Genomic DNA, 112,811 nt, shown 5'->3' with positions numbered 1-112,811 from the left:
GGCCTCCTGCAGGAAATGACGCGCCAGGCGTGGGATATCTTCCCGACGTTCGCGCAGTGGCGGCAGATGTACCCGGATGACGTTCAGGCGATGGAATAAGTCCTCACGGAATTTGCCTTCCTGCACCCGCAGTTCCAGGTTCTGGTGCGTGGCGGCGATAATACGTACGTCCACCTTCACAGGCGCATAACCGCCAACGCGGTAAAACTGTCCATCGGCTAATACGCGCAATAAACGCGTCTGCACGTCCAGCGGCATATCGCCAATTTCATCGAGGAACAGCGTGCCGCCGTCTGCCTGTTCAAAGCGCCCCTGACGAATCGTATTCGCCCCGGTAAACGCCCCTTTTTCATGGCCAAACAGCTCTGACTCGATCAAATCTTTCGGAATAGCAGCCATGTTCAGCGCGATAAACGGTGCTTTGACGCGCGGGCTATGACGGTGCAACGCATGGGCGACCAGCTCTTTACCGGTCCCGGACTCTCCGTTAATCAATACGCTGATTGAAGAACGGGACAGGCGACCAATAATGCGAAAGACGTCTTGCATTGCCGGTGCTTCGCCGATGATGTCGGTTGTTGGGCCGTTGATCTGAACATTACGCGGCTGCTGCTGTTCCTGATAATGGCTGATGGCGCGTTCGACCAGCGCCACGGCTTCATCAATATCAAAAGGTTTGGGCAGATAATCAAACGCCCCTTGCTGGTAGGCGCTGACGGCAGCATCCAGATCGGAGTGTGCAGTCATTATGATGACCGGAAGCATCGGATGCCGCTGTTTGATCTGTTTTAACAGCGTCAGGCCGTCCATGCCCGGCATGCGGATATCCGACAGCAGTACGTCCGGCGTTTTGCTGGCCAGCGCGTCCAGTACCTCTTTACCACTCTCAAATGTAGTGCAGCTTAGTCCTGCCCCTGCGAGCGCACGTTCAAGCACCCAACGGATGGAACTATCGTCATCAACTACCCAGACTATTCCTCGTTGCATAAACGTCACCTTTATTTCCTGATAGGCAGGTAAACCGAGAACTCGGTATGACCCGGCCAACTGGTAAATTCAATTTTGCCGGAATGTTGATCAATCAAATTACGGGCGATGGATAATCCAAGGCCGGTACCGCCTTCGCGACCGCTGACCATTGGGTAGAACAGCGTGTCCTGCAAATGCGAGGGAATTCCCGGACCGTTATCCTCAACATCAATCCGCGCCGCCAGACGATAACGCATACCGTGCAGCGTGAGCTGAAACGCGGTGCGGGTACGCAGAATAATCTCGCCGCCTTCCGGTCCCAGCGCCTGCAAAGCATTGCGCACGATGTTCAGCAAAACCTGCTCGATCTGGTCCGGGTCGTGCAGTAATTCAGGCAGACTCGGGTCGTAATCACGAATCAGCGTGATGTTTTCCGGCAGCTCCATCGAGACCAGCGCCACCACGCGCTCCGCCACTTTGTGAATACTTTCTGTGACGTGCATTCCCGGCTGTTGCGGTCCCAGTAAACGGTCGACCAGATTACGCAGGCGGTCGGCCTGCTCAATAATGACTTTGGTATATTCGGTCAGCGCCGGGTCCGGAAGCGCTTTACTGAGCAGTTGCGCCGCGCCGCGTAATCCACCCAGCGGGTTTTTAATTTCGTGCGCCAGGCCGCGCACCAGATCGCGGGCAGCAATCTGCTGGGCGTGCTGGAGCTGTTCCTGGCTCAGACGGCGCTGGTTATCCATTGGCGCCATCTCCAGCAGGATAAGGCCATCAGGCAGCCTCTGAGCGGTCACAGAGAGGATGTGTGAGTGGCTATCTATCACCAGCGTCACTTCGTTATCCGTAAAGCCCTGGCCTGCTTCCAGGCTCTCTCGCATCAGCCCGATGTTTAAGGAGAAATAACTCAACAGATCGGGAAGTGGGGTACCAAACAGTTTGCGGGAGCTTTGGGCGAGCAACTGTTGTGCCGCCGGGTTGGCGTAATGTACCGCCAGCTCATCGTCGACGAGTAAGATGCTGTTGATTAAAGAATTGAGGATCTGCCCAGCATCGGGCAGCGTGCCGGTTGCCATTCAGCAGTCTCCTGAAAAGTGTTGCACCAATTTAGTGCATTATAGCTTTTTACATCAAAAAAGCGCGAGGAAGCAGGTTGTTAGTGGAGAAAAAAGCCCATCCTGGGATGGGCTAAAAGTTCCACGGCAACTTAAAGACTCTATATTTTTCTTGCTACAGCCGCGTGGGTCGCAACAAGAAATCTACGGAGTATTGGTACTAATTAAACGCTGTAGTACAGCTCAAACTCTACCGGGTGCGGAGTCATACGCACGCGGTCATCTTCTTCGCGACGCAGCGTAATGTACGCATCGATCGCTTCATTGGTGAACACGCCGCCTGCAGTCAGGAACTCGCGGTCCAGATCCAGTTCTTTCAGTGCTTCTTCCAGAGAACCAGCAACCTGTGGGATCTCTTTCGCTTCTTCCGGCGGCAGGTCGTACAGGTTTTTATCCATGGCTTCGCCCGGGTGGATCTTGTTCTTAATACCGTCAAGACCCGCCATCAGCAGTGCTGCGAAGCACAGGTACGGGTTAGCAGCCGGGTCCGGGAAACGCACTTCGATACGACGCGCTTTCGGAGAAGCCACTACCGGAATACGGATAGAAGCAGAACGGTTACGGGCAGAGTAAGCCAGCATTACCGGCGCTTCGTAGCCTGGGACCAGACGCTTGTAAGAGTTGGTGGTTGGGTTAGCCAGGGCGTTGATCGCTTTAGCGTGTTTGATAACGCCGCCGATGTAGAACAGCGCCTGCTCAGACAGACCCGCATATTTGTCGCCAGAGAACAGGTTTACGCCGTTCTTGGACAGAGACATGTGGCAGTGCATACCGGAACCGTTATCGCCAAACATAGGTTTTGGCATAAAGGTCGCGGTTTTACCGAAACGGTGAGCGACGTTGTGAACCACATATTTGTAGATCTGAATTTCGTCCGCTTTTTTGGTCATGGTGTTAAAGCGGGTCGCGATTTCGTTCTGACCTGCGGTCGCCACTTCGTGGTGATGCGCTTCAACAACCAGGCCCATTTCTTCCATGATCAGACACATGGTAGAACGGATGTCCTGAGAAGAATCTACCGGAGGAACTGGGAAGTAACCGCCTTTCACGCCAGGACGGTGACCTTTGTTACCACCTTCGTATTTGGTGGAGGAGTTCCATGCGCCTTCGATGTCATCGATAGCCACGTGGGAACCGGAAATGGACGCGCCGAAACGGATGTCGTCAAACAGGAAGAACTCTGGCTCAGGCCCGAACAGAACGGTGTCTGCGATGCCGGTAGAACGCAGATACTCTTCAGCGCGTTTAGCGATGGAGCGCGGGTCGCGGTCGTAGCCCTGCAGCGTACCTGGTTCCAGGATATCGCAACGGATGATCAGGGTGGACTCTTCATAGAACGGGTCGATGAGTGCAGTAGACGCATCTGGCATCAGAACCATGTCTGATTCGTTAATGCCTTTCCAGCCACCGATTGAGGAGCCGTCAAACATTTTGCCTTCTTCAAAGAATTCGGCATTTACCTGATGAGCAGGAATAGTGACGTGCTGTTCTTTACCTTTGGTATCAGTGAAGCGTAAATCAACAAACTTCACTTCGTGTTCGTTCAGCATCGTCAAAACGTGTTCAGCGGACATACTTACTCTCCCGGATTGGTCATGGTCGTCGTGGTAACGAAGTCTTCAATTCTGCAAAAAATTGGCCGTGTCGCCGTAAAAAATATAAAGCGAAATCTGTGCCAACTTTTAAATTGCCCCTAAAAGGCGTTATCATGCGCACTATCGTGCAAAGGGGCTGCACCATGAAGGTTGTATTGCACCATTATAGTGCTTTAATGTGAACATTAAGCACCATATTGGTGCAAAGCATGTCAGATTACCCCTTTTAACGCTCCGTGAATGTGATCACAAAGAAACTCTGCAATACTTGTTTGCGGAGGATGTTTGTGATCCTGTTTTGTACTGCGATTAATCCGTGTACAATAACGCGCTATTTCTAAAATGCCTGAGGCAAAGTTGTGATCGAAAATTTGCGTAACATCGCCATCATCGCGCACGTAGACCATGGTAAAACGACCCTGGTAGACAAGCTGCTCCAACAATCCGGTACGTTCGATGCACGTGCTGAAACCCAAGAGCGCGTGATGGACTCCAACGATTTGGAGAAAGAGCGTGGGATTACCATCCTCGCTAAAAACACCGCTATCAAATGGAATGACTACCGTATCAACATCGTTGATACCCCAGGGCACGCCGACTTCGGTGGTGAAGTTGAACGTGTAATGTCCATGGTCGACTCCGTGCTGCTGGTGGTGGATGCAATGGATGGTCCGATGCCGCAGACGCGCTTCGTGACCAAAAAAGCCTTTGCCCATGGCCTGAAGCCAATTGTTGTTATCAACAAAGTTGACCGCCCTGGCGCGCGTCCTGACTGGGTTGTTGATCAGGTATTTGACCTGTTCGTTAACCTCGACGCTACCGACGAGCAGCTGGACTTCCCGATCGTTTACGCTTCCGCGCTGAACGGTATCGCAGGTCTGGATCACGAAGATATGGCTGAAGACATGACTCCGCTGTATCAGACCATCGTTGATCGTGTTCCGGCTCCAAGCGTAGACCTTGATGGCCCGCTGCAGATGCAAATCTCTCAGCTGGACTACAACAACTACGTTGGCGTAATCGGCATCGGCCGTATCAAACGCGGTAAAGTTAAACCGAACCAGCAGATCACTATCATTGATAGCGAAGGCAAAACCCGTAACGGTAAAGTCGGTAAAGTTCTGACCCATCTGGGTCTGGAACGTATCGAGAGTGATATTGCCGAAGCGGGCGATATCATCGCGATCACCGGTCTGGGCGAACTGAACATCTCCGACACCATCTGCGATCCGCAGAACGTCGAAGCGCTGCCGGCTCTGTCCGTTGATGAACCGACCGTAACCATGTTCTTCTGCGTAAACACCTCCCCGTTCTGTGGTAAAGAAGGTAAATATGTTACCTCTCGTCAGATCCTTGACCGCCTGAACAAAGAGCTGGTGCACAACGTTGCGCTGCGCGTCGAAGAAACCGAAGATGCGGATGCGTTCCGTGTATCTGGTCGTGGTGAGCTGCACCTGTCTGTTCTGATCGAGAACATGCGTCGTGAAGGTTTCGAAATGGCGGTTTCCCGTCCGAAAGTAATCTTCCGCGAAATCGACGGCCGTAAACAAGAGCCGTTCGAAAACGTAACGCTGGACGTAGAAGAGCAGCATCAGGGTTCTGTCATGCAGGCTCTGGGTGAGCGTAAAGGCGACCTGAAAAACATGAATCCAGATGGCAAAGGCCGCGTACGTCTTGACTACGTGATCCCAAGCCGTGGTCTGATCGGCTTCCGTTCAGAATTCATGACCATGACTTCCGGTACCGGTCTGCTGTACTCCACCTTCAGCCACTACGACGATGTTCGTGCGGGTGATGTGGGTCAGCGTCAGAACGGCGTACTGATCTCCAATGGCCAGGGTAAAGCAGTTGCGTTCGCACTGTTCAGCCTGCAGGACCGCGGTAAGCTGTTCCTGGGTCACGGTGCTGAAGTTTACGAAGGCCAGATCATCGGTATTCACAGCCGCTCTAACGACCTGACTGTAAACTGCCTGACCGGTAAGAAACTGACCAACATGCGTGCGTCCGGTACTGACGAAGCAACGGTTCTGGTTCCGCCGGTTAAGATGACTCTGGAGCAGGCTCTGGAATTCATCGATGACGACGAACTGGTAGAAGTTACCCCAACCTCTATCCGTATCCGTAAGCGTCACCTGACTGAAAACGATCGTCGCCGTGCAATGCGTGGCGCGAAAGAAGAGTAATTAACGCTCTTTCTCAGGTAAGCATAAAAAAGCCGCTGATTTCAGCGGCTTTTTTTATCATCAGGAGAATTAGAAGAAATACTTTGCCCCAACACGAATCTGGTTTTGTTCGCGATGATAGGGTTCAACATTGCGATCTAACCAGCGTAATTCAAGGTAGGGTAACCAGTGTTCGGTAATGACTCCAACTTATTGATAGTGTTTTATGTTCAGATAATGCCCGATGACTTTGTCATGCAGCTCCACCGATTTTGAGAACGACAGCGACTTCCGTCCCAGCCGTGCCAGGTGCTGCCTCAGATTCAGGTTATGCCGCTCAATTCGCTGCGTATATCGCTTGCTGATTACGTGCAGCTTTCCCTTCAGGCGGGATTCATACAGCGGCCAGCCATCCGTCATCCATATCACCACGTCAAAGGGTGACAGCAGGCTCATAAGACGCCCCAGCGTCGCCATAGTGCGTTCACCGAATACGTGCGCAACAACCGTCTTCCGGAGCCTGTCATACGCGTAAAACAGCCAGCGCTGGCGCGATTTAGCCCCGACATAGCCCCACTGTTCGTCCATTTCCGCGCAGACGATGACGTCACTGCCCGGCTGTATGCGCGAGGTTACCGACTGCGGCCTGAGTTTTTTAAGTGACGTAAAATCGTGTTGAGGCCAACGCCCATAATGCGGGCAGTTGCCCGGCATCCAACGCCATTCATGGCCATATCAATGATTTTCTGGTGCGTACCGGGTTGAGAAGCGGTGTAAGTGAACTGCAGTTGCCATGTTTTACGGCAGTGAGAGCAGAGATAGCGCTGATGTCCGGCGGTGCTTTTGCCGTTACGCACCACCCCGTCAGTAGCTGAACAGGAGGGACAGCTGATAGAAACAGAAGCCACTGGAGCACCTCAAAAACACCATCATACACTAAATCAGTAAGTTGGCAGCATCACCAGCCCATCGTGAGTGCTGCAATAATTGCAAGTCCGCAAGGCCAGAGGAAAATAAGCTGACGTAAACCAAGCAGTGTGGCATCGCGCTGGACTATGTTGGGGATATAACCGATTTGCGTCAGCATGATGCCCGGCAGGAAGCCTGCGAGCGCAGCAGAAATTTTGCGAGAAAAGGTATAACCCGTATACACCGAACCTTCCGCACGGATCCCCGTTTTCCATTCGCCATAATCGACCGTATCCGGAACCAGTGCCCAGTTTAGACTGTTAACAAAAGCGGTTCCGAAGAAGGCCATGCAAGAGAACGTGACGAATAAAAATGACGTACTGCCCCAGAAAAAGTTCAGCACATCACCGATAGCCCATAGCGCCAGGCCACCGAGGTAAACCTGCTTTTTACCGAAGCGTTTTACAGCTGTGGGAACCAGCAGTACCCCAACCAGAATGCATCCCATGCTGAAGAAACCCATCCACGACAGCAGATGAATATCGTTGAGCACGTACTGGGTGTAATACACCTGGATCGCCAGCTTGATGTTGAATGCCGCCAACGTGCACAGATTGGCGACACACAGCACCAGCAGTGGAGGGTTACGGAAAATGGCGCAGAACGACTTGAGAATGCTGGGCTTATGGTGATCCGGCACGATTTCGATATAGCGTTCCTTCACACCGCTAAAGCACCACCACATACTGAACAGTCCGCAGACGGAGAAGATCAGTGCGGCAATCAGATAACCCAGCGAAGGTGAACTAACAAATAGCGCCTGAATAGGCATAAAGCCAACAGTACACAGTAACAGGCCTACGGTAGCGCCGCCCTGACGCCAGGCGGCGAGCTGAGCTCGTTCATGCGGGTTTTTCGTGATCGCGGGCACCATCGCGCCGTAGGAGCAGTTCATCAGGCTATAGAACAGCCCGAACAGCATAAACAACACTGTCGCCAGTCCGGTTTTCACCGTTAGCGTAAAATCTGTCGCTAAAAACTGCGCGCTGGCAACGACAGCGACAGGAAATGATGCATACAAAATAAAGGGCCTGAATTTCCCTTTTGCGCCAATATTACGCCTTGAGTCCAGCAACACACCGGTCAACATATCAGTGAAAGCGGTGAAGAACTTCGCCACCAAAAAGATAATCCCACCGTAATACGCCGGCATCCCTAGTTCATCGGTATAAAATTTAAGCAGATACAGCGTACCGATACACAGCATCAAATTTGAGCCGAAGTCACCCACTCCGTAGGCGAATTTTTCACGCAGGCTCAGTTTTAGCGTTAGCGGATCATGAAAAGACATAATCGCTCCTCAATAGCGCCCCGTAGAGCGCTATTCATTATTATTATCAAACGGGTTGTTTACGCGCTTCTATCTCTTCAACGATGCGGACATACATCTTCTCGTTAAGGTTGTAGAAACAGCCCATAGCTACAATGGTGATCACCGCCAAGGCGCAAGGATAAATAAAGATCAACTGACGCAATCCTTCGACCGTACTTGCAGATTGCACCACATTGGGGACGTAGCCGATTTGTGTCAGCATCCAGCCCGGGAAGAATCCTGCCAGCGCTTGTGACACTTTACGGAAGAAGGTGAAACCGGTGTATACCGTACCTTCAGAGCGTACGCCGGTACGCCATTCGCCATATTCCACGGTATCGGAGACCAGCGCCCAGTTCAGGCTGTTGACGAATGCCGAGCCGAAGAACGCCAGACAAGAGAACGCGACAAAACTGACGGAGCCGCCGCCAAAGAAGTAATTAAGCAGATCGCCCGCCACCCAAATCAGCAAACCGCCGATGTAGACTTTTTTCTTGCCGAAACGTCTGACCATGCCAGGCATTAGGAAGACGCCGATGAAGATACAACCCATGCTAAAAAAGCCCATCCAGGAAAGGAGGATCGGGTCATTAAGAACGTACTGGGTGTAGTAGACCTGTATTGCCAGCTTGACGTTAAACGCGCCAAGCGTGCAAAGGTTGGCAATGCACAGAATAAACAGCGGGCGGTTACCGGCGATGGCGCGAAAGGATTGCAGCAATCCCGGTTTTTGCGCGGCATCAACGGGTTTCACTTCCACGTAGCGTTCTTTTACCCCGGCATAGCAGAGCCACATAAACAGCAGGCCAAACAGAGAAAACAACGTGGCGGCGAAGATATAACCCAGCTGCGAGTTGCCTTCGATCAGGTTCATTACGGGAACAAAGCCGACGGTACACAGCAACAGACCAAGGGTTGCGCCACCTTGCCGCCAGGCGGCAAGCGACGCGCGTTCGTCAGGATTTTTCGTAATCGCGGGAACCATCGCACCATAAGAGCAGTTCATCATGCTGAAAAACAATCCGTACAGCATAAACAGCACCGTTGCCATGACCGTTTTACCGGTTACTTCAAACGGAGTACCGACAAAGTTTGCAATCGCCAGCAAGGTAACCGGAAATGCGGCATAAAGAACGAACGGACGGAATTTTCCCTTCGGGCCGATTTTGCGGCGGGAATCAAGCATAATCCCAGTGCCCATATCGGTAAACGCGGTAAAAAACTTGGCGATGAGGAAAATGATACCGCCATAAGTTCCTGGTAAACCAAGGACATCGGTATAAAACTTGAGTAAATAGAGCGTACCAATATCCAGCAGGATATTGGAGCCTAAATCACCCATCCCATAGGCGAGTTTTTCTTTGAACGGCAAGCGTAGGGTTGCCGGATTAGAGGAAGTCTGACTCATTATTATTCTCCATATGCCCGCGAGTTTCCCCGCGGGCGAGCCGCATTAGATGTTGCGTAAAGTGGCAAACAGTGACGCCCATTCACTCTTCGCGCGATAAAACACCGGAGGCTTGCCAATAGGCGCATCCACGGTAATTTCACCGCCCTGGTAAGTTTCCCCGGTCCAGATGTTGACCCAGCTATCCTCCGGCAGATACAGAGTCCAGTTTTGCTGGCCTTGTTCGTGAACCGGCGCAACCAGCACATCCTGTCCCAGTAGGTACTGATATTTCAGGGTGTAGGTCCGCGCATCGTCTTCGTAATGTAGGAATAGCGGACGCATCACCGGCAGACCGGTAGCGCTGTTTTGTGCGACTGCCTGTTTCAGGTACGGTTTAAGGGTGGTAAAGACGGTGGTCATACGAGCAAAGTGGGCGATGGTTTCAGCATCACCATCAAACTGCCAGTTATCGCCAGGGCGGTTACCTTCGTGGGTGCGCATCATCGGCGTGAAGGCGCTAAAGTCACACCAGCGCAGCAGCAGCTCTTTGCTGCGTTTCATTTCAAATAGGGTGGTGTAGCCGCCGATATCGCTGTGGTGCAGACCATGACCGCTCATCGCCAGTGACAGCGCTGCAGGAACGACGGAAGCCAGACCGTCGTCAAGGCTCCAGTCAACGTTCTGATCGCCTGCCCACATCATGGTGGAGTATTTCTGGCTGCCGGTGTAACCCGCACGCATAAAGAACAGGATCTCGCCGAGCTTGCCAGTCTCCTGTAACGCTTCGTAGTTACATTTCGCCCACAGCGCAGGCCAGGCGTTATGCATAATTTCAGCGCTAATGCCATTGTGCAGGTAAGTGTCGGTTGGCAGGTATTCGCCAAAGTCGGCCATCCAACCGCCGCATCCCAGCTCAATCATGTTCTTTTTGATGACTTCTTTGAACCAGGCGTAGGCTTCAGGGTTGGTCAGGTCCACCACGCCGCCATAAAACTCGCCAAACTCAACCAGATAGTCAGCGCCAGAGGAATGTTTCGCCAGATAACCGTGCGCAGCCGCTTCAGCGCAGAGATCTTTATCGCTGGCGACGTACGGGTTGATGTAGGAGAGGAATTGCACGCCTTCTTCTTTCCACTGCTTAATACGGCTATCCAACTGAGGATAGTTGTCGCTGTTCCACTTCCAGTTCCACATCACGCGTTTGCCAAAGGAGGTCATGCGGATCCCGGACCAGTCCTGCGCCCAGATGCCGTTTACTTTCACGCCTGCGTTACGCATGGTGTCCAGTTTGTTCTGGCAAACCTCAGTACCGCCTTGAATACCGAGCGTGACGCCATCGTAGATCCAGTCCGGCAGCTCCGGCTGGCGTCCTAACAGCGCGGTTAGTTTTTCCAGTAAAGAGATGTAGGTGTCAGCGCATTCAAATCGTAGAGTGGTTTTGTCCTCCCACAATGCCAGTTCGTGATACTCCGGTGCGCTGAAGTCGAAATTCATATAGCAGCTGTTATCAACGTGGCAGTAGTACTTCTGCGTGCTGACGAAGGTCGGCTGCGGGAAAAAGGTCCAGTAGTAGTCACCACCGGCATTTTCTTTGCAGTCTGCCTGCCAGGTGACATAGCTATTTTTGTTACGGCCCACGCCCTGTTCGCTGGTCCACAGTGGGAACGGTTTACCGCGTAAGTCGAAATAAGAGAACTGTTCACCGCAGCCGTAAATATGATCGTCCGGGTTGGCAGCCAGACGCAGCCAGATGCGGTTATGGCTGAGGTCATCGTTGTGCAGATCCAGCTTCAGGCGACCCTGTTCATCGGTGGAGATGTGCAGCGTGGCGTTGATGGTGTTACCGCGACTGAAATGCACCTGCCAGCCGTCAGGCGACTCGCTGACCGTGGCGTCGGTCAGGGCAATCTTCTCATTGAGCTTGTCTTTAATGCTGAAGTTGCCGCGGAACATATCAATATCGGCAACGCCAGCGCCGATCCACAGGCAGGGGGTTTCTGTGCTGTGACGTAAAATCAGGCGCTGGTGGTATGTCAGCGTAAAGCCATTCTGTAACGTCGTTAGTTCTAAAGCGGTTGACCGTTGTTGTAGCGAATTCATTATCGTCTCCGTAAAAATAGGGTAATTCGGTAATTTGTCGGAAAACTGTTATTCACTGCCGATTAAAAAATGCATCTGATGCGCTTCTCCGGGCGCGAGATGAATCAGGCTAATTCCGGAGTTAAAGGCGTCTGGCGGGCAGGTCATCGGTTCAACTGCCAGGCCGCGCCTTGCTAATTTCTCGCCGGTATATATCTGCAGCCAGGGCTGGTGGCTGCGTAAAAAGGTGGACATGTTTTGCGATTGACTGGTTATCCTGACTTCCCACTCTGCATCAGGTGGCAACGTCCTGAACGTATGATCGATAGTGGTCTGCGCAATGAGTCGCGGCGTGGTGAAATCCCGTTCACCACATGTTTCTTCACTCGCCGGAAGCGTTAATTCACAGCCATCGATGGGGTGTAGATTGCAGGTCAAGTAAGGATGTGCTCCCGCGCCATACGGTGCGATTTCATCTCCCACATTCTGTGTACGAATAAACACGTGCAATCCACAGTCTGCCCCGAGTCGGTAAATCACCTCTGAAACCAGCGCAAAGGGATAACCATAAGAGGGCGGCAGAAAAATCATCAGCGACACTTCCGATGCCGACTGCTGGTTAATCTGCCAGTCTCGCCAGGCCAACAGCCCATGAATGGCGGTATGCGAAACAGGGTCGTTAACGGCAAGCTGGAAGGTCTTGCCGTTATGTTGATAGCAGCCGTCTGCAACGCGGTTTGGCCATGGGACTAACACTTTTCCTAAATGCGCCTGCGGCATCTCTTCCGGCTTATGTGGAATAACGATGTGACGTCCACGATGCATCAATTCTGCCAGCCCAGCGCCAACCGTGACGATTTTCGCCTCGTAGTGTCCGGCCTGAAGATGAATGGTTTTTCCACCACTATGCATGGCTGCTATCCTTGTGACTTATTTGGCGTTGATATCCAGAAGACCGGCAGCAACCGCCGGAGCAAGGCCCGGAGCCAGCGGTAGACGCGGGATTACCAGGCAGTGCAGCAGGTGATAAATGTCCTGCTTACCGTCCCAGACTTTGGTGGTCACTTTGTTGTCGGTGTCCAACTCCTGCCACCATGAACCGGTCTCGTAGTCCATCAGATAGGTGATGCAGTAATCCCACCACTTCTGGTACCAGGCTTCGTACTGGCTGTCGCCGGTGAGGGTATACAAGGCATAGGCGGTACCCATGGCTTCGACTATCGGCCAACGCACTCTTTCGCGAACGATTGGTTTACCGTCCCAGTCCACCGAATAGACAAAACCATCCGCACCGTCCGGTGCCCAGGCATCACGGATGGTGGCGTGGAACAAGCCTTTGGCATCTTCCAGCAGCCAGGCGGGAGGCGTTTCGAAGCGGGCTTCCAACGCGGCATGCAGATGCAGCATCAGACGGCCCCATTCGATCCAGTGGCCCGGCGTGCCGCCGTATGCGCGGAAACGGTGAGCAGGGTTATCCTTGTTGTAATCACAAATTGGGTTCCACTGTGAATCGAAGTGCTCGTTGACGCGATACTCCCCGCTGCGGGCCACGTCGTGAATAATCACCGAAGCAATTCGCAGTGCGCGATCGAGCCATTTACGGTCATGGGTAACGTCATAAACGATCAGGAAAGCCTCGACCGCGTGCATGTTGGCATTACCGCCACGGTAATCTTCCGTCTGGCTGAAGGCTTCGTCCCAGGACTCCAGGCACATCTGCTCGTCTTCGCTCCAGAAGTACTTTTCAATCACCTCGATGGCATCATCCAACAATTGTCTGGCCTGTGGATGACCGGTTGTGACCGCGCTTGCCGCGCCGAGCAAGACGAAGAAATGCTGATAACCCTGCTTGGAGGCGTCCATCACGCCTTCGTCATTCACGCAGGCGTACCAACCGCCGTAGCGTGTGTCGCGTAGCGCACCGTTCAGCGCTTTAATGCCGTGATCGACGAGTTGGTATGCGCCAGGCCGTCCCATTGACGCGGCAACGGAGTAGACGTGCAGCATGCGGGCGGTGATCCACAGATGTGTCCCCATATCTGCTCTGACCTGACCACTGTTTCCCAGCCAGCCAAATCCGGTAGGTACCGCAGCGTTCTTACCAAAGTTAAAGATGCGGTCTGTTTCCTGCTCCAGCCAGCGGTTGTGGCTTAGGGTGTTAAACCATTTCATTCTGAGATCCTCTTAGCGCCGGGCCATCATTTCATCGACGATATCGCCCAGACGCTGCAACTTAGGTGCGGAAACATCACGCAGCATCAGTTCGGTATCCGGCAGGCCAACCACGGATGACCAGACCGCACGTCCGGCCAGGAAGCCGGATGCGCCAGCGGTCATTGCTACGCTGACCGCGCGTGGGAACAGTTTTTCATCCACACCGGAGGAGAGAATGACCCACGGCATGTTGATGTTTTCATTCAGGCGCTGAGAGGCGCTAAGCAGCTCTTGTTGGGTTCCTTTGCCGTACAGAGGCATTTCGACCTTGTAGAGATCGGCACCGCTATCACCCAGTTCTTTCGCGGCATCGATAATGGCTTGTTCACGATCGAACTTATCGCCACGACGTGGTGGGCGAACAACCGGCTCGATGATGCTCAGCAGACCATTGGAATGGCATAGTTCATTGAATTCTCCCACCATATCAAGACGTTGTTGGGCATCTTCATCGCTACGCCACAGCACCAGCAGTTTGAGGGCCTTGGCACCATCTTGCTTCACGGTCTGCGGGTCGATTTTTTTATCAATCACCACGCTATCGACCGGAATACCGTTACCCGGAATGAACTCATCAGCGGCCACAATCATGGCGCAGTTTTTGGCGACCGCGTTTTGCTCTACAACCTGGCGGTAGCAGAACTGCTGATCGACCAGAATGGCGGAGGCATAGGGGGAAAGGATCTTCGCCGCATTGACTTTGAAATCGGTCAGCACGCTGTCATTGACCGGGGATTTTGCACCCGCGGCGGCAAACATTAAGCGCATGGCTTCGCGCTGATCGACCGCCAGCATGGCAAACCCGCCGGAAGCTCGGGTGATATCTTTCAGGGTGTACTTGGTCATTGTTCAGTCCTTTTACTTATCAAAGTTGGGAATTCAGTCCGGCAGATGTCCGAACCTGCTCGAGTATTGCGGTCCAGTCTTCCCGGCCACGGCCAGCGGCGCGTGCCTGGTTATAGACTTCGCGGGAAGCGGCGCCGAGCGGCATCGGCACGTGCAATTGGTTGGCAACGTCCAGGGCGATGCCAAGATCCTTGTGAGCTAAATCGATCATGAAAGCCGGGGAAAGATCGCCTTTCAGCACTTTGTTCGGCCAGGAGGTAGTAAAGTGGCCTTTTCCGGCGGGGGTGCCGCTCATGACTTGCAAAGCCACATCGAAGGAGAGACCAAGTGCCTCGCACAACACGGCGGCTTCGGCAGAGAGGGCGTTTAGCGCGATACTCATGTAGTTGTTGATGAGCTTCACGCGGATCCCCATGCCGGGACCACCTGCATTGATCAATTCATTACCCATCGCCATCAGAACCGGTGTGGCGCGTTCTACCTGCTGTGCCGTTCCACCTGCCAGCAGCAACAGCGTTCCCGCTATGGCGTGATCGGAGGTGCGTCCAACCGGGCAATCCATCATATCGAAGCCTTTGGCACGCATATCGGCGATGAGTTTATCGGTTTGCAGTGGGTGAATAGTCGACATATCAATTACTAACGCCTGCAGGGAGAGGCTTTCGCAAATACCCTGCTCGCCGAACAATACGCTGCGCACCAGATCGCCGTTTGGCAGCATGGTGATGACAAATTCTGCACCTTTTGCTGCCTGAGCCGGGCTACTGGCAGGCTGTGCTCCTTTTTCCACCAGGCGCTGAACGGCATCCGGGTTAACGTCAAAGACGCTGAGTTGATGACCCTGCTTCAGCAAGTTGCTCGCCATGGGTGAACCCATCTGACCTAATCCGATAAATGCTATAACTGCCATAACGTTCTCCTGAGACGTGGATGTCATTTTTTGTCATTTAAGGTCGTTTGTTTCTGTCTGTTTTTGATCGTATTTGTAATTTATGGTCAAAAAATTGACAGCCGTCACTTTTTAAACATTTTGTGAAATTAAAATGATCCCATCTTGAAACGCCTAAGGAACGACCATGATTCGTATTGCTTGTGTAGGTATTGCCGTGATGGATCGCATCTATTACGTGGAAGGTTTACCGACTGAAGGAGGTAAGTATGTGGCGAAGCGTTATACGGAAGTGGGCGGCGGGCCTGCTGCAACGGCCGCAGTGGCTGCAGCGAAGCTGGGCGCGCAGGTGGACTTTATTGGCCGTGTGGGCGATGACGACACCGGAAATAGCTTGCTGGCGGAGCTGGAGTCCCTGGGGGTAAATACCCGCTATTCCCGGCGCTACGCGGGGGCGAAGTCTTCACAATCGGCAATTATGGTTGATGCGCAAGGGGAACGGATTATCGTTAACTATCCCAGCCCGGATTTACTGCATGATGCTGACTGGCTCAATGAGATCGATTTTACCCAGTGGGATGTGGTGTTGGCGGATGTTCGCTGGCACGAAGGGGCCAGGCAGGCGTTCACATTGGCACGTCGGGCGGGAGTGATGACGGTACTGGATGGTGACGTAACGCCACAAGATATCCGCGAGTTGGTGGCATTAAGCGATCATGCTGCGTTTTCTGAACCCGGTCTGGCGCGTTTAACCGGGATAAACGATCCTGAAGCCGGACTGAAACAAGCACAAACGCTCACAAATGGTCACGTGTATGTAACGCGGGGCAGTGCAGGCTGCGACTGGATAAAAAATAATACGTTGCAGCATCAATCTGGATTTAAAGTCGACGTTGTTGACACAACGGGGGCGGGGGATGTTTTCCACGGTGCGCTCGCGTTTAGCCTGGCCGGCGGCGACCTCCCGGAAGAGGCCGTCAGGTTCGCCAGCGGAGTTGCTGCGCTAAAATGTACGCGTCCGGGAGGAAGGGCCGGAATCCCTGACTGTGATCAAACCCGATCTTTTCTGTCACTTTTTGTATAAAATGCCAGGGCAATGGTTTTTCGAGGAAATTTCATGAGTCTTACCGAACTGACCGGTAACCCGCGACACGATCAACTGCTTATGCTGATTAGCGAGCGCGGTTATATGAATATCGACGAGCTGGCCAGCCTGCTGGACGTGTCCACGCAGACCGTGCGTCGTGATATTCGTAAACTCAGCGAGCAGGGATTAATTACGCGTCATCATGGTGGCGCGGGCAGAGCCTCCAGCGTGGTGAATACGGCGTTTGAGCAGCGTGAAGTCTCCTGGACGGAGGAGAAAAAAGCCATCGCGGAAGCGGTGGCGGACTACATTCCCGATGGGTCAACGGTGTTTATTACCATTGGCACCACCGTTGAGCAGGTGGCCCGCTCGCTGTTAAACCATAATCATTTGCGCATTATCACCAACAGTCTGCGCGTGGCGCACATTCTTTATAACAATCCACGTTTTGAAGTCATGGTGCCGGGGGGAACGTTACGCCCGCACAACAGTGGCATCATTGGTCCTTCTGCCTCGGCATTTGTCGCTGATTTTCGGGCCGATTACCTGGTAACCAGCGTTGGCGCGATCGAAAGTGATGGCGCGCTGCTGGAGTTTGATGTCAATGAAGCCAGCGTGGTGAAAACGATGATGTCGCACTCAAGACACATTCTGCTGGCAGCAGATCATACGAAATATACGGCTTCTGCCGCGGTAGAAATTGGTAACGTCTCTCAGGTGACCGCGCTGTTTACCGATGAATACCCAGGTCCCGCATTGCATAATTTACTCCAGTCACAACAGGTTGAAATTGTGCAGGTGAGTCCTTCACAAGATGATGCTTTGGCCGTGTAATTCCTCAGATGATGGCTCGATAAGTTCGAAGCCATCACTCTCACATAGTCAAACTTCTCCTTTCCCGCTACAGTTATTCATCCACGGCGAATAAGGAGAAGGGCATGCTCTATATCTTTGATTTAGGTAATGTGATTGTCGATATCGACTTCAACCGCGTGTTGGGCACATGGAGCGATCTGAGCCGTGTACCGCTGGCCTCGCTGAAGCAAAGTTTCACCATGGGGGAGGCTTTTCACCAGCATGAGCGAGGTGAAATAACGGATGAAGCCTTTGCCGAGGCGCTATGTCATGACATGGCACTGCCGCTAAGTTACGAGCAGTTCTCTCACGGCTGGCAGGCCGTTTTTGTGGCATTGCGCCCTGAAGTCATCGACATCATGCATAAACTGCGTGAGCAGGGGCATCGGGTGGTCGTTTTGTCGAATACTAACCGTCTGCACACAACATTTTGGCCGGATGAATATCCTGAAATTCGTCAGGCTGCTGACCATATTTATCTTTCCCAGGATCTGGGCATGCGAAAACCGGAAGCGCGGATTTACCAGCATGTCCTGCAGTCTGAAGGTTTTTCTGCGGACGATGCGGTCTTTTTTGACGACAACGCCGATAATATTGAAGGAGCTAACCGGTTAGGGATTACCAGTATCCAGGTCGTCGATAAAACGACCATTCCTGACTATTTCGCGAAGTTGTTATGCTAAAAAATGTTCAGCAACAAGCCAGGCATCATACGCGTCCTGTACGGGCCTGGCTGAAGCTACTATGGCAGCGGATTGATGAGGACAACATGACGACGCTGGCAGGGAATCTTGCCTACGTTTCACTGCTCTCATTAGTGCCGCTTATCGCCGTTGTGTTTGCTCTTTTCGCCGCATTTCCGATGTTTTCCGACGTCAGTGCCCAGCTACGTCATTTTATTTTTGCAAACTTTATCCCGGCGACGGGAGACGTCATCCAGCGTTATATCGAACAGTTTGTCGCCAACTCGAACAAAATGACGGCCGTTGGGGCATGTGGGCTGATTGTCACGGCGTTATTGCTGATGTATGCCATTGATAATGCTCTGAATACTATCTGGCGCAGTAAGCGCACTCGTCCCAAAGTTTACTCTTTCGCCGTCTACTGGATGATCTTAACGCTGGGGCCGCTGCTGGCGGGGGCCAGTCTGGCGATCAGCTCTTATTTGTTGTCATTGCGCTGGGCCAGCGATCTCAACTCGGTGATTGATGACGTCTTGCGTATTTTCCCTCTGGTGCTTTCCTGGCTCTCGTTCTGGCTGCTTTACAGCATTGTACCGACTACGCGTGTGCCCAATCGTGATGCGGTTATTGGCGCCTTTGTGGCCGCCGTGTTGTTCGAGGCCGGAAAGAAAGGATTTGCGCTCTACATCACGATGTTCCCGTCGTATCAGCTCATTTACGGTGTCCTGGCGGTGATCCCCATTTTATTTGTCTGGGTATACTGGACGTGGTGTATCGTCTTGCTAGGCGCGGAAATAACTGTCACTCTCGGGGAATACCGCAAACTTAAACAAGCCGCAGAACAAGAAGAAGCAGATCAACCATGATTGCATTAATTCAGCGCGTAACCCGTGCCAGCGTCACCGTGGAGGGCGAGGTGACGGGTGAAATTGGCCCAGGACTTTTAGTCCTGTTAGGTGTCGAAAGGGATGATGACGAACAGAAAGCGAACCGTCTGTGTGAGCGCGTACTCGGCTATCGAATCTTTAGCGATGCCGAAGGAAAAATGAACCTCAACGTGCAGCAATCAGGTGGTAGTGTGCTGGTGGTTTCACAGTTCACGCTGGCGGCAGATACCGAACGTGGCATGCGCCCGGGGTTTTCGAAAGGCGCTGCGCCCGAGCGGGCAGAAGCGCTGTATGAATACTTTGTTGAGCGTTGCCGCCAACAGGAAATGAATACGCAAACCGGTCGATTCGCTGCGGATATGCAGGTTTCACTGGTTAATGATGGCCCCGTGACGTTCTGGTTACAAGTATGAACCAGCTACCGGTGTGGCCGCGGGCAACAAGAGAGAATACGACTATGTATCACCTTCGAGTACCGCAAACAGAAGAAGAGTTGGAGCGTTACTACCAGTTTCGCTGGGAGATGTTGCGTAAACCGTTGCACCAGCCCAAAGGCTCCGAACGGGATGCCTGGGACGCGATGGCGCATCACCAGATGGTGATGGACGAAGAGGGAAATCTGGTCGCGGTCGGGCGTCTGTATATCAATGCGGATAACGAAGCCTCCATACGCTTTATGGCCGTTGACCCCTCAGTGCAGGAGAAAGGGTTGGGCACGCTGATGGCGATGACCCTGGAGTCTGTGGCGCGTCAGGAAGGGGTAAAGCGCGTAACCTGTAGCGCCCGTGAAGATGCGGTTGAATTTTTCGCCAAACTGGGGTTTGTGAGTCAGGGCGAAATTACCACGCCGCAAACCACGCCGGTGCGCCATTTTTTGATGATTAAGCCCATCGCAACGCTGGACGACATTCTCCATCGCGGGGACTGGTGCGGACAGCTACAGCAAGCCTGGTACGAACATATTCCATTGAGTGAGAAAATGGGCGTGCGCATTCAGCAGTACACCGGGCAGAAATTTATTACGACGATGCCAGAGACAGGCAATCAGAACCCGCACCATACGCTGTTTGCCGGAAGCCTGTTTTCACTGGCGACGTTAACGGGCTGGGGGCTTATCTGGCTGATGCTGCGCGAGCGTCATCTGGGGGGGACGATAATCCTCGCCGACGCGCATATCCGATATAGCAGGCCAATTACCGGGAAACCTACCGCTATTGCCGATCTGGGCTCGCTGAGCGGTGACCTGGACCGTCTGGCAAGAGGCCGCAAGGCGCGCGTTCAGATGCAGGTCGGGGTGTTTGGCGATGACACGCCGGGCGTCGTGTTTGAAGGTACCTACATTGTGCTACCCGCGAAACCGTTTGGCGCATATGAAGAGGGCGGGAATGAGGAAGAGTAGTTTCTCTAGTTAAAATGCAATATTGGGTTCATTTGCTGATGTAAAATGCGGATTATGAAAATGCCATAATCCGCATTTTGATAAAAAATTGCATGTTGGCGGTGGTTGTATTGACGGGTACCTTCCTTAATTTCAGAGCTGTTGCGACCCATCAAAGGGTTTTTCTCTAATAGTAAAAAAAGCTGCTCTATCTCAGTCGTGTATTTATCTGCATGTTGATAACCGAATTTTCTCCAGGTGTATTCATAGATAGATTCAAAGTCTTCGACTGCCCGATTAGAGAGTTTATACATTCAGACTGCGCTTCTTCCTGAGCGCGACCTCCTGTAGAGTCAGGTCGCTTGTGCCACTGTGTATCCCATCCTCCAGCGCGTCGCGTAATGCATTATTTCGCAATTCTTGTTCCTCCAGCAAACGCAATGCCGAACGAACAACTTCGCTGGTGGAGCCATAGCGCCCACTTTCAATCATTTCGTTAATAAAACGATCGAGATGCTCGCCAATTGTAATGCTGGTAGTTCTGGGCATAAGTTTGTCCTTTGTGTTATCTATTCACACAAGATAGCACCCGTGGACGAAAACATAAACAACCCTAACGGCCAAGCCGCCAGGCCACATCTCGCATAACATTTCGTGCCGCCTGGCTCACTCCTGCCAGCTGGAAAAATCCGTGGATAACGCCAAGATAGCGTTGGCAGGTACACTCCACGCCCTGCTCCAGGATCCGTTGATACAGGGCCTCACCCTCATCGCGCAGTGGGTCGAATTCGGCTGTAATGATGTGCGTGGGCGGCAGACCGTTGAAGTCTTCACGCCAGACTGGGCTGGCTTCGGGATGCCGCAGGTCGGTTTGCGGCAAATACATCTCGTAGCCCGAAAGCAACGTGTCACGCGTGATAATGTAATCCTGCCCATTTCGGTCGTAGCTCTCAAACCTGGCGGTTGCGTCCAGCATCGGGTAAATCAGCATAAGCTGCGCAGGTTGCCATTGATTGGCAGCTTTCAGGCGCAGTGCAGTGACCAGCGCCAGATGCCCGCCCGCGCTGTCGCCAGCAAGCGTAATTCTGCCGCGGTCGACACCCAGTTTCTGGGCATACTTCCAGATAATATTGGCTCCCGTTTCAGCGTCGTTATGTGCAGCCGGGAAAGTATGCTCTGGCGCAAGGCGATACTGCACCGCAATGACTCGACAGCCGCTGTACCAGGCGAGCTGCCTTAGCTGGTTATCATGCGTCGCGAATCCACCACTGACAAAGCAGCCACCGTGATAATAGATAACGCAGGGGAGATTTCCCGTGGCGTCCCGCGGCGAAACAACGCGAAATGTCATTGCATCGAGTTCAATATCTTCAACCTGTACGCGGGTTTCAGTTTCTCCTGCCAGTACCGTGCTGGCAATGTAGCCTGCTCTCCGGTCATCAATATTTTGCTCGCGCGAAGAAGGGCGTCCCGCCGCGATAAATGCCTCAACCAGCTGTGCAATCCCGCTTTCCAGTGCCATTTATTATTTTCCTTATCTGTATGGATATACAGTTTTATAACCTGGATAACCACGAATGAAAATGGGAAAAGTGGCGGGGTGTACGATTCTGGAAAGCGGCTCGCAAAAGTAAAAATCGTTCGCGTGAAGGCTATTTTCTCGCTTTTCTCGGGTGTATGTTGTGTGGAAATTAATCGCCAATGATATACTGGAGGTATATGTGAGTATGATGGCTGGGATGGATATGGGCAGAATTTTACTCGATTTATCAGACGAAGTGATCAAACGTCTTGATGATCTCAAGGTGCAGCGTAATCTGCCGCGGGCTGAGCTTTTGCGGGAGGCTGTTGAACAGTATCTTGAGAGGCAGGATCAAGCTGAAACGACAATTTCACGTGCTCTTGGGCTATGGCAAGGTTGTGAGGAAGATGGCGTTGATTATCAGCGTAAACTCCGTGAGGAATGGTAATGGTCACAGGATCTGCCCTTTTTGATACCAACATCCTCATCGACCTGTTTAGCGGGCGAAGTGAAGCAAAACTAGCGATAGAAACATGGCCGCCGCAGAACGCAATCAGCCTCATTACATGGATGGAGTTGATGGTGGGCGCAAAAAAATATCATCAGGAATCTCGCACACGCGTTGCGCTAGGCGCTTTTAATGTGATCGGTGTTTCACAGGATATTGCTGAACGAAGCGTGAGTATCAGGCAGGAATATGGGATGAAATTGCCGGATGCCATCATTTTGGCCACTGCGCAGATTCATCGTCTTACACTGGTTACGCGTAATACCAGGGATTTTGCAGGCATATCCGGCGTGGTCACACCGTATACGTTATAACCCGGGCGACCTGCGCCGCCCGGTAGTGCGAAGAACTTACTCCCCTTCACCCGGGAACAGGAACGGGTTGATGGAGCTGCGGGCAAAGCCCTCTTGCTCCATGTGTGCGTCCAGCATCAGTGAAGCGAGATCGTCGGCTACGGCCTCGACTTTCGGGTCTTTTTCCTGATAGAGAATCTTCAGGTAAGTCCCGCAATCGCCGCAGCTTTCAGCTTTAATTGCCGCCTGTTCGTTATCCAGCGACCAGTAGTTCAAATCACGGCTCTGCTCGCAGTTGCTGCACTTCACGCGCACCACGTGCCACTCAGTTTCGCACAGGTTGCAGTGCAAATAGCGCAGCCCCTGAGTGGTACCGATTTGCACCATGCTGGAGACCGGCATTGAACCACACACCGGGCAGTACTGACGCTGTTCGCCGTATTCCGCACGGGCTTTGCCGGGGATCAGGCTCGCCATCTGCGCCCAGTAGAGCGACAGGGCAGCCCAAATGAACGGTGCTTTGTCGCTGCTGACGGAGGCGAAATCGGAGGCAAACAGCGCGCTGGCCATCAGTTCCAGCTCCTGCTCCGAGGCTTTTTCCAGATTCTCGATCACGGCCAGCGCAGGGCCGCTCATTTCCGGCTTCAGCTCAGCAATTAGCGATTGCAGCAGTTTTTGCCAGTGCTTGTCGCGTGGCAGAACGTGGATATCCAGTGGCGGTTTGCCCTGATCGTTCGCTTCTTTGATGCGAGCGCTCAGATCCATCTGCAGCGGATGGTCGTACAACACCACTTCCTGCGCGTGAGCGATTAGCGCGGCAAAACGCAGGTAATCACCCAGCGGGTTGTTTTCGGCCAGCTCGCGCAGACGTTCAGCGCGGCGGTTATACAAATTTTTGAGTCTGGGGAATAATAACGGCGGAATCATATCCGCCGTGCGTTTCTCGCTCTTCTCCAGCTCATCTTGCGGGATTATGCGAATACTCATTCAGATGACTTTTCCTGTTTCTGGCGGACTTCACGGTACCAGCGCGGGTGATGTTTCTTCGCCCATGAGCTGGTAACCCATCCTTCCACCATCGCGGTAATGGTGCCTTTCACCCAAAGGGCGGCGTAAATGTGCACCATGATAACCACAATTAACGCTACTGCGGCAAATGAATGCAGCATTAACGCGAATCGGATCACCGGGATTGAGAAAGCAGGCGCAAAATACGGACGCCAGATGACCACTCCGCTCACCAGCAACAGGACCAGGAAGATAATCGCCGCCCAGAATACGCATTTCTGGCCGAAGTTATAACGTCCCGTGTCACCTACTTCCTCGTTGACGACAATCTTACGAATATTCTTCGCCCAAAAGATATCATCCCGATTGATTAGATTGTGGTGCCAGTAACGGAAAAACATGATGATAAACGAGGCAAACATGATCACGCCGACAAACGGGTGCACAATTCGCGCCAGTTGCGGCGTGCCCATGATGTGCATCAGCCAGTTAAAAGACGGGAAGAGAAAACCCATCCCGCTCACTGCCGCCAGAATGAAGCAGAAGGCGGTGATCCAGTGGTTGATGCGTTCCGGCGCCGTGTAGCGCACGATGGTGTCACGTCGTTTCATTTGCGCACCTCGTCTTTTTCTTCATGCAGATTGTCTTCTTCCTCTTCCGCACGGTTCGGGCCTACGCCGACGTAGTGGAAGATACTGGCCGCAAATGTCGCTGCAAAGCCGACGGCTGCGAGAGGTTTCCAGATGCCTTTCCAGAACTTCACGGTGGCGCTGATTTCCGGGTTCTCCGGCAGACCGTGGTACAGATTCGGCTTGTCCGCATGGTGCAATACGTACATCACGTGCGTACCGCCAACGCCTGCCGGATCGTACAGACCCGCGTTTTCGTAACCACGCGTTTTCAGCTCCGCCACGCGCTCACCGGCCAGCGTTTTCATCGACTCTTTAGTGCCGAAATGAATAGCGCCGGTTGGACACGTTTTCACGCAGGCTGGTTCTTGTCCGACCACTACACGGTCAACGCACAGCGTACATTTGTAAACGCGGTTGTCTTCCGGGTTGAGGCGCGGCACGTCGAACGGGCAGCCCGCGATACAGTAGCCACAGCCGATGCACTGCTCGGACTGGAAGTCGACGATACCGTTGGCATACTGAATGATTGCTCCTTCGGCCGGACACGCCTTCAGGCAGCCCGGATCGGCGCAGTGCATACAGCCATCCTTGCGGATTAGCCACTCCAGTTTGTCGTTTTGTTCCACTTCCGAGAAGCGCATTACCGTCCAGGATTTAGCGGTCAAATCAGCCGGGTTGTCGTACACCCCAACGTTGTTGCCCACTTCGTCACGGATGTCGTTCCATTCTGAACACGCCACCTGACACGCTTTACAGCCGATACAGGTGGTGACGTCGATAAGCTTCGCCACCTCTTCCTGATGGTCCCGCGCCTGAGGCGCGGGGGTGAAACCGTTAGTGGCGGAACGACGAATGATGTCTTGCGATTGATAAGCCATAGGTCGTCTCCGTTACACCTTTTCCACGTTCACGAGGAAGGACTTAAATTCCGGCGTCTGCGTGTTCGCATCACCGACGAATGGCGTTAACGTGTTAGCGATAAAGCCTTTTTTCGCCACACCTTCGTAGCCCCAGTGAATCGGAATACCGATAGTGTCGATATCCTGACCGTTGGCCTTCAACGTGCGAATACGTTTAGTCACTACCGCTTTGGCTTTAATGTAGCCACGGTTAGAGGAGACTTTGACGGTATCGCCATGAGAGATACCGAGCTTACTCGCCAGCTTCTCGCCAATTTCCACAAACTGCTCCGGCTGGGCGATAGCGTTAAGCAGCGCATGCTTAGTCCAGTAGTGGAAGTGCTCGGTCAGACGGTAGGTCGTACCGACGTACGGGAACTTATCCGCTTTACCCAGTGCTTCCGCGTCACCTTTAAAGATACGTGCGGCAGGGTTAGAGATAACGTTCGGGTGCAGCGGGTTAGTCCCCAGCGGCGTTTCAAACGGCTCGTAGTGTTCCGGGAACGGACCTTCTGCCATCTTATCGATAGCAAACAGGCGTCCCATCCCTTCCGGCTGCATGATGAACGGCCCAACGTTGCTGCCCGGCGCGGCGGCACTGTAGTCTGGAATATCCATCCCGCTCCATTTCGCCCCGTCCCATTTCAGGATCTGACGTTTTGGATCCCACGGATTCCCCTGCGGGTCTGCGGAGGCGCGGTTATACAGAATGCGGCGGTTGAGCGGCCACGCCCATGCCCAGCCCAGCGTATTGCCAAGGCCTGACGGATCGGCGTTATCGCGACGTGCCATCTGGTTGCCTTCCGGCGTCCAGCTACCGGCAAAAATCCAGCAGCCGCTGGAGGTGGTACCGTCGTCACGCAGTTGGGCGAATGAGCTAAGCTGTTGGCCTTTCTTGACGATAACGGCACCGGTGGCCGGGTCGATAATGTCGGCCAGGGCTTTACCGTTGCTCTCCATCGCCACTTCTTCCGAAGCCGGTTCGTGTGGTGTGGAGTAGTTCCAGGTCATGCTCAGCACCTGTTCCGGGTTCGCGCCACCCTGTTCGGCATACATCTTGCGCAGACGCAGGAAGATACCGGCGAGGATTTCACCATCGGTAACGGCAATCCCTGGGGCATCCGCACCTTTCCAGTGCCACTGCAGCCAGCGACCGGAGTTGACGATAGAACCGTTCTCTTCGGCGAAGCAGGTGGACGGCAGACGGAAGACTTCGGTCTGGATTTTCGACGGGTCAACATCGTTCGACTCACCGTGGTTCTGCCAGAAGGTGGAGGTCTCTGTATTGAGCGGGTCGATGGTGACCAGGAACTTCAGTTTGGATAGCGAAGCCACCACCTTGTTTTTATTCGGGAATGATGCGACCGGGTTAAAGCCCTGGCAGATATAGCCATTCACTTTGCCTTGGTTCATCATCTCGAAGTACTGCAGGACGTCGTACCCTTTATCCCACTTCGGCAGCCAGTCGAAGCCCCAGCTGTTTTCCGCTGTCGCTTTATCGCCAAAGAAGGCTTTCATCATCGAAACGAAGAATTTCGGGTAGTTGCCCCAGTAGTTCACCTGGCCTTCCAGCAACGGTTTTGGCGTGTTGGCGGCAAGGTAAGTTTGCAGGTCAGTTTGCTTCTCGCTTGGCAGCGTCATATAGCCCGGCAGGCTTTGTGACAGCAGACCTAAGTCGGTCAGACCCTGAATGTTAGAGTGTCCGCGCAGGGCGTTAACGCCGCCGCCTGCCATCCCCATATTGCCCAGCAGCAACTGGATCATCGCCATGGTACGGATGTTCTGCGCACCAACGGAGTGTTGCGTCCAGCCCAGTGCGTACAGGAACGACGCGGTTTTATCTGGGCGGCTTGTTTCTGCGATGTACTCACAGACCTTCAGGAAGTCGGCCTTTGGCGTACCGCAGATATTTTCTACGACGTCCGGCGTGTAGCGGGAGACGTGCTGTTTCAGCAGGTTCCATACGCAGTGCGGATGTTGCAGGGTGACATCGCGTTTGGCGAAGCCTTTTTCATCCAGTTCGTAGTTCCAACTGGTTTTGTCATACTTGCGTTTGTCCGCGTCGTAGCCGGTAAACAGGCCATCTTCGAAACCGTAATCCTCACGCACGATCAGGCTTGCGTTGGTATAGGCTTCAGTGTATTCGCGGTTGAATTTTTCGTTGTTCAGCAGGTACAGCAAAACGCCTGACAGGAAAGCAATGTCAGTACCGGAACGAATCGGAGCATAGAAATCAGCCACTGCCGCGGTTCGCGTAAAGCGCGGATCGATAACAATCAGCTTCGCGCCGTTGTGAATTTTGGCTTCCATCGCCCAGCGGAACCCGACCGGGTGAGCTTCAGCGGCGTTACCGCCCATCACCACAACGAGGTTGGCGTTTTTAATGTCGACCCAGTGGTTGGTCATCGCACCGCGACCAAATGTTGGAGCAAGACTTGCTACCGTTGGTCCGTGTCAGACGCGTGCCTGGTTGTCGACCGCGAGCATACCAAGCGCGCGGGAGAATTTTTGTGTTAAATAGCCGGTTTCGTTACTGGAAGCGGAAGCACACAGCATCCCGGTGGAAAGCCAGCGGTTAACGGTTACGCCTTCGGCGTTTTGTGCAACGTAGTTAGCGTCGCGGTCTTCTTTCATCAGCTTAGCGATGCGGTCAAATGCCTCATCCCAGCTAATCTGTTGCCACTTATCAGAGCCAGGTGCGCGGTATTCCGGGAATTTCAGGCGGCTTTCAGAGTGGATGAAGTCCACAAGTCCTGCCCCTTTCGGGCACAGTGCGCCACGGTTCACCGGGTGATCCGGGTCCCCTTCGATATGGAAGATGGATGCTTTGGCGTTTTTTGCTCCGTCACCGAGACTGTACATTAACAGTCCACAGCCAACGGAACAGTAAGTGCAGGTGTTACGGGTTTCGCGGGTGCGCAGCAATTTATATTGCCGTGTTTCCGCTAGCGCTACGCCGGGTGCAAAGCCCAGTGCCGCTGCCGTGGTGCCTGCCATACCGCCAGCGCAGATCTTAAAGAACTGCCTTCTGCTGACCTGCATGGTTCGCTCCTTGTTTCGACATTGTCACGTTCCCTTCGTTTTCCTATAACGCGAACGCGAGGGAAGTGGTTGTTATTTTTCTTTGCGGACGGGACCGCAAAGGTCCAGAATTGGGTGAATTTCCCTCCGTCCAGGAGGGGTTTGTAAAGAATACCACAATGTTGGTATGCGTGTTCCAATACGGTTAAAAGAAAGTGAATAAGATTATTCAAGAAAACATCAAGAATGTGACATCTCCGACAGGATCTCGTCAGTTGACCCTCTGGAAGCGCGAGGACTTGCAACATCCTCAGCCAGATGAGGTAGCTGAAGAAGTGCCTGTGGCGCTGGTATACAACGGGATTTCACACGTGGTGATGATGGCATCACCGAAAGATCTTGAGCACTTTGCGATGGGTTTTTCACTTTCTGAAGGCATTATTGAGTCCTCGCAAGATATTTACGGGATGGACGTGGTGCCTTCCTGCAACGGATTAGAAGTGCAGGTTGAGCTGTCCAGTCGGCGCTTTATGGGGCTGAAAGAGCGTCGTCGCGCACTGGCCGGTCGGACTGGCTGCGGTGTTTGTGGCGTGGAGCAACTTAATGATATTGGCAAACCGGTCCAGCCGCTGCCGTTTACCCAGACATTCAATCTGGCGCATCTTGATAACGCCTTAAGGCATCTCCCTGATTTCCAGCCTGTTGGGCAACTGACAGGCTGCACGCACGCGGCTGCCTGGGTACAGCCGTCAGGTCATCTGGCGGGCGGGCATGAAGATGTTGGACGTCATGTTGCGCTGGATAAACTGCTGGGACGACGTGCGATCGAAGGGGAAACCTGGCAGCAGGGCGCGGTATTAGTCTCCAGCCGCGCCAGCTACGAGATGGTGCAGAAGTCGGCAATGTGCGGCGTGGAAATCCTGTTTGCTGTTTCTGCGGCGACAACGCTCGCTGTGGAAGTTGCCGAACGCTGTAACCTGACGCTGGTGGGTTTTTGCAAACCGGGCCGGGCGACGATTTATACACATCCCAAGCGTCTGATAACTGAGTAACTAGTATTCAATTAATTTGAATAAGACTGGCAAATCCTTCCGCTTTTAGTTGTGCGATGAGATGGCTATTATTTATCACATCAAGGCACGGTGCCTGAATCAAACAACTAAGTTAAAGGGTTTATATCATGAAAAGCATCAAAACTTTTGTCGCAGTTATCGCTCTGGCTACTTCTTTCGGTTCTTTCGCTGCTCAGACAGTTACCGCAACCGGTTCTACACTGGAAAGCGCTGAAGCAAAAATTGCCGCTCAGGCTGAACGTGCAGGTGCCAGCGATTATAAAATCACTCAGGCATACACCGGCAACCGCGTGCACATGACCGCTGAACTGCTGAAATAAGATACCTCAGTACTGTCGAAAGAGCGCCCTTGAGGCGCTTTTTTCATTTCCGGCATTCACTGCCTGAGCAATGCGATAAACGCGTTATAGTCTTTCAATCCCGCAATAGTTTCTGCCGGATGGCTGCTCAGCACGCTGGATAAATAACTGAAGATTTTTAGCTCATGCCGCGCCTCGGCGGCGGCACAGGCGATCAGGACATGGCTGACCGGTTCGTTATTCACCAGAATAGGGTGTGCGAGGGTAATAAAGAAACCACGAAAGCGGCGCTCCTGTTCGCTCCAGCAATGAGGAATCGCCAGGCGATTCACGATCAGGTTTTCACCTTCATGCTCCCGGGCGCAAATGCGCAGCGCTTCGTCCTCGGTGATATGGCTCTGTGCCACAAGCTGGCCGCAGATCCGGCCGATGATACTCTGCCAGCTTTCGGCCTTCATATTGGCGTAATGGAAGCTGCCCGGCTGTAAAAAGAAACGTTCGGGCTGCTGGCGGATAAAGGCCGTCGCGAGGAAGTGTTTAATCTGCTCGGTACCCGCAGAGGTGATGATATTCTTGATGGTTAAGGTATTTTTTATAGATTCATCAAGTAAATAGTGACTATTGTTGATGATTAACAGTGGGGTGATTTCTTCACTGATGGCGCTGACTTCACTCGTATGTCGCGCAATGATCACCCGACAATTCAGAACATCTCGCTCAATGGCCTGTTGGTTGATGGTGGCGATAGCATTCTGGTCGGATAACAAAATGACCGGCTGGCGCTCGTTTTGATGGCGCTCCAGTGCGCAGGCGAAGTAAAGCCCGATGAGGTCGCTATCGAACAGTGGGATATCCAGTTTTTCACGCAACAGGGCAATAAAACGCAGACTCAAATCGAAGGCGGCAGGCCAGGTCGACTTCAGGTTGTGCATACTGCTCTGGCGATGTTCCGGTACCCAAACCGGGGCAGAGACGCATCTCAGCAGGTGGCCGGTAATATTATCAACCAGTTGGGTATCGATAACGTGCAACGCAGCGATGCCGGGAACGCTTTTTAACAACAAGGTCACCGCATCTGCAGAGATTGTCATTGCCTGCCGTTGTCTGATTTCCAGAAGGCCGATCAGTGTTCTGAAGGCGTTCTCGCCCAGGTAGACTCCTCCTTGTTCCACCGCATTTTTCAGTGAAACATACCGACACTCCGGCCATGATCCGGAGAGCTGGTTACGCAGGGCATAGACGGCCAGCACCAGACTTGCCAGGTACTCTCCCGAGATGAGCGGGAATTCATTAAGTTTTTCACATGCTGCATTGAGCCTGTCGATGTTGTCTCGGGTAATACCCGGCAGTGGAATTAAGAGGGGATCTTTTTTAAGCAGATTCGCCAACAGGATAATGCGCTTTTCTTCTGGTTCATCAATGAAATGACCGACGCCCGGGCGGCTGGCAATACAAAAGGCGCGCTCATAGCGCTGCTTCAACCGTGGGAGACGATCGGCCACCCAGGTTTCAGGTAAATTGAGCGCCGAAGCCAGCTGTACACGCGGTGTAAAGGTATTGAGCAGAAGAAAGGCCAGCAACCGGTCATCATTATCATGGCGTTGCAGAAGCTGAAAATAACCGCGTCTGTCGACAATTTCCAACTGATAGCCCGCACTGCCACCGGGCTGAATGCGGGCCTTACCGCTGAGGGTAAAATTGAGGTAGTCAATATCGCGCAGGATGGTTCTGCCTGAAACGCCAGTTTGCCGCGCCAGGTCGCCCAGCAAACACGGCTGCTGTTCAAGAAGATCCACCAATTTTAACTGGCGTTCCGAAAGCATTAACTCTCCCGGCGAAAGTCAGTAAACGCGCGGACCTTTTCGGTCGACAGCGAGGTGAGCAGTTCGTGCACCAGCGTAAACAGCGCGTCGTAATCCGATGCGGAAATCATGCCGCTGTTGGCGTGGAGATAGCGAGTCGGCAGGCATAGCGCCGCCACCGGACGACCGCCGCCCATAACGTTATAGCGTCCACCGTCCGTCGCCCCGGTTTTCATGGTGCAAAACTGCAATGACGCACCGCTGTTTTCTGCACACGCTTTTAATGTGGCAACCAACTGCTGATTAGGGAAATAGCGCTTATCGAACAGCATCAGCCCTGGACCCTCGCCAAGCTTGAGTGGGTATTTAATGCTGTCGATTCCGGGCACATCGCCCGCAACCGCAGTATCCAGCACGATCACCACATCGGGCTTGATATGCTCCGCTGAGGTTTGCGCCCCGCGTAGACCCACTTCTTCTTCCACGCTGCCCACGCCGTACAGGGTAATTTCAGGGTTATCCACGGTTTGTAAAAGCTCGGCCATCAGGGCGCAGCCGACGCGATTATCCAGCGCTTTGCCGACGATCTTATCTTCGCCCCAGCGAGCGAAATTGGCTTCCGGGCTAACGAAATCACCGATCGCAATTCCGCGTTTTTCTACGTCTTCGCGGCTGTTGGCGCCAATATCGATGAACATTTCGTCAAATGTCAGAGGTTGCTGTTTCTGTTTTTCCGTTAAGGCGTGCGGTGCTACGGAGCCGATTATGCCAGGGATTTTAACGCCCTTGCGGGTACGGATGGCGACCCGGTGGTTCAGCATCGACTGGCTCCACCAACCGCCAATGGTGGTGAAGCGCAAAAAGCCGCTTTCGTCGATATGCGTGACCATAAAGCCCACTTCATCCATGTGACCAACGATGGCAACCTTCGGCCCACGGTTGCCCTTGCGTGCGACAAAGCTGCCGAGGCCGTCAAAAGTGATTTCATCGACGCTGGAATCCAGCGCATTAATGAGAAAAGTGCGAACTTCGTGCTCATCACCGCTGACGGCGCTGGCTTCGCATAACTGCTGAAGTAACTCAATGTTCATGGGCAAGCTCCTGCTGTGCGGCTTTACGTTTCAGCCACAATCCTTTCAGGATGATAATTAACGAAATGTTCAGCGCCAGACCGATAGCCAGCACCAGGTAAAATGACCCCACCGGAGACATCAGGCCAATCAGCGGATCAAAGATACCTAAACCCGGCGCGAGACGTTTGATTCCAAAGGCGATGACCAGCATGCCGGTAATACCACCGGAGAGCGTATTGGCGGTAATCATCGGCAGCGGCGCGGCCAGCGCATAGGGGATTGCCGGTTCGGTGGCGACGGTGGCACCCACCACAATCGCACTGCTGGCGGCGGCCTTCTCCTGCTGGGTAAACAGTTTCGGCGCTAAATAGGTAGCGATACCTGCCGCGACGGGCGGCATCAGCGCCACCACGCCGACGATGGCGTACCAGTCATAGATATGTTTTTCCAGCAGTGAGAAGCAGAAGAACCAGGCTGTTTTATTGATTGGCCCGCCCATATCAAATGCCAGCATTGCGCCAACGAGGAAGGCTGCGCCCATTTTCATTGATGGCGGAATGGTGTTCAGGAAGTGCAGCAGACCCCCCATGATGTCGGACATCACCGGGCCGATGACGTAATAAGTCAGGACGCCAAACACCAGCAAAGTGACAAACGGGATCAGCATGGAGCCGAGCAGCGGCTGCAACGCTTTGCCGAGCCGAACCTTGCGAAACCAAAGCACAAAGTAGCCAATTGCCAGCCCGAGTACGACCGCGCCGAGAAACCCCGCGCCGGACTGGGTGCCGAGTAGGCCTTTATCGTTCGCCAGGTAACACACCAGAAACGCCGGGGCAAAAGCGGGCTTATCGGCAATCGACCACGCGATGTATGCCCCCATAATGGGGATCATAAAGGTGAAGCCCAGATAGCCGATGGATTCAACAACCCAGGTGAACGACGGCGCACCTTTCGACATATCGGCATAGGGCAAACCGAACTGCACCAGCATATTAGCGATGGCGACCAGAATACCGCCGCCAATAACAAACGGCAGCGCGGCGGAAACGCCAGCCATCAGGTGGCTCATCACGCTACCGTGCTGGACCTCCTGTTTTCCCAGCTTCACACTGCTATCAGTGGCAAAAAGTTGTGAATGAGTCGGTAACTGCGTAAAAATCAGGTCGATATTTTTCAGCGCCTGGGAAATGGCTATTTCATAGACTTTTTTCCCGGCGAAACGCGCCCGGTCTTCGCCGCTCAGGCCGCGACCTGTAGCCAGAATAACGTAATCGGCAGCGGCAATTTCTTCACTGGTCAGTCGGTTTTCGACGCCGCTTGAGCCCTGGGTTTCGACTTTAATCGTATGGCCGAGCGAGCGCGCTTTTTGCTCCAGCGCTTCTGCCACCATATAAGTGTGGGCGATACCCGCCGGACAGTTGGTAATCGCCACTAAACGCAAGGATGACTCCATAGCCGCTTCCTTATGAGGTTAAGGTCTGATTGAGCAGGGCGAGTACCTGGTCGGTGTCGCCTTGCTTCAGTTGGTTGATGAAATCTTGATGGATAATTTTGCGGCACAGGGTGCCGATAATTTTGACCTGATCGTCCTCGCCCGTTTGTGGCACGCCGAGGCAAATCCAGCAGTTAACGTCCTCGCCGTCGCTGGCTTTCCAGTCCACTTTTTCTGATTTGCGCGCGAACAAGACGAAGGGGCGTGTGATACAGGCGCTTTTACCGTGTGGGACGGCAATGCCCGAACCAAAGCCGGTGGAATGCAGCTTTTCGCGTATCAGCAGCGTTTGCAGGAAGGCGCTTCGGTCAGAGACGTAGCCATTTTGAAGCGCCATATTCGCCAGTTGCTTGAGGATGGCATAAACGCTATTCCCCTGAATATTCAGGTCAATGCAGTTAGCTGTAAGGGCTGTCATGATGGGACTCCGTTAAAAACTGTTTGATTTGATTTTAACGGTGAGATGGTGAAGAGATGAGCAGCAATATGTCAGCGAGAAGTGACAATTTGAGGCAGAGTTAGCGCCTGGTTTTGTGGGGTAAAACACATAACGCTACAGGTGATTACCCTGATGAATATTTCGCCAGGGTAATTATATTCTTAGTGTATGCCCACCATTCGTAACAGCGCGGTTACCACTGCGGCGGCAACGATCACCACGATCAGCGGCATCTTACGCCAGGCGAGAAATACCGCAAAAGCCACGCCGAGTACGCGCGCCATCCCGGCAAAGTGTTCGCCTTCGTAAAAGGTGGTCGCCAGCGCAACGGAGAACAGTAATACCGTTGCGGCGTCGGAAAGCAGCGCCTGCGAGCGTTCTGAGAACGCTAAACGGCTTCCAAGCTTGGCTCCCCCTAAACGCATTAAATACGTTCCCACAGATAACATGGCGATAGCGACGATAAACAGCGTCATGTTGCCCATTATTTTTTCCTCGTCAGTAAGCCAAAGAGTGAGAGCAAAACCGGTAAACCGACCGGCGCAAAGGGAATGGCGGCAAGCGACAACGTGGCGCCGCTACAGGCACGAATCAGCGTAGTGCGGTTTTTGAATGCCGGGACGACCAGAGCCAGCAGAATGGCAGGGAAGACGGCATCCAGACCGATGGTTTCCGGGGCAGGGAGCAGTTTGCCGACGCCTGCGCCGATCAGGGTGCCAACAGGCCAGAAAATTGCGACGCCCAGACCGCACAGCCAGTAGGCGGCTTTACGTTGCTCAGGCGTTTTTTGCGACAGGCCAAAGACCACGCTTTCGTCGTTCATAATATGACAGCCGAGGAAACTGGCAGCCCGGGTGCCTACCAGATCGCGCACGGTGACGCCGAACGGCACGTGTCGGGCGTTAACCAGTAAACCGGCAGCCGCAGCCGCCAGTGGATTACCACCGCTGGCGATAATGCCGATAAACATAAACTCGGACGCGCCCGCCAGCACAGTAATAGAGAGTACAAACGGTACCCACAGCGGGAAGCCGTACGCCATCGCCAGCGAGCCGTATGACATGCCGACTACACCGACGGCCAGACAGACTAAAAATATTGCTTTTATCGTGTCGCCTTTGAGACTGGAAAAATAATGTTTCATACCGTTTTAGCCATATCGAACGAGTTTCCATTATAATGAACGCGACCAATTGGCTTTACAAGTCGAACAATTCGTTCGATATAAAAAACATGGAGTCGTGAATGACCCAGCCCATCAGTATGATCGCGAAAAGTCTGGTGCGTGAACGTCAGCGCACTGGTTTGTCGCTGGCGGAGATTGCCCGTCGCGCGGGGATTGCAAAATCGACACTCTCGCAATTGGAAGCGGGCAATGGAAATCCTAGCCTGGAAACGCTCTGGTCGCTGTGTGTGGCGTTAGATATTCCCTTTGCGCGCTTGCTGGAACCGCAGGAGCAAAAAACGCAGGTGATTCGCCGTGGCGAAGGTACAAAAGTCGTGGCTGAGCAGGCCCACTATCAGGCCATTTTACTGGCCGCCTGCCCACCGGGTGCGCGGCGGGATATCTATCTGCTGCTGACGCAGCCGGGCGCGGATCGTATTTCACAACCGCATCCACCGGGATCGGTTGAACATATTATCGTAACGCAGGGTAAGGCGATGGTGGGATTGACGGAAGCGCCGGAGGAGTTAGGTGAGGGCGATTATATTTGTTACCCTGCCGATCAAGCACATATCTTTAAAGCACTGGAGCCTGACACTCAGGCGATTCTGGTTTCTGAGCAGAGTTAATTGAACGCTTATTAAATAAAGGCGCGGCGATTATCGTTCGCGCTTTTATTATTTTTAATTATATTTTATTGTTATTCATATAAAATTGTTTTTATTATTTTTCGTTAATGTCAGCACTATTGTTATATCCCTCACATTCTTAATTATATCTACGTTACACATAATAAAATCAGTATGATAATAAATATTAGCCTGCACTGGTGCCACGTTTTAATGTTCTGAATTTATTTCAGTCATCGGTATCGTATTACCTATAAAAATATTTTTTGGATTTGCATGTTGCGCGTCTTCCGGTCGGAAGACGTTGGACGATCTTTATTTCAAGGAAAGCAAATAATGAAGAAATCGACGTTAGCTTTAGCAATAGGTCTATTATTAGTGGCAAATAATGGCTTTGCTAAAACGCAAAAAATGACTCTGGAACAGCGGCTCGAACAACTGGAGGCTCGGCTGGAAGCTGCGGAAAACCGCGCGGCAAAAGCGGAAAATCAGGTGCAGCAATTGCAGGTACAGCAGGCTGCGGAGATCCAGGAAATTAAAGTTGCTCAGGGGAATACGCCAGTCAACGGCACTACGCCCGCACAAGAGACCAAAAAGAACGCCACCACCCCTAACCTGGTGCTCTCCGGCTATGGCGATCTGAAAATCTACGGCGACGTGGAATTCAACATGGATGCGGAAAGCAACAAAGGCGTGCTGGCGGCAACCAATTCGAATGTGGGCGACCCAACCAATGAACGCTGGGATCTGAACGGACGCATCCTGCTGGGCTTTGACGGTATGCGTAAGCTGGATAACGGCTATTTCGCCGGTTTCTCAGCGCAACCGCTGGCTGACATGACGGGTTCGGTCAATCTTGATGACGCCGCTTTCTTCTTCGGTCAGGAAAATGACTGGAAAGTAAAAGTCGGTCGTTTCGAAGCTTACGATATGTTCCCGCTGAATCAGGATACCTTTGTTGAGCATTCAGGGCATACCGCCAACGATTTGTATGATGACGGTAGCGGCTATATCTACATGATGAAAGAAGGTCGTGGCCGTTCAGATTCCGGCGGCAGCTTCCTGATGAGCAAACAGCTCGATAACTGGTATTTCGAGTTAAATACCCTGCTGGAAGATGGTACCTCGCTTTATCAGGATAGCCGCTATCATGGTCGTGAAATGTCGCAGGAGAAAAACGTGGCTTATCTGCGCCCGGTCGTCGCCTGGACACCGGTGGATGCGCTGACGATTTCTGCGGCCATGGAATCGAACGTTATCAATAACGCCTATGGATATACCGATGCTCAGGGCAACTTTGTCGATCAGTCCGATCGTACCGGTTACGGTATGACGATGACCTGGAACGGTCTGAAAGCCGATCCGGAAAATGGCCTGGTGTTTAACCTGAACACCGCTTATCTCGATGCGGATAACGAAAAAGATTTTACGGCGGCGGCCAACGCTCTGTGGAAGCGCTTTGAACTGGGCTATATCTATGCTCATAACAAGATCGACGAATTTAACGGTCTGATCGATCACGATGATAATGACTGGTTCTACAATGAGGGCACTTACGATATTCATACCATTCACGCGTCTTATTTAATTCCGAACGTGATGGATATGCAGAACTTTAATATTTATCTCGGCGCTTATTATTCGATGATTAACAGCGATAACAGCAATCCGGAGAATTATACCGACGACGACGACCGTTACGGCGCGCGTCTCCGCTTCAAATACTTCTTCTGATTTTCCGTTCTCAGGCGCCTGGATTCAGGCGCTTTTTCTTAGAGCCTGGTCATCAGGCTTTTATTTTCCCACCCAGTTATTTTTGATTTTGAACTTGTCGGCGCGGTTGTAGCTACACGAGTAGTTAAATGCAGTCCCGTCTTCCAGTTTGGTGACGCCGGAGACTTTCAGCATCGGTATGCCTGAGCAGGTGCTGGGTTGTGAGGAAAAGGCGTGGATGACAAAACGAACGCAATGCTGCTGACGGGAGAAAAAGGTTTCCTCCCCCGTCAGGGGAGGAAACAGAGCGGTTAAGGCAGATAAAACACTTCTTTTAGCTCAGCGCTGACCGGGCTGTTGTCCGGGTTTGCCGGCATTACATCACGCATATGCTTCCACCAACGCTGGCAAACATCGGTGCTGGCAACGGCGTTCCAGCGATCTTCTGACTCAATCTCGACGGTGGCGAACAGCAGGTTGCGTTCCTGATCGAGATAAATCGCGTAGTGATGGGCACCGTGCTCTTTCAGCACCGCTTCCAGTTCTGGCCAGATGGGATTGTGCCGACGTTGATACTCAACGTGCGCGTCGGCATTCACCTGCATCACAAAGGCCTTGCGGATCATAACGCCTCCAGATACAGCTCGCGGACCTCGTCGCGGCTGGCGGTGCGTGGGTTACACGGCGCGCACGGATCGGCCAACGCTTTATCCAGCCAGCCTTCAATATCCTCTTTCGTCACGCCAAGGGAACTAAAGCCAGCCGGAATACCTACACGCTTGCTCAGGGCACGAATCGCGGTGATGGCCTCCATGCTTGCCGCTTCGTCGCTCATCCCGCGGGTGTCCACTCCCATCGCCTGCGCCACTCGGGCAAAACGCGCCACGGCGTTCGGGCGGTTAAAGTTTTCGATGATCGGCAGCAGGATGGCGTTGCAGACGCCGTGCGGCAGATTATGGGTCGCGCCTGGCTGGTGTGCCAGCGCATGCACCAGACCCAGACCTGCGCTGTTGAATGCCATACCCGCCAGATACTGACCAAACGCCATTTGCTCACGGGCCTCGAGGTTATGACCATCGTCGACCGCTTTCGGTAGCCACAGGTTGATCAGGCGAATTGCTTCCAGGGCGTTGGCGTCGGTGAGCGGATGCGCGCCAACGGAAACATAGGCTTCCACCGCGTGAGTCAGGGCGTCCATGCCGGTTGCGGCGGTAACGGAGGCTGGGATTTCCAGCATCACGCTGGCGTCATCCACGGCGATATCCGGGATGATGTTCGGGTCGATGATCACCTCTTTGACCTTGCGGGCAGAGTCGATAATGACCGCGTTGCTGGTCATCTCTGCTGCTGTACCAGCAGTGGTATTGATGGCAACCAGCGGCACGCCCGCATTTTTCACTTTGCCCACGCCGGAGTAAGCGGTAGAAGGGCCAGGGTTGGCGGTCAGGATCTTCACCGCTTTGGCGGTATCGATCGGGCTGCCGCCGCCGAAGGCGATAATGTAATCACATTCTGCCCCCTGATATGCCGTAAAACCTTTCTGTACCAGCTCTTCTGTCGGATTCGGGAACACCTCATCAAACAGGTGGTAAGACATTTGATGTGCATCCAGTGCGGCAAACAGGCTATCCAGCAGGCCCAGCTTCACCAGTTGACCATCGGTGACGATCAGCGCTTTGCCCCATTGTTTATTCGCCACGAGATTCACCATATCGGCAATCGCGCCGGCGCCATGCAGGCTAATTTTTGGCAGTGCCAACATAAAGCTCATCACTATTCTCCTTAAAAAAATCCCTGGTGCCCGATGGCATTACGCTTATCGGGCCGACGGTGAAACGTGCATCGTCATGTAGGCCGGATAAAGCGAAGCCGCATCCGGCGTTGAGTTGGCAGGTATCAGTACAGCTCTACGGCGCTTGCCAGCGGAGTCACGCCAAAGCGTTTAGCCAGTGCTACCAGCTCTTCACGCGTGATGGTCTGCTTCATACCGCCCATCGAATAGATTTTGACTAAAACTTCGGCGGATTTTTCTGCGGTATCTATCAAGCCAAATGCTTCGTCGAGGGAGGGGCCGCTGCCGAACACGCCGTGGAACGGCCACAGTACCAGCGAGTGTTTCTGCATTTCCTCGGCGGTTGCCTGGCCGATTTCATCCGTACCCGGCACCATCCACGGCAGAATGCCGACGCCATCCGGGAACACCACCAGACACTCGGTGCTGCCTTCCCACAGTTTGCGGGTAATCAGCGGGGTGTTGTTTTCCAGCACGTAGGTCAGGGCGATCAGGTTGGTAGCATGGCAGTGCATGATCACGCGGTCTTTGCCGTTCGTCGCTTTAATACGCTCGCAATGGGAGAGGAAGTGAGCCGGCAACTCGGAGGTTGGCACCGCTTCGTGGGTCAGGCCCCAAAGGATGTGGTAGCCCGCGCCGTCGCTGTCTACTTTCACCACGCCCAAATTTGCCGCGGGATCGAGCTGAACGTTACGGAAAAATTTACCGGAACCGGTGACGATAAACGGCGTGTTCGCCAGCAAAGGCATTGGCTGACTTAGCGCGATATAGCGCGGTTTTTCGTGGAAATCGGCGCTAAATGGCGCAATATCAGCCTCATCCAGACGCAGCGTCAGATTGCCGCCGTTACGTTCGTCCCAGCCTTTCAGCCACGCGTCGGAAGTGGCTTTGATCATCCCCTGGACGAACCAGGAATTAGTCATGTTTTGCATATTCGGTGATCCTGTTGATTGCCCGATCGTTATCGGGTCTTACGTAGGCCGGATAAGTGAAGATCCATCCGGCAATCGTGTTTCATTCATTGCCGGATAGCGACGTGGGGCGTCTTATCCGGCCTGTAAGCCTGGTGTCACGGTTAGCTACGTTTGCTCAAAATCTCTTTCTCATAGGCGCGCACGCTGTCCAGCCACTGGCTTCCTGCTGGCGTGTCGTGACGCTGGCAATACATCTCCCAGACGGCCTGCCACGGCAGCGATTTTTGCTCTTCCAGCAGGGCCAGACGAGCGGTATAGTCGCCGCTGGCTTCAAGCTGACGCAGTTGCTCGGTCGGTTCTAACAGCGCGCGCAGCAGGGCTTTTTTCATATTGCGGGTGCCGATAACCCACGCGGCGATGCGGTTAATAGAGGCGTCGAAGAAGTCGAGGCCGATGTGTACGCGGTCGAACAGGTTGTGGCGGACGATCTCGCTGGCAATCGCCTGCGTTTCGTCATCCAGCAGCACCACGTGATCGCTGTCCCAGCGCACCGGACGGCTGACGTGCAGCAGCAGACGCGGTACGTACAGCATGGCGGCGGAGATTTTGTCGGAAATCACTTCAGTCGGATGGAAGTGACCCGCATCCAGGCACAGCGCGGTCTGACGGCTGGTGGCGTAACCCATATAGAACTCGTTGGAGCCCACGGTGTAGCTTTCGGCGCCGATGCCAAACAGCTTGCTCTCGACGGCGTCGATATGGTGCGCCGGGTCGAGTTTTTCGCTGATCACTTCATCCAGTGCTTCAAGCAGACGTTGGCGCGGCGCTAACCGGTCAACGGTGATGTCTTTCATGCCATCCGGGATCCAGATATTCATCACCGACGGCGTACCCAACTGCTCGCCAAAATACGCTGAGACGCGACGGCTGGCTTTGCAGTGGTCAATCCAAAACTGGCGAATGGTGTCATCGGCGTGGGCCAGCGTGAAGCCGTCGGCGCTCAGCGGGTGAGAGAAGCAGGATGGGTTGAAATCCAGCCCTAACTGGTTTGCTTTCGCCCACTCGACCCAGTTTTTAAAATGTTCAGGTTTGATTTGGTCACGGGCAACCGGCGTATCGGACTCCAGATAGATCGCGTGCAAATTCAGACGTTTTGGACCCGGGATCAGGCTCAGCGCCTGCTCCAGATCGGCGCGTAGTTCGGTGGCGTTACGCGCTTTGCCCGGATAGTTGCCGGTAGCCTGAATACCGCCTGTGAGCGAGCCCTCCGGATTCTCGAAACCGGCGACATCATCGCCCTGCCAGCAGTGCATGGAGACCGGCAGACGATCGAGCTGGCGTAAGGCCGCCTCGACATCAATGCCTACCGCGGCGAAACGCAGTTTTGCCAGTTCCCAGGCTTGTTCAAGTTGAGTGGTCATGCGCAAAGCTCCTTTGTCTGTCGTAGTGATGGAAACTGCGCCTGGTAGCGGGCAATTTCACTTTCAGGATTTGGAATGAAGGTGGTCAGGTCGTAGTTGGCACGCACCACCTGACGGAAATCATCAACGTTGTTAAGCTCGTCCAGCGTCATCAACTGGATGCCAATATTGCCGAGCGTGGAGGCCTCAATCGGCCCGGACATCACGCGAATGCCGCAGGCATCCGCGCACAGCTGGTTCAGTAGGGCGTTCTGGCAGCCGCCGCCAACGATGTGCAGTTGGCTAAATGCTGCACCACGCAGCTGTGCCAGTTCTTGCAGAATGTCAGCGTATAGCAATGCCAGGCTGTCGAAGATACAGCGCGCCAGTTCGGCGTTTTGCTGGGGAACGGGTTGACCCGATTCACGACAGGCCGCCTGAATTTCCGCGCTCATATCGTCGGGGTTGATAAAGCGATCGTCGTTCGGGTTTATCAGGAATTGGCAGGCCGGCAGCGCTTGCGTTTGGGCAATAAGCGTTGGCAGGTCGGTAATCTGGCGCTCTTTTAAAACGCGCTGGAGCAGCCACAGTCCCATGATGTTTTTCAGTACGCGGTAGCGCCCTTCCGCGCCCCCTTCGTTGGTGATGTTCGCCGCCAGCGCCGCATCGTTGGTATACGGCGTTCTGCTCTCAAAGCCCATCAGCGACCAGGTACCGGAAGAGAGATACGCACTATTTTTATCGGCCAGCGGTGAAGCGATGACCGCGCTGGCGGTGTCGTGACTGGCGACGGCCACAACCGGAATTTGGTTTTTCTGCGGGCAAATCCAGTGACCAATGACGTTCCCCGGATGCGTCGGGCGACCAAACCAGGCTTTGTCTGCCCCGGTCCACGCCAGCAGCGTGTCATCCCAGTCGTCGGTGTTGATATTGACTAACTGGGTGGTGGTGGCGTTGGTGTATTCCCAGTTCAATTTGCCGGTCAGGCGAAAGCTGAAGTAGTCGGGGATCAGCAGGGCATGTGCCACCTGCGCAAGCAGTTCTGGCTGCTGTTCAACCAGCGCACGCAGCTGATACAGGGTGTTAAACGGCAGAAACTGAATGCCGCTACGGCGGTATATTTCACCTTTACCTGGCTGCGCCATCGCCTGTGACATAATGCCGGTCGTGCGGTTGTCACGGTAAGAGACCGGCAGACCAACACGTTGTCCGGCGTTATCGATCAATACGTAATCCACGCCCCAGGTATCAATGCCAATGCTGTCTATCCGAATGCCTTCATCACAGACTTTTTTCAGTCCAAGGCGAATGTCGTTTTCCAGGCTGTCGATGTCCCAGGTGTCAAAACCGTCCGTTTTTTGCAGACAGTTAACGAAGCGGTGGATTTCACGCAGCGTCAGGGTGCGGTGATTACTGTCGTAACGTGCGAGCATTACGCGCCCACTGGATGCGCCGAGATCGACAGCGACACAATGGCGAAAAGTCATGGCGAGGTCCTTCTGAGTTTTATTGCACTCAGTCTAAGAACCCCGAATAAAGCGTACCTTCTTGACAGTGACAGCCCCAATTAGCGGCTGGCAACATGGCAAAGGTGAACGTGATGTTGTTCACAGTTTCCACTAATCGCGCGGATTTTGGCGGATGTGACGCCTTCCGCATTTCCCGATCTTTCCCGCCATTTCTTGAAGAATTAACCGTGTTTACGCACTTTGGCGTCAAAAAATTAAGGTGAGGGTAGGAACCCTTAATTACTATTCAGCCATATTCGTTAATCAGGGGGAGCCGTCATGACCGTACTGCATTGCGTGGATTTTTTTCCGACAGGTAAAGCGCCTGTGGCTATTGAACCGCGGCTTCCTCAGCCCGCGTTTCCTGAACATCATCATGATTTTCATGAAATTGTGGTGGTCGAACATGGAACGGGGATCCATGTGTTCAACGGACAGCCTTACACCATCAGCGGTGGTACGGTGTGTTTCGTCCGCGATCATGACAGGCATTTATATGAACATACTGACAATCTGTGTCTGACCAATGTGTTGTATCGCTCTCCGGATGCGTTTCAATTTCTGGCCGGGCTGAATCAGCTTTTGCCTCAGGAACAAAATGGGCAGTATCCCTCCCACTGGCGCGTAAACCAGGGCGTACTGCAGCAGGTTCGTCACCTGGTGGGGCAGATGGAGACGCTCGGCGAGGAGATGGATACGCCCACGGCGGCAAATCGCGAGATCTTGTTTATGCAGTTGCTGGTACTGCTACGTAAAAGCAGCCTGATGGAAGCGGCGACCGATAACGATGCGCGGCTTAACCTTTTGATGGCATGGCTGGAGGATAACTTTGCCGAAGAGGTGTGTTGGGAGGCGCTGGCCGAGAAGTTTTCGCTCTCTTTACGCACTCTGCATCGCCAGCTTAAACAGCAAACAGGATTGACGCCGCAGCGCTACCTTAACCGTCTGCGACTGATTAAAGCCCGACATCTGCTCCGCCACAGTGATGACAGCGTGACTGATATCGCTTATCTCTGCGGTTTCGGTGACAGTAACCACTTTTCGACGCTTTTTCGCCGTGAGTTCGAGTGGTCGCCACGCGATATTCGTCAGGGGCGTGACCTTATAGCGGGAAGCAGCCTTCAGTAACGCGAAAGCTATCAACGTTTTTTACCGTCCGTTTGCTGATAATCATACCCTTTCATGCCGGATAAGCGCAGCGCATCCGGCAAGCGTACAGGTTGAGGTGATGTGATGGCGAATCATCTGGTTCTTTTGAAATCAGACTTTTTTGCGCATGAGCAGCAGGCTGTCGCCGTGGCCGATCGTTATCCGCAGGATGTCTTTGCTGAGCATACCCACGAGTTTTGCGAGCTGGTTCTGGTCTGGCGCGGCAATGGTCTGCATGTCCTTAACGATCGTCCGTACCGGATAACCCGTGGCGATCTGTTTTACATTCGCGCCGAAGATAAACACTCCTACACCTCCGTTAACGACCTTGTGTTGCAAAATATCATCTACTGCCCGGAGCGGTTAACGCTGAATGTTGACTGGCAAGGGGCGATCCCCGGATTTGACGGTACGCCAAGGCAGCCGCACTGGCGACTCGGCAGCGTTGGCATGACCCAGGCCAGACAGGTGATAAGCCAGCTTGAGCATGAAAGTAATCAGCGCGATGCGCAGGCCTTTACCATGGCTGAGCTGCTGTTTGGTCAACTGGTAACTCACCTTAAACGTCATCGTTATGCCACGGATACGCTCCCGGCGACGTCAAGTGAAACGCTGCTGGATAAACTGATCACCGCGTTAGCCGGTAGCCATGAGCATGCGTTCGAACTGGATACGTTTTGCGAGCGTGAACGGTGCAGCGAACGCGTTTTGCGCCAGCAGTTCCGTAGCCAGACCGGGATGACGATCAACCATTACCTGCGGCAACTGCGCATTTGCCATGCTCAGTATCTGTTATCGCATACTGAAAAGCTGATTGGTGAAGTTGCTATGCAGTGCGGTTTTGAAGACAGTAACTATTTTTCGGTGGTATTTAACCGCGAAGTCGGGATGACGCCAGGGCAATGGCGCCATCGTAGTCGGGTGACACCATAATATATAAATGTGGTTTATATATTGCAGTGGCGTTTGGATACATATTCAGACTAAATTAGACATAATGAGTGAATGCTCTGTGCAATAAATCACAGTTGCTCTTTTATTTTTGTTTTATTCTCAGCAAACTTATTTATCGGAGTAACGTTTGTGTTGACCAACTCTATAATCATCAAAAGTCTGCTTTTAATTTTGCTATCTTGCGATCGCAAAATTAAACGTATGCTTGATTATTTTTGCTGGTTTAATTCCGTTAACGATCTGGCTGAAAATGATATCGCCGAGCAGGAGTGTATGGATATGCAAATGGCGCGCGAATGGTCCAGCCTGTGGGACTGCGCCAGCGAAGCTATCGGCGCGAGCGTACGTCAACGCTGTCATCGTCCTGCTCGTTTTGGCCTGCATTTCCCGCAGGCGCTGCTGTGCCGTCGCAAACGTGATGAGCTGGCCTTCAGTTTCCGTAACTCCAGCCTGCACCAACTGTTAGTTTGCCGCCATGCCAGCGGCGCTGACGGTGAAAGCCAAGTTTATCAATTTGTTAGTCCTACACAAAGCACAATGCGCACTTTCGCCATTGTGCTTTTTTTATTGCCTGAATCTACGAGGAATCATTATGTACATTGTTTGTGTTGCAGCTTGTCCGACCGGCGTTGCTCATACCTACATGGCTGCAGAATCGCTTGAAATCACGGGGAAAAACCGTGGGCATGAAGTTAAAGTGGAAACGCAGGGGAGCATTGGCGCTGAGAATGAAATTACGCCAGAGGATCTGGCGCGCGCTGACGCGGTCATCATTGCTGCCGACGTTGCGATTAGCGGGAAAGAGCGTTTCGATGGCATGGTGAAGCTCGAATGCAGCGTCTCTGATCCCATCAAATTTGGCGATGCGGTGTTTGAAGCAGTAGAGCAGGAGGTTGCAAATGGCTAAGTTTCAGGGGGGAGACAAACCGTCTACCGGGATAGAAGTCAAGAACGCCATTATGACCGGCGTTTCATGGATGCTGCCGTTTGTCATTGCTGGAGCGGTGCTAATGGGGATCGCCCGTATCGGCGCTTCTCTCTACGGTATTGATAACATCTGGGATGCCAGCTACGAGCAGGCCGGCATGGTGGTGCAGTTGCTGCACAAATTTGATGGTTTCGGCGGGCTGGCGCTGTCCCTGATGTTGCCGGTGGTGGCCGGCTATATCAGCTTTGCGCTGGCGAACAAACCGGGTCTTGCGCCGGGGATGATTGGCGGACTGCTGGCGAGTAACCTGGGAACGGGTTTTCTCGGCGCGCTGGCGGCCGGTTTTGTCGCGGGCTATATCGTTCGCGCCCTGAACCGCTACATCAAATTGCCGAAGGCGCTCTCCTCTGCTGTGCCTATTTTCATTCTGCCAGTCGGCGGTACGCTGCTGACCTGCGTGGTGATGGCATTTGTGATCGGTACGCCGCTGGCGGCGTTGAATCACGGCATGGAAAGCTGGCTGTTATCCATGTCCGGCACGAACAAAGTGCTGCTGGCGGCGGTCATTGGCGGCATGGTTGGGTTTGATCTCGGCGGCCCGATTAACAAGGCGGCGGTGACGACGGCAATGGCGTTACTGGCCTCCGGTATTTATGACCCAAACACCGCCGCGCAGGTGGCGATTATCGTGCCGCCAATTGGTCTGGGTGTCGCTACGCTGCTGTGGTCGTCACGCTTCCCGGAATCCCTGCGTGAGGCGGGTAAAGCCTCTACGTTGATGGGGCTGATTGGTGTTTCTGAAGGCGCCATTCCGTTTGCGCTGTCAAATCCAAGAATTATTGTCGTCAACGTGATTGGCTCGGCGGTGGGGGCGGCGATGGCGGTAGGATTAGGGGCGGTAAACCATGCGCCGATCTCCGGTTTTTACGGCTGGCTGGCGGTAGAAAAATGGCCGATTTATGTGCTCTCGATTGTCTGCGGCTCGGCGATTATCGCCTGCGGCTCACTGTTGATATTCCGTGGCCCGACAGCCACGCCTGAGGTGAGAAAAGAGACGGTGGTGCCGAAATTTAAAGCCAGCCGTTAGACGTACTAGTGAATTAATATTTCCCTATATTTAGCGCGGGTAAATATCCATGCGGGTTACCTACGCCTTAAAACAGGAATAAACGAAATGAAAACGGTTCATTTAATTCAGCACACGCACTGGGATCGTGAATGGTATTTTACGGAGAATGATTCCCAGGCTCTGCTTTATTATTTTATGGCGGATCTTATTCAACATCTTGAAGCGGATGAATCATTAGGTCCATTTATGCTTGATGGCCAAACGGTAGTGCTGGAGGATTATTTCCAACTGGCACCAGAAAACCGCGAACGCGTGCAGGCGCTGGTGAAAGCCGGACGTTTGTTAATCGGTCCCTGGTATACACAGACCGATTTTTTGGTGGTTGGCGCTGAGTCCATCACCCGCAATCTGCTGCTGGGGCAGGCAGACTGTGACGAGATAGGGCCGAGAATGGCGGTCGGTTATGTACCGGACTCCTTTGGCCAGAGCGCGCAGTTGCCCATGTTCCTTAATCAGTTTGCCATCGACCACGCGGTTATCTGGCGCGGCTGGAGCGAGTACGACACGCCGTTTACCGAGTTCCGCTGGCGAAGCCAGGGGGGCAGCGTGGTGACGACGGCGGTATTACCGCAGGGTTATGGGTGCGCTAAGTGGTTGCCGACGGATGCCAACCAGGCCTGGCCGCGCCTCTCTGCGGTTATGGAAAAGCAGGCGGCATTTAGCCGCAGTACGCAGCTACTACTGCCGAACGGTAACGATCAGTCACCGTTTGAGTACGGCGTTCCGGCAATGCTCGACACGCTGAATCAGGAACAAACGGCGTACCGCTTTATTCGCAGCGACTTTAGCCGTTACTTTGCCGCGCTGGCGGATACGCCGCTGGCGATCTTTGAGGGCGAACTGCTAAGCCCGAAATATATGCGTGTCCATCGCGGTATTTTTTCTACCCGCATGGATATTAAACAGGCCAACGTCCGGCTGGAGAACTTCGTCAGCCGTCAGCTAGAACCGTTGCTGAGTGTGGCCTGGACGCTGGGGTTGCCCTATCCGCAGCGAGCTATTGAGACAATATGGCGCGAGGCGATGAAATCCCACGCTCACGATAGTATCGGTGGGTGTAACGCCGATCGCGTGAATGCAATGGTGAAGGCGCGTTTGCTCTCGGGTCAGGAAAAAGCCGAGCGCCTGTACGAGCTGAATATGCAGATGTTGGCAAACGGCATTACGACGCAGCAACAGGGTAAAAAAATCATCGTCTTTAACGCGCTGCCGTCGGTGCGCGATGGCCTGGTGGCGCTGACGCTCTACCTACCCGGTGAGGCGTTCCGCATTGTTGACGAGCAGGGACAACCCTGCCGCTGGCAGATTATGCGTGAGACATCGCAAGATATGTCCGTCATTGTTCAGGAGCTGTCCAATAGTCCCGATCCCGTCTTCTATCGGCGGTGCGATATTTTACTGGAGGTCGCATCGCTCCCCGCCTGCGGCTATACCACCCTGTATCTGCAAGATGAGTGCGCCCCCGGATTTGCTGTGCCGTCCTCGACAGAAGAGGCGCTGGAGAACCCGTGGTTACGCCTGACGCTGGAAGGTGAACAGGTCGTTCTGGTCGATAAGCGCAGCGGTAAGCGCTGGGAGAACCTTATTCAACTGGTGGACGGCGGCGATGCCGGTGACACCTATAACTATTCTCCACCAGAGGATGACTGGCGCGTTACCGGCGCAGGGGCGCTGCTTCACGCCGACTGGCAGCGCGGCGCGCTGGTGGACACGTTGTCGCTAAGCTGGTCTATCGCAGCACCGCACACGCTGGCCGACAGGCAGGAGCACCGTTGTAATGCACGACTGGATGTCAGCATGGTGGTCATGCTGGATCACCAGCGCCCGACGCTGGACCTCCAGGTTAGCGTCAACAACACCTTGCACGATCATCGTTTACAGGTGGAAATTCCTGCTGATGTCTTTACCGATGTCCATTTTGCCGATCAACCGTTTGGTCTGATTCGTCGCGCCAACCGACCGGCCACGCTGGATGTCTGGCAGCAGGAAAATTGGGGTGAAGCCCCGGCATCGCTGTGGCCAATGCAAAGTCTGGTAATGATGCATGATGGCAAGCAGGGCATCAGTGTGGTGACGGATGGGCTGCGAGAATATGAAATTCCCGCAGAACGCCCATCGGTTATCGCCATTACGCTACTACGTAGCGTGGGTTGGCTGGGACGTGCCGGTATGCCGTGGCGTCCGGGACGCGCATCCGGTATGGCGTTGCCTTCCCCAGACTCACAGATCCCAGGCGAATTTAGCGCCCGCTTCGCGCTCATCCCGTTGTGCGATGGTGAAAGCCCGAACTTCTGGCGTGAAGTCGAAGCCTGGCGCACATCGCCAGTTGGCTGGCTGGATTCCGGCTGGGCGCGTTTTAAAACTAATCCACACGCGCTGACATTCCCGACAGCCTACAGCCTGCTGCACTGGGAGACACCACTCCATTTCAGCACCTTGAAAAAAGCGCAACGTGAAGATGCGCTGATTTTACGCGGCTGGAACCCCGGCTCGCAGCCGCAGAACAGCTCAACGCCGGTTGCTGATGCGACAGTGCGCGAAGTTACGCTGGCGGAAAAATCGCTGAACTCATCGCATGAAACGATACCGGCCTGCACGCCGATCTCATGGCGTATTACGCCCGCAGCCAGAGGATAATATTGTGTTAAACATTCGTTTTACCTGCCCGTTGCCTAATGGTCTACATGCCCGCCCCGCCAGTGCGTTAGAGCAGCGCGTCAGCGCATTTCAGGCTCGCGTTCAAATAGGCAATCTGCGTAACCAGCGTCAGGCCGATGCCCGTAGCGTGTTGGCGATGATTGGGACCGATATTTTGTATCAGGACCCGTGTGAACTGGTGATTGAGGGCGAGGATGAATCTGCCGCGCATCAGGCGCTGACTCAGTTTGTGAGGCAAGAGTTTGCCGCGTGTGATGAACCCGTTGCCCGGACGCCGGAACGGGTGGAACAACCTCTGCCGGTTTTTCTGGCGCAGACCCGTGCGGAGTGGGTGCGCGGTAACGGCGTGAGCGCTGGGCTGGCGCAAGGGGTGGCAATGCATCTGGGCGTGCCGGATCTGTATCAATTGGCAGAACAAGAGGCGGTGGCGGCGCCGGCTGTACAGCGAGCCGCGCTGACGGCGGCACTTGAGCAAGTACGCCGCGAGCTGCACGACGCATTACCGCATACGCAGGGAGAAGCCGCGTCGGTGCTACAGGCTCATGTCAAACTGCTGGACGACGCGCTCTTCGAAACCTCGCTACTTACCGACCGTACAGCGCGCAATGCGCTGGCAGCACTGGCGCTGGCGCTGGATGAACTGAGCGCGCCGCTGCGCGAAAGTCGCAGCGTCTACCTACAACAGCGGGTGCTGGATTTACAGGATTTGGGCCTGCGTCTGGCGGCGCATCTCACCGCGCAGCCAATGATGCCGCAAACAGCATTGTCGCAAGACACCATCGTTATCAGTCCGGTTCCCATAACGCCAGGCCAGTTTCTGGCGCTGCGCGGTCCGCATCTGAAAGGGGTGGTGATGGGCGCGGGCGGGGAAACATCACATACCGTCATTCTGGCGCGATCGTTTGGGGTTCCGCTGCTGAGCGTAGAGGCGGCGGAAGCGGGGCGTATTCGCGGTGGTGAAGCGCTGCTGCTCGACACTCGCCACGGGGTGGTGGTGGTGTCGCCGGATGAGCAGGCTCTGCGGTGGTATCAACTGGAAGAGGACAAACGTCAGCGCCTTGAGGCGCGTTTACAGCCGCTTATTCAACGCCCTGGGGCGACGCAAGAGGGCGAACGGGTGACGGTGCTGGCGAATATCGCGCTGGCTGCGGAAGTGGAAACGGCATTTGCCGCCGGGGCGGAGGGGATTGGTCTGTTCCGCACTGAAATGCTGTTCTGCGAACGAGCCGCGCCGCCTGACGAGGAGGAGCAGTACCAGGCCTATCGTCACGTGCTGGAACAGGCGCGGGGGCGTAAAGTGGTGATCCGTACGCTGGATATTGGTGGTGATAAACCCTGTGACTATCTGGCGATGCCGCCGGAGGAAAACCCGTTTCTTGGCTGGCGCGGCATCCGCCTGTATCCCGAATTTATGTCGATTTTCCGTCCTCAGATACGTGCGCTACTGCGTGCCAGCGCCGCCGGACCGTTGCACATTATGGCGCCGATGGTGACTACGCTTGCTGAGGTGAAGTGGCTGCGTGAACAGTTCCAGCAAACAGCGGCGCAACTGCTGGCCGAGGGGGCGGCGGTTGGGCAGTGGTCGCTGGGTATTATGGCGGAAGTGCCATCAGTGCTTTATCTGCTGGAGAAAGCCGCTGCGTATATCGACTTTGTTTCGATTGGCAGCAACGACCTGACGCAATACTTCCTGGCCTGCGACCGGGGCAACGCGCAGGTTCGACATCTCTACAATTATTTTGACCCCGCGTTTTTACAGTTACTGAAGGAGATGACGGCGCGCGCGCAGCGGGCCGGTATTGAGATCAGCCTGTGCGGCGAGATGGGCGGCGACCCGTCGGCGCTGGCGCTACTGTTGGGCGTTGGTTTACGACAGATCAGCATGTCCTCAAGCCGTATTGCGCCAGCAAAGGCGCGCTTAATGACCTTAACCCTCGCGCACAGCGAGCAGATGCTGGAACGGGCATTAGCTTGCGAAAGTGGTCAGGACGTGGCGGTACTACTTTCGCGACAGGTGGCGGCGCAAGCAAAACCCGTGTTTGATCCCGCCCTGATCCTGCTCGATCGGGTGATTACCCGTAAAGCGGAGGCGATTAAGGTGCTAATCGATAATCTGGAGGTCGAACAGCGGGTCTTTTCCGGCTCAGCCGTTGAAGAGGCTATTTGGCAGCGTGAGGCGATTTTTTCTACCGCATTAGGATTTGCAATTGCGCTTCCGCACTGCAAATCGGCGGCGGTCGCGCACAGTAGCGTGTCGGTGATACGTTTGAGTGAGCCGCTGGCGTGGAGCGACGAGGTGGATGTCTCGCTGGTTATCATGCTGACGGTGAGCGAGCAGGAGAAGGGCGATCATATGAAAATCTTCTCCCGTCTGGCGCGTAAGTTGATGCATGTGGAGTTCCGTGAGCAGTTGCTTGGCAGCATGTCGCCGCAGGATGTCGCCGTGCATCTGGCACAGGAAATGGCGGGATAAATCATGGTACAGAATCCTCGCCGGGCGTTCATTATGCTGTCGGCTGTCTTTTTTTACTGGGGCGTCCTGACGGCAATTAATAGCGCCACGATTCCCTTTTTCCGGCAAGTTTTTTCGCTTTCATGGCGAGACTCGATGTTGGTAAATGTGGCGTTTTATCTCGCACCGTTTGTGATTTGTTTACCGTGTTCAGGCTGGATGGCGCGTTTAGGGTATCGCAGCGCACTCTTACTGGCGTTGATACTTGCCGCAAGTGGTTCGGTGGTGATTGCCGTATCGCTCTGGCTGGCGTCATTTGCCGGTTGCCTGGTGGGGATTTTCATTGTGGCGATGGGGGTTGCGGCGATGCAGGTGGTCGCAAACCCTTATGTTAATCGGCTTGGCGAGGCGCAAAGTGCGGCTGGACGCCTCAGTCTGGCGTCGTCCATCAACTCCCTCGGGGCGGCGCTGGCGCCTGTCGTCCTGGCGGTTGTTCTGGCTGGCTCTGTCATTTCAGTTCCAGGGATGTATCTCGGTTTGATGCTGGTGGGAGGCATACTGCTGGTTGCGTTATACCGTTTTTCAATTGCTGATTTTCGTGACGCGCACGAGAATATTTTTTCTGCGATTCGTGCGCTCAGGCGCTATGCGCAGTTTCGTACTGGGGTGAGTGGCATTCTTGTTTACGTTGGCGTGGAAGTCAGCATGGGTACTACGGCTCTCAGCTATCTTCACGACCCGTCTTTGGGCGGGTTTTCGCTTGCACAAGCGACCTCCTTTATCGCGTTGTACTGGGGCGGTGCATTGGCGGGGCGGTTTTTGTATGGCTTGCTGGCTCACTGTTGCCGACCTCAGTTGTTGTTTTGCCTGTGTTCTTCGGGAGCGGTACTACTAACTGTTGCCGCGATAGTTTTCGCTAACCGTTTTGGCGGCTATTGCCTGCTGGCGACGGGACTCATGAACTCGGTGATGTATCCCATTATTTTCTCTCGCACGCTCTCCGGACTTGATCGCTATGCGGCATCTATTTCTGCTTGCTTGATTATGGCGGGCATTGGCGGCGGGGTGCTGCCCTTTATCCAGGGGATGGTTATTGATGCTATTGGCCTGCGTTTGAGCTTTTGGGTGCCGGTTATCGGGTATCTGTTTTTATTGCTGAACGGATTTAAGCTATACGCTCGAACGGAGGTATTTTGTGAGTAACGCCATCATTATTTGGTTAATTTAAGGTAGTACAACGGAAACTGATTTTCGGTGGTATTTAACCGTAAAGTTGGGATGACGCCAGCGCAGTGGCGTCATCGTCGTCGGGGGTTGTGTCGTTAGCTGGCCATTCCCAGACCAACAATGTTTGCCGCGACAATGATCACTACGCAGCCAAGACTTAGCACGCTGACCGGACGTCTCCCTGCATTGCTCCACTCTTTCATGATCAGGCCCACGATACCGCCGCACAGGACGTAGAAGCTCATGTGCAGCATCCAGCTCATGTAGTCATACTGTGCTGGAATTTTGGCATGGCCCCAGGCGTAAAAGAAGAACTGGAGATACCACATCAGGCCAGCAAGCGCAGAAAACAGGATATTGCTGATAATCAGCGGTTTTGCTAAAGAGAAATCGGCCTTTACTGACAGGTTTTTCATTTTTGCCAGACGAATGAAGCAGTATCCCAGATTGATCACCGCACCACCGCCCATGATGACTACGTAGCTTGGCAGGGCGACATACAGCGGATCGATACCGAGTGTTGCAGCGGCTTCGTGCATTGGTTTAGCCGCATCCATGGCAAAGGACATCCCCGCGGAGAAAAAGCCGCACATTACCGCCAGTATCAGACCTTTTTTCAGATTGAACTCTTCGGCCTTGATGCCCATCTTGCGCTCTTTTAACTGTCCGGCGCGGGTGACAATCGCCACTCCGATCAGGGCGACCAGCACTCCGAGCAGGGTCATACGTCCGCCTGGTGTGCCAATGAGCACGTCAAATTTACCGGCAATGATTGGCGTCATTAAGGTACCAACAATTAGCGTAATGCCGATAGCGATCCCGATCCCCATCGACATACCGAGATAGCGCATAGTCAGGCCATAGTTGATATTACCAATCCCCCACATGGCACCGAATAAAAATACCGGCAGCAGGGTGGACGCACTGAATGAACTGTAATAGGCCCAGAAGTCCGGCAGAAGGATCGCGCTGACGAGCCAGGGAAGGATTAGCCATGAAACAAAACCACCTATAGACCACATGGTTTCCCAGGACCAGTGTTGTACCTTTTTAAAAGGGGCATAGAAACAAGCGGCACTAGCGGCACCGATTAGATGCCATATTATCCCCATCGTAATTGCGTTACCCATTCTGTTTCCTTTTGAATTATCGATTTGGCAGGATGAAAATCACCCGTTTTGATGTTCAAAAGTCTAAAGAGTGAGCAATAGATTAACCTTCAGCATGCTGCCGTGTGATCAGTAATGCTGGCAAAATTCAGGGGATGAAAGGGATATTGATCACAAATGCGGCCCCGCCCCTCTTTTTTGAGAAGGGCGGAAATATAGAGGATTAGCAAATTCTTACTGCCTGAATACCCAGTAGCCAGGCGAGTTTTTCCAGTGCCTCGCCATGGTGTCCCAGGCCAATGCTGCAATGATGAGCTGGGCCGCCCATACACCATTGCGTGGTGAACTCGCGAGCTGATAACGGGAAGCGATAGCGGCTATTGGTGTTGCCTATATCCAGGACTTCACCTGGTACAGCTTCACCTTCGGCATACTGTAAACGCACCCCGTTTTCGGCATCTTCAATTACCGAAAGAAAGGTCACCGGACCTGATTTTACGGTCATCTGGATAGATACACCTTTACCGGGTTTACCATGATAAACCGGCAGCGGCACCAGACTCACCGGACCATCCGCCATCAGCGGGTGTGCCGGACCGTCATGTCCCCACAAAACAGCATCATCATTAAATTCAATGCCATATGGTTCTGAGAATGAACCGCCAGCCCCCAGAAGTTGCTGAATTTTCATCGCCAGCACATTTTTGATTTCATATTCTCCCGCTACGGGAATACCACGGTGGGTAAGCAGCGTGTTGCCGAGAATGATTGAGGTGATGATGTTCTCGTAAGCGTTGCCGTTACGGCCTTCATAGTAATAGGCTAGTGCACCGAGTTTATTCTGGGCAATTAGTTTATCCATGGCGCAGGCAGTGGTGAGTGCGCGGTTGAGCTCTGCAGGTTCGCATGCCGCATCCAACTGAAGTACACGGTGCATTTCCTGTCGTTTGGCGTTGAGGTCTGCCTCGCTGACCTGCTCGCGATATTCCGCCAACTCACACATTTCCAATGGCTTAAAGCGTACGCCCATTTTGGCGGACAAGTTCGTCATATTGCTGTAAACGTCTACCATGCCGTCATAATAGTGCCCGAGGACGCCGACCTGACAATTTGCCAGCATTTGACGAGCGTTAAGTGCCTGTAGCCACTGCGCCGTTTGTTGCCAGACATACTCATCGCCCTGTAATGCGCCAACAATCAACTGAAAGCGGATATTCGCACGGTTAAACACGTTTGCCAGTTCGGGGGCGCTGCAGGCCTGACAGTGCGCCAGCCACTCTCCAGTACGACCTCCCCGATCGGGAATTTGACGGATTGTTGAATAAGGCAGCCCTGGCTCTGGCTGTAGGGCCAGAATAATGACCGGTTTATTGATACTCTGCACAAGCGGTAGCACCGTTGAGCTGAGCGCGTAGGTGCTGATGTAAAGACAGACAGCATCGACCGGCTGTTTCTGCAACCGTCTGATAAGGGCATCGGCTTTATCGACGTTATCAATCAGGCCGCCATTAATCACGCTGGCTTGTTGCGCCGTCAGGCGCTCATCAATTGATTGCAGATAGCCCTGAAGACGTGACTCCAGGCCTGTAAACTGGGGCCAGTATGTGTCGAGGCCGATACCAAAAAGGGCGATGTTGACAGACATAGCAATATTTCCTTGTGAGATAATTTTCAGACTATGTCGTGCTTTATCTCCCATGTCCTTCATGTCGCTGCCTATTTTCTACTCAGATTGGCAAGATCAGCCTGATTTTCCCAGTGATGCTCACACTTTTACCTCATAATAGCCATGTAAAAAGTACGGCATTGATAATCATTTTCAATATCATTTAATTAACTATAATGACCCAACTGCTTACGCGGCGTTAACACTGGCCGCCCGACAATACTGGAGATGATTATGAGTTATACACTGCCATCCCTGCCGTACGCTTATGATGCCCTTGAACCGCACTTCGATAAGCAGACGATGGAAATCCACCATACCAAACACCACCAGGCTTACGTAAACAACGCTAACGCTGCGCTGGAAAGCTTGCCTGAATTCGCGAGCCTGCCTGTTGAAGAGCTGATCACCAAACTGGATCAACTGCCAGCAGACAAGAAAACCGTACTGCGTAACAACGCGGGCGGCCACGCTAACCACAGCCTGTTCTGGAAAGGTCTGAAAACCGGTACTACGCTGCAGGGCGACCTGAAAGCGGCTATCGAACGTGACTTCGGCTCCGTGGACAACTTCAAAGCTGAATTTGAAAAAGCTGCGGCAACCCGTTTTGGTTCCGGCTGGGCGTGGCTGGTTCTGAAAGGTGACAAACTGGCTGTTGTTTCCACTGCTAACCAGGATTCCCCGCTGATGGGTGAAGCTATCTCTGGCGCTTCCGGCTTCCCGATCGTGGGCCTGGACGTTTGGGAACACGCTTACTACCTGAAATTCCAGAACCGCCGCCCGGACTACATCAAAGAGTTCTGGAACGTGGTGAACTGGGACGAAGCTGCCGCGCGTTTCGCAGCGAAAAAATAAGTTCTACGCTTTAGTAAGCCCCTGCAAGCGATGCTTGTAGGGGTTTTTTTGTGATCAAAATCAATATAAAACAATGATCCACTTAAATTGAAACAAGGTTTTATTATGCGAGTGGGATCACTTTTATAGTCTCTATGAATGTCTATCTTCGTTTCATCAAGACGGGCGCATCTCATAAGCAAGATGCAATCGCCCATAAAAATTGCCCCATTTTTATGTCTACAGGTGATGGAAATGCAGATCAAACGAACGATAGAGAAAATCCCAGGCGGCATGATGCTGGTGCCGCTTTTTTTGGGCGCGTTGTGTCACACCTTTTCCCCCGGCGCCGGGAAATACTTCGGCTCCTTTACCAACGGTATGATCACCGGTACGGTGCCTATTCTGGCGGTCTGGTTCTTTTGTATGGGGGCGTCGATCAAGCTAAGCGCCACCGGTACCGTGCTACGTAAATCAGGCACGCTGGTCATAACCAAGATCCTGGTAGCGTGGGTGGTCGCGGCGATTGCTTCACGTATTCTGCCGGAACATGGTGTAGAAGTTGGTTTCTTCGCCGGGTTGTCTACGCTGGCGCTGGTGGCCGCCATGGATATGACCAACGGCGGGCTGTATGCCTCGATTATGCAGCAGTACGGCACCAAAGAAGAGGCCGGGGCGTTTGTCCTGATGTCGCTGGAGTCTGGCCCGCTGATGACTATGGTGATTCTGGGAACCGCCGGGATCGCTTCGTTTGAACCACACGTGTTTGTGGGGGCCGTATTACCGTTCCTGATTGGCTTTGCGCTGGGGAATCTGGACCCTGAGCTGCGGGAGTTCTTCAGCAAAGCGGTGCAGACATTGATTCCTTTCTTTGCCTTCGCACTTGGTAACACCATTGATTTGAGCGTGATTGCGCAGACCGGTGTACTGGGTATTTTGCTGGGCGTGGCGGTAATTATTATTACCGGTATTCCATTGATTATCGCCGATAAACTGATTGGCGGCGGCGATGGCACAGCGGGGATTGCGGCCTCCAGCTCAGCTGGTGCGGCGGTCGCTACGCCAGTGCTGATTGCTGAAATGGTTCCGGCATTTAAACCGATGGCGCCGGCAGCAACTTCCCTTGTCGCCACGTCGGTGATTGTGACCTCCATTCTGGTGCCGATTATCACTTCCATCTGGTCGAAAAGAGTTAAAGCCAGGGCGGCGGAAATTGATATTCGTAGCGCCGTGAAGTAAGTCTCTTTTGCCGGATGGTCTGTTCCATCCGGCTTAACGATTTACGCTTTGACGACAAATACCTCATCGATGGTCCGACACTCACCCTCGTTCAACTCTCCGCCGGCATTTCGTGACACGCCGGTGCAATAGCCAAACTTACGCGATACTACGGTTTTGATGGTGGTGACGAAATCTTCGCCGATGGCGTAGATGGACATGTAGGTGCCAATCTGGTCCTGAATGTCGCGAAGTGCTGCCAGGTCGCCCTGTTTAAATGCTTCCCGTGCGCTGACAAACAGTTCAGGCATGACGTTGTTTAATCCTGAAACCACCCCCGCGCCGCCTGCCAGCAGGTTAGGAATGTAGTATTCGTCATAGCCGGACAACACGGCAAAATCCTCCCGTACGGCGCGGGTGGTCTGGATCATACTGCGAGTATGGGACTGGCAGTCGACGGTATCTTTAATGCCTGCGAAGTTGGGGAACTCGGCGGCGAGGGTGGCAACCAGTTCAGGCGTTAAATCGCAGCCAGTGCGCGCCGGAAAGTTATAGGCAAACCATTTACCGCTGAGCTTCTGCCCCAACTGACGGAAGTAGCTCAGCAGCTGTTTTGCCGTTTGCCCATAGTAGTAAGGCGGCAGGATCATCACGGCGTCGTAATCGGCGCGATACGCTTCCTGCGCCATCAACAGCACATCATTCTGGCAGGTGGATGAGACGTTGGCGACCATCTTCAGCGAGCTCATAGCGCGGGCCTCGCGGATCAGTAGCAGCTTTTCTTCGAGCGTAAAGGAGGCAAATTCCCCGATGCTACCCATCAGCAAAATCACGTCGATTTTGGCCTCGGTAAGGCGTTTGAGATGCTGGCTTAGACCGTTAAGATCGATCTTGCCGTCATTATCCATTGGCGTAATGGAAGGACACCAGACGCCAGCAAATTGCGATTGACCAGTCACGTTGTTGACTCCTTATTTGAAATGATGTTTCAAAACCAGATTACATTGATAGCATGTGTCCCTAAGTTTCATGTGAACCGTGCTCTCATTTTGAGCGACTGGGGTAAAATAAATGTGGTGTAATGGGGGAAATTTATCGGGAGAGGGAACAGATGCGATATCCGGTCGATGTTTTTACAGGCAAGGTTCGGGACTACACGGGAAGCCGTCCCAGCGCGATTGCTAAGGTCCAGGTTGACGGCGAGCTGATGCTGACCGAACTGGGGCTGACGGGTGATGAACAGGCGGAAACGAAAATTCACGGTGGGCCGGATCGCGCGCTGTGCCACTATCCGCGTGAACACTATCAGCACTGGAGACAAGAGTTTCCGGAGCAGGCAGAGCGCTTTGTCGCGCCCGCGTTTGGCGAGAATCTCTCTACTCAGGGGCTAACGGAAGAGAATGTATTTATTGGCGACATTTTCCAGTGGGGAGATGCGCTGATTCAGGTCACGCAGCCGCGCTCGCCGTGCTTTAAGCTGAATTTCCATTTTGGCATCAGCGATATGGCTAGCCAGATGCAGGATGCAGGCAAGACGGGCTGGTTGTGCAGCGTCATCGCTCCAGGCCAGGTATCGGCGGACGCGCCGTTGCTCCTGGCTTCACGCGTCAGCGACGTCAGCGTGCGGGAGGCGATTGCCATTGCCTGGCATATGCCGTTTGATGACTCACAATATCACCGTTTACTCTCGGCTGCCGGGTTATCGAAAAGCTGGACCAGAACGATGCAAAAGCGTCGTTTAAGCGGCAAGATCGAAGACAATTCCTGCCGTTTGTGGGGAAAATAAAGCCATTCTGGCCATGCAATTAAATCAGGTGGTAACACCTGATTTGCCTCTCTCGTGGTTCTTATCTCTGCATACTAAGGCGGGTTAAAAAACCTGCCTGTCACGCCATGTTTTCAGTTCATTCTTGATACCTGGCCCACAAAAAGAAACTCTGCGTTGAAAAAAAACTTGAGTATTTCCTGCACTCAAATATCTTAGCTTTAAATTGGTTTAAACCAGATGAGTAAGATGAAAAAGAAAAACAATGTTGATGTGCTTAGAGAGCGCTTTGAAAGCTGGTTAAACGAGAATAATTTGCCAGCGGGCTCTAAATTGCCTTCGGAGAGAGAGTTATGTGAGTTGCTGGATGCGAAGCGCATGACCTTACGTCAGGTTCTGATTGAGCTTGAGATCGATGCGCGTATCTTCCGAAAGAACCGCAGTGGTTGGTTTATTTCATCGAAGCGATTTATTTATAATCCCAAATCACTTTCCAGCTTTAATGCTGAAGCCTGTGCTCAGGGGCGCAAGCCTTTTTGGGGTTATTTAACCAAAGAAACGATTGCGACGGTTCCGCACCATGTTGATGATGTTTTTCTCTCCTCCGGTGATCGCTATTTAGTTACCGGTTGGTGTGGTCTTGATTCACATAAAGTGTTTTACCATGAGTCTTATATTGATGCTGATGTTGCGCCAGGATTCATTAACAAATTGGGCAATCAGTCTTTTGCCAGCGTCTGGGAAGATGCGTTTGGTCATGCTTTAAATATCAAAGAAATGATTTTTAAACCGGTCAATATGCCAGAAGTGGCCTGCAAAGAGTTGGGCGTTGCGCCTAATACTTATGGAATTTTAGTAGAAAAACATCGGGCTACCCGAGATAAAAAAGTGGTTCAGGTTGATTTTGAATACTGGCGACTTGAATCTGTGGAACTTGTTATTCGTGATGAATGAGAAAAATAATGGGAAAATGCAACCAAGAACTTCTCGCTGAACGTGCGAGAAATATACCACTGTACCTACATGCTTATGCCTTTCATCTGAATATGCGCTATGAGAGAGTCCTTCCGGGCGATCTTCTGGATATTGCGCATCAGCAACAATTAAAGGGAGTGAAAATACATGTTGAGGATGGTGAGTCCCAATCGCTGCAGAAACTAAACGATCGGCAGTTGCACGATTTTAAAGAAAAGGCCAAAAAATATAACCTCGATGTACATATTGAAACGAGCGCATCGGACAAGGCGACATTGACGGATGCGATCCGTATTGCTGTGACAACTGGCGCAACTTCAGTACGTTTCTACCCGCGCTATGAAGGACATCTCAACGATGTCATGGCAAAGATTGCCAATGATATTGCGTGGTTGTCTCAGTATGACGATTGCGGACTAAGCTTTACTATCGAACAGCATGAAGATCTGCAAGGCCATGAACTGGTGACGCTGGTTAATAATAGTGGAATGAAGAATCTCTCTATTCTGTTTGATTTTGGCAACATGATTAACGCCAATGAGCAGCCGCTTTCTGCGTTAGAAGTCATGTCCCCTCTAATCACTCAGGTGCATATCAAAGACGCAAAAATTATTAAAGAAGGTAAAGGCTGGGGGCATGAGGCTTGTCGTTCAGGATACGGTGACTTACCAATGGAAGAGATGCTTAAGGCATTATTACTTTTAGGTGAGGATAAACCGCAAGTAAATGCTTTTGGTCTGGAAGAGGAAGTTGAATATTATGCTCCGGCATTTCGTTTTGATGATGAAGGTGATAATCCCTGGATCCCATGGCGCGATGCAAGCTATACGCCGCTGCCCGACAGTAACATGATTGATGCGCGACTGGCGCAGGAAAAAGAACATGCTCTTGCTCAAATAAAGTATATCCGTGATTTATGCGACAAGTTTACAAGTAATAAATAAACTTCTTTAAATATTATTAAATGCGAAAAGGGTTATGAAAATAACTCTCTTAATTTATTAACTGCATGATTTAATTTAAATATTTCTCTCAACAAGCAATGAGGGTTTAATTATGTTCATGAACAAATGGGCAAGGCTCTGTTTTTTAATTTTAGGCGGCGGCACAATATTCAAACTTTCAAGTATGAAAGACGTTTTCTATGTGCCAATGCAAAGTGACTGGGGTTTAACTAATACGCAAATTGGTTTAAGTTTTACTGTTTATACGATTGTTCAGACAACCGGGCTTTTTCTGTCGCTCTATATCGCAGACCGTTATTCCAAGAAAATATTATTACCATTTGGTCTGATCGGCGTTGGGCTATGCGGTTTATATTTGGCGACGCTACCGTCATTTACCGGTTATCTTATTTGCTTTGCCGCAATGGCGTTCTTTGCCGATGTGGTTTATTGGCCGGTGTTATTGAAAGCTGTGCGTCTGCTAGGTACGCAAGAAGAACAAGGGCGTATGTTTGGCTTTTTAGAAGCCGGACGTGGCGTGGTGGATGTTATCGTCGCTTCTGGCGCTCTGTTTGTTTTCGTCCAGTTTGGTGAAGGTAAAGCGGGGATGCAGGCTGGACTGCTGTTTTATACGCTAATTACGCTGGCTGCGGGCGTTCTCACTTACTTTATTGTCGATGATGACAAAGTGAAAGGCGGCGAGAAAACCAGTGCCAACATGGAAGTCTTAAAGGGTATCAAACATGTGTTGTCCTGCCCTAACGTCTGGCTGGCTTCTTTAGGGATTTTCTTCGTTTACGCCGCGTACTGTGGCCTGACTTACTTCATCCCATTCTTAAAAGATATCTACATGCTGCCGGTAGCGCTCGTCGGCGCGTACGGCATCATCAACCAGTATGCATTGAAAATGGTGGGAGGGCCGATTGGTGGGCTGCTGGCGGATAAGGTTGCTAAATCACCTACGGTTTACCTGAAGTGGACGTTTCTGATCTCTGCTGCTGCTATGGTTGTTTTTATGCTGTTGCCACATCAAACGATGAATGTGTATATCGGTATGGCGGCGACGCTAGGATTTGGGGCGATTATTTTCTCACAGCGCGCCATTTTCTTTGCGCCAATGGATGAGATTGGTACCCCGCGTGAATATGCCGGTTCGGCGATGGCATTTGGCTGTATCATCGGTTATATGCCCGCCATGTTTGCGTATACGTTATACGGCTATTTACTGGATACCAATAGCGGCATCACGGGCTATAACTATGTCTTTAGCGTGATGATTGCGTTCAGCTTAATGGGCTTTATCTGTTCGACCATTCTGGTGAAGCGGATTAAAAAGCAAAAGCTAGCGGCTGCGACTGTGGCAGCATAATGTGAGAACTTCCCCGGTACGACGTTACCGGGGAAGCCTGTTAAGCGCGTTTATACAGCGGCAACCAAATTACCAGCCGTAAACCACCCAGCGGGCTGTCTTCGGCTTTCACCCAGCCACGATGCTGTTGGATTGCGGTTTCAACAATCGCCAGACCCAGACCTGTTCCGCCAGACTCGCGATCGCGCGCCTCATCGGTACGATAGAACGGACGGAAAATCTGTTCTCGGTCTTCAGGGCTAACGCCCGGGCCATCGTCGTCGACGGTGATGGTAATCCCATCGATATCCACCGCGAAGCCAACTTCAATCTGCGTGTGTGAATAACGCAGGGCGTTGCGCACAATGTTTTCCAGCGCGCTTTCCAGCGCATTTGGGTTGCCGTACAGCGGCCACGGGCCCGGCGGGAAATTCACCGTGAGTGATTTACCCATCTGCTCGGCTTCAAAGGCGGCGTTATCCAGCACTTCGCCCCACAGCTGATTGGCTTTCACCGTTTCACTGACCAGCGCGTTTTTCTGCTGATTACGTGACATCACCAGCAGGTCGTTGATCATGCTGTCCAGCCGATGTGCTTCTGTTTCAATACGCTCCAGCTCTTTGCTTTCACCGCTACGACGGCGCAGCAGCGCGGTGCCCAACTGCAGACGCGTCAACGGCGTTCTCAACTCGTGAGAGATGTCCGACAGCAGGCGTTGCTGCGAGGTCATCATTCGCTCCAGCGCCGTCACCATCTGGTTAAAGCTGGCGCCTGCCGCCAGAAATTCCTGCGGACCGGCTTCCAGTTCCGGATGCTGACGCAGGTTGCCCTGGGCCACTTCATCCGCCGCGTTTTTCAACTTACGCGCCGGTTTCGCCAGACTCCAGGCAAGCCAGAGCAATAGCGGAGAGCTGACTAACATGGTGACAATCAGCAACAACAGCGGTCGGTCGAACAACAGATTGATAAAGTCAGATTGTGAGCTGCTGGCAGGTCGAATGAGATACAGCTGGTAGTTATCTTCGCCGTCTCTGACGGAGAAAGGCCCGACCATCTCAACGCGACCGTATTTTTTCTTTTGCGGATGGTCGGCGTTATCGGCCTGACCAATAAAGTTACGAATGATCTGCATTTCGTTGCGTTCTGCGCCGATCACGCGTCCTTCCGTCGTAACAAGCAATAACCGCTGTCCTGGCGGTGCCCACTTGTCTATCGCCCGAAACAAGCGACGCCACCACATTAAATCGTTGGGTGGATCGTTCGCCAGTTCAGCTTCAACGTGTTGCTCAATCATCAACCCCTGGCGCTGCTCGCTGTCCAGTAGCTCGGTCATCTGGCGTGAATCAAGCTTGGGTAACATCAGTACCAACATCAACACCAGTGCCAGCGTCAACCAGAAGATGGCAAAGATGCGTGCGGTTAAGCTCCCTATCATGAAGCGGAGACCATCAGGTAGCCGCGACCGCGCAGGGTTTTAAACCACGGGTGTCCGTCTTTACGTTCTGGCAGCTTACGACGCAGGTTCGAGATATGCATGTCGATCGCGCGATCAAAAGGCGTCAGGCGTTTGCCCAGCACTTCCTGGCTCAGGTGTTCACGCGAAACCACCTGACCGAGATGCTGTGCCAGCAAATAGAGCAGGGTGAATTCGGTGCCGGTTAACTCCAGGGTTTGCCCGTCAAAGCTGGCTTCCTGGCGACCCGGATTAAGGCTTAACGCATCCACTTCCAGAGTCGGCGAACCGTTGTCGCTGTTCTGCTGCTGTTCGCTCCAGTGTGAGCGACGCAAAATAGCGCGGATGCGCGCGACCAGTTCACGGTCGTTAAACGGTTTGGGTAAATAGTCGTCCGCGCCCAGCTCAAGGCCAAGTACGCGATCCAATTCGCTGCCGCGAGCGGTCAGCATGATTACGGGTGTCTGGTGTGTCTGACGAAGTGCTTTCAGCGTATCAATGCCATTTTTCTTCGGCATCATGACGTCGAGCAAAAGTAAATCGATGCTGTCATCCAGAAGCTCAAGCGCCTGTTCCCCATCATAGGCAACCAGCACATCGAAACCTTCCATTTCGAGCAACTCCTTTAACAGGGAAGTCAGCTCTCGGTCATCATCAACTAACAGGATTTTATTCATTGTTTACGTACCTCCGAGGCAGAAATTACGTCATCAGGCGTCGCTAATCTATGACTTTACGTTGTTTTACACCCCCTGACGCATGTTTGCAGCCCGAATCGTAAACTGTCTCTCGTTGAATCGCGACAGAAAAGATTTTGGGAGCAAGTGATGGGCAAAGTTACCGCTGCCGTCATGGCCTCAACGCTGGCACTGAGTACTTTAAGCCATGCAGCTGAAGTCGTCACAGGCGATCACTGGCACCTGGGTGAAGGCTCCGCGCAACGCAGCGTTCAGAGCCACATGTTCGACGGTATCAGTTTAACCGAACATCAACGTCAACAGATGCGAGATTTAATGCAGCAGGCAAGACACGAACAGCCTCCTGTTAATGTTAGCGAAATGGAGACAATGCATCGCCTTGTCACCGCAGAGAAATTTGATGAACGCGCTGTGCGCGCTCAGGCAGAAAGAATGGCGCAAGAACAGGTTGCCCGCCAGGTTGAAATAGCCAAGGTTCGCAACCAGATGTATCGCCTGTTAACGCCCGAGCAGCAAGCGGTTTTAAATGAGAGACATGAACAACGAATGGAGCAACTGCGCGACGTAGCGCACTGGAAAAAAAGCTCATCGTTGAATTTATTGAGTAGTAGCAACTCACGTTCCCAGTAGTAACCCTGTTTTCCTTGCCATAGACACCATCCCTGTCTTCCCCCTCATGATGAGGGGGTTTTTTTTATCAGGTACTTAGAAAAAATCCCTTTTAAATCAAGTCACCGTGTAACCGCCAGAAGCGGCTACAACGGGTTATAGTGTTTATGGGCGTAGACAACGTGTAGTCAAATCGCCAGCCCTCCACCCAGCGGGTTTAACGTTACTGCGTGCTTGAGATAATCGGGGGCAAGGTGAGCATAAACCATCGTCTGCTGTATGCTTGCGTGCCCCAGAATCTGCTGTAACGCAATAATGTTCCCCCCGTTCATCATGAACCAGCTTGCGAACGTGTGCCGAAGCACATGCGTGGCCTGACCACGTGGTAGATCGGGCTTTACCTTTCTGAGCCGTTCGCAGAAGTTTTCATAGTCAACTTTGAACAGCGGCCCCGTGTCGCTGGTCTTGATCTCTTCCTCCAGCGCTTCCGATATCGGAACCGTTCTATTTTTCCCATTTTTGGTCTTAAGGAAGGTCACGCGCCCGTGGTTAACCTGTTCACCTCGCAGCGTGCTGCCCTCTCCCCATCGTGCGCCAGTGCTGAGACATACCAGAGCTACGCGCCGATCGTCACCGGTCAAAGTTTCCAGCAGCCTGCCGATCTCTGACTTCGTTAGATAGGTCATGGCGGGCGGTGTTTCTTTCAGCGGTTCCAGACCCTTGCAAGGGTTTTCCTTCCTGAACTCTTCCATCTTGATCAACGCGCTGAACATGCCGGAAAGCCGATAGATATCACGATTAATCGTGGCTGCGCTGATCCCGTCCTCCAGCCGTTGGCTTCGGTGCTGCGCTATCGTGCGTTTGCTTAACCGGTTAACGGCCGGATCTCCCAACGCCCTGATCGTTTTGTTCAGGTGCCGTTTCTCAATTTCGCCATTTTCCAACGTCTGCCCGTATAGCAACCACCAGGCTTCTAACAATTCGCTTAAGGTGCGGCGATCTACGCTCGCGCCAAGCCATTCTTTTTTGTCGGCGTTGACCAATACATAACGCTCAAAAAGTACAGCTTCTTGTTTCTTATCAAACCGCCTACGGATGCGTTTTCCGTTACGCCCGCGCGGGTACACGTCTACTTCGTATTGACCACCTTCGAGCTTCTTAATCGACATAGCGAAGCCCTCCAGTAGTGCGATTGTCGTTTTGCGCCGTGTGTTCTAGCGCAAAGAAAAACCAGATTTTTAACCAGCCTTCGGCCTTGATTGGCGCGATGTTGTTTTGCCTTGCCCATCAGGGGAGAGAGCCGGGGAAACCTGCCCCGCTGCTGGTGCGGTTTTATCGGTCATGAGCCATAGGGTGTATTTCTCAAATCGCGGATTTTCGAGAATCAATGCTAAGTAGTCGCCGGGTATTTGCCTCCCTATAGCTTCGTAGTTTTTCAGGTTGTTAGCTGAAATGCCTGTTATCTCAGACATTTCTCTACGGGATAGTCCTTCGGCTTTTCTCATAAGCATGATTTTTTCACCGATGCTTGTTTTTTGGATCATAAGTGATCTAAACTCCTCAATGTTGGGATTACATGTAATCCATTTAAGACACCGCCTAAGGCGGCTACAGTCAGCTATAAGCGGCTGAACATCGAAGAGGATTATTACACATGAAAGACAAATACCCAGAGGGCTACATTGAATTGCGCCACCCTGTGGACGCGGTGCCAACTCCGAAATTTGCCGAAATGATCGGTAAATCAGCCAGCGCAGTGGGTGATATGGTGCGAGATGGTAAGTTGCCAGTGGTTCCGATGAAGAACCCGGAAGCCCTGAATGGTCGATCTGAAAATTGGATCTTCATCCCAGAATTTAACCGCGCCATGCGTGAAGCATTTTTCAACCGCCCAAAAGAGCAACGTGATGCCTGGCTGCTGTGGATTGGTCTGTAAGGAGTCGATGAGATGACGGGCAAGTTAATACAATTAAGCCGCCATAGTTATATTTATCGTGGCTTCACCATTCATAAATGCCCGCGCAATGCCATTACTATGAAAACGGCATATAGCATTTTAAATAATGGTAATTATTTTGGGCGAGACTTTGCATTAGCGGAAGCAATGAAAACCGTTGATGCTATTCGTGACGGGGTATCACACTAATGAACGCAGACCAAGGGCCATCACTCGCTAGCCTGTTAAGGCACGGTTGCCAAGTTAAGCACTACCGCAATACACGCGGTTGGATTGAATGCCCGGATGGGCGTTTCTTTAAACCGGAACCGAATAAGGTGCGCTTTATTAAAGGTATGAGTAAGCCTTTTGTTTATACGAAAAAGATAAACAAAGGCTTATTTGGTGTATTAGCAAGGTTATTTAGAAAACTGCTTTAGTAATTAAGTAATAGATAAAACTTTTTCTACCTGTCGTCACTTTATTAAGTGATGGCGCATTCACTCACCCAAAAAAGGGGTTAATTATGTTTGGCATGTTCAAGAAAAAAACCGCTGCTGTAAAAGTTGAATTAAAGAAAGTTGAAAATCGCGATTTGATGGAGGCCATTGTTGGTGGCTGTCTGCTGGTTGCTGCTGCTTATGGTGAAATTGAGAAAGAGGAAACCGCAAAGCTCGATCAGCTGCTGCGCTCCAATCCCCGCCTGAGCCATTACGGCAACGAAATCACCGCACTGATCACCCGTTTCACTGAACAGCTTGAGGCAGGTTTTCGCGTTGGTCGCATGAACATCCTGCGTGAAATCGAAGATATCAAAAACGACCCGAAAGAAGCGGAGGAAGTCTTCGTCAACATGCTGACCATTGCCGAATCTGACGGCGAGATCGAGCCGGAAGAACAAAAGGTACTGGAAGAGGTTGGGCGTCGTCTGGGCCTGCGCGTTGAGGATTACATCTGATGAGCCAGATGCTGAGCATGTTGCGGCCCGCGCTGGTTCTGCTGCTGGCTTTCATGGTGGTAGCGGTGGACTTCACCAGTTATCTGCTCTCAGCAGTAGGCGATCTGTTCTTCGTGGGGGCGCTCGTTGTTCTGGTATGGCCTGCAATTAAGCCAGCCAAAGAGCAGCAGGGCGACGAGTAAGAGAGGCACCGGGAAACCGGTGCTTATCCGGGGCGTTACTTCCGAGTGGCGCGCCTGATAAGCGGCAGTGATGGGGGATAGGGTTATGAGTATCGGGCAAGAAAAACCAGTATCCGGGCGTCAGATGTTCCTTGAACAGCGCGCCCGTTTGCAGTCGAGCATTTCAGTTTCCCGCACCAATGACACGGCGAGCCGTTTCAACCGCCTGGGCGAGACTCAGAAAAAGGCGATCATCCTGCTGGCAAACGAAGCCGCCCAGCGGTTTAAAGACCTGCCGTCGCTGACTCACTCCCATCTCACTATGCCTTTCGAACAGTTCAGCTCTCAGGACAAAGTGAGCTTGATGTTGGGCATTAAGCGCCTTGCCGAGCTGGCTGCGGCGTTGCCGTGGGAGTTTCCCGATCATGCTGCGCCCCGCCTTGAAATGCTGGCGTTACGCGAATCACCACCACCCGCGCCTGATGGCGCAGTCAATTAACCACTGAATGATTAACCAGTAGTCAGGCGCATCACCGCGCCGGGCTTCCTGCACCCAGGAGAAAGCAAGATGATTCGATCACTACTCAAATGGCCCGGTGGCAAAAGCCGCGTGATGCCTGAATTACTGCCGCATTTACCAAAGGCTGGTTGCCTCGTTGAGCCTTTTGTTGGCGGCGCTTCCGTGTTCCTCAATACCGATTATCGCCGCTATATCCTTGCGGATATCAACCCGGATCTGATCCGCCTTTATCGTGAGGTAAAAAGCAATCCTGAGTTGGTGATTGATCTTGCCCGCCCGCTCTTTGCTACCGGCAATTCCAAAGAGGAATATTTACAGAACCGCCGCATTTTCAACGGTACAAAAGGCTTGCTTGATGTAGCCCGCGCGGCTCTGTTTCTCTACCTCAACCGCCACGGCTACAACGGCGTGGTGCGTTACAACCAGAGCGGCGGTTATAACGTGCCGTTTGGTCAGCACAAAACCGCGCCTTACTTCCCCGAAGCGGAGATCCGCCAGTTTGCTGAGAAGGCCAACGACACCAAAGCTATTTTCCTGTGCAGCTCGTTTCAAAATACCCTCAAAGTGATGGTTGGAACGGATGAAGCCATCTACTGCGATCCGCCGTACCTGCCAGCCAGCGAAACCGCCAATTTCACCCAATACCACACCGAGCCATTCACCGAGAAGCACCACCGCCAGTTAGCGGCGGAGCTGCTGGAAGTGAACCGCAAATATGGCGCGCCGGTTGTCATTTCCAACAGTGACACCGAAACCACCCGCGAGATTTACCACCGTTTCCGCCTGCATGAAATCGACGTGCAGCGCTCTGTTAGTACTGACGCCAGCAACCGCCAGAAGGCCAAAGAGGTGATCGGCGTTCTCAAGGTATGCGAAGGGTGCGGGCGCGCGGGCGGAGGCAACTGCCCGGACTGCGGGCCGTGCTGTGGTGATGCCACTTACAACGAGATGGTTGCAGCGGGCGCTTTTGATGAGCAAGGGGGTTTCTGATGGCGAGCTTAATTGAATTTTTAGAGGCGGTTGGTCTGGAAAATGTGACCGTTCAACCACTTCACCAATGCCTTACGGGCGTAGCGATGGAGAGAAAAGGCGGTGCCAAAGTCAGCTTTTTGACCAACGAAATAACCCCTTCTGACGCATTCGGAGAGATGAAAAGAACGGCGTTCATCGTTTGGATGGACGCCGAGAAGTTCGATGCAGCACTTGAAAAAACGAAGGGCAAATGAGCATGAAACAGAATAAGAGCGCGGTTTTATCATCAATCCAAAATGTTGCTGTTTTCTTCAATTACGGCGGTGAAACAGTAGCGTTAAAAATGACAGCCGAACAAAAGAGAGTGATCGGCCTATTTGCTATTTCAGCCGTTGAAGGTACTGCGGAACTGGTGCGGGTGCCTCATTTGACATTACCAGCAGATCCAGAAATGGAGGCTCTGTAATGTCAAAGATCTATATCGCTGGCCCAATGAGCGGATTGCCTGGCTTTAATCGCCCGGCGTTTCACCGTGCTGCCGCGCACATTGCACGGCGCGGAAACGTTGCCCTTAACCCTGCGATCCTGCCGGATGGCTTAGAGCAAGCGGAGTATATGGATATCTGCCTTGCCATGCTCCGTTGCGCTGATGGCATCTTCATGCTGGACGGTTGGCAGCAATCTGCTGGGGCAAAGGCAGAGTACGCGCTTGCTGAAAAGTTGGAGCTGGATATTCAGCACCAGATGATTGATCGGTACATGGGCGCACGATGACCACCGCAGCAAGTGGGCGCGGCGCTCCAACGCCGCCCCCTCCGTATCCGGGTAGCACACCAGACGCAACCCGGTACGCTTACGAATGGCAGAAGCCGAAAGCAGCCATTTGTGTTGATAAGACTCCCGTTGTTGATCTAGTCGAGCTGGGTCAAGAACAGGAGTTTTTGGCGTGGGTGAAAGTTACCCTTGCGCCGCTACCCCGCTTTATTCGTCTGCGTCTGGCTTCCCGCATTGACAGCATTCACACCATGAAGGGCAGACACATCGCCCGTCTGGCGCTGCGCGATATCATCCGCAGGGATCTGCCACCCATCAACATGGTTAATGAGCAATACGCTATTGCGATGACCGATGAGGCTAAATCTCAGGCTGATACAGCATTCAAAGGGGTAAACCCGCTTTACCACACGTTTAACACTCTTCACGGATTGGTTGAGCGCTTTAACCGCCTGCCGGACTTCACGCCGGAAGATGTTGAGCTGCTGGCGCAGGATATTGCTATCTATATGCGGTCTGTGCTGAGCGAAGTTCACGAAACGGTAGAGACGCAGAGTGATCGCAAATATGCCGAATACCTTTACACCGAAGCGGCTATCCTCGCGCGGCTTTTCTTCCTGACGCCTCCAAGCTGGGAAAAGTATTGCCGGGGCGCGCTGTTTATTGATGAAGCTACTACCGGCATCAGCAAGATGCTGGATGATCGCTATTGGCACCGTAACCTGAAAAAGTACGCTGCGCGCTGGCGCGAGCACCTGCACATTGCCTTTGGTGACGTGAAGCGGGGCGCTGCGCCGTATTGCAGTAAGCACCATGTTGATGAGTGGGATGCCAGACGCAAACGCAGCCGCGCGATCATGGCCCGTCTTGAACTGGAAGACCAGGACACCAAAGAGCGTATTTCACTTATTGAGCAGATCGATAAGAGCATTTCTAACCCGGCATTGCGCCGCGTTGAACTCATGACCCGCATTGGTGGTTTTGAGAAAGTTGCCACCGAAAGCGGCTATGCAGGCCAGTTTTTTACTCTGACAGCACCATCCAAATACCACGCCTATACCGTATTCGGCCATCGAAATGCCAAATGGAACGGTGCCAGCCCAAGAGCAACGCAGCGCTATCTTAACCGGGTATGGCAAAAGATTCGTGCCGAGCTGGCCCGTCGTGAAATTCCGGTCTTTGGTTTGCGGGTGGCTGAGTCTCACCACGATGGTACGCCGCACTGGCACGGTCTGCTGTTCACCCTGCCGGAACATTCCGCAGAACTGCTGGAAGTGATGGAAGACTATGCCACCCGCGAGGATGCGGAAGAGTTGCAGGGTAAGCACGGCAACCAACCGCGCTTTGATATGAAGCCGATCGATCATGAAATCGGCAGCGCCACCGGCTACGTGGTGAAGTACATCAGTAAGAATATTGACGGCTACGCGCTCGACGGTGAAACCGATGACGAGAGCGGCAGGCCGCTGAAAGAAACATCAAAACATGCTACCGCCTGGGCATCGTGCTGGGGCATCCGTCAATTTCAGTTTTTGGGCGGTGCGCCGGTATCTGTCTGGCGTGAGCTGCGCCGGTTCCGCAATCAGGAACAGGCCGATAAGATAAACCCGTTATTTGCTGAGTTGCACCGTGCTGCGGATGCTGGCGACTGGCAGCAATACACCCAATTGCAGGGCGGGGCACTCGTTGCCCGCCGCGATCTGCCGTTGCGCATCTGGTACCAGCAGAAAGACGAGCCGAATGATTACGGAGAGTATCTGGATCTTATCAAAGGTCTGGTGATGCCTGCCGTTCACATCCCACCAATTGAAACCCGCCTGCATACCTACCGCATTGTGCGTAAGAAACCGGAAGTTTTAGACGACTCCGGGCAGGCCGTTGACTTTGATTTTGACCTTCGGGGCGCGTCCGCGCCCTCTAGGACTCGTGTCAATAACTGTACCGAGGTCAAAAAACGAACAGATTCACCGCCCGGATCACCGTCATTAATGACAGTGCCAGCTGAGCGGGAAGGGCCGGAACAGTTTGAGATCGGTCAGTTGACCCAGGAACAGCGAAAACAGGTACGTGAAAGTCTTCATAACCACAAACCGAAGCGGCAGAAATCGCCTGCTGATGAGTTTGAGGAGCTGGCGCGCAGCATTACCAGCGGAGACTGTTCCGAATATGACACCCAGCGGGCAGAAAGTTACCTCAAAGCCGCCCATGCGATCAGGCAGCAAGAGCAAGTTTTATCACCGGCAATTGCTGGTCTGGCTGGGCTGGTTCAGTCATGGGCGCAGGTTAAGAAAGTACAGATCAGCAAGCCGCAGGCCATGCAACTGGCACGCGGTAATGAAGTGACGGTACTCGATACCGTGTATCGCGCGCATCCGGTTACAGGTGAGTTGATTATCGCCGGTACCGATAAGCCGTGGCGTAAAACCATGGCAAACCACAAAGCCAGTGAGCTGATCAGCCGCTGGAAAAAAGCACAATCGAAAGGAGAAGCATGATGAATTGCAAATTATCAGATCAGCAAATGACGCTGGATAGCGCAATCGCGCACGCTGACCAGCTTGCGTCTCAACTGTCTGGTTCATGTTCTGAACAGCACGCACAGCTTGCCGGATGGCTGAGAGAGTTGCAGGGACGTAGGAATATTGAAGAGTTTTCAGGTAGTAGGCATGAGTCAACTTTAGCGCTTGTATCTGTTTTGGATGAGATGGAAAAGCAAGATCACCAGTGGGGTGCCGATCGCAATCAGCACCCATTTATTTGGGGGGCGATATTAGGTGAAGAGGTAGGGGAGCTTAACCAGGCTTTTCTGCATGATGAGTTTGGCGGAAGCCATGCGGGAACTGCGCGCGCGGAGGCTGTGCAAGTGGCTGCTGTTGCGCTTCAACTGATCGAATATTACGACAGGGTAAAAATCAGGAAATGACAATCGGTATGACTTGCGCAACTTGTTGCGCGGGGAATAGCGATTCTGCGGGCGCGGGCGGCAAAGAGTCCGCTAGCGCCACTAAGTGGCGCTCATTGGGTACCGCACTGTTAGATTTGGCAGTGTCGGCCATACGCATCGAGCACCGTCATTTTTAGCAGTGCTGCAGGTTGAACGCGAGGCTTTACGGATGAGTTATTTAGGGAGCAAAGGCGGTAGTGGCGTATATCAAAAAATCATTGCCGAGATGCCGCCGCATGATACTTACATTGAAACCCACCTGGGCAGCGGGGCGGTGATGTTCCATAAACCGCCAGCGTTACGGAACTATGGCGCGGATCTGGATGTTACCGCGCGCATAAAGACGTTACAGCGCTGGAAAGACCGGGGCATCAACCCGCCGCGCCTTGATTTTTTCCACGGTGATGCAGTCTATTTTCTGGAAAGCCTGAAACAGAACGGTGCGATCACTGGTGTGCCAGCATTTGCCAGGCTGGGGCGGGTGTTGGTCTATTGTGATCCGCCTTATCTGCCGGAAACTCGCACCAGTCGCGCCCGCTACCGTCATGAATATACCGTTGCCGATCATGAGCGTCTGTTAGCCTGCCTCATGAGCCTGCCCGAAAATGTCAGCGTGATCTTGTCTGGCTACCCGTCGCAGCTTTATGACGAAACGTTAGCGGGCTGGCGCAGCATGGAATTTCAGGCCATGACGCGCGGCGGGGTAAGAACAGAGAAAATCTGGATGAACTACGGCGAGGGGCGGGCGTATTCCCATGCTTTTGCTGGTAAAGATTACAACGATCGCAGCCGCATTAAGCGCAAAGTTGAGCGCTGGCGCGCGAAATATGCGGCGTTGCCGCCTGCTGAGAGGCTGGCAATTATGGCGGCGCTCAATGAGGTTGACGCCGGTTAAACACTCGCTTTCAGAAAGTGCGCGTTTTTGGTGCAAAATTACGCGCAAGTTTGCACAATTTTTTTGATGGTACTTTTGCCAGACAAGCCCAGATGTGGCGCGGCCTGCCGTGATCTGCAAGTTTGCACAAAAAGACGGGGGTTTTATGTGCGGGCGAGGCGGGGGAACCATCGCGCGCTGAGGGGGTAAGGAGGGTATACCTGTTCATACCGTTTTTCGCGTCTGTGCGGCCCTGTTTTGATGCGGTTGCGTTGTGGTCGGGTGAGGGGATGGAAAAGAAAAGCCCCTGCCAGCGTGGCGCTGAGGGGCTTGTATGGCGTTTGGCCTTCGGGCTGGCTGCGTCCACCTTCTGGCAGGGTGGGGCATCAATCTTTTTGAATGGTCAGGCGGCTGTTGATGGGGTTGCGAGGGCGTAAGGGTTAAAGCGGATCACCTCAAAGCCCAGCCAGTCATTCAGCTCTTTCAGGCTTTCTTGTATCGGCGTCAGCTCGTTGATGGAGAAGACGCGGGCGGCTTTCTCCACGTCACCAAACCCCCCGGCGTTGCCTGGCATCACCCCCATCAGTTGAGGCGGAACGCGGTGCGCGGCAAGCATATCATCCCGCGTTGCGTCCTTGATGCCGGTAAACTCATCCTTTGCCGCTATCTGGCTGAATGGCAGGATTTGCAAGCCGTCTTTCTTCCCGCCCGCTGCGTATACGAACAGGTTTTTAAACGCGCCGCCGCCGCGCGCATCCTTCAATGACTTTTTCAGGCTCTCGACATCTTTGTTGTTGGCGATCGGGTCGGTCAGGTAGACGATTACCCCGGCATGACTGCCGTTGATGTAGTAGTTGCGGCGGAACATGGTCGCTTCACTGTTGAGCATGGCGCTTTGTAACGAGGCCATGTATTCAGGTGCGCCGTAGATCTCCTGGTGGATGCTGGGGTTTTTTATCTGGCAGATGCTGCCCGGCTTGAATGGGTAGTCCGCATCACGGCGGGTGATAAACCAGTATTGATCTTTTTTCAGGTCGCTGCCGCGTCGGGTATATTTGGCCTGGGCGTGTTTTAACGCAATAGGCTCGCCCAGCATGTTACGGCGTACCTCCATGTAGTTGTTGCCGAATACCAGATAATCCAGCACCCACGCGCTCATTTCCTGCCTGCTCAGCAGCGGGTGAGGGATGTAGCAGGATGTGATCACATTACGCTTAAAGACCAGCGGCGACTGATGATAGGCCGTTGAGTCAAACATCCGGGCGATGCCGTAGGGGCTGATCGGTGGTTCAAAATATACGCCGTTATCAGCGCACTCCATGCAATCCAGCAACATGCTGCGATCGGTGATAGCTACCGGGTCGCCAAAGCTGAATGACTCAATGCCTGCGGTTTGTTCGCTGGCACCCGGCTGCGGTCTGGCCTGAAACTTTTGCTTTTTGCGGCTCACGTTTAAAACTCCTCTACAAAACTGTCACTACCGCCGCCGCTTTCGCTGCCGATCGGCTCGTTATACAAAGCTGTCATTGATGCCCAGGCGAGATCGCCGTGATTGCTGCCGCGTTTGCGGTCGGAAACGTAGGTCATTACCCCGCCTTTCTGCACCTTGCGAACCGTCATAAATGACTGGACGAGATCCAGCATTCCCGCATCCACTTCCAGACGACCGGCACGGATCAACATAAGCGCTTTCAGCACCATGGCGCGCTTGAGTGGGGCGGAATACTGGTATTTCACCGCCAGCGGGAAGAACTTGATTACCAGTTGCCAGACGGCATCACCAATGCCGGTGGCATCAATCGCGATGTGCTGGACGTTGTAACGCTCCGTCAGCCCCTGAATGACCTTTGCCTGTTCTTCAAACTCCATCCCGCGAAGCTGGATGCGTTCAATGATGCGGAACTTGCCGCCCGATACTGCTGGCGGAACTATGACGACCAGCCCGGCAGAGTCACCGTTACCGCTTCCCCCGTTGGGGTCATAGCCTACCCATACACCGCGATCGCCTATCGGTTTGGGTGCGAATGGGTTCCAGTCGGGCCATACATCATCGTTGAAGCCGTCAACGCAGCAGCCGATCATGGCGTTGTAGTTAAAGGCGCGCTCTCCCGCAGTCACGAAGCGGCAACGATAGAGGTTGTCGTATTCCTCCGGGGAGTTTTCCATCTTGATGGTTTCAATTTTCACTAGGTTGAAGCCGAGTTTTACCGCGTCTTCAATGGTGACAATCTGCCGCCAGATCTCATCACCGCCCAACTTGCCGTTTTTCAGCGCTTTATGGCTGACGTCTATTTCTACCCGTTCACCTCTGGGCCTTGTCTTGTTGAACAGGTCGCCAGTCCAGAAGGCGTAAGCCTCATGCTCCTCTGTGGATGGCGTAGAAAAGTAGGTACGGCGCAGCCCTTCATGGGTTGCCATACCTGCGGCGACTCTGCGCAGCTCAAGGAAATTGTTGATCCAGAATGCTTCATCCAGATACAGATCCCCGGTGTAGCTCTGCGCTGTTGCTGCTGAGGTGCCGAGAAAGTAGAACGTTGCGCCATTGCTCAGGGTGATGGCGTCGCCGCCTTTCAGCTCAACGCCAACCTGTGCAGCCAGTAGCTGGATGAACTTCTTGAACTGGAACGCCTGGGCACGGCTGGCTGATAAAAAGATTTGGTTGTTGCCGGTTTCCAGTGCCCGTAACAGCGCTTCGCGGGCAAAGTACCAGGTGGCACCAATCTGGCGCGATTTGAGGATAAAGCGGTTGCGGCGTTCGCGCTGCTTGTACCATCGTTTTTGATGCTCGTAGAGCGAATCAAGCACCAGCGCGCGCAGATCCCCGATTTGCTCTTCCGTAAAGTGATTTTTCGGCTTCTTCTCGCGCCCCTTCTCTTCGCTGCGGTGTTCTTCGCGCTCCATCCGCACCAGTTGACGGGTTAACAGGTCAATGGTTTTGAAGTCATGCGCTGTCAGGTCTGGCTTTTCCGTCAGGCGTAACAGCCGCACCTGCATCCGATCCTGTACGCGCTCCAGCGCGGTGGACTCGTCCCACTTATCGCGGCGACGCCATGAATACAGGGTGTTGGTGCTCACGCCGATCGATTTTGCGATCTGCGTGATGCTGTATGCCTGCCAGTACATGACCTTAGCGGCAATCCGTGGCTCATCGTGGGAAGTCTGTTTCATGCTGGCAGAGTACCGCGCCCGCGCGCGCGTCGCTTTGGGTTGTCATTGTCGGAAAACGGCAACAACGGCAACGCTTTGCGCGTTTCGGCTGCGGCGGGAATGATAGGGGCACTGGTTAATATCACTCACTCATTCGGGATTTCGACATGCCAAAGTCAAAACCATTTCGCGTTGCTGTCGAGGGTGCCACCTGTGACGGTCGGACGCTGGAGCGTCAGCACATTGTGCAGATGGCTCAACGCTTTAACCCAACCGTATACGGTGCCCGCGTCAATCTGGAGCACCTCCGGGGCTACTCACCAAACAGTGATTTCCGTGCTTATGGCGATGTTATTGCCGTCAAGGCAGAGGAGATCACCGAGGAGCCGCTGAAAGGCAAAATGGGCCTGTATGTGCAGGTTGATGCCACTGATGATCTGGTTGCCCTGAAAAAGAGCCGCCAGAAGATTTATCACAGCATTGAAGTGCATCCCTCTTTTGCTGATACCGGCGAAGCCTATTTGATGGGGCTGGCCTGCACCGATAGCCCTGCCAGCCTGGGCACGGAAATGATGGAGTTTTGTGCCAAAAACACCGTTAACCCGCTGGCCTCCCGTAAGCACGATCAGGCTTGTTTCTTCACCGCTGCCGTTGAATCCACGATGGAATTTGAAGATGAACAGCCGCCGCAGGATGAAGGCAAAAACTTCTTTGCCCGTATTAAGGCGCTGTTGGGCGGTACGCAGCAGCAGTTTAGCCAGCAAAACGGTGAAAACCGTGAGGCTATCGAGGCGATTGCCGAGAGCCAGGGCAAGCTGCTGGACAGTACAACCCAGCTTTCTGCTGCGGTGAAAGGTAAGGCTGACGCCACCGAGCTGGAAAGCCTGCGTAAGGACTTCAAAGCGCTGGAAGAGAAACTGAAAGGCCAGGACGCCGAGCAGTACAACCAGCGCCCGCCTGCCACTGGCGGCGATGGTCAATCAACTCAACATCTGGCTGATTGCTGATAAGGCTCAGTGCGTCAGGCTCAGGAAAGGAAAATAAGATGCGTAATACAACCCGCGATTTGTTTGATAAGTACATTCAGCGACAGGCTGAACTCAACCATATCAGCGCTGCCCACGTCACCAAGGCGTACAGCATTGATCCAAGCGTTGAGCAGACGCTTGAGGATAAGATCCAGCAGTCGTCTGAGATGCTGAAAAAAATTAACATTTACGGCGTCAACGATCAGACTGGTGAAAAAATCGGCCTGGGCGTGAGTGGCCCGGTATCCAGTACCAACAATTCCACCACGGATCGCCGTCAGCCTACCTCTGTGGCGGCGCTGGATTCGAATAAATACACCTGTAACAAGGTGAACGCCGATACCTTTACGCCGTACACGCAGCTTGATGCCTGGGCAAAATTCCCGGACTTTCAGCAGCGCCTCAGCAATCAGATCATCAAGCGTATTGCTCTCGATCGCATCATGATCGGCTTCAACGGTACCAGCTACGCGGAGAAATCAGACCGCGCCGCCAACCCGCTGTTACAGGATTGTGGTATCGGCTGGCTCCAGCAGTACCGCACTAACGCGGCCCAGCGCGTGATGAAAGATGTCACCGTGACCAGCCGTGACGACACCAACCAGGTGATCGCGAAAGGTGATTACGGTAACTATGACTCCATCGTATTTGATGCGGTCAACTCGCTTATGGATGAGTGGTACAAGGATTCGCCTGATCTGGTGGTGATTACCGGGCGTAATCTGACGGTTAACCGTTCCTTCCCGATCATCAACGCTGTAAGCACCAATAACCCTAACTCCGAAGCACTTGCCGGGCAGTTGATTGCATCGCGCAAAACGATCGGCAACCTGCCGTCATTTATCGCGCCATTCTTCCCTGATGGCAGCATGTTCATTACCTCCTGGGAAAACCTGTCCATCTACTGGCAGGAAGGCGGGCACCGTCGCCGCATCGTTGAAGAGCCGGAGTATAACCGCGTCTCAACGTACAGCTCTTCGAATGATGCCTACGTCATTGAAGACTACGGCTATGGCTGTCTGATTGAAGGCATCACCGCCGCCGAGCCAGCACCAGCACCATAAGACGCCGCAGGCCAGCAGTGCGCTGGCCTGCTCAGGGGGCATAAATGTTAACACCAGCACAAAAACATTTTGATCGGGTGATGGCTGAGCGCCGCAGTAATCGCGGGACAACCACCGCCGAAAGAACTGCATACGAGCAGATACTTTTTCGCCTGCGCATGGATAAAGCCGACCTCAGCCGCATCCAGTCGAATGCCGGTAAGGCGAAGCTGAAAAGCGAGCGCCTGCCGGATTACCAGCCGTGGATTGATGGCGTACTGGCAGCGGATACGGGCCAGGCGGATGAAGTGATCACCACTGTGATGATCTGGGCAGCGGATGCCGGTGATATTGCGCAGGCGCTGCGGATAGGTCAGTACGTGCTGCGCCATAAAATCCCGATGCCTGACCAGTACAAGCGCACCACCGCCACGGTACTGGTTGAAGAAATTTGCGATCCCATCCTTGCCGCCTTCAAAGCGAACCCGGCAAAGGCAAGCGTGAGCATTGACAACCTCAACGCACTGAACGGCATCACCACCCATGAAGATATGCCCGATCAGGTAAGGGCCAAGCTGTTTAAGGTCATGGGGTACACCGTGCGCCTTAATCAGGACGTTGAGTCCCAGCAGCTTGCCCGCTCGCATTTGCAGGAAGCTATCAGGCTCAACGCAAAAATTGGCGTGGCGCGTGATATCGAACTGCTTGATCGCAATATCAAAAAGCTGACCGCCGCCAACGGCGGAGAAGGTGAGGGCGATGCGCCACCGGTACAGCCGGAAGCGAAGCCAGAGGCCGCGAAAGCAGCGCCGGAGAAAGCGCCGCGCACTACCGCAGGCAGGAACCAGAAAAACAGCCAGGCAAAACCGGCAGCAAAGAACAAGACGACGCGCAAAACCGCGAAGTCATAACGAATGTGCCCCCGCGCACCAGGCGGCACGGTGTGACGTAATAAGGCCCGGCCTCTACTGCGTCACACCGTCCACCGCCTGCCTTATGGAGAGTCCTGTATGAGCCTGGTCGCCACTGAACCGGTAAGACCGCCATCAGATCCCGCGCCGGACGATGGCGGCGCAAAGGTTGAGAGCCTGACTTTCTGGCCTGTCATCATGCTGGCTGATTTGCGCCGCGCGATGCGCCTTGATGGGCAGGTAACGACCGATCGCCTTATGTCCCGCACCATTGAGGCAGTGGCCCACGTCAATGATCAGCTTTTTCTGTGGCGTCAGGTTCAGGTTGATGCCGGTTATCTGACTCTGGCGGAGATCCCCGCCGATCCGGTGAATGGCAAATCGGTGAAGGTCTGGCGCTATAAAAATGCCGTCTGGTCACTGACCAAAGCCCTGCTGATTGAGGGGTATCGCGATATTGATACCACCAGTAAAGGGGATGACCACGCGCAGGCGCTCAGCACCCAGATAGATACGCTTTGGCGTGATGTTCGCTGGTCTATTCGCGATATCCAGAATGAAGATCGCGGCCTTGCGGAGCTGTGCTAATGAACGTGCAGGCGCAGCAGGATGACACCGTTGATGAACTCTGCTGGAGGTATTACGGCAGGACGGCGGGAGTAACCGAAGCCGTGCATGAAGCCAATCCGGGGCTGTGCGACAGCGGCCCGCTGCTGAGTGCCGGGCAGGTTGTTTATCTTCCAGAATTACCACCACCCACCCAGCGGGAAACCGTGCAGCTATGGGATTGAGAGGTTGCCATGAGCGACGTACCTACGGGGATGCTGGAACAAACAATGAAATGGATTGCTACTTATCTGCCGACGCTTTACGCGGCAGGCGCTGCGCTGAGCATTTCGGCGCTTATGAGTCTGTATGACGGTCAGTCAATGCTGAAAACCGCCACCGGTTCACTGGTCTGCGGGATCGTTACGCTGGCGGTTGCCGGTTCGCTGGAATATCTGGGCTTGCCGTCTAATGCCGTTACCTTCGTGGGTGCATCCATAGGTTTTATGGGGGCTGACAAGGTACGCAACAAAGTGACCGGCTTTATTGAAACCCGTATCGGGGGAGCGAAAGGAAATGAGTGAATTTAAATTCAGTCAGAGAAGTGAAAATAACCTGAAAGGTGTTAACGCTGACCTTGTGAAAGTCGTCCGCCGCGCCCTTCAACTTTCTGCCGTTGATTTTGGTATCACCGAAGGGCTTCGCACTGTAGAGCGGCAAAAACAGCTTGTTGCTGAGGGGAAAAGCCAGACGATGAACAGCAGGCATATTTCAGGCCATGCGGTTGATGTGTTTGCGTATCCGACTCCGGCAGGTTCATGGGACTGGAAATATTATCAGCAGATTTCCGAAGCCTTCAAACAGGCGGGAAAAGAGCTAAATATCCCCGTTGAATGGGGTGGCGACTGGAAAACCCTGAAAGATGGCCCGCACTTCCAGCTACCTTATGCGGCTTATCCTGCATGATTCTTAACTGGCTCAGGCAACACTGGCGCGGCCTTCTGGTCGCGTTAGTTCTGGGTGCTGCCTTCCTTTCTGGTTCGTGGTTTGGTGCCAGCAAGGCTAATACAGCCTGGGCACTGAAATGGAAACAGCGGGATGCTGACGATGCTACCGCGCTGGCAAAGCGGCAGGCAGAAGCCAGAGCCGAAGAACAGCGCCGACAGGGTGAAATAGATGCGATTGAGAAAAGGGCTGAGGGGCAGATTGCTCAGGCCGCTGCTGATGCTGACCATGCCCGCGCTGTTTCTGACGGGCTGCATGACGAAGCCGCAAAACTCGCCGCCAGACTGGCAGCAAGTGAACGCGCCCGCTGTGCCGCAACTGCCAGCGAAAGCGCGACAGGCACCACCGGCAGCGAGCTGCTTGCCGAGCTGTTCCGCCGCGCTGACCAACGAGCGGGAGAACTGGCGGCAATTGCTGATCAGGCAAGGATCCGAGGGCTGACCTGTGAAGCGGCTTATGATGCGCTGACAGGGGGCAAGGCGGTGGAGAAATAGCGATGTTAAAACCCGATCTACTGCGTAAACACATCAGCCACGCGGTGCCGTGGTTGCGTGACAACCCTGATAATCTGGCGGTGTATGTCCAGAAGGGGCGCATGGTGAGCACCGGGCAGCGCTCTGCCTCGTTTGAATACGAGTACACTATTGAGGTGCTGGCGATGGATTACCCTGAGCCGCTGGATTCCCTCAGCCTGCCCATTCTGGCATGGGCGCGCCTGTATCAGCCTGAGTTGCTATTCAACCCTGACCGCGCCCGCGATGGTATCACCTTTGAAGCGGATATCCTGAGCAATTCCACCATGGACGTGCTCATCAAAATCCAGGCCAGTGAGGCGGTTGTTGTCAAAGTTGAAGATGGCAAGCCGGTTATTCATCATCGCGCTGATCCTATGCCGGGGCCGGAGCTGGGTGCCTGGTCACTGGTCTTTGAAGATACGGTAAGCGGCGAGACGTGGACGGACTAAATGAACGCTGATCCGCTGTTCCATGCCCTTGATGATTATCTGGCAACCGTGGCGGCGCAACTCGCACCGGGCCAGCGCCGTAAGCTCACGCGCGAGGTGGCTATTGGTCTGCGCAAGCGCCAGCAACAGCGCATCAATAGCCAGAAAAACCCCAGCGGAGAGAGCTACACGCCGCGCCGCCGTAAGATTTTGCGCACTCAGGGCGGGGTTAAATTCCTGTGGAAAGATGAAGTGCGCGAGCTGAGCAACTGGCGCACTACCGGACGCGGCGAACAGCGCGCCATCACCGGCTACGATGTTGAGAAAGGGGCGTTGCGCACGTTCTATAAGCGCGATATTGAGCGCTATATTGAGATCCATCTGAACCAGTCCAAGCGCACCACAACCCGTAAAGAAAAGATGTTCCGCCGCCTGCGCACCGCTCGCTTTCTCAAAGCATACGGTACCGCCAGCGCCGCCGTGGTGGGTTACTCCGGGCATACCGCAGAGATCGCCAGCGTTCACCAGTATGGTGAGGTTGATACCGTGGCACCCGGTGCCCGTACCCGTTACCCGGCGCGTGAACTGCTGGGCTTTACGGAAAGCGATCTTGACTGGCTGGCAGATACTATCGTCAGTTTTCTGCAACCCTGACTCCTTCCTGCAGCACTGTTAAAAGTGACGGTGCTCGATGTTTTTTCCCGCCACTGTTATAGCTGGCAGTGTCTGCCGGTACCGCTATCCATTGTTACCAACCCCTGACAACGCCAGCGCGTTGCTTGCGCGCGCGTGGATCATGAAACTGGCTGTAAATTTAATAACGCAAGCCAGCTTATGAACCTAAATGAACTCTATCGCCTGATCTGTAACCTTGTCCGTATTGGTACGGTGACGGATGTTGATCTTGCTGCTGAGCCGCCAGTTGCGCGAGTCTCAACGGGAGAGAATACAACGGACTGGATTCGCTGGGCGGCATTGCGCGCTGGAACGGCTGTTACATGGTGGGCACCATCACCGGGCGAGCAGGTGTTACTTTTTGCCCCATGCGGCGATTTGGAAAATGCCGTCATCATGGGCAGCTTGTACAGCGATAGTGTGAAGCCACCGGATAACGGTGAAACATCAAATGTTACTTTGCACCCTGACGGGGCGAAGGTTTTGTATGACCCGGCAACCGGCGCGCTCGCTGCTACTGGTATTAAGAGCGCAACCGTAGAGGCTTCTGACTCTATCGCCGCGACTGCCCCTAAGATGACCTGTACCGCAACAACCTCCATCACCCTTGATACGCCGGAAGTGATCTGCACTAAAAAGCTCTCGTGCTCCACATTCGAGATGAAACAGGGTGGCAAGATGACCGGCAATGTTGAGCATAGCGGCGGCAGCATTACATCAAATGGCGTTGTGGTGCATACCCACGAACATGGCGGCGTAGAACGTGGCGGAAGCCAGACGGACGGCCCGCAATGACCAGCGCAAGATATAGCGGGATGAACGCTGAAACCGGCGAAGCGCTCACCGATAACGAGCACATTTCTCAATCCATCAATGACATTTTGCTAACGCCGGTTGGCTCTCGCGTTATGCGCCGCGCCTACGGCTCGCAGCTCACTAACCTGATTGATCAGCCTGGTAACGCTGTAACGCGCCTTCGCATTATGTCCGCGATATACAGCGCGCTTTTCCTCTGGGAGCCGCGTATCTCGCTGACCAATATTGTGCTGACGGAAACCGGAGCGGGGCAGATGGTTGCCACCATCAAAGCCAGTCGTACCGATACCCAATCACCCTTTACCACGGACGTAACGATCGGCAGGCAGGTGCGGGCATGAGCGGAACAATTGACCTTTCACAATTACCGCCTCCGGTAGTGGTGGAGCCGCTGGACTTTGAAACGCTGTTCAATGAACGTAAAGAGGCGTTTATCGCCCTTTACCCGGAAGATGAGCAGGACGTTATCAGGCGCACTCTCTCGCTGGAATCTGAGCCGATCACCATGCTGCTGGAAGAAAACTGTTATCGCGAATTGTTGCTACGCCAGCGCGTGAACGAAGCGGCGCGCGCGGTAATGGTGGCGTACTCCGTGGGCAGTGATCTGGATCAGCTGGCGGCAAACTTTAACGTGGAGCGCCTGACCATCACACCGGAAGATGACAGCGTTGTACCGCCTGTTCCTGCGGTGATGGAGTCGGATGCCGATCTGCGCGTCCGTACTCCGCAGGCGTTTGAGGGGTTGAGCGTCGCCGGGCCTACGGCGGCATATGAATTTTTCGGCCTGTCTGCTGATGGGCGCGTTGCTGATGTGTCTGCCGTAAGCCCAACACCTGCCTGCGTCACCATCTCTGTGCTTTCCCGCGAGGGTGACGGCACAGCCAGCCAGGAGTTGATAGATATTGTTGCCAGCGCGCTGAATGGTGAAGAGGTGCGCCCGGTTGCCGATCGCGTGACCGTGCAGGCGGCGGAGATCGTGCCATATGAGATTGATGCCACGCTGTATATCTATCCGGGGCCGGAGTCGGAACCCATCCGCCAGGCATCCGAGCAGAAGTTACAGGCGTACATAGCCGATCAGCGTCGTCTGGGGCGCGATATCCGGCTGTCTGCCATTTATGCCGCGCTGCACGTTGAAGGAGTTCAGCGGGTGGAGTTGGCGCAGCCGGTGGCGGATATGGTGCTTGATGATACTCAGGCGTCAAACTGCACCGGATACACCATAACTGTTGGGGGGTACGATGAGTAAAACCCTTGCGCCTCCCAGCTCGACGCGCCTTGAACGTGTTGCCGCCCGCGTCTGCGCTTCTCTGGGGGAAGTGCGGGTACCGCTGCGCCAGCTCTGGGATCCGTACACCTGCCCGGTTGACCTGTTGCCCTATCTGGCGTGGGCCTTCTCCGTTGATCGGTGGGATGAGAACTGGCCCCAGACAACGAAGCGCAAGGCCATAGCTGATGCGTATTACCTGCACCGCTACAAAGGCACTACCGGGGCAATGCGCCGCGTTGTGGAGCCGTTCGGCTACTTCATCAGGGTTAACGAGTGGTGGAACATCAACACCGACCCCGGCACGTTTACGCTGGATATTGGCGTTGAAGATGAAGGCATCAGCGAAGAAACCTATCAGGAGCTTGAGCGGCTGATTGCTGATGTTAAGCCGTGTAGCCGTCACATGCTGGGCATGAGCCTGCACTTACAGACTGCTGGCCCCGTATATGTTGGCGCGTCTGCCTATCTGGGCGACACGCTGACCGTGTACCCCTATTTCCCCGAAACCATTTCAGTTGGCGGTGCGGAGTATGTGGGTAGTGCAATTCATTTGATCGATACCGTGGAGATCTCACCAAGTGGCAACTAAATATTATGCCCTGCTAACCAATGTCGGGGCCGCGAAGCTGGCGAACGCCACGGCATTGGGTCAACAGGTTGAAATTACTCAGATGGCGGTAGGGGATGGCAACGACGCACTGCCGACGCCAAACCCTGCGCAAACCGCGCTTGTGCACGAGCTGCGACGCGCGCCGCTCAATACGCTGACCATTGACCCGGTAAACACCAACCAAATTATTGCTGAGCAGGTGATCCCGGAGGACGTGGGCGGATGGTGGATCCGTGAGATTGGTTTGTATGACAGTGCTGGTGATTTGATTGCTATTGCCAACTGTGCGGAAACTTATAAGCCGTTATTGCAGGAAGGTAGCGGGCGGGTGCAGGTGATTCGCGTCATTCTGATCGTCAGTAGCACCCAGGCGGTAACGCTTAAGATTGATCCATCTGTGGTGCTGGCAACCCGCCAGTATGTTGATGACCAGATAATCCAGGTTAAAGCCTACGTTGATCAGCAACTGGCGGCACATATTGCAGCCAGTGACCCGCATCAGCAATATCTGCTTGAGGCGGATATTGATAAATATATCCCCGCTGGTTTCCCTCTCCCATGGCCTGCGGCGACTCCGCCAACCGGGTGGCTCAAGTGCAACGGCGCAGCATTCGATAAAGTAAAATATCCGAAACTGGCGGTGATATACCCTTCTGGCAGTTTGCCGGATCTTCGTGGTGAGTTTCTGCGCGGCTGGGATGACGGGCGCGGGGTTGATGGTAGCCGAAGTCTTCTTACCATGCAGGCGGGTACATATGTGGCTTTCGATCCAGTATCTACAGATGATGCGCCAGTTTTTACCCCGGCAGTTACTTCGCCGAGTGTCATGAATGGGGATGTGGTTTCACTCTCTGTTGCTGGTATGACATACCAGTACGCTGCTGTTACAGGGATGGTTAAAAACACCCCGTATCCATCATCAGCTTTGGTGGCTGCGCGCCCCCGGAATATCGCATTTAACTACATAGTGAGGGCTGCATAATGGCGCAGGCAGTTTTAAACAAAGAAAATATTGCTACAAAGGCAGGTGATATCACTGTTTTTAATTACGATAGTGTGACACGTGAACATCTGTTTTCAACGGTGGAGTATCTGGCTGTTGGCGTGGGTATTCCTGCTGCTTCATGTACTGATGAGCCGGGCGAAGAGAAGGCAGGCTACGCAATTTGCAGGACGGCAGAATTATCAGGATGGGAATACATTATTGATCATCGCGGTGAGGATGTTTTTAGTACGGAAACAGGGGAGCCTGTAGCCATCACATCGCTGGGCGATTACCCGGAAAATACCACCACGCTGGCACCTGCCACGCCATACGATACGTGGAACGGTAGCGAATGGGTGACGGATACGGAAGCGCAGCGCACGGCAGACGTGGAAGCAGCAGAACAGCAGAAAGCGGCGCTACTGGCGGAGGCTCAGGCAACAATCAGCTTTTGGCAAACTGAGTTACAGCTAGGCATTATCAGCGATGAAGATAAAGCCAGCCTGATAGCCTGGATGAACTACATCAAAGCAGTGCAGGCGGTAGACACGTCAGGCGCGCCAGATATTAACTGGCCTGAGAAGCCGGAAGCGTAAACGGATATCGAGCACCGCCATAAATGACCGTGCTGCAGCACGATTAAAAATGACGGTGCCCGATGATTTCGGTACCACACTGCCAACAATGAACGTGTTGGCCATAAAAAATAAAGTTAGAAATTTACCCCAGCTTTCACCATAGACAGCACATCATCATTGGTGATCTCTGCCAGCTTCTCCCTGATATCCTCACTGACCCTTTTCAGGCTGAGCGTAAACTCAATTTTCCGCGCTTTACCGTCCTGAAAGAACTCCGTGCGATTCTGGGTTAACCCTTCGATCACGTACATGCCGTAAATTGCGCCAGTGCCTTCAATCAGGGGCCACGCTCTGCCGGTGAACGCCATTGTTTTTAGCGTAGTGAGTGACACATCACCCCCGCTGATTTCCGGGTACAACGTGCCGGAGAGCGTGAACGGCTCTTCATCCGGGCCTATGTACTGATAGCGCGGGGATTTCCCCACGCGATCGTTTTTGACGTGTCGCCATGTATTCGACTGGTTCGACGTCTGGTAGGGCGTCGTTTGCAGTGCAAACGGAAACATGCCCAATATCATCATCATGACTTTGCCCCTTATTCGTGGTCGGTCAGTTGCGAGCGTTTGCGCCGTGCGGCCTGCTGCTGGGCAACGGTGAACTCTTCGCGGATACGCTGGACAAGTTTTTGCTCATCCATCTGGCCCGCGTCGTTGATATTAATTTCAAAGTTAAACACGTCGCCGCCAGGCATTAGCGCCGCGACGGAAGCCGCAGACGGAACCGCCGACACTGGTGAACGGGTGGCAGGTTGCTGAACGCTGTACGGCAGCACTGAGGAAACCAGCGCCCCAGCCTGCTGCTGCATCCATGCGGTGAGTGATGGCACCTGCCGCTGAACCTGCTGCACCGGTTCGGCATACCCGCCACGGATAGGAATGTACGGCTGTTTATTTTTGAATACGATTTCACCGGGGCCGTCTTTCTTCTCTGCCGTGTTGCTGGCAATTTTATCCAGGCTACCGCTGATCTTCGGTGCGAGGTTCGCCGGGCCTTTCAGGTTATTGGCAAGCGCCTGTTGCTGCTGGCTCTGTTCCGTTTTCCGCTTTTGCTCCTTCTTCTCCTCCTCCTTCTTCGATTGCGCGGTGACGGCTTTCAGATCCCCGGCAAGCGTATCCGCCAGCCCGGTAAGTTTCTTCTGCGTGTTCACCTGCTCAACGGCTTTTTTGGCCCGCTCTGCCTGATCGGGGATCAAGCCCAGCTTTTCCAGCACCAGATCCAGACCTTTCCAGAGTTGTTCAACGGGCCATAGCACCAGTGAGATGGCCTCACCCACAATCTTGCCGAAGGACTCCCCGGCGCTGGTACAGGATTTAAGCGCCTCAGTGGAGAATTGGATCGGCTCAAACAGCTTTGTAAACCAGTCCCATACCGTACTGAGCGCGGAGATGATGGCGTCAAATATCGGTACCAGCGGTGAGAATACTGCGGAAACGATAGAAAAGATCGGCTGTAGCCCCTGCATCAGACCGGTGAAGAACCCGCTGAAAAACGCCTTGATAGGTTGCCAGAACTGGATGATCGCAATAGCGACGCCAGCAAACAGGGCAATCAGACCCCAGACTGGGGCAGAGATACCCGCCAGCAGCGTGATCAGGGGGCCAAAGACCGCACGACCGGCAGTAAGTAGCGCCTGCATAGGCGAACCAGCCAGCCACTGAAATGCGCCGCCCAGCCGGGTGATGCTGGTCAGCAGCTTAGCGATCCCGCCTTCACCTGCCAGCGTTGTAAAGCTCAGCCGTACAAGCGCCATCGGGCCGAGTATTGCGCCCAGCGCCAGCATAAGCGAACCCAGCACCGTGAGAATGGCCCCAATCGCGGCGACGGTCTTCATGATGGCGGCAACCAGTGCCGGGTTGGCTTCAACCCAGCCACGAATAGAAATCAAGACTTTGCTCACCGAACCCATGATTTCCATCATTGGTTCACGCATTGATTTTCCTAATGCGGTGAAGTTGTTGGAAAGAATAGTTTTTGTGATCAACCAGCGTGAAGTAAGAGAATCAAGGTCAATATCTGATTCACGCTTCATTGAGCCTTTCGATGCGGTACCGTGAGTTAATTCGAGCTGCCTGCGTAGTTCCGGCAGATTGTTGGCAACTTTGGATACTGCCATTGCATATTCATCACCAAAGAGCTGAGTAAGTACGTTCAGTTGCTTATCTGGCTCCAGCTTTTTGGTGGCTTCCATCACTGCCATAATGGTGCCCATGGCGTCCTTCGCCATGTTCTTCTGTACCCTCTCAGCGTTCAGCCCCAGCGCGTCAAGACCTTCCATAAAGCGATCGGGCTGCACCATCGCATTGCCCAGCTCGCGCACCATTGCTTTAACAGCGGTGCCTGCTGTTTCTGACTGTTCACCAAGAGTTAAGAACGTTGAACCTAATGCAGCAGCATTCTGATAGCCGAGCTGATCGGCAGCACCGCCCACGCGCTGCAACACGTCGATAATGTCAGAGCCTTTTGACGTGGCGTTATCGTCCAGATAGTTGATAACGTCGCCCAGCTTGCCAATGTCCTGAATGGGGATCTTATACAGCCCCGCAATTTTGCCCAGGCTTTCCGATAGCTGATCGGCGGGTAGCTCAAACGCCTTTGAGGCCATAGCGGCTGTATTGGCAAACGTAAGCAGATCTTTTTTCTGCTTCTGCCATGGGTCATCGCTGTTTGCTACTCCCATACGTGCGCCACCCTCTACCAGAGCGGCGTAATCAATAGCGCCATTCTGCATAGGTAACTTTTCGGCGGCGTCTTTGATGGCCTTTTCCATCTCATCATATTGGGCGGTGCGGTTGCCGCTGCTATCCCTCAAGCCATTAACCTGTTTGGATACGCCCTTCATGGCATCTTCCAGGCTGCTGTAACTCTTTATGGCAGCAGCGACGGGAGCAAGAACCGCCGCGCCGGTCGCTGCGGTCTTCATACCAGCGCTTTGCAGCTTCTCGCCAGTTTCTTTGGCGCGGGCATAGCGGGCCTGTGCCTGAGTGACAGACTCAAGCCGCCGCTGTTGCTCAGTAAGTTGGCGGTTGTATTGTGCGGTGCGCTGGCTGATTTGTTCCGTTGCCCGGCTGGTACTGCTGATCGCAATCCCTTCGCTGTAGAAGCTGGCGCGCAACTGGTTGAGCTGGGCCTGTTCCGTTTTTTGCTGGGCTGTCAGGTTGCGAATCGCTGCCCGCTGCTGGTTGAGGGCGGTAACTTGCTCAGCACTGCGCTGTTTAAGTGGGCCGAAAGCCGCCGCCATTTCACGCGCCTGCGTCTTTGCCTGCGCCAGTTGATCGGTGGTTTTTTTGTTGGCGTTGGTCAGCCGGTCAAAGCTGGTAGCCTGACGCTCAAGCCCTTTGATGCTGCTCTGCGTCTGCTTAATCTGAGAGGCCAGCGCGGCGGCACTCTGGCGCGCCGCGTTGACAGGTTGAGACATATTATTCAGGGCGCTGAAAGCCACCTGAATATTTAATTTGCGGTCTGCCATTTATTGATCTCCGCCACTGCGCGCAGCGGCTTGATCACGCCATAACAGAAGTTCCTCTACCGTCATGGCGTCCATCTCCGCTGGTCGCCAGTGGAAAATGACGGCGATATCCGCCATTAAATTTTCTATGCGTTCGCAGGGGCATCGGATGACGCGCTGCCCGTATCCGTCCCGCTCTGATCCGAAGGTGGCTGCAAAAAATCAACCACCGCGTTGGCGAGCTGGCAGAAGTCCCACGTATCCATGCGGGCGATTTCGTCAGCGGTCAGCGCCGGGGCGGTGACGCGCGGCAGCAGAACAACCAGCGCATCATAATTCGACGTCAGAACGTCATAGACTTTTAAGCCACGCAGCGATCCGGCCTGCTTCAAGACTGGTGTGATCGTGATTTCGCTGATTGCCGTCTTGCCGCGAACGATAGGCGCATTGAGCGTGACAACTTCTTTACCGGTTACTTTTGTCATGGTGCGTTAATTCCTTATAAGCCAATGTTGGCGCGGTGTTTTTCCATCATGTCAACGCCGCCAACTTTGTAGATCATATTGAGCACATCAACTTCAATGATTTCTTCGCCGTTGATGGTCAGCTTGTAATAGGTATTTTTCAGGGTGTACTTATGCGAAGTATCATCCCCGGTTTTGGACGTGCCCGGATCCATCTCCGTGAAGCGTCCGCGCGTCTGGATTTCAACGGGTACCGCTTCGCCGGTTGAATCATCTTGGTACGACCCCGCATAGCGCGTTTGCATACCATCGGCGGTGGCGATGCCCCATTTTTTCAGCAGCCCCGCATCCATGCCGCCAAGGGTGATATCCATATCCAGCGCCCCGGCATCAAAGCCGAGATCGACCGCGACAGAACCAGGCATACCACCGGCCTGATAATCCTCTGTCTTGCGGGTTAACTTCGCCGGGGTGATTTCCGGCACCATGCCGAAGTAGTTATCCCCGTCAAAGAACATGTTGAAGTATTTAAGTTTTTTAGGCAGAGCCATACGCGCCCCCGGTTAGTTATTCACTGCGCTGGAAAACGTAGCGAAGTATTCATCAGTGAACTCCTGCACCAGGCTGAGATTTTCCAGCGGAGGGACAGGCGTGTAGTTGTATTTGATGGTGAGCTGCCCGTTGCGCAGCGTTTCGCTGGTATTCGGTTCAGGGTCATACCAGCAGCGCGCACCCAGCAGCTTGCCCGCCGTCACATAGGACGTCAGCTTGCGGTTGATACCGTCAACGATATCTTTCACCAGTGACGGGGTGAGCGGCTTATCAACGTAGGAGAAATGCGCTTCTGCCACGGTATCCGCCACAATCTGAGCGGTACGGGTGTAGCTCTCAAAGATGTAGGTTTCTTCGTCGCAGGTGCGCGATCCCCAGATGCGATAGCCATCCTGTTTGATCAGGGTGGTGACGCCTGCCGCGTTCAGCTCGTCCGCGTCGGTGTCGGTGCCCTGTAAGGTGAAATAGATATCGCGATCCATCCCCAGCACGTTATTCACCGGCACGTTGGAAATGGTTTTGTGCCAGCCCTGCGTTGCGTCGATTTTGGCGCGCATCCCTACCGCATGAGCACCCACCGGCACGGTGGCGTTTGCTCCCGCGTTGGTGTCGTAGCAAATGAAGTTAGGCCAGATCACCATCATTTCACGCTGGGCAAACTGCTCCCGGTATTCCTTCGCCTCTGCGATGGTGTTGCAGCCATTTGCAGACACATAAGCAAAGGCGCGCAGCTTCTCAGCCATTACACCGAGCTGCGCCGCCACTGGCTGAGTATCAAGGCCGGGAACGGCAAGCACACGCGGGCGGACGCCAACACGCATCTCCGCAGATAGCAGCGCATACATGCCGGTGAAAAGCCCCGTTTCTGGATCAGTACCGCCAATGACCAGCTGATCCTGCGTCGGAGCCGTGCCACCTTCAGGGGGTACGATTTTTGACGCATCAGCCACGCGGATCACAATAGTCTGTGGGCTGGTCTGGTCTGAAATGGCTTTCAGGGTGGTGAACAGGGTGCCGGTTTTGCCTGCTTTGCCCAGCATGTTAGCCACGCGGGTAATGAGTACAGGGGTATCCAGCGGGAAAGCGTCTTCGTCTGCATCGTCAGCGATACAAACGACGCCGATAACCGCCGAATCAATATCGGTGATCATCGTGCTCAGATCGGTGGTTTCCGTGACGGTTACACCGTGATGGGAATTTGTGGCCATGTAGTTGCCTCGCCAGGTCAATGATTGCCACTTATCATTGCGACAATTGCCAGCCGGTGCGAGAGGTGGGCGTTGTCAGCAGACCGCAACAACAGCCCCGCGTTGTCTGTACGCGCGCGCGTGGCGACGATGGTACCCTCACCAATGAGGGTACCAATAAGATGTTGAATGATGATGCGCGTTATTCGCCCCGCCCGGCGTTCAGTATTCAGATTGAGGGCAAGCAGCTCACCGCGCTGGATGACCGTTTGATCTCGTTGTCGCTGACGGACAACCGGGGATTTGAAGCGGATACGCTTGATCTCACGCTGGATGATTCAGACGGACAGATCGTTATGCCATCGCGTGGCGCGAAGATTTCCGTTTCGTTGGGCTGGGATAATGATCCGTTGGTATTTAAAGGGCTGTACACCGTTGATGAGGTTGCGCACCGTGGCCCGCCTGATCAGCTCACCATCAGCGCCCGCAGTGCAGACTTTCGCGACACGTTCAACGTGAAGCGTGAATACTCCTGGCACGATATTACCGTTGGCGATGTGGTTGCCAGTATTGCCAGCCGGTACGACCTGCGCGCCGGGGTGAGTGAGGAACTGGCGAAGATTGAGATCGATCACGCAGACCAGACCAGTGAATCAGATATCAGTTTTCTCACCAGAATGGCGGATATGCTGGGTGCGGTTGCCACCGTCAAAAATGGCATGTTGCTGTTCATCACGCCGGGGCAGGGCTTAACCCAAAGCGGTAAACCTTTACCGGCGATCAGCATTGTACGGGCCAGCGGAGACAAGCACAGTTTTAGCATTGCCGATCGTGACGCTTATACCGGCGTTACCGCTTACTGGCTGGATCTGAATTTCGGTAAGAAGCCCGCCACCACAGTACAGACAAATACCCGCAGACGCCGCAGAACAACCCAGCAGAAGAAGCCTAAAGAACCCGCCTCAAGCAGCAAGGAAGGGGATTACATGGCAGGCGCGGAAGGTAACGTATTCGTGATCCGCAAGACGTATAAAACTGAGAAGGCGGCGAAGCGGGCAGCAGCGGCGAAGTGGAGCCAATTACAGCGTGGCGCGGCATCATTCTCCATCACGCTGGCGCGGGGCCGGGCGGATTTGTACCCGGAACAACCGGCGAGCGTATCGGGCTTTAAGTCCACGATTGATAATGGTTACTGGACTATTACCCGATGTGTGCATGATATCGGCAGCGGCGGCTTTACCACCTCGCTGGAGCTGGAAGTTAAGATTGATGAATGGACGGCTGAGGCGGGTGACGAATCAACGGGTTAAGCGTTATACTTGACGTGATATTAACCAGCCCAGAGGAGGCCCGCGTATGGCGATGCGCTGTCCTCGCTGCCGTGCAGTTGCGAAAACTCGTACCAGTGTAGAGTTGAGTGATTTAGTGCGACGCAGTTATCACCAGTGTCAAAACATGTTGTGCGGCTACTGCTTTACCAGCATGACGCAAATAGACGAATCATTAAACCAGACTCAACCAGTCCCCGGCGCGGTGGTTCCTCAAGACGTTTTCCCGCGAAGCCATCACGGCGAAGATCAGTTAAGTTTGGTGTTATAGCGAAGTGAGAGCGCCCTTTATGGGCGCTCATTCAGTGAAATTATTTATTGTTTATGGCTACAAATCTGCTTTTTTGAAGCTTCTCATTTAAGAATTTATCTCCCTCATCACCAGCTTTTTTCGCCCATTCATCACAACTTTTATCACCACCGTTGAATACAAAGCCTTTGGTTAGGATATCGTTAGTGATGAAGACTTTTTCCACTACTCCAGCCTTCCACGCTCGCTGTTTCTTGCCTGTATTGAAGTAGGTATAACAAACCGTTTGAACGGCGCTCCTTGCTTGCAACTCTTCTATGTTGTCGAAATTGAATGCGACAACAAGCGTTTTATCCTGCATTACCGGGATAATGGAAAGATTCAAATTTCCAAGCTCTTTAGCCAGGTGCGCAGGGAGAGTCTTTGTTACCTCAGAAAAATCAATAACGCCAACATCAGCGGCAACAGAATTAGTTGGCTGCTGTGGCATTTCTGGGGATTTGGTGGTGCTGCTGGCGTCTGCTTCTGCATTGCTTACTGGTGTGGCTGTTTTTTGGGTAGGGTAAAGATTCGCCCCGGCAGCGGCAGTAATCAGGCATATAGCAAGGTAAACGAGTGATGATTTTTTTCGATTTGGCATAAAAACCCATTTCGGATTTATAAGCCCGATCCAGAAAGCGATACCGGCTATCGCTGCAATGATGGTGATGATTTTTTCCATTGGGTACCCTCCGTATTGAGGCGGGTATTATTGTCGATGGTGCTCAAAAACGAAACAGCCAAGCACGGTGTGCCTGGCTGCTTCTTTGTCGAAGTGTAGTCAAAATGTAGACGAAGATTAGAATAAATCCTTTTATTCCAGTTTGTTACATGCGGAATATCTTCACCATCCCTGTCTTCCCCCACATGATGTGGGGGTTTTTTTTGCCCAAAATTTGTCACTCGGTTATTGCCTGACTGTTTTACTTCATCCGTTATACTAGCGGCATATCCTGGCAGGAGTGTTTATGAATCAAACCTATGGGCGGCTGGTTAGCCGGGCGGCAATCGCGGCGACCGTGATGGCATCGCTGTTACTTTTGAGCAAAATTTTTGCGTGGTGGTACACCGGATCGGTCAGTATTCTGGCAGCGCTGGTGGATTCTTTGGTGGACATCGCCGCGTCGTTAACCAACCTGTTGGTGGTGCGCTATTCTTTGCAACCGGCCGATGATGAACATACGTTCGGACACGGAAAAGCGGAATCGCTGGCGGCGCTGGCGCAAAGCATGTTTATTTCCGGTTCGGCGCTGTTTTTATTCCTGACCGGGATTCAGCATCTCATCCAACCCACGCCAATGAAAGATCCTGGCGTCGGGGTGGTTGTCACCATCATTGCGTTAGTGTGTACAATCATTCTGGTCTCGTTTCAGCGCTGGGTGGTGAAGCGCACGCAAAGTCAGGCCGTTAGGGCGGATATGCTTCATTATCAGTCTGATGTTATGATGAACGGTGCAATTCTCGTGGCGCTTGGGCTGGCATGGTACGGCTGGCATCGCGCAGATGCCTTGTTTGCGCTCGGGATTGGCATCTATATTTTATATAGTGCATTACGCATGGGTTATGAGGCGGTACAGTCTTTGCTGGATCGCGCTTTACCCGATGAAGAACGTCAGGAAATTATTGATATTGTGACGTCATGGCCTGGAGTCAGCGGCGCTCACGATCTTCGCACGCGGCAGTCAGGGCCGACCCGCTTTATTCAGATTCATTTGGAAATGGAAGATAATCTGCCGCTCGTTCAGGCGCATTTAGTGGCTGAACAGGTAGAGCAGGCAATTTTACGGCGTTTCCCGGGATCGGATGTCATCATTCATCAGGATCCCTGTTCGGTCGTACCCAAGGAAGGCAAGATGTTTGAGCTTTTATAATTCGTTGTAAAAAAAGTGAACCGGGCCAGCATTTTGTGTATAAATTACCACCATTTGGCCTGACCTGAATCAATTCAGCAGGAAGTGATTGTTATACTATCTGCATATTCGTTGGATCGTTTCGATATGCGGAATCGACTTCCGGCAGCAGATTTCATTTTGCATTCCAAAGTTCAGAGGTAGTCATGATTAAGAAAATCGGTGTGTTGACAAGCGGCGGTGATGCGCCGGGCATGAACGCAGCAATCCGTGGTGTTGTACGTGCAGCGTTGACGGAAGGGCTGGAAGTCATGGGGATCCATGATGGCTACCTGGGTTTGTATGAAGACCGTATGGTTCAACTTGACCGCTACAGCGTGTCCGACATGATCAACCGTGGCGGCACATTCCTCGGTTCTGCCCGCTTCCCGGAATTCCGCGACGAAAACGTGCGTGCCGTGGCTATCGAAAACCTGAAAAAGCGTGGCATTGACGCACTGGTTGTTATCGGTGGTGACGGTTCATACATGGGGGCAAAACGCCTGACTGAAATGGGCTTCCCATGCATCGGTCTGCCGGGCACTATCGACAACGATATCAAAGGCACCGACTACACCATCGGTTATTTCACCGCTCTGGGTACCGTAGTCGAAGCGATTGACCGTCTGCGTGATACCTCTTCTTCTCACCAGCGTATTTCCATCGTTGAAGTGATGGGCCGCTACTGTGGCGATCTGACTCTGGCGGCTGCCATTGCTGGTGGCTGTGAGTTCGTGGTGGTTCCGGAAGTGGAATTCAGCCGTGACGATCTGGTTGCTGAAATCAAAGCAGGCATCGCGAAAGGTAAAAAACACGCGATTGTGGCGATCACTGAGCACATGTGTGACGTTGACGAACTGGCGCATTACATCGAGAAAGAAACGGGTCGTGAAACGCGCTCAACCGTACTGGGTCACATCCAGCGTGGTGGTTCTCCGGTGCCTTACGACCGTATCCTGGCGTCCCGTATGGGCGCATATGCCATTGAACTGCTGTTGGCAGGTCACGGCGGTCGCTGTGTAGGTATTCAGAACGAGCAACTGGTTCACCACGACATCATCGACGCGATTGAAAACATGAAGCGTCCGTTCAAAGGTGACTGGCTGGACTGCGCGAAAAAACTGTACTGATTGTTTTTTCCGCGCCTGATGGCGCTAAGCGCATCAGGCCTACAGGTTGTAAAGACTTGTAGGCCTGATGAGCCGCTAACCACCATTCGGCACAATTCCCCGCATTTATTCCCCCAAGTTATAGCAAATCTTTTTTTATTCTTTAATGTTTGGATACCTTTCTGGCACGCTTTGCTCATCACAACACCACATAAGAGAGCTGGGCGATGAACAAATGGGGCGTAGGGTTAACATTATTGCTGGCATCGACCAGCGTTATGGCAAAGGATATTCAGTTACTTAACGTATCGTACGATCCAACGCGTGAACTGTACGAGCAGTACAATAAGGCCTTCAGCGCGCACTGGAAGCAGGAAACGGGCGACAACGTCGTGATTCGCCAGTCGCACGGCGGTTCGGGTAAACAAGCGACCTCCGTCATTAACGGCATTGAAGCCGATGTCGTGACGCTGGCGCTGGCTTACGACGTGGATGCCATTGCTGAACGTGGTCGTATCGATAAAAACTGGATTAAGCGTCTGCCGGATAACTCCGCGCCATACACCTCCACCATCGTTTTCCTGGTCCGCAAAGGCAACCCCAAGCAAATTCATGACTGGAACGATCTGATCAAACCAGGCGTGTCGGTCATTACACCAAACCCGAAAAGCTCAGGCGGCGCACGCTGGAACTATCTGGCGGCATGGGGCTACGCCTTGCACCACAACAACAACGATCAGGCCAAGGCACAAGACTTCGTGAAGGCCCTGTATAAGAATGTTGAAGTGCTGGACTCCGGTGCTCGTGGCTCAACCAATACCTTCGTTGAACGCGGTATCGGTGATGTGCTGATCGCCTGGGAAAACGAAGCCCTGCTGGCGACAAACGAGCTGGGCAAAGACAAATTCGAGATAGTGACGCCGAGTGAATCTATCCTCGCGGAACCGACCGTTTCCGTGGTCGACAAAGTCGTGGAAAAGAAAGACACCAAAACGGTGGCGGAAGCCTACCTGAAATATCTCTATTCTCCGGAAGGTCAGGAAATTGCAGCGAAAAACTACTATCGTCCGCGTGATGCAGACGTTGCGAAGAAATACGAAAATGCATTTCCGAAGCTGAAACTGTTCACCATCGACGAAGAGTTTGGCGGCTGGACGAAAGCGCAGAAAGAGCACTTCTCTAACGGTGGTACGTTTGACCAGATCAGCAAGCGCTAAATAAGTCTGTGATTTACCGACCCGGTGGCATAACGCGACCGGGTTTTTTATTTGTCATGGTTTTGCGTTACTCTTGCCCTTCAATGAGATACAGGGAACGCGTAATGAAAAAAGCAGGCTATCTTTTACTGGCGGTGATTGTAGTCGCCGCTGCTGCAGGTATCGGGTACTGGAAATTCACCGGTAACCCGGACGCATTACGCCAGATCGTTCTTCAGCAATGCCTGCCGCACCAGTTGCAGCAGCAGGATCCCGCGCCGTGCGCCGAAGTGAAACCGGATGCCGGATATGTGGTGTTCAAAGATCGTAACGGCCCACTGCAATACCTGTTGATGCCGACCTGGCGTATCAACGGAACGGAAAGCCCGTTGCTGCTGAAATCAGGGACGCCGAACTTTTTCTGGCTGGCCTGGCAGGCGCGCAGCTTTATGAGCCAAAAATACGGTCAGGAAATCCCTGACAAAGCGGTATCGCTGACCATTAACTCGCGTAACGGGCGTACGCAAAATCATCTGCATATTCATATCTCCTGCCTGCGAACCGATGTCAGAAAACAGCTGGATGACAATCTGGCGAAAATCAGCACTCGTTGGCTGCCATTACCGGATGGGCTGCGCGGTCATGAATATCTGGCGCGTCGCGTCACGGAAAATGAACTGGCGCAACGCAGCCCGTTTATGATGCTGGCAGAAGAGGTGCCGGATGCGCGTGAGCACATGGGCAGCTATGCGCTGGCGATGGTGCGTCAGAGCGATGAGTCCTTTGTCCTGCTGGCGACCCAGCGCAATCTGTTGTCGCTCAATCTCGCCTCCGCTGAGGAAATTCAGGATCATCAATGTGATATTCTGCGTTAACCCCACCTAATCTGGCATTTACTCCGCATGTCTGTCCCCGTATTCTTGTTGAAAAAAACAACAGGAGACAGGCATGTCGCTCTGGCTTACACACCCTCTGTTTATCCCTTCTCTGGTGGTTGGCATTACCATCCTGCTCTGGGCGACGTCACTACTGCCGGAGTTTATAACGGCGCTGCTGTTCTTTGCCGTAGCAATGGTCGCCAAAATCGCACCTGCGGATGTGATCTTTGGCGGATTTGCGTCTTCGGCATTCTGGCTGGTCTTTAGTGGTTTTGTGCTGGGTATCGCGATTCGCAAAACGGGGCTGGCGGACAGGGCGGCGAGAGCGCTGTCATCGCGATTGACCGATTCCTGGCCGTTAATGGTAGCGAGCGTGGTGCTGCTCAGTTACGCGCTGGCGTTTGTGATGCCGTCCAATATGGGGCGTATTGCGCTGCTGATGCCGATTGTTGCCGCAATGGCGAAGCGTGCCGGAATTAACGAGGGTACGCGCGCCTGGTATGGTCTGGCGCTGGCCGTCGGGTTTGGGACGTTCCAGCTTTCCGCGACCATTTTACCCGCTAACGTGCCAAATCTGGTAATGAGCGGCGCGGCGGAAGGCTCTTACGGCATCCACCTCAATTATCTTCCCTATTTGCTGCTGCATACGCCGGTTCTGGGTTGGCTGAAAGGCGCGGTGCTCATCATGCTTATCTGCTGGCTGTTCCCTGGCAAGCCCCACGCACCGCGCGATCTCACGCCAGCGGAACCAATGAGCCGGGATGAAAAACGTCTGGCCTGGATGTTAGCAGTGGTGCTGCTGCTGTGGGTAAGTGAAAGCTGGCACGGTATAGGGCCTGCGTGGACCGGGTTGGCGGCAGCGGTTATCACGCTGCTACCACGGGTTGGCTTTATCAATGGCGACGAGTTTTCCTCCGGGGTAAATATCAGGACCTGCATTTACGTGGCGGGGATTCTGGGGTTGGCAATTACCGTTACCCAGACCGGCATTGGCAATGCAGTGGGCGAGGCGCTGTTACAGGTGATGCCGCTGGATGCGGAAAAACCATTTACCAGCTTTCTCGCGCTGACCGGCATTACCACCGCACTCAATTTTATTATGACGGCGAACGGCGTTCCGGCGCTGTATACCACTCTGGCGCAAAGTTTTGCCGATGCGACTGGGTTCCCGCTGCTGTCGGTAATTATGATTCAGGTATTGGGGTATTCCACACCGCTACTGCCGTATCAGGCTTCGCCGATTGTGGTGGCGATGGCGCTTGGGAAAGTGCCTGCGAGGGCGGGGATGCTGCTGTGTATCGCGCTGGCGACGGCAACATATCTGCTTCTTCTGCCGCTGGATTATCTGTGGTTTAGCGTGTTGGGTAAGTTGTAAAAAAAAGCCCGGTAGCGCTAACGCTTACCGGGCCTACAGTCTTGGAGGACGGGTCAGCGAAGCGCTACCCGCCTCAACAGCATTACGCCTGTTTAGCCGCTTCTGCTGCTTTAACGATGACCGCGAAGGCATCTGCTTTCAGAGAAGCACCGCCAACCAGCGCGCCATCGATATCCGGCTGAGCGAACAGTTCTGCTGCGTTAGCTGCGTTTACGGAACCGCCGTACTGGATGATAACTTGTTCAGCGATTTTCGCGTCAGCTTTAGCAATGTGGTCACGAATGAATTTGTGAACAGCCTGAGCCTGAGCAGGAGTTGCAGATTTACCGGTACCGATAGCCCATACTGGTTCGTAAGCGATAACGACGCCTTCGAATGCTGCCGCGCCCTGAGTTTTCAGAACGGCGTCGATCTGACGTGCACAGACTTCTTCAGTTTTGCCCGCTTCGTTTTCTGCTTCGGTTTCACCGATGCACAGAACCGGAGTCAGACCTTGTTCTTTCAGCACGGCGAATTTTTTAGCGATCAGCTCGTCAGACTCTTTGTGGTAAGTACGACGCTCAGAGTGACCGATAATGATGTACTGCGCGCCGATATCTTTCAGCATTTCAGCACTTGTTTCACCGGTAAATGCGCCAGACAGGTTCAGGTCAACGTTCTGCGCGCCCAGGATAATGTGGCTACCGGCAGCGGCGTGTTTCGCCAGGTCGATATACATTTCCGGCGGAGCGATTGCTACTGCACAGCCAGCAACGCCAGCCAGTTCTTTACGCAGATTAGCAACCAGTTCGTTTACCATGTGGCGGCTGCCGTTCAGTTTCCAGTTACCCATCACTAAAGGATGTCGCATTTCATTTCTCCACGCTTGTCAGCGAATTAAGGAATATGGCCGCCCGTCAGGGCAGCATGGTCTGTGAAACAGTATAGAGATTCGTCTGCGGAAAGGCTTTGCTTTTTGTCATCAATTCGCCTTCTCAAGACTTTCTGATAGTGCCAGCTTAATCGGTTCAACAGCGAAGGTCAGCCCTTTTTCACCGTTATCTGCCACAACATAGCGAATTGCGCCTTCTGTTTCGGCGTAATAGTGTTTACCTTTGCCGGCAGCGAGCAGTTTTTGCAGCTTTTTCTGGCTCTGCTCTTTCGTCAGTAGCGGGGCGACGGTACGAATGACGGCGGTCATGTATTCCAGCGCTTTCGCTTTGGCCGCCTTTTGTTCTGGTCCCTGAATCGGCAACCAGGTTATCTGCATACTTTTGATTTTTAGCGTGCCGCGCTCAAGGGCGGAGGACGCATACAGGTTTTCATTGATTTTACTGGCCGCGCGGGTGAGGTTTGCCCGATCGCGGCTGCTGTCGATGGCGCGGAACTCATTCAGGATAAGCTTCGGATTCTGCGTATTAAAGTTTTCGCGAAACTGGCTAATCGACAGGTCAAAGGTCGGCGCACCCGCCAGTAAATAGGGGGCCGTGGTTGCCGTCGATGGCTCTTCCGCCCGTGCCGCAACGCTCGCGGTGAAGACTGAAAACAATAATAAAAACAGTGTAAATCCTTGCTTCATCAATCGTACCTTTCGTTATGACTGCTCACGATTAAAACGGTAACTGTCGGGCTTGTCAAAAGGGTAAACTGTTCTGGAAGGTAATAATAAAGGAACTTACATGACCATACAGCAGTGGTTATTCTCATTTAAAGGGCGCATCGGGCGCCGTGATTTCTGGATTTGGATAGGTCTGTGGATCGTCGGAATGCTGGTTCTGTTCTCGCTGGCGAGCAAGCAATTACTCGATATTCAGACTGCGGCATTTTGTCTGGTTTGTCTGCTATGGCCGACGGCGGCAGTGACGGTAAAACGCCTGCACGATCGGGGACGTTCTGGAGCGTGGGCGCTGCTGATGATTTTGGCGTGGATGCTGCTGGCCGGAAATTGGACGATGTTACCCGGCGTCTGGCAATGGGCGGTTGGTCGCTTTGTTCCGACGCTCATTCTGGTCGGTATGCTTATCGATCTGGGCGCGTTCGTTGGCACCCAGGACGAAAATAAATATGGTAAGGATACGCAGGACGTAAAGTACAAAGCCGAGCGCCAGTAGTTGTCGACCGGAGAAGCGCAAGCGCCTCCCGGCAACCCTCACCAGTAGTGTTCAGCAGTCATATGGCCCGGTCGACGGCGCAGGTGTTTGGTCATCTGCCGGGTCTCTTTCAGCAGTTGCTGCGTGTCGCGTACCATTTGTGGATTTCCGCACAACATCACATGGCTGGTTTCTTTATCCATTGGCAGCCCTACCGCCTTTTCCAGTTCACCGCTTTCAATCAGCGCCGGTACACGCCCGGTCAGCGAATCTACGGCTGTCTCACGGCTAACAACCGTCTGGATGCGTAATTTACCTTCGTAGCGCTTTTCCAGCGCCTGCATCAATGGCAGGTAGCTCAAATCGGCGGCATAGCGTGCGGCGTGGACCAGCACCAGATTTTTAAAGCGCCCCAGATCTTTGCCTAGTTGCAGAATCGACAAATACGGGCCGATAGCCGTGCCGGTTGCCAGCATCCATAGCGTTTCGCAATCAGGGACTTCATCCAGCACGAAGAATCCAGCGGCCTCACTCACCACCTGAACTTCATCGCCAGGCTTTAGCGCCGCCAGTTGAGGGCTGAGTTTGCCGTCGGGAACCGTCACCAGATAAAATTCTAAGTCGGGGTTATCGGGCGCATTCACGTAGGAATAGGCGCGCTGGACGCGCTCACCGTCGATCTCAAGGCCAAGCTTGGTGAACTGACCTGCAGTGAAAGGAAGAACCGGAGCTCGCACGGTCAAACTAAACAGGGCATCGGTCCAGTTCTGCACCTTTGTGACTTTGCCTGTTACCCAATCTGCCATGGTTTTCTCCTGTCTGCTTTGATTGCCTTATCTTCGTTCGTTGGACGAAAGATTTCCAGCCCGGATGGGCTGGAAGGCTCTATTGATCAAATCAATTACAGGATGTGCGCCTGCACATCGGGATCTTTGCGATCGAGGTAGTGAATCGACTGAATGCGGCGGATCGTGCGTGATTTGCCGCGGATCAACAGCGTTTCGGTGGTTGCGATATTGCCTTTACGGCTAATCCCTTCCAGCAGATCGCCTTTGGTGATGCCGGTAGCGGAGAAAATGACGTTGTCGCTGCGCGCCATTTCATCCAGACGCAGCGCTTTGCCCGCTTCAATGCCCATCGCGGTGCAGCGGGCCAGTTCCTGTTCGCCAATACGACGGTTCTCTTCGCTGTCGCCTTTGACGTCATGGCGCGCCAGCAGGCGGCCCTGCATGTCGCCGTCCAGCGCGCGGATGACGGCCGCGGAAACCACGCCTTCCGGAGCGCCGCCAATACCGTACAGCACGTCAACTTCGCTGTCAGGCATACAGGTCAGAATCGAGGCCGCAACGTCGCCGTCAGGAATGGCGAAGACGCGCACGCCCAGTTTCGCCATCTCTGCAATAACCTCGTCATGGCGTGGTTTTGCCAGGATGGTGACGGTCAGGTCACTCAGTGGTTTGTTCAGCGCGGCTGCAATGTTTCGTAGGTTGGTTTCCAGTGACAGGTTCAGGTCGATGGACCCTTTTGCGCCAGGGCCGACAATCAGCTTTTCCATGTACATGTCTGGCGCGTTCAGGAAACAGCCTTTATCGCCTACAGCCAGCACCGCCAGCGCATTCGCCTGGCCCATTGCCGTCATACGCGTGCCTTCGATAGGATCGACGGCGATGTCGACCGCATCACCGTGGCCGGTTCCGACTTTCTCGCCGATAAACAGCATCGGAGCTTCATCAATCTCACCCTCGCCAATCACGATGGTGCCGTCGATGTTGACCTGGTTGAGCATAATACGCATGGCGTTCACCGCCGCGCCATCAGCGGTATTTTTATCGCCGCGGCCCAGCCATTTATAGCCAGCCAGCGCGGCCGCTTCGGTCACGCGTGAAAATTCAATGGCAAGTTCTCGTCTCATTGCAAACTCGTAGCTGAAAGGAATGACGCGAAGTGTAGCACAGGGGAGGGGACTAGATTATTGATGTGTGTGCGGGGTTGCCCCCGCACGAAGATATTGCCGGACAAGGTAACGTCGCCATCCGGCAATGACGAATTACTCGTCGTGATCTTCCCACGCCATGGCGCGTTTGACCGCTTTTTTCCAGCCGCTGTAACGGAAATTACGCTCGGTGGTTTCGATGCCAGGGCGGAATTCACGCTCGATGACCGCTTTCTCCTGCAGTTCATCCAGATTCTGCCAGAAACCTACTGCCAGACCGGCAAGGTAAGCCGCACCCAATGCGGTGACTTCGCGGACTTCAGGGCGCTCAACGCGCGTGCCGAGAATATCGGACTGGAACTGCATCAGGAAGTTGTTGGCGACCGCACCGCCATCGACGCGCAGGGCGTGCAGGCGAATACCGGAGTCAGCCTGCATCGCTTCCAGTACGTCACGGGTCTGGTAAGCGATAGACTCAAGCGTTGCGCGGATGATGTGGTTGGAGTTTACGCCACGGGTCAGGCCGAAGATGGCTCCGCGTGCATACGGGTCCCAGTACGGTGCGCCAAGGCCTGTAAATGCCGGAACGACGTACACGCCGTTGGTATCTTTCACTTTGGTGGCGAAATATTCAGAGTCGAATGCATCGCTGATGAGTTTCATTTCATCGCGCAGCCACTTGATGGATGCGCCAGCCATAAATACCGCACCTTCCAGCGCGTAGTTCACTTCCCCGGTCGGTCCACAGGCGATGGTGGTCAGTAGTCCATTTTCGGACTTAACGGCTTTCTCGCCAGTGTTCATCAGCATGAAGCAGCCGGTACCGTAAGTGTTTTTCGCCATCCCTTCCTTCACGCACAGCTGGCCAAACAGAGCGGCCTGCTGGTCACCGGCAATACCGGAGATAGGAATACGAATGCCGCCTTTACCACCGATGTTGGTCTGGCCGTACACTTCAGAAGAACGACGCACTTCTGGCAGCATTGCACGCGGAATATCCAGCGCATCCAGCATCGTGTCATCCCAGTCCAGGGAGTGGATGTTGAACAGCATGGTACGAGAGGCGTTGGTGTAATCCGTTACGTGTACGCGTCCCTGCGTCATTTTCCAGATAAGCCAGGTGTCTACCGTACCGAACAGCAGTTCGCCGCGACGAGCGCGCTCACGTGAGCCTTCCACGTGGTCGAGGATCCACTTCACTTTAGTGCCGGAAAAGTACGGGTCAATTACCAGACCCGTGTTATTACGGATGTACTCTTCCATCCCGTCGCGCTTGAGCTTTTCGCAGATATCCGCGGTACGACGACACTGCCACACAATTGCGTTATAGATAGGTTTACCGGTCTCACGCTCCCAGACGATGGTGGTTTCACGCTGGTTGGTAATACCGATCGCTGCAATTTCATCGGAACTGATATCGGCTTTCGCCAGAACTTCTACCAGCGTGGAGCTTTGGGTCGCCCAAATTTCCATTGGGTCATGTTCTACCCAACCTGCTTTCGGGTAGATTTGCTCGAATTCGCGCTGTGAAACGCTAACGATATTCGCATCGTGGTCCATTACGACCGCGCGGGAGCTGGTGGTGCCCTGGTCGAGCGCAACGATATATTTTTTTTCAGTCATGATTATTTGTCCCGTAGTCACATTACTGCGAAGCTTTTTGTTGAGTGTTGGTCGCAACGTCTTTCTCTTCAATCGCGCAGACATCGCACGGTAAATGGCGACCAATCAGTTTGCGATATGCCCATGCGCCTAAAATCGCGCCGGTAATCGGGCCAAACACCGGGACCAGGAAGTAAGGGATATCACGACCACCCGTGAAGGCAATCTCACCCCATCCGGCCATCCAGGCGAAGAGTTTCGGTCCGAAGTCACGTGCCGGGTTCATCGCAAAACCTGTCAGCGGACCCATGGAAGCACCAATAACGGCAATCAACAAGCCGATCAGCAGTGGTGCCAGCGGACCACGAGGTACACCGTTACCATCGTCGGTCAGAGCCAGAATCAGCCCCATTAGAATAGCGGTAATGACCATTTCAACCGCGAAGGCCTGCACAAAATTGATATGCGGGTTCGGATAGGTCGAGAAAGTACCTGCCAGACCCAGACTCTCGGTACTGCCGCGCACGATATGGTTAGTTTGTTCGAAATCGATGAAAAGATTGTAATAAAGCCCGTAAACCAGTGCCGCTGCGCAAAAGGCGCCGGCAATTTGCGAAATAATAAAAGGAGCAACTTTGCGTTTATCAAAACAGGCGAACAGCCAGAGTGCGATGGTTACTGCTGGATTCAGGTGTGCACCAGAAACGCCTGCGGTCAGATAGATAGCCATCGCTACCCCCAGACCCCAGATGATACTGATTTCCCACTGACCAAAAGTAGCCCCAGCAACTTTGAGTGCAGCGACACATCCCACACCGAAGAAAATCAACAACCCGGTACCGAGGAATTCAGCAATGCACTGGCCTTTTAAGGTTGATGTTTGACTCATAATCGGATCCTGAAGAGAGTTTAATGTTTATTGTATGCGAGAAGGTCACTGACATCCCCGGAGCCGGTAGGCACACTGTTAATTTATCGTTAACGCTCAAAAACGAGAAATATCGAAATTGAAATGTGTGTACTCCATCAACAAAATGAGCGTTATCGCGCCATTTCGCGGTATTTGTTATACAAAAATAGTGTGAGCTGAATCATTTCAATGATCAATTCGTTAACACTTAAGAGTTATGATAGTAATGTCACCAGGAGAAAGACGAAAAGTGTTGCAAACCGCAATCTGCGCGGGATGCCGCTGGACAGGGATGACGCGGCTTCATACAATCGGTGTTAAGTAGAGTGCGCTCGTTTTTATTAAGGCGTCGCCGGTTATCGGGACGAGGATTTTTATCCATCAACGCCTTGCAATTCAGGAGAGGTATGACGATGTCATTAGAAGTGTTTGAGAAACTGGAAGCAAAAGTACAGCAGGCGATTGATACCATCACGCTGTTGCAGATGGAAATCGAAGAGCTGAAAGAAAAGAACAACTCACTGTCGCAGGAAGTTCAGTCTGCACAGCAGCAGCGTGAAGAGCTGGAGCGTGAGAACAACAACCTGAAAGAACAGCAGAACGGCTGGCAGGATCGTCTGCATGCCCTGTTGGGGCGTATGGAAGAAGTCTAATTCTGATTTCTTTAAAAAGGCATCCATAATGGATGCCTTTTTACTATGTAGACTTTAGGATATCGTAATTCTCAAATTTCAAAGAATACGATATGACAAAAAGAAACGATATTATTGATAATTCGGATCGATTTATCACCAGAGATATTAGATATGGTCTTATCTATACAGATAATCTAGGGTGGATTGATCTAGGCCACGCTAATCCGGCAGGCGCTGAAAAATTATGGTTTGAAATGACAAGACCTCGTGGTGGTGATAGTGAATATTACGAAGTAAATTACCATCAAAGTATGTCTAAAAGCATTCACGGTCTAAATATTAATACTGGTATATATCGTAGATTCATGGTGCGACGAGGATTGCAGGAGCGAATTCTGCAAGGTATTGCTTTGTCTATATTCTTGAGTACGTCACATCGTTTCGAACCCTTACAGGATTTTTGGCCTTACACTTATTTATGGATGTAATAAAACCAGTTGTGAGTCCAAATTATGTTCGGGAACGCCGTATATGACGTTTCGACGATTAGGTGTTATTATTGCATCTATGCTTTTTTTTGCGCTGCTTTATTGTTATTTCATGGTGAGTGTCTTTACAAAAAAATGTTATACGCAGCATGATTTATTAATTTATCAGTTATTAACGCCGAAATTGATTAAACAGGTTCCAAGGGTATCCAGCGACTGGTTTTTTGTAAGCCATACAGATGAGGGTAGCCATCTTCAACGCAGTGAAATAGTTTTTACGGGGATACCTAAGAATGATATTCACAGAGCAGAAGAAAAATTAAACGCATACGTTGAATCTTATCCTGCAAGTCGCGAGATGATGAGTGTCGTTGTTGAAGCAAGAGCTGGGAATTATGATGTTAAGGTCATTCACTACAAATCGGATGAATGAAGAAAATAAAAGGCCACCAAACTTGCTGATGGCCTTTTTCACTTACTCGATATCGAGCGGGTCTTCGGAGAGGATTATCCCGGTGTTGTCGGCGTACAGGTGGTCGCCGGAGAAGAATGTCACGCCGCCAAAGTTGACGCGCACATCGCTTTCCCCAATACCTTCTCCTGAAGCACCTACCGGAATTGCGGCAATCGCCTGAATGCCGATATCCAGTTCTTCCAGATCGTCTACCTGGCGGACCGAGCCGTAGATGACCAGACCTTCCCATTCATTCTGTACGGCCAGTCGTGCCAGTTCGGCATCGACCAGCGCACGACGGACAGAACCGCCGCCATCGACCAGCAGAATGCGACCACGGCCATTTTGTTCGAGCAGATCGTACAGCAACCCGTTGTCCTCGAAACATTTTACCGTGATGATTTGTCCGCCAAACGACGACCGTCCTCCAAAGTTAGAGAACAGCGGTTCCACGACGTTGACATCTTCCTGATAGATGTCACAAAGCTCGGATGTATCGTATTTCATAGGCTTAACGTTCAGTTGCTGCGAGAATTTTTAGTATATCGCGCTATGTGTACTGTTGGCAAAATCATCAATTGTTAATTGATATTTGTCAGTTAAAGAGACCACTGACTTAAGAAAATTCCAACGACAAACAGCAAGTTAGTTAATAGCGCCGCTTTTACGGTGCGTTCCAGCATCGGACGCATTGCCGCAGGATCTATTTCGCGCATCACGTAACGCGCCTGTTTGAAAAGCAGCGGAGCGGCAAGGATAAACAGCCATCCCCACAGACTTTGTAGCGAAAACAGGTTAAACAGCGCCAGGCAGACCAGCGTACCCATCAGCAGGCAGGCATGGTAGCGGCGGGCATTGACGGCACCTAAACGTACTACCAGCGTGTTCTTGCCGTTCTCTCTGTCGCTGTTGATATCGCGCAGGTTGTTGACGTTGAGCACGGCAGTTGCCAGCAGGCCACAGGCGGTGGCAGGCAGAATCAGCGCCGGAATCAGCGTATGCGCCTGCAGATACCAGCTTCCCATCACGCTAAGCCAGCCAAAGAATACCAGCACGGAAATATCGCCCAGACCGATATATCCGTAAGGGCGATTACCCACGGTGTAGGTGATCGCCGCGATAATCGACAGGCCACCAAGTACCAGGAAACCGACAAAATCCGCCAGCGTGTGGCAGGCCACAGCAACCAGGGCCAGACCTGACAGACAAATCAACACCACGGTGACGATCAGCGCACGCTTCATCTGCTGTTGGGTGATAACCCCTTTTTGCATACCGCGCAGCGGTCCAATGCGGTCGGGCTTGTCGCTGCCTTTGACCGCATCGCCATAGTCGTTAGCGAGGTTGGACAGAATTTGCAGCAGTCCTGCCGTAATCAATGCCAACAGAGCAACCAGCGGATCGAAGTATCCTTGCCACCATGCTAATGCCGTACCGACGATGATCGCCGCGAAGGCGAGCGGTAAGGTCTTAGGTCGTAAACTTTCCAGCCAGGCTTGTGAGCGGCTAATTTTTTGTTGT

The 112,811-nt window shown here is 53.3% G+C and carries 119 protein-coding genes and 2 pseudogenes (2 of these 121 only partly in view); 67 read left to right on the top strand and 54 right to left on the bottom strand.

What is annotated here, in order from left to right; translation table 11 throughout:
- From glnG to glnA, 3 genes are all read right to left on the bottom strand, one after another.
- Positions 1-987: the 5' portion of a nitrogen regulation protein NR(I) gene (glnG, locus tag HV350_RS24250; RefSeq protein WP_016155162.1), read on the bottom strand. It extends 423 nt beyond the left edge of the window; the window shows 987 of its 1,410 coding nt (coding positions 1-987); it begins with the start codon at positions 985-987; its stop codon lies beyond the left edge, outside the window.
- Between the two features lie 11 nt (positions 988-998).
- Positions 999-2,048 (bottom strand): nitrogen regulation protein NR(II), encoded by a 1,050-nt coding sequence (gene glnL, locus HV350_RS24245; RefSeq protein ID WP_131347298.1) that lies wholly within the window; start codon positions 2,046-2,048, stop codon positions 999-1,001.
- Positions 2,049-2,251: 203 nt separating this feature from the next.
- On the bottom strand, positions 2,252-3,661 hold the full coding sequence (gene glnA / locus HV350_RS24240; RefSeq protein ID WP_003028638.1) for a glutamate--ammonia ligase: 1,410 nt from the start codon (positions 3,659-3,661) through the stop codon (positions 2,252-2,254).
- A 380-nt stretch (positions 3,662-4,041) separates the two neighbouring features.
- Between glnA and typA the strand changes: the two genes are divergently transcribed.
- Entirely contained in the window at positions 4,042-5,865 is a 1,824-nt protein-coding gene (gene typA / locus HV350_RS24235) for a ribosome-dependent GTPase TypA (RefSeq protein WP_008786988.1), read from the top strand.
- Positions 5,866-5,934: 69 nt separating this feature from the next.
- On the opposite strand, the pseudogene HV350_RS24230 reads toward typA, so the two are convergent.
- The 9 genes and pseudogenes from HV350_RS24230 to yihU all read right to left on the bottom strand — a co-directional run.
- A pseudogene (locus tag HV350_RS24230) lies at positions 5,935-6,045 on the bottom strand (oligogalacturonate-specific porin KdgM family protein); the annotation flags it as partial.
- Between the two features lie 9 nt (positions 6,046-6,054).
- Positions 6,055-6,752 (bottom strand): IS1-like element IS1A family transposase gene (locus tag HV350_RS24225; RefSeq protein WP_103215986.1). Its coding sequence is split into 2 segments (ribosomal slippage): positions 6,055-6,503 and positions 6,503-6,752, totalling 699 coding nucleotides; the frame shifts between segments, so codons are not numbered across the junction.
- A gap of 53 nt (positions 6,753-6,805) precedes the next feature.
- A pseudogene (locus tag HV350_RS24220) lies at positions 6,806-8,104 on the bottom strand (MFS transporter); the annotation flags it as partial.
- Between the two features lie 46 nt (positions 8,105-8,150).
- Positions 8,151-9,533 (bottom strand): MFS transporter, encoded by a 1,383-nt coding sequence (locus HV350_RS24215; protein ID WP_016155166.1) that lies wholly within the window; start codon positions 9,531-9,533, stop codon positions 8,151-8,153.
- 45 nt (positions 9,534-9,578) lie between these two features.
- Entirely contained in the window at positions 9,579-11,615 is a 2,037-nt protein-coding gene (locus HV350_RS24210) for an alpha-glucosidase (protein ID WP_181629496.1), read from the bottom strand.
- A gap of 48 nt (positions 11,616-11,663) precedes the next feature.
- The gene (locus HV350_RS24205; protein WP_181629495.1) at positions 11,664-12,506 is read right to left on the bottom strand and encodes an aldose-1-epimerase; all 843 of its coding nucleotides are present in this window, start codon (positions 12,504-12,506) and stop codon (positions 11,664-11,666) included.
- An 18-nt stretch (positions 12,507-12,524) separates the two neighbouring features.
- On the bottom strand, positions 12,525-13,766 hold the full coding sequence (gene yihS / locus HV350_RS24200) for a sulfoquinovose isomerase (RefSeq protein ID WP_181629493.1): 1,242 nt from the start codon (positions 13,764-13,766) through the stop codon (positions 12,525-12,527).
- A 12-nt stretch (positions 13,767-13,778) separates the two neighbouring features.
- Positions 13,779-14,654, bottom strand: coding sequence for a sulfofructosephosphate aldolase (gene yihT / locus HV350_RS24195; RefSeq protein ID WP_016155170.1), 876 nt, complete (start codon positions 14,652-14,654; stop codon positions 13,779-13,781).
- A gap of 19 nt (positions 14,655-14,673) precedes the next feature.
- Positions 14,674-15,564, bottom strand: coding sequence for a sulfolactaldehyde 3-reductase (yihU, locus tag HV350_RS24190; RefSeq protein WP_047415632.1), 891 nt, complete (start codon positions 15,562-15,564; stop codon positions 14,674-14,676).
- A gap of 166 nt (positions 15,565-15,730) precedes the next feature.
- Between yihU and HV350_RS24185 the strand changes: the two genes are divergently transcribed.
- From HV350_RS24185 to fabY, 6 genes are all read left to right on the top strand, one after another.
- A complete protein-coding gene (locus HV350_RS24185; protein WP_104651901.1) occupies positions 15,731-16,627 on the top strand; it encodes a sugar kinase in 897 nt (298 codons plus the stop codon).
- 33 nt (positions 16,628-16,660) lie between these two features.
- A complete protein-coding gene (locus tag HV350_RS24180; protein ID WP_016155173.1) occupies positions 16,661-17,464 on the top strand; it encodes a DeoR/GlpR family DNA-binding transcription regulator in 804 nt (267 codons plus the stop codon).
- 104 nt (positions 17,465-17,568) lie between these two features.
- Complete coding sequence (gene yihX, locus HV350_RS24175) at positions 17,569-18,168, top strand: glucose-1-phosphatase (RefSeq protein WP_016157873.1); 600 nt, start codon at positions 17,569-17,571, stop codon at positions 18,166-18,168.
- A complete protein-coding gene (locus HV350_RS24170) occupies positions 18,162-19,034 on the top strand; it encodes a virulence factor BrkB family protein (RefSeq protein WP_019077938.1) in 873 nt (290 codons plus the stop codon). Before yihX ends, HV350_RS24170 begins: the two co-directional genes overlap by 7 nt.
- Entirely contained in the window at positions 19,031-19,468 is a 438-nt protein-coding gene (dtd, locus tag HV350_RS24165; protein ID WP_003028671.1) for a D-aminoacyl-tRNA deacylase, read from the top strand. Before HV350_RS24170 ends, dtd begins: the two co-directional genes overlap by 4 nt.
- A gap of 44 nt (positions 19,469-19,512) precedes the next feature.
- Positions 19,513-20,454 (top strand): fatty acid biosynthesis protein FabY, encoded by a 942-nt coding sequence (gene fabY, locus HV350_RS24160; protein ID WP_049282313.1) that lies wholly within the window; start codon positions 19,513-19,515, stop codon positions 20,452-20,454.
- Between the two features lie 5 nt (positions 20,455-20,459).
- On the opposite strand, the gene HV350_RS24155 is transcribed toward fabY, so the two are convergent.
- The 3 genes from HV350_RS24155 to HV350_RS24145 form a co-directional block, all read right to left on the bottom strand.
- Positions 20,460-20,747, bottom strand: coding sequence for a type II toxin-antitoxin system RelE/ParE family toxin (locus tag HV350_RS24155; protein ID WP_047415626.1), 288 nt, complete (start codon positions 20,745-20,747; stop codon positions 20,460-20,462).
- Positions 20,740-20,982, bottom strand: coding sequence for a type II toxin-antitoxin system ParD family antitoxin (locus HV350_RS24150; RefSeq protein WP_016155179.1), 243 nt, complete (start codon positions 20,980-20,982; stop codon positions 20,740-20,742). Before HV350_RS24150 ends, HV350_RS24155 begins: the two co-directional genes overlap by 8 nt.
- Positions 20,983-21,046: 64 nt before the next feature.
- Positions 21,047-21,955: an alpha/beta hydrolase gene (locus HV350_RS24145; RefSeq protein WP_181626727.1), complete on the bottom strand. Its 909-nt coding sequence runs from the start codon at positions 21,953-21,955 to the stop codon at positions 21,047-21,049.
- Positions 21,956-22,160: 205 nt separating this feature from the next.
- Between HV350_RS24145 and HV350_RS24140 the strand changes: the two genes are divergently transcribed.
- Both HV350_RS24140 and HV350_RS24135 read left to right on the top strand, forming a co-directional pair.
- Positions 22,161-22,403, top strand: a complete 243-nt coding sequence (locus tag HV350_RS24140; protein ID WP_016155181.1) for a CopG family transcriptional regulator — start codon at positions 22,161-22,163, stop codon at positions 22,401-22,403.
- Entirely contained in the window at positions 22,403-22,777 is a 375-nt protein-coding gene (locus HV350_RS24135; RefSeq protein ID WP_016155182.1) for a type II toxin-antitoxin system VapC family toxin, read from the top strand. The genes HV350_RS24140 and HV350_RS24135 overlap by 1 nt, the downstream gene beginning before the upstream one ends.
- 36 nt (positions 22,778-22,813) lie before the next feature.
- On the opposite strand, the gene fdhE is transcribed toward HV350_RS24135, so the two are convergent.
- The 4 genes from fdhE to fdnG are packed head-to-tail and all read right to left on the bottom strand — an operon-like array spanning position 22,814 to position 28,337.
- On the bottom strand, positions 22,814-23,743 hold the full coding sequence (fdhE, locus tag HV350_RS24130; RefSeq protein ID WP_181629491.1) for a formate dehydrogenase accessory protein FdhE: 930 nt from the start codon (positions 23,741-23,743) through the stop codon (positions 22,814-22,816).
- Complete coding sequence (fdoI, locus tag HV350_RS24125; protein WP_003028686.1) at positions 23,740-24,375, bottom strand: formate dehydrogenase cytochrome b556 subunit; 636 nt, start codon at positions 24,373-24,375, stop codon at positions 23,740-23,742. Before fdoI ends, fdhE begins: the two co-directional genes overlap by 4 nt.
- Entirely contained in the window at positions 24,372-25,274 is a 903-nt protein-coding gene (fdoH, locus tag HV350_RS24120; protein WP_003028691.1) for a formate dehydrogenase O subunit beta, read from the bottom strand. Before fdoH ends, fdoI begins: the two co-directional genes overlap by 4 nt.
- Before the next feature lie 12 nt (positions 25,275-25,286).
- Positions 25,287-28,337: a formate dehydrogenase-N subunit alpha gene (gene fdnG / locus HV350_RS24115; protein ID WP_181629489.1), complete on the bottom strand. Its 3,051-nt coding sequence runs from the start codon at positions 28,335-28,337 to the stop codon at positions 25,287-25,289.
- A 194-nt stretch (positions 28,338-28,531) separates the two neighbouring features.
- Here fdnG and fdhD point away from each other — a divergent pair, with 194 nt between their 5' ends.
- Positions 28,532-29,368 (top strand): formate dehydrogenase accessory sulfurtransferase FdhD, encoded by an 837-nt coding sequence (gene fdhD / locus HV350_RS24110; RefSeq protein ID WP_181629487.1) that lies wholly within the window; start codon positions 28,532-28,534, stop codon positions 29,366-29,368.
- A gap of 128 nt (positions 29,369-29,496) precedes the next feature.
- Positions 29,497-29,709, top strand: coding sequence for a DUF1471 domain-containing protein (locus tag HV350_RS24105; protein WP_003825262.1), 213 nt, complete (start codon positions 29,497-29,499; stop codon positions 29,707-29,709).
- Positions 29,710-29,765: 56 nt separating this feature from the next.
- Here the strand turns inward: HV350_RS24105 and HV350_RS24100 are convergent, their stop codons facing one another.
- The 6 genes from HV350_RS24100 to HV350_RS24075 form a co-directional block, all read right to left on the bottom strand.
- Entirely contained in the window at positions 29,766-31,511 is a 1,746-nt protein-coding gene (locus HV350_RS24100; protein WP_181629485.1) for a putative frv operon regulatory protein, read from the bottom strand.
- Positions 31,511-32,581 (bottom strand): aminopeptidase, encoded by a 1,071-nt coding sequence (locus tag HV350_RS24095; protein ID WP_181629484.1) that lies wholly within the window; start codon positions 32,579-32,581, stop codon positions 31,511-31,513. The genes HV350_RS24100 and HV350_RS24095 overlap by 1 nt, the downstream gene beginning before the upstream one ends.
- Positions 32,571-34,016, bottom strand: a complete 1,446-nt coding sequence (locus HV350_RS24090; protein WP_047357775.1) for a PTS fructose-like transporter subunit IIBC — start codon at positions 34,014-34,016, stop codon at positions 32,571-32,573. The genes HV350_RS24095 and HV350_RS24090 overlap by 11 nt, the downstream gene beginning before the upstream one ends.
- Before the next feature lie 10 nt (positions 34,017-34,026).
- Entirely contained in the window at positions 34,027-34,473 is a 447-nt protein-coding gene (locus HV350_RS24085; RefSeq protein ID WP_049282350.1) for a PTS fructose transporter subunit IIA, read from the bottom strand.
- A 182-nt stretch (positions 34,474-34,655) separates the two neighbouring features.
- Positions 34,656-34,979, bottom strand: coding sequence for an AzlD domain-containing protein (locus HV350_RS24080; protein ID WP_181629482.1), 324 nt, complete (start codon positions 34,977-34,979; stop codon positions 34,656-34,658).
- The gene (locus HV350_RS24075; protein WP_016155191.1) at positions 34,979-35,638 is read right to left on the bottom strand and encodes an AzlC family ABC transporter permease; all 660 of its coding nucleotides are present in this window, start codon (positions 35,636-35,638) and stop codon (positions 34,979-34,981) included. Before HV350_RS24075 ends, HV350_RS24080 begins: the two co-directional genes overlap by 1 nt.
- Positions 35,639-35,739: 101 nt before the next feature.
- On the opposite strand from HV350_RS24075, the gene HV350_RS24070 reads away from it, so the two are divergent.
- Together HV350_RS24070 and HV350_RS24065 are read left to right on the top strand one after the other, a co-directional pair.
- Positions 35,740-36,288, top strand: coding sequence for an XRE family transcriptional regulator (locus HV350_RS24070; RefSeq protein ID WP_016155192.1), 549 nt, complete (start codon positions 35,740-35,742; stop codon positions 36,286-36,288).
- A 336-nt stretch (positions 36,289-36,624) separates the two neighbouring features.
- Positions 36,625-38,022, top strand: a complete 1,398-nt coding sequence (locus HV350_RS24065; RefSeq protein WP_016157885.1) for a carbohydrate porin — start codon at positions 36,625-36,627, stop codon at positions 38,020-38,022.
- 290 nt (positions 38,023-38,312) lie between these two features.
- Here HV350_RS24065 and rhaM read toward each other — a convergent pair whose 3' ends face one another.
- The 5 genes from rhaM to rhaB all read right to left on the bottom strand — a co-directional run bounded on the left by rhaM (position 38,313) and on the right by rhaB (position 43,594).
- Positions 38,313-38,627 (bottom strand): L-rhamnose mutarotase, encoded by a 315-nt coding sequence (gene rhaM / locus HV350_RS24060; protein ID WP_049269664.1) that lies wholly within the window; start codon positions 38,625-38,627, stop codon positions 38,313-38,315.
- On the bottom strand, positions 38,624-39,772 hold the full coding sequence (fucO, locus tag HV350_RS24055) for a lactaldehyde reductase (RefSeq protein ID WP_181629480.1): 1,149 nt from the start codon (positions 39,770-39,772) through the stop codon (positions 38,624-38,626). Before fucO ends, rhaM begins: the two co-directional genes overlap by 4 nt.
- A gap of 125 nt (positions 39,773-39,897) precedes the next feature.
- Positions 39,898-40,725 (bottom strand): rhamnulose-1-phosphate aldolase, encoded by an 828-nt coding sequence (rhaD, locus tag HV350_RS24050; protein ID WP_016155197.1) that lies wholly within the window; start codon positions 40,723-40,725, stop codon positions 39,898-39,900.
- Positions 40,726-40,868: 143 nt separating this feature from the next.
- A complete protein-coding gene (rhaA, locus tag HV350_RS24045; protein ID WP_019077926.1) occupies positions 40,869-42,128 on the bottom strand; it encodes an L-rhamnose isomerase in 1,260 nt (419 codons plus the stop codon).
- Positions 42,125-43,594 (bottom strand): rhamnulokinase, encoded by a 1,470-nt coding sequence (gene rhaB / locus HV350_RS24040; RefSeq protein WP_181629478.1) that lies wholly within the window; start codon positions 43,592-43,594, stop codon positions 42,125-42,127. The genes rhaA and rhaB overlap by 4 nt, the downstream gene beginning before the upstream one ends.
- Before the next feature lie 300 nt (positions 43,595-43,894).
- Between rhaB and rhaS the strand changes: the two genes are divergently transcribed.
- From rhaS to HV350_RS24000, 7 genes are all read left to right on the top strand, one after another.
- Positions 43,895-44,743 carry an HTH-type transcriptional activator RhaS gene (rhaS, locus tag HV350_RS24035; RefSeq protein ID WP_016157890.1) on the top strand — a complete coding sequence of 283 codons (849 nt, stop codon included), beginning with the start codon at positions 43,895-43,897 and terminating at the stop codon, positions 44,741-44,743.
- A 105-nt stretch (positions 44,744-44,848) separates the two neighbouring features.
- Positions 44,849-45,697 (top strand): HTH-type transcriptional activator RhaR, encoded by an 849-nt coding sequence (gene rhaR, locus HV350_RS24030; RefSeq protein WP_049040553.1) that lies wholly within the window; start codon positions 44,849-44,851, stop codon positions 45,695-45,697.
- Positions 45,698-46,310: 613 nt separating this feature from the next.
- A complete protein-coding gene (locus HV350_RS24020) occupies positions 46,311-46,625 on the top strand; it encodes a PTS fructose transporter subunit IIB (RefSeq protein ID WP_016157892.1) in 315 nt (104 codons plus the stop codon).
- On the top strand, positions 46,618-47,733 hold the full coding sequence (locus tag HV350_RS24015) for a PTS fructose transporter subunit IIC (RefSeq protein WP_181629476.1): 1,116 nt from the start codon (positions 46,618-46,620) through the stop codon (positions 47,731-47,733). The genes HV350_RS24020 and HV350_RS24015 overlap by 8 nt, the downstream gene beginning before the upstream one ends.
- 87 nt (positions 47,734-47,820) lie before the next feature.
- The gene (locus tag HV350_RS24010; protein WP_181629474.1) at positions 47,821-50,412 is read left to right on the top strand and encodes a glycoside hydrolase family 38 C-terminal domain-containing protein; all 2,592 of its coding nucleotides are present in this window, start codon (positions 47,821-47,823) and stop codon (positions 50,410-50,412) included.
- A gap of 4 nt (positions 50,413-50,416) precedes the next feature.
- Complete coding sequence (ptsP, locus tag HV350_RS24005) at positions 50,417-52,906, top strand: phosphoenolpyruvate--protein phosphotransferase (RefSeq protein WP_181629473.1); 2,490 nt, start codon at positions 50,417-50,419, stop codon at positions 52,904-52,906.
- 3 nt (positions 52,907-52,909) lie between these two features.
- Positions 52,910-54,088: an MFS transporter gene (locus tag HV350_RS24000; RefSeq protein WP_115191157.1), complete on the top strand. Its 1,179-nt coding sequence runs from the start codon at positions 52,910-52,912 to the stop codon at positions 54,086-54,088.
- Positions 54,089-54,207: 119 nt separating this feature from the next.
- Here the strand turns inward: HV350_RS24000 and rhaT are convergent, their stop codons facing one another.
- A complete protein-coding gene (gene rhaT / locus HV350_RS23995; protein WP_016157897.1) occupies positions 54,208-55,242 on the bottom strand; it encodes an L-rhamnose/proton symporter RhaT in 1,035 nt (344 codons plus the stop codon).
- A gap of 202 nt (positions 55,243-55,444) precedes the next feature.
- Entirely contained in the window at positions 55,445-56,866 is a 1,422-nt protein-coding gene (locus HV350_RS23990; RefSeq protein ID WP_181629472.1) for an L-fucose/L-arabinose isomerase family protein, read from the bottom strand.
- 255 nt (positions 56,867-57,121) lie between these two features.
- Between HV350_RS23990 and sodA the strand changes: the two genes are divergently transcribed.
- Complete coding sequence (gene sodA, locus HV350_RS23985; protein ID WP_016155203.1) at positions 57,122-57,742, top strand: superoxide dismutase [Mn]; 621 nt, start codon at positions 57,122-57,124, stop codon at positions 57,740-57,742.
- 234 nt (positions 57,743-57,976) lie between these two features.
- Positions 57,977-58,960 (top strand): 2-keto-3-deoxygluconate transporter, encoded by a 984-nt coding sequence (kdgT, locus tag HV350_RS23980; RefSeq protein ID WP_016155204.1) that lies wholly within the window; start codon positions 57,977-57,979, stop codon positions 58,958-58,960.
- A 41-nt stretch (positions 58,961-59,001) separates the two neighbouring features.
- Here the strand turns inward: kdgT and HV350_RS23975 are convergent, their stop codons facing one another.
- Positions 59,002-59,898, bottom strand: a complete 897-nt coding sequence (locus HV350_RS23975; RefSeq protein WP_181629470.1) for a dihydrodipicolinate synthase family protein — start codon at positions 59,896-59,898, stop codon at positions 59,002-59,004.
- Positions 59,899-60,050: 152 nt separating this feature from the next.
- Between HV350_RS23975 and yiiM the strand changes: the two genes are divergently transcribed.
- The 4 genes from yiiM to HV350_RS23955 all read left to right on the top strand — a co-directional run bounded on the left by yiiM (position 60,051) and on the right by HV350_RS23955 (position 63,992).
- Positions 60,051-60,725, top strand: a complete 675-nt coding sequence (gene yiiM, locus HV350_RS23970; protein ID WP_181629468.1) for a 6-hydroxyaminopurine reductase — start codon at positions 60,051-60,053, stop codon at positions 60,723-60,725.
- A 228-nt stretch (positions 60,726-60,953) separates the two neighbouring features.
- The gene (locus tag HV350_RS23965) at positions 60,954-61,658 is read left to right on the top strand and encodes a GntR family transcriptional regulator (RefSeq protein ID WP_019077919.1); all 705 of its coding nucleotides are present in this window, start codon (positions 60,954-60,956) and stop codon (positions 61,656-61,658) included.
- 8 nt (positions 61,659-61,666) lie between these two features.
- On the top strand, positions 61,667-62,623 hold the full coding sequence (locus HV350_RS23960; RefSeq protein WP_053388909.1) for a TIM barrel protein: 957 nt from the start codon (positions 61,667-61,669) through the stop codon (positions 62,621-62,623).
- Positions 62,624-62,741: 118 nt separating this feature from the next.
- Entirely contained in the window at positions 62,742-63,992 is a 1,251-nt protein-coding gene (locus HV350_RS23955) for an MFS transporter (RefSeq protein ID WP_029139693.1), read from the top strand.
- A gap of 40 nt (positions 63,993-64,032) precedes the next feature.
- Here the strand turns inward: HV350_RS23955 and cpxA are convergent, their stop codons facing one another.
- Both cpxA and cpxR read right to left on the bottom strand, forming a co-directional pair.
- Entirely contained in the window at positions 64,033-65,406 is a 1,374-nt protein-coding gene (cpxA, locus tag HV350_RS23950) for an envelope stress sensor histidine kinase CpxA (RefSeq protein WP_016155210.1), read from the bottom strand.
- A complete protein-coding gene (gene cpxR / locus HV350_RS23945) occupies positions 65,403-66,101 on the bottom strand; it encodes an envelope stress response regulator transcription factor CpxR (RefSeq protein WP_006686193.1) in 699 nt (232 codons plus the stop codon). Before cpxR ends, cpxA begins: the two co-directional genes overlap by 4 nt.
- A 150-nt stretch (positions 66,102-66,251) precedes the next feature.
- Here cpxR and cpxP point away from each other — a divergent pair, with 150 nt between their 5' ends.
- Positions 66,252-66,752: a cell-envelope stress modulator CpxP gene (gene cpxP, locus HV350_RS23940; protein WP_016155211.1), complete on the top strand. Its 501-nt coding sequence runs from the start codon at positions 66,252-66,254 to the stop codon at positions 66,750-66,752.
- 167 nt (positions 66,753-66,919) lie between these two features.
- Here the strand turns inward: cpxP and HV350_RS23935 are convergent, their stop codons facing one another.
- Complete coding sequence (locus tag HV350_RS23935; protein WP_016155212.1) at positions 66,920-67,900, bottom strand: tyrosine-type recombinase/integrase; 981 nt, start codon at positions 67,898-67,900, stop codon at positions 66,920-66,922.
- A gap of 69 nt (positions 67,901-67,969) precedes the next feature.
- The gene (locus tag HV350_RS23930; protein ID WP_016155213.1) at positions 67,970-68,275 is read right to left on the bottom strand and encodes a helix-turn-helix transcriptional regulator; all 306 of its coding nucleotides are present in this window, start codon (positions 68,273-68,275) and stop codon (positions 67,970-67,972) included.
- 110 nt (positions 68,276-68,385) lie between these two features.
- On the opposite strand from HV350_RS23930, the gene HV350_RS23925 reads away from it, so the two are divergent.
- The 13 genes from HV350_RS23925 (at position 68,386) to HV350_RS23865 (ending at position 75,891) form a co-directional block, all read left to right on the top strand.
- Entirely contained in the window at positions 68,386-68,667 is a 282-nt protein-coding gene (locus HV350_RS23925) for a Cox family DNA-binding protein (RefSeq protein WP_016155214.1), read from the top strand.
- A 12-nt stretch (positions 68,668-68,679) separates the two neighbouring features.
- Complete coding sequence (locus HV350_RS23920) at positions 68,680-68,877, top strand: DUF4761 family protein (RefSeq protein WP_181629466.1); 198 nt, start codon at positions 68,680-68,682, stop codon at positions 68,875-68,877.
- Positions 68,877-69,107: a phage filamentation protein Fil family protein gene (locus HV350_RS23915; RefSeq protein WP_181629464.1), complete on the top strand. Its 231-nt coding sequence runs from the start codon at positions 68,877-68,879 to the stop codon at positions 69,105-69,107. The genes HV350_RS23920 and HV350_RS23915 overlap by 1 nt, the downstream gene beginning before the upstream one ends.
- Before the next feature lie 86 nt (positions 69,108-69,193).
- On the top strand, positions 69,194-69,625 hold the full coding sequence (locus HV350_RS23910) for a TerB family tellurite resistance protein (protein WP_181629462.1): 432 nt from the start codon (positions 69,194-69,196) through the stop codon (positions 69,623-69,625).
- On the top strand, positions 69,625-69,807 hold the full coding sequence (locus HV350_RS23905; protein WP_001514712.1) for a DUF3927 family protein: 183 nt from the start codon (positions 69,625-69,627) through the stop codon (positions 69,805-69,807). The genes HV350_RS23910 and HV350_RS23905 overlap by 1 nt, the downstream gene beginning before the upstream one ends.
- A gap of 85 nt (positions 69,808-69,892) precedes the next feature.
- Positions 69,893-70,285 carry a hypothetical protein gene (locus HV350_RS23900; RefSeq protein ID WP_181629461.1) on the top strand — a complete coding sequence of 131 codons (393 nt, stop codon included), beginning with the start codon at positions 69,893-69,895 and terminating at the stop codon, positions 70,283-70,285.
- 69 nt (positions 70,286-70,354) lie between these two features.
- Positions 70,355-71,296: a Dam family site-specific DNA-(adenine-N6)-methyltransferase gene (locus tag HV350_RS23895; RefSeq protein WP_181629459.1), complete on the top strand. Its 942-nt coding sequence runs from the start codon at positions 70,355-70,357 to the stop codon at positions 71,294-71,296.
- Entirely contained in the window at positions 71,296-71,532 is a 237-nt protein-coding gene (locus HV350_RS23890) for a hypothetical protein (RefSeq protein ID WP_181629457.1), read from the top strand. The genes HV350_RS23895 and HV350_RS23890 overlap by 1 nt, the downstream gene beginning before the upstream one ends.
- Before the next feature lie 2 nt (positions 71,533-71,534).
- Positions 71,535-71,744: a hypothetical protein gene (locus tag HV350_RS23885; protein WP_148735438.1), complete on the top strand. Its 210-nt coding sequence runs from the start codon at positions 71,535-71,537 to the stop codon at positions 71,742-71,744.
- Positions 71,744-72,052: a DUF4406 domain-containing protein gene (locus HV350_RS23880; RefSeq protein WP_181629455.1), complete on the top strand. Its 309-nt coding sequence runs from the start codon at positions 71,744-71,746 to the stop codon at positions 72,050-72,052. The genes HV350_RS23885 and HV350_RS23880 overlap by 1 nt, the downstream gene beginning before the upstream one ends.
- Positions 72,049-74,547: a replication endonuclease gene (locus HV350_RS23875; RefSeq protein WP_249418024.1), complete on the top strand. Its 2,499-nt coding sequence runs from the start codon at positions 72,049-72,051 to the stop codon at positions 74,545-74,547. Before HV350_RS23880 ends, HV350_RS23875 begins: the two co-directional genes overlap by 4 nt.
- Entirely contained in the window at positions 74,544-74,975 is a 432-nt protein-coding gene (locus tag HV350_RS26760; protein WP_249418023.1) for a hypothetical protein, read from the top strand. The genes HV350_RS23875 and HV350_RS26760 overlap by 4 nt, the downstream gene beginning before the upstream one ends.
- 190 nt (positions 74,976-75,165) lie before the next feature.
- Complete coding sequence (locus HV350_RS23865) at positions 75,166-75,891, top strand: DNA adenine methylase (RefSeq protein ID WP_181629453.1); 726 nt, start codon at positions 75,166-75,168, stop codon at positions 75,889-75,891.
- Between the two features lie 382 nt (positions 75,892-76,273).
- Here the strand turns inward: HV350_RS23865 and HV350_RS23860 are convergent, their stop codons facing one another.
- A complete protein-coding gene (locus HV350_RS23860) occupies positions 76,274-77,320 on the bottom strand; it encodes a phage portal protein (RefSeq protein WP_101360962.1) in 1,047 nt (348 codons plus the stop codon).
- A gap of 2 nt (positions 77,321-77,322) precedes the next feature.
- The gene (locus HV350_RS23855; protein ID WP_181548315.1) at positions 77,323-79,038 is read right to left on the bottom strand and encodes a terminase family protein; all 1,716 of its coding nucleotides are present in this window, start codon (positions 79,036-79,038) and stop codon (positions 77,323-77,325) included.
- Between the two features lie 146 nt (positions 79,039-79,184).
- Between HV350_RS23855 and HV350_RS23850 the strand changes: the two genes are divergently transcribed.
- From HV350_RS23850 to HV350_RS23775, 16 genes are all read left to right on the top strand, one after another.
- Positions 79,185-80,024, top strand: a complete 840-nt coding sequence (locus tag HV350_RS23850) for a GPO family capsid scaffolding protein (RefSeq protein WP_016155227.1) — start codon at positions 79,185-79,187, stop codon at positions 80,022-80,024.
- Positions 80,025-80,062: 38 nt separating this feature from the next.
- The gene (locus HV350_RS23845) at positions 80,063-81,109 is read left to right on the top strand and encodes a phage major capsid protein, P2 family (RefSeq protein ID WP_001514725.1); all 1,047 of its coding nucleotides are present in this window, start codon (positions 80,063-80,065) and stop codon (positions 81,107-81,109) included.
- A 44-nt stretch (positions 81,110-81,153) separates the two neighbouring features.
- On the top strand, positions 81,154-81,999 hold the full coding sequence (gene gpM, locus HV350_RS23840) for a phage terminase small subunit (RefSeq protein WP_181629451.1): 846 nt from the start codon (positions 81,154-81,156) through the stop codon (positions 81,997-81,999).
- A 99-nt stretch (positions 82,000-82,098) separates the two neighbouring features.
- Complete coding sequence (locus HV350_RS23835; protein ID WP_181548312.1) at positions 82,099-82,587, top strand: head completion/stabilization protein; 489 nt, start codon at positions 82,099-82,101, stop codon at positions 82,585-82,587.
- Positions 82,587-82,790, top strand: coding sequence for a tail protein X (locus HV350_RS23830; RefSeq protein ID WP_001514728.1), 204 nt, complete (start codon positions 82,587-82,589; stop codon positions 82,788-82,790). Before HV350_RS23835 ends, HV350_RS23830 begins: the two co-directional genes overlap by 1 nt.
- A gap of 9 nt (positions 82,791-82,799) precedes the next feature.
- On the top strand, positions 82,800-83,129 hold the full coding sequence (locus HV350_RS23825) for a phage holin, lambda family (protein ID WP_001514729.1): 330 nt from the start codon (positions 82,800-82,802) through the stop codon (positions 83,127-83,129).
- Positions 83,122-83,511, top strand: a complete 390-nt coding sequence (locus HV350_RS23820) for a M15 family metallopeptidase (RefSeq protein WP_060568734.1) — start codon at positions 83,122-83,124, stop codon at positions 83,509-83,511. The genes HV350_RS23825 and HV350_RS23820 overlap by 8 nt, the downstream gene beginning before the upstream one ends.
- A complete protein-coding gene (locus HV350_RS23815) occupies positions 83,508-84,044 on the top strand; it encodes a DUF2514 family protein (RefSeq protein ID WP_115259778.1) in 537 nt (178 codons plus the stop codon). Before HV350_RS23820 ends, HV350_RS23815 begins: the two co-directional genes overlap by 4 nt.
- Before the next feature lie 2 nt (positions 84,045-84,046).
- Positions 84,047-84,514, top strand: a complete 468-nt coding sequence (locus HV350_RS23810) for a phage tail protein (RefSeq protein WP_115259777.1) — start codon at positions 84,047-84,049, stop codon at positions 84,512-84,514.
- Positions 84,515-85,147, top strand: a complete 633-nt coding sequence (locus tag HV350_RS23805) for a phage virion morphogenesis protein (RefSeq protein ID WP_181629448.1) — start codon at positions 84,515-84,517, stop codon at positions 85,145-85,147.
- Between the two features lie 180 nt (positions 85,148-85,327).
- Entirely contained in the window at positions 85,328-85,963 is a 636-nt protein-coding gene (locus HV350_RS23800; protein WP_181629447.1) for a phage baseplate assembly protein V, read from the top strand.
- Positions 85,960-86,325 (top strand): GPW/gp25 family protein, encoded by a 366-nt coding sequence (locus HV350_RS23795; protein WP_181629445.1) that lies wholly within the window; start codon positions 85,960-85,962, stop codon positions 86,323-86,325. Before HV350_RS23800 ends, HV350_RS23795 begins: the two co-directional genes overlap by 4 nt.
- Positions 86,322-87,233, top strand: a complete 912-nt coding sequence (locus tag HV350_RS23790; protein ID WP_181629443.1) for a baseplate assembly protein — start codon at positions 86,322-86,324, stop codon at positions 87,231-87,233. Before HV350_RS23795 ends, HV350_RS23790 begins: the two co-directional genes overlap by 4 nt.
- A complete protein-coding gene (locus HV350_RS23785) occupies positions 87,226-87,843 on the top strand; it encodes a phage tail protein I (RefSeq protein WP_181629441.1) in 618 nt (205 codons plus the stop codon). Before HV350_RS23790 ends, HV350_RS23785 begins: the two co-directional genes overlap by 8 nt.
- Positions 87,833-88,846: a phage tail protein gene (locus HV350_RS23780; RefSeq protein WP_181629439.1), complete on the top strand. Its 1,014-nt coding sequence runs from the start codon at positions 87,833-87,835 to the stop codon at positions 88,844-88,846. The genes HV350_RS23785 and HV350_RS23780 overlap by 11 nt, the downstream gene beginning before the upstream one ends.
- Entirely contained in the window at positions 88,846-89,445 is a 600-nt protein-coding gene (locus HV350_RS23775; protein WP_181629437.1) for a tail fiber assembly protein, read from the top strand. The genes HV350_RS23780 and HV350_RS23775 overlap by 1 nt, the downstream gene beginning before the upstream one ends.
- 116 nt (positions 89,446-89,561) lie before the next feature.
- Here HV350_RS23775 and HV350_RS23770 read toward each other — a convergent pair whose 3' ends face one another.
- The 6 genes from HV350_RS23770 to HV350_RS23745 are packed head-to-tail and all read right to left on the bottom strand — an operon-like array spanning position 89,562 to position 95,156.
- Complete coding sequence (locus HV350_RS23770; protein ID WP_087904820.1) at positions 89,562-90,011, bottom strand: phage tail protein; 450 nt, start codon at positions 90,009-90,011, stop codon at positions 89,562-89,564.
- An 11-nt stretch (positions 90,012-90,022) separates the two neighbouring features.
- A complete protein-coding gene (locus HV350_RS23765) occupies positions 90,023-92,953 on the bottom strand; it encodes a phage tail tape measure protein (protein ID WP_181629436.1) in 2,931 nt (976 codons plus the stop codon).
- Positions 92,954-93,028, bottom strand: a complete 75-nt coding sequence (locus HV350_RS26755; RefSeq protein WP_326490683.1) for a GpE family phage tail protein — start codon at positions 93,026-93,028, stop codon at positions 92,954-92,956.
- Positions 93,029-93,078: 50 nt separating this feature from the next.
- On the bottom strand, positions 93,079-93,417 hold the full coding sequence (locus tag HV350_RS23755; protein WP_001514743.1) for a phage tail assembly protein: 339 nt from the start codon (positions 93,415-93,417) through the stop codon (positions 93,079-93,081).
- A 14-nt stretch (positions 93,418-93,431) separates the two neighbouring features.
- Complete coding sequence (locus HV350_RS23750) at positions 93,432-93,947, bottom strand: phage major tail tube protein (RefSeq protein ID WP_001514744.1); 516 nt, start codon at positions 93,945-93,947, stop codon at positions 93,432-93,434.
- Positions 93,948-93,959: 12 nt separating this feature from the next.
- Positions 93,960-95,156: a phage tail sheath subtilisin-like domain-containing protein gene (locus HV350_RS23745; RefSeq protein ID WP_181629434.1), complete on the bottom strand. Its 1,197-nt coding sequence runs from the start codon at positions 95,154-95,156 to the stop codon at positions 93,960-93,962.
- 161 nt (positions 95,157-95,317) lie between these two features.
- On the opposite strand from HV350_RS23745, the gene HV350_RS23740 reads away from it, so the two are divergent.
- A complete protein-coding gene (locus HV350_RS23740) occupies positions 95,318-96,445 on the top strand; it encodes a phage late control D family protein (RefSeq protein ID WP_181630687.1) in 1,128 nt (375 codons plus the stop codon).
- A 46-nt stretch (positions 96,446-96,491) separates the two neighbouring features.
- On the top strand, positions 96,492-96,734 hold the full coding sequence (locus HV350_RS23735; RefSeq protein WP_001514747.1) for an ogr/Delta-like zinc finger family protein: 243 nt from the start codon (positions 96,492-96,494) through the stop codon (positions 96,732-96,734).
- Positions 96,735-96,774: 40 nt separating this feature from the next.
- Here the strand turns inward: HV350_RS23735 and HV350_RS23730 are convergent, their stop codons facing one another.
- The gene (locus tag HV350_RS23730) at positions 96,775-97,434 is read right to left on the bottom strand and encodes a hypothetical protein (protein ID WP_101361063.1); all 660 of its coding nucleotides are present in this window, start codon (positions 97,432-97,434) and stop codon (positions 96,775-96,777) included.
- A gap of 286 nt (positions 97,435-97,720) precedes the next feature.
- On the opposite strand from HV350_RS23730, the gene fieF reads away from it, so the two are divergent.
- The 5 genes from fieF to HV350_RS23705 all read left to right on the top strand — a co-directional run bounded on the left by fieF (position 97,721) and on the right by HV350_RS23705 (position 103,199).
- On the top strand, positions 97,721-98,623 hold the full coding sequence (fieF, locus tag HV350_RS23725; protein ID WP_181629432.1) for a CDF family cation-efflux transporter FieF: 903 nt from the start codon (positions 97,721-97,723) through the stop codon (positions 98,621-98,623).
- Between the two features lie 185 nt (positions 98,624-98,808).
- Positions 98,809-99,771 carry a 6-phosphofructokinase gene (gene pfkA, locus HV350_RS23720; RefSeq protein ID WP_003028778.1) on the top strand — a complete coding sequence of 321 codons (963 nt, stop codon included), beginning with the start codon at positions 98,809-98,811 and terminating at the stop codon, positions 99,769-99,771.
- Between the two features lie 206 nt (positions 99,772-99,977).
- Positions 99,978-100,967 carry a sulfate/thiosulfate ABC transporter substrate-binding protein Sbp gene (gene sbp / locus HV350_RS23715; protein ID WP_047357764.1) on the top strand — a complete coding sequence of 330 codons (990 nt, stop codon included), beginning with the start codon at positions 99,978-99,980 and terminating at the stop codon, positions 100,965-100,967.
- Positions 100,968-101,071: 104 nt separating this feature from the next.
- Positions 101,072-101,821 carry a CDP-diacylglycerol diphosphatase gene (locus HV350_RS23710; RefSeq protein ID WP_181629431.1) on the top strand — a complete coding sequence of 250 codons (750 nt, stop codon included), beginning with the start codon at positions 101,072-101,074 and terminating at the stop codon, positions 101,819-101,821.
- 73 nt (positions 101,822-101,894) lie between these two features.
- Positions 101,895-103,199: an SLC13 family permease gene (locus HV350_RS23705; RefSeq protein ID WP_103284381.1), complete on the top strand. Its 1,305-nt coding sequence runs from the start codon at positions 101,895-101,897 to the stop codon at positions 103,197-103,199.
- Between the two features lie 82 nt (positions 103,200-103,281).
- On the opposite strand, the gene tpiA is transcribed toward HV350_RS23705, so the two are convergent.
- Both tpiA and HV350_RS23695 read right to left on the bottom strand, forming a co-directional pair.
- Positions 103,282-104,049, bottom strand: a complete 768-nt coding sequence (gene tpiA / locus HV350_RS23700) for a triose-phosphate isomerase (protein WP_003028783.1) — start codon at positions 104,047-104,049, stop codon at positions 103,282-103,284.
- Between the two features lie 111 nt (positions 104,050-104,160).
- Positions 104,161-104,757, bottom strand: coding sequence for a YiiQ family protein (locus tag HV350_RS23695; RefSeq protein WP_181629429.1), 597 nt, complete (start codon positions 104,755-104,757; stop codon positions 104,161-104,163).
- A gap of 100 nt (positions 104,758-104,857) precedes the next feature.
- Between HV350_RS23695 and HV350_RS23690 the strand changes: the two genes are divergently transcribed.
- Entirely contained in the window at positions 104,858-105,289 is a 432-nt protein-coding gene (locus HV350_RS23690) for a DUF805 domain-containing protein (RefSeq protein WP_016155251.1), read from the top strand.
- A 38-nt stretch (positions 105,290-105,327) separates the two neighbouring features.
- Here the strand turns inward: HV350_RS23690 and fpr are convergent, their stop codons facing one another.
- From fpr to HV350_RS23670, 4 genes are all read right to left on the bottom strand, one after another.
- Positions 105,328-106,074: a ferredoxin--NADP(+) reductase gene (fpr, locus tag HV350_RS23685; protein ID WP_016157907.1), complete on the bottom strand. Its 747-nt coding sequence runs from the start codon at positions 106,072-106,074 to the stop codon at positions 105,328-105,330.
- Between the two features lie 95 nt (positions 106,075-106,169).
- Positions 106,170-107,180 carry a class II fructose-bisphosphatase gene (glpX, locus tag HV350_RS23680; protein WP_016155253.1) on the bottom strand — a complete coding sequence of 337 codons (1,011 nt, stop codon included), beginning with the start codon at positions 107,178-107,180 and terminating at the stop codon, positions 106,170-106,172.
- Between the two features lie 135 nt (positions 107,181-107,315).
- Complete coding sequence (gene glpK / locus HV350_RS23675; RefSeq protein ID WP_181629427.1) at positions 107,316-108,824, bottom strand: glycerol kinase GlpK; 1,509 nt, start codon at positions 108,822-108,824, stop codon at positions 107,316-107,318.
- Positions 108,825-108,846: 22 nt separating this feature from the next.
- Positions 108,847-109,692, bottom strand: coding sequence for an MIP/aquaporin family protein (locus tag HV350_RS23670; protein WP_016155255.1), 846 nt, complete (start codon positions 109,690-109,692; stop codon positions 108,847-108,849).
- Between the two features lie 428 nt (positions 109,693-110,120).
- Between HV350_RS23670 and zapB the strand changes: the two genes are divergently transcribed.
- The 3 genes from zapB to HV350_RS23655 all read left to right on the top strand — a co-directional run bounded on the left by zapB (position 110,121) and on the right by HV350_RS23655 (position 111,269).
- Positions 110,121-110,366, top strand: a complete 246-nt coding sequence (zapB, locus tag HV350_RS23665) for a septal ring assembly protein ZapB (protein ID WP_019077914.1) — start codon at positions 110,121-110,123, stop codon at positions 110,364-110,366.
- A gap of 92 nt (positions 110,367-110,458) precedes the next feature.
- The gene (locus HV350_RS23660) at positions 110,459-110,836 is read left to right on the top strand and encodes a hypothetical protein (protein ID WP_225622914.1); all 378 of its coding nucleotides are present in this window, start codon (positions 110,459-110,461) and stop codon (positions 110,834-110,836) included.
- A 43-nt stretch (positions 110,837-110,879) separates the two neighbouring features.
- Positions 110,880-111,269, top strand: coding sequence for a hypothetical protein (locus HV350_RS23655; protein ID WP_094761942.1), 390 nt, complete (start codon positions 110,880-110,882; stop codon positions 111,267-111,269).
- Between the two features lie 42 nt (positions 111,270-111,311).
- Here HV350_RS23655 and rraA read toward each other — a convergent pair whose 3' ends face one another.
- Both rraA and menA read right to left on the bottom strand, forming a co-directional pair.
- The gene (rraA, locus tag HV350_RS23650) at positions 111,312-111,797 is read right to left on the bottom strand and encodes a ribonuclease E activity regulator RraA (RefSeq protein ID WP_008787034.1); all 486 of its coding nucleotides are present in this window, start codon (positions 111,795-111,797) and stop codon (positions 111,312-111,314) included.
- A 92-nt stretch (positions 111,798-111,889) separates the two neighbouring features.
- Positions 111,890-112,811: the 3' portion of a 1,4-dihydroxy-2-naphthoate polyprenyltransferase gene (menA, locus tag HV350_RS23645; protein ID WP_181629425.1), read on the bottom strand. Its footprint extends 8 nt past the window's final position; the window shows 922 of its 930 coding nt (coding positions 9-930); the start codon falls outside the window, past its right edge; the stop codon is at positions 111,890-111,892.

It is taken from the genome of Citrobacter sp. RHBSTW-01013 (assembly GCF_013781985.1).
Classification (GTDB): domain Bacteria; phylum Pseudomonadota; class Gammaproteobacteria; order Enterobacterales; family Enterobacteriaceae; genus Citrobacter; species Citrobacter braakii.
The sequence above is the reverse complement of the archived record's forward strand: the minus strand, read 5'-3'. Positions and strand labels throughout refer to the sequence as shown.

Bases quoted from the DNA above. Each gene is read 5' to 3' on its own strand.
- glnL (WP_131347298.1), bottom strand. From the start codon at position 2,048: ATGGCAACCGGCACGCTGCCCGATGCTGGGCAGATCCTCAATTCTTTA.
- glnA (WP_003028638.1), bottom strand. From the start codon at position 3,661: ATGTCCGCTGAACACGTTTTGACGATGCTGAACGAACACGAAGTGAAG.
- HV350_RS24215 (WP_016155166.1), bottom strand. From the start codon at position 9,533: ATGAGTCAGACTTCCTCTAATCCGGCAACCCTACGCTTGCCGTTCAAA.
- HV350_RS24210 (WP_181629496.1), bottom strand. From the start codon at position 11,615: ATGAATTCGCTACAACAACGGTCAACCGCTTTAGAACTAACGACGTTA.
- HV350_RS24205 (WP_181629495.1), bottom strand. From the start codon at position 12,506: ATGCATAGTGGTGGAAAAACCATTCATCTTCAGGCCGGACACTACGAG.
- yihS (WP_181629493.1), bottom strand. From the start codon at position 13,766: ATGAAATGGTTTAACACCCTAAGCCACAACCGCTGGCTGGAGCAGGAA.
- yihT (WP_016155170.1), bottom strand. From the start codon at position 14,654: ATGACCAAGTACACCCTGAAAGATATCACCCGAGCTTCCGGCGGGTTT.
- yihU (WP_047415632.1), bottom strand. From the start codon at position 15,564: ATGGCAGTTATAGCATTTATCGGATTAGGTCAGATGGGTTCACCCATG.
- HV350_RS24185 (WP_104651901.1), top strand. From the start codon at position 15,731: ATGATTCGTATTGCTTGTGTAGGTATTGCCGTGATGGATCGCATCTAT.
- HV350_RS24180 (WP_016155173.1), top strand. From the start codon at position 16,661: ATGAGTCTTACCGAACTGACCGGTAACCCGCGACACGATCAACTGCTT.
- yihX (WP_016157873.1), top strand. From the start codon at position 17,569: ATGCTCTATATCTTTGATTTAGGTAATGTGATTGTCGATATCGACTTC.
- HV350_RS24170 (WP_019077938.1), top strand. From the start codon at position 18,162: ATGCTAAAAAATGTTCAGCAACAAGCCAGGCATCATACGCGTCCTGTA.
- dtd (WP_003028671.1), top strand. From the start codon at position 19,031: ATGATTGCATTAATTCAGCGCGTAACCCGTGCCAGCGTCACCGTGGAG.
- fabY (WP_049282313.1), top strand. From the start codon at position 19,513: ATGTATCACCTTCGAGTACCGCAAACAGAAGAAGAGTTGGAGCGTTAC.
- HV350_RS24155 (WP_047415626.1), bottom strand. From the start codon at position 20,747: ATGTATAAACTCTCTAATCGGGCAGTCGAAGACTTTGAATCTATCTAT.
- HV350_RS24150 (WP_016155179.1), bottom strand. From the start codon at position 20,982: ATGCCCAGAACTACCAGCATTACAATTGGCGAGCATCTCGATCGTTTT.
- HV350_RS24145 (WP_181626727.1), bottom strand. From the start codon at position 21,955: ATGGCACTGGAAAGCGGGATTGCACAGCTGGTTGAGGCATTTATCGCG.
- HV350_RS24140 (WP_016155181.1), top strand. From the start codon at position 22,161: ATGATGGCTGGGATGGATATGGGCAGAATTTTACTCGATTTATCAGAC.
- HV350_RS24135 (WP_016155182.1), top strand. From the start codon at position 22,403: ATGGTCACAGGATCTGCCCTTTTTGATACCAACATCCTCATCGACCTG.
- fdhE (WP_181629491.1), bottom strand. From the start codon at position 23,743: ATGAGTATTCGCATAATCCCGCAAGATGAGCTGGAGAAGAGCGAGAAA.
- fdoI (WP_003028686.1), bottom strand. From the start codon at position 24,375: ATGAAACGACGTGACACCATCGTGCGCTACACGGCGCCGGAACGCATC.
- fdoH (WP_003028691.1), bottom strand. From the start codon at position 25,274: ATGGCTTATCAATCGCAAGACATCATTCGTCGTTCCGCCACTAACGGT.
- HV350_RS24105 (WP_003825262.1), top strand. From the start codon at position 29,497: ATGAAAAGCATCAAAACTTTTGTCGCAGTTATCGCTCTGGCTACTTCT.
- HV350_RS24100 (WP_181629485.1), bottom strand. From the start codon at position 31,511: ATGCTTTCGGAACGCCAGTTAAAATTGGTGGATCTTCTTGAACAGCAG.
- HV350_RS24095 (WP_181629484.1), bottom strand. From the start codon at position 32,581: ATGAACATTGAGTTACTTCAGCAGTTATGCGAAGCCAGCGCCGTCAGC.
- HV350_RS24090 (WP_047357775.1), bottom strand. From the start codon at position 34,016: ATGGAGTCATCCTTGCGTTTAGTGGCGATTACCAACTGTCCGGCGGGT.
- HV350_RS24085 (WP_049282350.1), bottom strand. From the start codon at position 34,473: ATGACAGCCCTTACAGCTAACTGCATTGACCTGAATATTCAGGGGAAT.
- HV350_RS24080 (WP_181629482.1), bottom strand. From the start codon at position 34,979: ATGGGCAACATGACGCTGTTTATCGTCGCTATCGCCATGTTATCTGTG.
- HV350_RS24075 (WP_016155191.1), bottom strand. From the start codon at position 35,638: ATGAAACATTATTTTTCCAGTCTCAAAGGCGACACGATAAAAGCAATA.
- HV350_RS24070 (WP_016155192.1), top strand. From the start codon at position 35,740: ATGACCCAGCCCATCAGTATGATCGCGAAAAGTCTGGTGCGTGAACGT.
- HV350_RS24065 (WP_016157885.1), top strand. From the start codon at position 36,625: ATGAAGAAATCGACGTTAGCTTTAGCAATAGGTCTATTATTAGTGGCA.
- rhaM (WP_049269664.1), bottom strand. From the start codon at position 38,627: ATGATCCGCAAGGCCTTTGTGATGCAGGTGAATGCCGACGCGCACGTT.
- fucO (WP_181629480.1), bottom strand. From the start codon at position 39,772: ATGAGCTTTATGTTGGCACTGCCAAAAATTAGCCTGCATGGCGCCGGC.
- rhaD (WP_016155197.1), bottom strand. From the start codon at position 40,725: ATGCAAAACATGACTAATTCCTGGTTCGTCCAGGGGATGATCAAAGCC.
- rhaA (WP_019077926.1), bottom strand. From the start codon at position 42,128: ATGACCACTCAACTTGAACAAGCCTGGGAACTGGCAAAACTGCGTTTC.
- rhaB (WP_181629478.1), bottom strand. From the start codon at position 43,594: ATGACTTTTCGCCATTGTGTCGCTGTCGATCTCGGCGCATCCAGTGGG.
- rhaS (WP_016157890.1), top strand. From the start codon at position 43,895: ATGACCGTACTGCATTGCGTGGATTTTTTTCCGACAGGTAAAGCGCCT.
- rhaR (WP_049040553.1), top strand. From the start codon at position 44,849: ATGGCGAATCATCTGGTTCTTTTGAAATCAGACTTTTTTGCGCATGAG.
- HV350_RS24020 (WP_016157892.1), top strand. From the start codon at position 46,311: ATGTACATTGTTTGTGTTGCAGCTTGTCCGACCGGCGTTGCTCATACC.
- HV350_RS24015 (WP_181629476.1), top strand. From the start codon at position 46,618: ATGGCTAAGTTTCAGGGGGGAGACAAACCGTCTACCGGGATAGAAGTC.
- HV350_RS24010 (WP_181629474.1), top strand. From the start codon at position 47,821: ATGAAAACGGTTCATTTAATTCAGCACACGCACTGGGATCGTGAATGG.
- HV350_RS24000 (WP_115191157.1), top strand. From the start codon at position 52,910: ATGGTACAGAATCCTCGCCGGGCGTTCATTATGCTGTCGGCTGTCTTT.
- rhaT (WP_016157897.1), bottom strand. From the start codon at position 55,242: ATGGGTAACGCAATTACGATGGGGATAATATGGCATCTAATCGGTGCC.
- HV350_RS23990 (WP_181629472.1), bottom strand. From the start codon at position 56,866: ATGTCTGTCAACATCGCCCTTTTTGGTATCGGCCTCGACACATACTGG.
- sodA (WP_016155203.1), top strand. From the start codon at position 57,122: ATGAGTTATACACTGCCATCCCTGCCGTACGCTTATGATGCCCTTGAA.
- kdgT (WP_016155204.1), top strand. From the start codon at position 57,977: ATGCAGATCAAACGAACGATAGAGAAAATCCCAGGCGGCATGATGCTG.
- yiiM (WP_181629468.1), top strand. From the start codon at position 60,051: ATGCGATATCCGGTCGATGTTTTTACAGGCAAGGTTCGGGACTACACG.
- HV350_RS23965 (WP_019077919.1), top strand. From the start codon at position 60,954: ATGAAAAAGAAAAACAATGTTGATGTGCTTAGAGAGCGCTTTGAAAGC.
- HV350_RS23960 (WP_053388909.1), top strand. From the start codon at position 61,667: ATGGGAAAATGCAACCAAGAACTTCTCGCTGAACGTGCGAGAAATATA.
- HV350_RS23955 (WP_029139693.1), top strand. From the start codon at position 62,742: ATGAACAAATGGGCAAGGCTCTGTTTTTTAATTTTAGGCGGCGGCACA.
- cpxA (WP_016155210.1), bottom strand. From the start codon at position 65,406: ATGATAGGGAGCTTAACCGCACGCATCTTTGCCATCTTCTGGTTGACG.
- cpxR (WP_006686193.1), bottom strand. From the start codon at position 66,101: ATGAATAAAATCCTGTTAGTTGATGATGACCGAGAGCTGACTTCCCTG.
- cpxP (WP_016155211.1), top strand. From the start codon at position 66,252: ATGGGCAAAGTTACCGCTGCCGTCATGGCCTCAACGCTGGCACTGAGT.
- HV350_RS23935 (WP_016155212.1), bottom strand. From the start codon at position 67,900: ATGTCGATTAAGAAGCTCGAAGGTGGTCAATACGAAGTAGACGTGTAC.
- HV350_RS23930 (WP_016155213.1), bottom strand. From the start codon at position 68,275: ATGATCCAAAAAACAAGCATCGGTGAAAAAATCATGCTTATGAGAAAA.
- HV350_RS23925 (WP_016155214.1), top strand. From the start codon at position 68,386: ATGAAAGACAAATACCCAGAGGGCTACATTGAATTGCGCCACCCTGTG.
- HV350_RS23920 (WP_181629466.1), top strand. From the start codon at position 68,680: ATGACGGGCAAGTTAATACAATTAAGCCGCCATAGTTATATTTATCGT.
- HV350_RS23915 (WP_181629464.1), top strand. From the start codon at position 68,877: ATGAACGCAGACCAAGGGCCATCACTCGCTAGCCTGTTAAGGCACGGT.
- HV350_RS23910 (WP_181629462.1), top strand. From the start codon at position 69,194: ATGTTTGGCATGTTCAAGAAAAAAACCGCTGCTGTAAAAGTTGAATTA.
- HV350_RS23905 (WP_001514712.1), top strand. From the start codon at position 69,625: ATGAGCCAGATGCTGAGCATGTTGCGGCCCGCGCTGGTTCTGCTGCTG.
- HV350_RS23900 (WP_181629461.1), top strand. From the start codon at position 69,893: ATGAGTATCGGGCAAGAAAAACCAGTATCCGGGCGTCAGATGTTCCTT.
- HV350_RS23895 (WP_181629459.1), top strand. From the start codon at position 70,355: ATGATTCGATCACTACTCAAATGGCCCGGTGGCAAAAGCCGCGTGATG.
- HV350_RS23890 (WP_181629457.1), top strand. From the start codon at position 71,296: ATGGCGAGCTTAATTGAATTTTTAGAGGCGGTTGGTCTGGAAAATGTG.
- HV350_RS23885 (WP_148735438.1), top strand. From the start codon at position 71,535: ATGAAACAGAATAAGAGCGCGGTTTTATCATCAATCCAAAATGTTGCT.
- HV350_RS23880 (WP_181629455.1), top strand. From the start codon at position 71,744: ATGTCAAAGATCTATATCGCTGGCCCAATGAGCGGATTGCCTGGCTTT.
- HV350_RS23875 (WP_249418024.1), top strand. From the start codon at position 72,049: ATGACCACCGCAGCAAGTGGGCGCGGCGCTCCAACGCCGCCCCCTCCG.
- HV350_RS26760 (WP_249418023.1), top strand. From the start codon at position 74,544: ATGATGAATTGCAAATTATCAGATCAGCAAATGACGCTGGATAGCGCA.
- HV350_RS23865 (WP_181629453.1), top strand. From the start codon at position 75,166: ATGAGTTATTTAGGGAGCAAAGGCGGTAGTGGCGTATATCAAAAAATC.
- HV350_RS23855 (WP_181548315.1), bottom strand. From the start codon at position 79,038: ATGAAACAGACTTCCCACGATGAGCCACGGATTGCCGCTAAGGTCATG.
- HV350_RS23850 (WP_016155227.1), top strand. From the start codon at position 79,185: ATGCCAAAGTCAAAACCATTTCGCGTTGCTGTCGAGGGTGCCACCTGT.
- HV350_RS23845 (WP_001514725.1), top strand. From the start codon at position 80,063: ATGCGTAATACAACCCGCGATTTGTTTGATAAGTACATTCAGCGACAG.
- gpM (WP_181629451.1), top strand. From the start codon at position 81,154: ATGTTAACACCAGCACAAAAACATTTTGATCGGGTGATGGCTGAGCGC.
- HV350_RS23835 (WP_181548312.1), top strand. From the start codon at position 82,099: ATGAGCCTGGTCGCCACTGAACCGGTAAGACCGCCATCAGATCCCGCG.
- HV350_RS23830 (WP_001514728.1), top strand. From the start codon at position 82,587: ATGAACGTGCAGGCGCAGCAGGATGACACCGTTGATGAACTCTGCTGG.
- HV350_RS23825 (WP_001514729.1), top strand. From the start codon at position 82,800: ATGAGCGACGTACCTACGGGGATGCTGGAACAAACAATGAAATGGATT.
- HV350_RS23820 (WP_060568734.1), top strand. From the start codon at position 83,122: ATGAGTGAATTTAAATTCAGTCAGAGAAGTGAAAATAACCTGAAAGGT.
- HV350_RS23815 (WP_115259778.1), top strand. From the start codon at position 83,508: ATGATTCTTAACTGGCTCAGGCAACACTGGCGCGGCCTTCTGGTCGCG.
- HV350_RS23810 (WP_115259777.1), top strand. From the start codon at position 84,047: ATGTTAAAACCCGATCTACTGCGTAAACACATCAGCCACGCGGTGCCG.
- HV350_RS23805 (WP_181629448.1), top strand. From the start codon at position 84,515: ATGAACGCTGATCCGCTGTTCCATGCCCTTGATGATTATCTGGCAACC.
- HV350_RS23800 (WP_181629447.1), top strand. From the start codon at position 85,328: ATGAACCTAAATGAACTCTATCGCCTGATCTGTAACCTTGTCCGTATT.
- HV350_RS23795 (WP_181629445.1), top strand. From the start codon at position 85,960: ATGACCAGCGCAAGATATAGCGGGATGAACGCTGAAACCGGCGAAGCG.
- HV350_RS23790 (WP_181629443.1), top strand. From the start codon at position 86,322: ATGAGCGGAACAATTGACCTTTCACAATTACCGCCTCCGGTAGTGGTG.
- HV350_RS23785 (WP_181629441.1), top strand. From the start codon at position 87,226: ATGAGTAAAACCCTTGCGCCTCCCAGCTCGACGCGCCTTGAACGTGTT.
- HV350_RS23775 (WP_181629437.1), top strand. From the start codon at position 88,846: ATGGCGCAGGCAGTTTTAAACAAAGAAAATATTGCTACAAAGGCAGGT.
- HV350_RS23770 (WP_087904820.1), bottom strand. From the start codon at position 90,011: ATGATGATGATATTGGGCATGTTTCCGTTTGCACTGCAAACGACGCCC.
- HV350_RS23765 (WP_181629436.1), bottom strand. From the start codon at position 92,953: ATGGCAGACCGCAAATTAAATATTCAGGTGGCTTTCAGCGCCCTGAAT.
- HV350_RS23755 (WP_001514743.1), bottom strand. From the start codon at position 93,417: ATGACAAAAGTAACCGGTAAAGAAGTTGTCACGCTCAATGCGCCTATC.
- HV350_RS23750 (WP_001514744.1), bottom strand. From the start codon at position 93,947: ATGGCTCTGCCTAAAAAACTTAAATACTTCAACATGTTCTTTGACGGG.
- HV350_RS23745 (WP_181629434.1), bottom strand. From the start codon at position 95,156: ATGGCCACAAATTCCCATCACGGTGTAACCGTCACGGAAACCACCGAT.
- HV350_RS23740 (WP_181630687.1), top strand. From the start codon at position 95,318: ATGTTGAATGATGATGCGCGTTATTCGCCCCGCCCGGCGTTCAGTATT.
- HV350_RS23735 (WP_001514747.1), top strand. From the start codon at position 96,492: ATGGCGATGCGCTGTCCTCGCTGCCGTGCAGTTGCGAAAACTCGTACC.
- HV350_RS23730 (WP_101361063.1), bottom strand. From the start codon at position 97,434: ATGGAAAAAATCATCACCATCATTGCAGCGATAGCCGGTATCGCTTTC.
- fieF (WP_181629432.1), top strand. From the start codon at position 97,721: ATGAATCAAACCTATGGGCGGCTGGTTAGCCGGGCGGCAATCGCGGCG.
- pfkA (WP_003028778.1), top strand. From the start codon at position 98,809: ATGATTAAGAAAATCGGTGTGTTGACAAGCGGCGGTGATGCGCCGGGC.
- sbp (WP_047357764.1), top strand. From the start codon at position 99,978: ATGAACAAATGGGGCGTAGGGTTAACATTATTGCTGGCATCGACCAGC.
- HV350_RS23710 (WP_181629431.1), top strand. From the start codon at position 101,072: ATGAAAAAAGCAGGCTATCTTTTACTGGCGGTGATTGTAGTCGCCGCT.
- HV350_RS23705 (WP_103284381.1), top strand. From the start codon at position 101,895: ATGTCGCTCTGGCTTACACACCCTCTGTTTATCCCTTCTCTGGTGGTT.
- tpiA (WP_003028783.1), bottom strand. From the start codon at position 104,049: ATGCGACATCCTTTAGTGATGGGTAACTGGAAACTGAACGGCAGCCGC.
- HV350_RS23695 (WP_181629429.1), bottom strand. From the start codon at position 104,757: ATGAAGCAAGGATTTACACTGTTTTTATTATTGTTTTCAGTCTTCACC.
- HV350_RS23690 (WP_016155251.1), top strand. From the start codon at position 104,858: ATGACCATACAGCAGTGGTTATTCTCATTTAAAGGGCGCATCGGGCGC.
- fpr (WP_016157907.1), bottom strand. From the start codon at position 106,074: ATGGCAGATTGGGTAACAGGCAAAGTCACAAAGGTGCAGAACTGGACC.
- glpX (WP_016155253.1), bottom strand. From the start codon at position 107,180: ATGAGACGAGAACTTGCCATTGAATTTTCACGCGTGACCGAAGCGGCC.
- glpK (WP_181629427.1), bottom strand. From the start codon at position 108,824: ATGACTGAAAAAAAATATATCGTTGCGCTCGACCAGGGCACCACCAGC.
- HV350_RS23670 (WP_016155255.1), bottom strand. From the start codon at position 109,692: ATGAGTCAAACATCAACCTTAAAAGGCCAGTGCATTGCTGAATTCCTC.
- zapB (WP_019077914.1), top strand. From the start codon at position 110,121: ATGACGATGTCATTAGAAGTGTTTGAGAAACTGGAAGCAAAAGTACAG.
- HV350_RS23660 (WP_225622914.1), top strand. From the start codon at position 110,459: ATGACAAAAAGAAACGATATTATTGATAATTCGGATCGATTTATCACC.
- HV350_RS23655 (WP_094761942.1), top strand. From the start codon at position 110,880: ATGACGTTTCGACGATTAGGTGTTATTATTGCATCTATGCTTTTTTTT.
- rraA (WP_008787034.1), bottom strand. From the start codon at position 111,797: ATGAAATACGATACATCCGAGCTTTGTGACATCTATCAGGAAGATGTC.